Below are 112,874 nucleotides of genomic sequence, written 5' to 3' on the forward strand. Positions count from 1 at the left end.
GTTGGACGCAGTGCCGCCGGCCGTGGCCCCGACCAGCACCATGCCGGTCGTCAGCGCCGCATCCAGGCCCAACGCCCAGGATACCGCCAGGGCGGCTACCGGCATCACCGTGAACTGCAGAACCACGCCCACTGCCACCGGCAGCGGCGCACGCAGCACGCCGAGAAAATCATGACGCGACAGGGTCAGGCCCATGGCGAACATGATGATGGCCAGCAGCAGCTTGATCTGCCCGGCCAGGCTGGTGAACCAGCCGGGTTGCCAGGCGGCCAGGATGGCAAAGAGGATCGCCCAGACGGGGAACAGGCGATTGAGGCGTTCGAAAATCGACATGACGTGTCCTGATAGCGTTGCTGATATCGGCCGCTCTATGCGGCGCTTATGGTTGCCGGCCAGGCAGGCCGGGAGCGCTATCTTGCCCCATCTGGCGCGTCCGGTGAAGACAGCCGCCCTTCATGCCTTCATGACATTACAACCACTCCGGCACCCAGAGCCGGTTCTCCCGTTTCCAGTGCTCGGCCAGGGTCGGCAGCCCCTCGCTGGCCGGTCTATCGAGCGCCTTGACCCACCTGGGCGACAAATGCGATGCCTTGGGGTCGACGAGAATGCACGGACATTCCACCGGCGCCTGATCGACCAGCATCGCTGCCGGCATGACGCTCAGCGAGGTGCCGACCACCAGCAGCAGGTCTGCCTCGGCGACGATGTCGCAGGCGTGCGGATAGGTGGGTACTGCCTCGCCGAACCACACCACATGCGGCCTGAGCTGGCTGCCCTTGTCACACAGGTCGCCCAGCTTGATGCCGCCACGCGGCAGCGGATAGAGCAGCCGCGGGTCGATGCTCGAGCGCGCCTTGAGGATCTCGCCATGCAGGTGCAGTACATCGCGCGAACCGGCACGCTCATGCAGGTCGTCGATATTCTGGGTGACGATGCGCACATCGAAACCGGCCTGCTCCAGCTCGGCCAGGGCATGATGGGCCGGGTTGGGCTTGGCCCGACGTACCTGGGTGCGTCGCTCGTCATAGAAGCGCAGCACCAGTTCGGGATCGCGAACCCAGGCCTCGGGCGTGGCCACATCCTCGATGGCGTGGTTCTCCCACAGACCATCGCCGTCGCGGAAGGTCTTCAAGCCGCTTTCTGCGCTGATGCCGGCGCCGGTGAGTACCACCAGGCGCGGTTGGGAATCGGTCATGTCACACTGCCTGCTGAGAAAATACGCACCACAGGATAGCCGACACCACTTCAAAGATGACACAGCGCGATACGATGGCGACAATAGCGACCCATTCACGAATTGCAGAACGCCCATGAGCCAGGTCCTGCCCATCGTCTATCAGGACGAGTCGCTCGTCGCCGTCCGCAAGCCGTCAGGACTGCTCGTGCATCGCACGGCGCTGGCGCGCGGCGAGTCGCGCTTCGCCTTGCAGATAGTGCGCGACCAGTTGGATCGTCACGTCTATCCGGTGCATCGCCTGGACCGGCCTACCTCAGGACTGTTGCTTTTCGCCCTGTCACCATCGATAGCCAACGCTATCAGCGAGGCATTCACCGCCCAGCAGGTGCGCAAGCGTTACCTGGCAGTAGTCCGCGGTGTCGGCCCCGAGCATGAATGGCTCGACAACCCGCTGCGCGAAGAGGACGGCACTCGTCCCAAGGCAGAGATGCCAGCTCAGCCTGCCTGCACGCAAATACGTCGACTCGACAGCGTCGAGTTGCCGGTACAGGTGGACCGCTATCCCCAGGCGCGCTATTCACTGATGGAGGCGCGCCCAACCACCGGTCGTCGTCACCAGATTCGTCGCCATCTCTCCCTGCGCGGCTATCCAATCATTGGCGACGCCAAGCACGGCAAGGGGCGCCACAACCGCTTTTTTCGCGACCAGCTGGGCTGCAGTCGCCTGCTGCTTGCCGCCGTGGGGCTGGGCTTTCGTCACCCGGCACGTGATGCCGTACTGCACTTGTCCGCCGCACTCGATGGCGACATGCAACGCCTGTTCGAGTCCTTCGGCTGGGCCGGGCACCTGCCGCATGACGGGATTCACTGGGATGAAGCGTTGACATGAACCTCTCTGAAACGGATGCCATGACTGACGACTACGAGTTTCGCTTCGGCGGGATCCGCCGCTTGTATGGCGCTCGTGCCGCTCGCCATTTTCGCCAGGCCCATGTGGTCGTGGTCGGTGTCGGCGGTGTGGGCAGTTGGGCAGTCGAGGCCTTGGCGCGCGCCGGTATCGGCAAGCTGACCCTGATCGACCTGGACGACGTCTGTGTCTCCAACGTCAACCGTCAGCTGCATGCTCTCGACGGTACCATTGGCCGCCCCAAGGTCGACGTACTGGCCGAGCGCTGCCGAGCGATTCACCCCGGCATCGATATCGTCGCCGACACGGCCTTCGTCACGCCGAGCAACCTTGCCGAGCGCATTCCAGAAGACGCCGACCACGTTATTGATGCCATCGACAGCGTGGTCGCCAAGGCCGCACTGATCGCCTGGTGCAAGCGCCGCAAGCTGGGCCTGACGGTCACCGGTGCCGCCGGTGGTCAGACCGACCCCACCCGCATCAAGGTCGCCGACCTGACGCGGACCGAGCATGACCCGTTGCTGGCCAAGGTGCGCTCACGCCTGCGCCGCGATTTCGGCTTTTCGCGTAACCCCAAGCGCCGCTATAGCGTGGAATGCGTCTATTCTGACGAGCAATTGGTCTATCCCGGCAGCGACGGCGAAGTCTGCCTGCAGAAACCCGGTCAGGGCGAAGCCACCCGCCTCGACTGCGCCAGCGGCTTTGGCGCCGCGACGTTCGTCACCGGCAGCTTCGGCTTCGTTGCCGCGTCTCGGACACTTGCGCGCCTGGCGCGCGAGGCGACCCGACGCGCCCAGCCCGACGTTATCGAGGAGCCCCATGATGTCACATGACCACCCTCGCCCCGTGCCCGGCATCTACCGGCACTACAAGGGCCAGACCTACGAGGTACTCGGCGTGGCGCACCACAGCGAAACCGAAGAGCCTCTGGTTGTCTACCGCGCCTTGTACGGGGACTACGGTCTCTGGGTACGCCCGCTAGACATGTTCACCGAGACCGTCGAGGTACAGGGCGAGCCGGTACGGCGTTTCGAACTGGAAACCCCTTTCCGGTGAACCCCGGAAGCGACGGGCATGCCAGCCCCAGCCGGGAATGGTATACTCCGGCGCTTCTTTTGAGCGGGGGCACCCCCGGGCCTGTGCAAGGCCAGCCATCGGCGTAGTGAATCGAGCGGAGGAAGCATGAGCGCACGGGTAGGCGTCATCATGGGATCAAAGTCGGACTGGGCGACCATGTGTCATACGGCCGAGACCCTGGAGCAGCTGGGCATCGCCCATGAAGTCAAGGTCGTCTCGGCCCACCGCACGCCCGATCTGCTGTTCGAGTATGCCGAGACGGCAGCCGGACGCGGGCTGGAAGTGATCATCGCCGGGGCCGGTGGCGCCGCTCACCTGCCAGGCATGGCAGCAGCCAAGACCTGCCTGCCGGTACTGGGCGTACCGGTTCAGTCGAGCATGCTCAGCGGCGTCGACTCGTTGCTGTCGATCGTGCAAATGCCGGCCGGCATTCCCACCGGCACCCTGGCCATCGGCCGTGCCGGTGCCATCAATGCCGCCCTGCTGGCTGCCGCTATGCTCGGTAACAAGTACCCCGAGGTTCGTCAAGCCCTGGAGCGCTATCGCGCCGAACAGACGCGCAAGGTCCTCGACCAGCCCGACCCCGGCCAGCCCGACAATCAGGAGGCCTGAACCATGCGTATCGGTGTGATCGGTGGCGGCCAGCTTGGTCGCATGCTCGCCGAAGCCGGCGCCGGCTTCGACGCCCGCTTTACCTTTCTCGACCCTTCGGAATCCGCATGTGCCGCCGTGCATGGCCGACATATCCAGGCCGACTGGAACGACACCGCCGCACTCGAGCAACTGCTTGCTGCCAGCGACGCGATCACCTTCGAGTTCGAGAACGTCTCGTCCGACGTAGTCGCCATGCTCGCCGAGCAACGCCCCGCCTATCCACCGGCCCGTGCACTGGCGACAGCACGTGACCGCTGGTCGGAAAAGAGCCTGTTCCGGTCGCTGGACATCCCCCTGCCGCCGGTAGCGAAAATCGATAGCCAGGCCGACCTCGACGCCGCCGTTGCGGACATCGGTCTGCCGGCAGTGCTCAAGACACGCACGCTGGGCTATGACGGCAAGGGCCAGAAGGTGCTGCGCCAGGCCGGCGACGTCACCGACGCCTTTGCCGAACTGGGCAACGTGCCGCTGGTGCTCGAGGGTTTCATCGATTTCGACCATGAAGTCTCGGTTGTCGCGGTACGTGGCCGTGACGGCGAGACCCGGGTCTGGCCGCTGGTGCGCAACGAACACCGCCAGGGCATGCTGCACTGCTCGGTGCCACAGATTGACCATCCGTTGCAGGCCCAGGCCGAGGATTACGCCAATCGCGTGCTGGCCGAACTCGACTATGTCGGCGTGATGGCCTTCGAGTTCTTCGTCCAGGGCGAAACCTTGCTCGCCAACGAGATCGCCCCGCGTGTCCACAATTCTGGTCACTGGACGATCGAAGGGGCCGAAACCAGCCAGTTCGAGAATCACCTGCGTGCCGTGTGCGGCCTGCCGCTGGGTTCGACGGCACGTCTGGCACCTTGCGCCATGCTCAATGTCATTGGCGCCCTGCCCGAACGCGATGCCGTGCTGGCCGTTCCCGGCACCCGTTGGCACGACTACGGCAAGGCCCCGCGCCCCGGACGCAAGATCGGTCATATCACCGTGCTGGCGTCCAGCGATGCGCAATTGCAGGAGCGCCTGAATGCCGTGGAGCAGTTGCTGACCAACGACCTGGGCTGAGCAATCTTCCATGCCTCACGCATAAACACCAAGGGCGCCCGATGGGCGCCCTTGGTGTTGTAGCAATCGCTGTAGTCACGAAGACGATGATCAATCTTCGGCGGCGTGCATCTGCTTCTGCAGGTAGTTCTCGATCCCCACCTTGTCGATCAGGCTGAGTTCGGTTTCCAGCGCGTCGATATGCTCTTCCTCGTCATCGAGGATTTCACGGAACAGATCGCGGCTGACGTAATCGCGTACCTGCTCGCAGTAGGTGATGGCCTCGATCAAGTCGTTACGCCCCTTGTGCTCTGCCGCCAGGTCGGCCTCGAGCATTTCGCGGGTGTTCTCGCCGATGTGGAGCTTGCCGAGATCCTGCAGGTTGGGAATCCCTTCCAGGAAGAGAATACGCTCGATCAGCTTGTCGGCATGGTTCATCTCGTCGATGGACTCATCGTATTCCCACTTGGCCAGTTTCATCAGGCCCCAGTCCTTGTACATCTTGGCATGCAAAAAGTACTGGTTGATTGCGACAAGCTCATTGCCGAGCGTGATGTTGAGATGTTCGATGACCTTGGCGTCGCCTTTCATGGTGATCTCCTCACAGGTGCCTTTGTCGGGGAGCAGCAGGGAGTCACGCCCGCTCGCTCAGGTGCAGGAAAGTATCACCCATGAAAAAGAAAAAGTCTAATTGCGCCAATGAGTTAAAAAACTTACTCGCATTTGGCAAACGTTGACGAATGCCAATTAAAGTACGCCTCGACGCGATTCGCGCGGTGTCAGACGGCGTAGGCGAGATCCGCGCCGGGAACGAGTTCGCGTGCTATGGCATCGCGGGTGATGGTCTTGCCGACACAGGCGCACTTGCCGCATTGCGTGCCACAGCCGGTCTGCTCACGGACTTCGCGCCAGCTACGCGCCCCCTCTTCCACGGCCTGACGGATTGCCTTGTCGGATACGCCTTTGCATAAACACACGTACATTGCATCACCCCGCTTGGTATCGCGAAGTCAAATGTAAATGATTCGCATAGGGCCCTGCAAGCGGAATTATGTAACGCTATTGATTCAATAGCTAAATACAACCAGCAAGGCGGAACCCTGAAGACGCTAGGTCGGGGTACGCTTGCCCCGTTCAGGTTTGGGCAGGACGACGACCCGCGACCGGGAGACAATATCGGGCCAGCTGCGTTTCTCGCTATCGAAAAGAATCCACCAGTAACCCAGCCCGAAGGCTGCCAACGAGACGATGGCGACCAAGAAGCGGATCAGGCTTTGCTGCAACGAGACGGACCGGCCGTCCAGGTCCTGCACGCGCAGGCGCCAGGCCTGCATGCCCAGTGTCATGCCGGCACGCATCCAGAAATAGGCAAAGAAGGCGAATGTCACCACGAACAGGGTGCTATGGAATAAAGGCGACTCGTTCGCCTCGCCCCCGTTGAGCGCCACGGCAACGAAACCGACCAGCATCCACACCGCCAGCAATACCAGGGCATCGTAGACCATGGCCATCAGGCGGCGTAGCAGCCCGGCGGGCCAGACATTATCGAGATCGGAAAAATAGCGCATGGTCATCATCCATCATCCGAGGCGAGCGGCTCCCGGGCAGGCTCTAGCCGCTACGCCGTAAAAGGTACAACCCCAGCAGCACACAGCCCAGTGTCGGCGCCAGCACCGCCCACGCCGGCGAGAAGCCGAACACGGTCGAGGCCGGCGCCAGCAGGTCCTGCAGGTACTTGAACGAGAGCCCCACGATCACGCCGTAGAAGACCCGCGTACCCGCCGCCACGCTGCGTAGCGGACCGAACACGAACGAGGCGGCGACCAGCACCAGCGATGCCATGGTCAGCGGCATCAAGACCTTCTGCCAGAAATACAGCAACGGTTGGGTAGCGGCTTGTCCCTGCTCGCGCAGATAGATGGCATAGGCCCACAACTCGCTGGGTGCCTGGCTGTCGACGTCGCGCAGCAGGCGATTAAGCTGCGCCGGTGTCAGTTGCGTCTCCCAGGTCATGCGATCGCGATGCTCTGCCTCGGTGCGCTGCGCGAAGAAACGCGTCACATCGGCATCCTCGAGCACCCACCGATCCTCACTCCAGACGGCACGCGCCGCATGCGTGGCTTCGACCAGCCGTTGGCCGTCGAACTGGTAGCGAGTCAGATCGATGACGGTGTCATCGGCACGAATCGCCCCGAAACGGTAGAAGGTATCACCTTCGCGCTGCCAGCCGCCGCGCTGGGTCAGCACCGCTCCCTCTCCGGCCATCTGCTCCAGTCGCCAGGCCTCGGCGAACTGCTCGGTACGCGGACTGACGAATTCGGCAATCAGCAAGACGGCCACGATCACCAGGCCGATGGGCTTCATCACACCCCACAGGATGCGCGTCAGGGAACGGCCCGCAGCGCGCATCACGGTAAGCTCGTTGCTTGAGGCCATGGCGCCCAGGCCAATCAGTGCCCCGATCAGCACCGCCACCGGCGCATACTGGTAGAAACGCCAGGGCAGTCGCATCCCCAGGTAGAGCAGTACATCGAACGCACCGTAGTTGCCTTCGACGTCCTTGAGATCGTTGATGAAGGCAATGACCAGGTCGAGCCCCAACAACACCAGTTGCACCACCACGATGGCAGCCAGCACGTTACGGGCAATATAGCGGTCGAGACGATCGATCAACATCAGCGTACGCCTCCCAGTTGTGCCCGGCGGGTCATCCAAAGTCCCAGCAACAGATAGCCCACATGGATCGGCCACATGCCGACCGTTGCCGGTAGCGCCCCGCTGCCGATCGCGTCCAGCCCGGCCAGCAGCAGGCTGAGGTAGCTGATGTGCAGGAAGATGGCCGGCAGCAGCTTGGCAAAGCGACCCTGGCGAGGGTTGACCTGGGACAGGGGCAGGGCCAGCAGGGTCAGGATCGGGACCATCAGCGGCAGGCTGATCCGCCACTGCAATTGTGCCAAGGCTTCCGGTGTTCCTGACTCGAACAGCGTCGGTGTCGACGCGTACTCGGGATCGTCGAGCTCGCTACTCTCGGCAGCCCGTGACAGGCGCACCGCATAGGTGTCGAACTCCAGACGCTCGGCCACGGCGCGCCCGGGGTCGACGCTGTAGCGTTCGCCGTCGGCCAGCACCAGAAAGCGACTGCCGGTCTCTTCATCGACGGTCTGGTAGCCGCTAGTGGCGCGCGTCACCACCGTTTGTGGCGTGCCATCGTCGCGCCGCTGGCGTTCGCTGATGAACACACCCTGCATGCGGCTCTGATCGTCGTTGAGGCCTTCGGTGTAGGCCGTGCGTCCGCTGCCGATATCCTGGAAACGCCCCGGCGCGAGTGCCGAGAAATCCAATCGGCTCTGCTGCTCCTCGAGCAGGACCTCGTTGTGAAGCGCCCCGGCCGGCGTCAGCCATAGGCTGCACAGTGCCACCAGAATCGCCACCAGCACGGCCGGCAGCATCGTCACCTGCAAGAGCCGGTTGGGGCTGGTGCCGCAGGCAATGAGCACCGTGATCTCGCTGTTGAGGTAGAGCTGGCCGTAGGCCAGCAGGATACCGAGAAAGAATGCCAGCGGCAGGATCAACTCCAGGAAGCCCGGCAGGTGATAGAGCATCAGGGTGCCGAGGATGCTGGCCGGAATATCGCCTTCGGCGGCGTTGGAAAAATAGCGGATGAAGCGACTTCCCATGATCACCAGCAACAGCACGCCGGCAACGGCGGCCATGGTGACCAGGATTTCGCGTGTCAGGTAACGAAAGATGAGCAAAGCGGTCTCCCGATGTGGCTGGCTCACGCATCGCACTTCGACAATGCCCGTTGCCGAAGCGGTATGCCCTTCCTTGAACGTGCCAGGTGCCGGTCATGGCCCATGCAATGGCGCGCGCCTTTGCGTACACTGGGGAAAGTTCGGCCTTGTGCCGGCATTATCCAGATTCCCCAGACCCTTGTCTCGTCAAGAGACCCCTGTCCTGTGGAGAAGACCTTTGTCCAGTGGAGACGACATGGAATTTCCTGTTCTCACCGTCAATCCGGCCAAGGTCGAGACGGCCTGCTTCGTGGTCCCGGTGTTCAAGGAGGGTGACCTGCTACCGGCAGCGGCCAAGCTCGACGACGCCAGTGAACGATTGATCGGTCAACTGATCGAGCGTGGCGATTTCGACCCGGCTCTCGGTAACGTGCAGTTGATTCCCTTTGCCCCGGGGCTCGCTGCCGAGCGCCTGCTACTGGTCGGGCTTGGCGATCGCGCGAAGTGCAACGAAGGAAATTTCCGCAAGGCGCTCGACGCCACCTTCCCGGTACTGGCCCGGCTGCCGGTGGACGAGGCCGTGGTCGCCTTCGGCGACGTGCCGGTGCCCGAACGCGACGCAGCCTGGAAGGCTCGCATGATTGCCGAAGCCACCCTGCGCGCCATGTATCGTTTCGATACCTTCAAGTCCGAGCCAGCCCCTACCCCGCGTCTGGAGCGTCTCGGCCTGCTGGTCAGTGATAACGCCGAGTCCCCGACCAGCGAGCAGGGAGCGCGCATCGGCAATGCGCTCGGTCATGGCATCAACTACGCTCGCACCCTCGGTAACCTGCCCGGCAATGTCTGCACCCCCCGCTACCTGGCCGATCAGGCCGTGCAACTGGGCCGCGATTCCGAAGGCAGCCTGTCCGTGGACATTCTCGACGAGGAAGCGCTCGAAGCGCTGGGTGCGCGCACGCTACTTTCGGTCGGCCGCGGTAGCGCCGAGCCCTCGCGCCTGATCGTCATGCACTACCGGGGCGCCGAAAGCGACGACGAGGCGCCCCATGTGCTGGTCGGCAAGGGCATTACCTTCGACACCGGCGGCATCTCGCTCAAGCCCGGCGCCGACATGGACGAAATGAAGTTCGACATGTGCGGCGCGGCCAGCGTGTTCGGCACCATGAAGGCCGTGCTGGATATCAAGCCCAAGCTCAACGTGATCGGTATCGTTGCCGCTGCCGAGAACATGCCTGATGGGCACGCCACCAAGCCCGGCGACATCATCAAGACTCTCAAGGGCCTGACGGTCGAGGTACTCAACACCGATGCCGAAGGCCGCCTGGCACTGTGCGACGCCCTGACCTACGCCGAGCGCTTCGAGCCGGCCAGTGTGGTCGATATCGCCACCCTGACCGGCGCCTGTGTGATCGCCCTCGGCGCACACGCTACCGGCCTGTTCTCCAATGACGACGACTTGGCATTGAGCTTGCTGGATGCGGGTGAGACGGCTTGGGACCGCGCCTGGCACATGCCGCTGTGGGACGAGTATCAGAGCCAGCTGGATTCCAATTTCGCCGACATGGCCAATATCGGCGGCCGCCCTGCGGGGTCGATCACGGCGGCGTGCTATTTGTCACGCTTCGCCGACACGTACCCCTGGGCACACCTCGATATCGCCGGCACAGCCTGGCTCTCCGGCAAGCAAAAAGGTGCCAGCGGCCGCCCGGTAGGCCTGCTGACCCAGTATCTGCTGGATCGCGAGGAGGATGCCCGGGACATCGCCGAGTAACTCGGCTCGTGATTGACTGCGCTTGATACCGGCGTTGAAATCCGCCATGGAGCGTCCATTGCTACCCGGCAACGACGTTCCATCGGCGGATTTCGTCTTGCAAGCCAAGGGCTTCAAACTGCCTTGGCACACTGCCTGGCCAAGTGCAGCGAGTCTTCGGATAGTGCTTCATGACCCAGATTGATTTCTATATCCTGCCTGACACCTCGCTCGAGGCACGGCTCGATTTCGCCTGCCGCCTGACCGAGACCATCTTTCGCAAGGGCTACCGCCTCCATGTCCACGTGGCCGACGAGGCACTGGCCAGGCAGTTCGACGACCAGTTGTGGCGTTTTCGTCCTGACAGCTACGTGCCGCACGCCATCGTGGGCGACGAGCACACCCCCGTCCCGGTCACCATCGACTGGCGTGAGCCGCCCGAGCCCGGCATCGAGGCGATGCTCAACCTGCATCCCGAGATTCCCGAGTGGTTTTCCCGCTTCGAGCGCGTTGCGGAAATCATCAACCAGAATCAGGACGTGCTGACCGCCAAGCGCGAATGCTGGCAGACCTACAAGCGCCGCGGCTATCCGGTCAAGGCCCACAATATCGGCTGAGCCGCCTACCCCCGGAGTGCATCCGCGGCTTCATGACGCTGGCGTTCCTCGGCGGTATAATCGACGCCATTTTCAACGCGTTTGCACTCGTCTTGCCGTTGCACGCAACCTGGCGAAAGACCTGCGCAAACTCGCCATCCCGCTTGCAGAGCCTCGAGTCCATGGAAAAGACCTACCAACCCGAACAGATCGAAACCCGCTGGTACCAGCGCTGGGAAGCGGACAATCGCTTCGCACCTTCCGGCCAGGGCGAGCCCTTCTCGATCATGATTCCGCCGCCCAATGTCACCGGCAGCCTGCACATGGGGCATGCGTTCCAGGACACCATCATGGATACGCTGATCCGCTGGCGGCGCATGCAGCAGCGCAACACGCTGTGGCAGGTGGGCACCGACCATGCGGGGATCGCCACGCAGATGCTGGTCGAGCGCAAGCTGGCCGCCGAGACCGGCCAATCGCGTCATGACCTGGGCCGTGAGGCGTTCATCGACAAGGTCTGGGAGTGGAAAGCCGAGTCCGGCGGCCACATCACCCGCCAGCTTCGCCGCATGGGTGCCAGCGTCGACTGGAGCCGCGAACGCTTCACCATGGACGACGGATTCTACAAGGCGGTGCAGGAAGTCTTCGTGCGCCTGTTCGATGAAGGCCTGATCTACCGCGGCAAGCGCCTGGTCAACTGGGACCCCACCCTGCATACCGCCATTTCCGACCTGGAGGTGGAGAACCGCGAGCAGCAGGGCCAGTTCTGGCATTTCCGCTACCCGCTGGCCGACGGCGTCACCACCGACGACGGCAAGGACTATCTGGTGGTCGCCACCACCCGCCCCGAGACCCTGCTCGGCGATACCGGCGTGGCAGTCAATCCCGAGGATCCGCGCTACGCCTCGCTGATCGGCAAGTTCATCGAACTGCCGCTGGTCGGCCGGCGCATTCCGGTCGTCGCCGACGAGCACGCCGACATGGACAAGGGCTCGGGTTGCGTGAAGATCACCCCGGCTCACGACTTCAACGACTACGAGGTCGGCAAGCGTCAGGGGCATGTACTGATCAACGTCTTCTCGCGTGATGCCCAGATTCTCGAGCGTGCCGAGATCTTCGACCTGCAGGGCCGGCCGCTCCCCGACGAGGACGACAGCCTGCCGGCAGCCTATGCGGGGCTGGACCGTTTTGCCGCGCGCGACAAGATCGTCGCCGACATGGACGCCCTGGGCCTGCTCGAGACGGTCGAGACCGTCAACAACACCCTGCCCTATGGCGACCGCTCCGGCGATGTCATCGAGCCGCTGCTCACTGATCAGTGGTTCGTCGCCGTGGAGAGCCTGGCCAAGCCGGCCATTGCCGCCGTGGAAAACGGCGACATCCAGTTCGTGCCCAAGAACTACGAGAACATGTACTTCGCCTGGATGCGTGACCTGCAGGACTGGTGCATCTCGCGCCAGCTGTGGTGGGGGCACCGCATCCCGGCGTGGTACGACCCGCAGGGCAACGTCTACGTCGCGCGCAGCGAGGCCGAGGCCCGCGAGAAATACGCGCTCAAGCCGGATACCGTGCTGACCCAGGACGAGGACGTGCTCGATACCTGGTTCAGCTCCGGGCTGTGGACCTTCGGCACCCTGGGCTGGCCCCAAGAGACGCCGGAACTCGAGACGTTCCACCCGTCGAGCGTGCTGGTCACCGGCTTCGACATCATCTTCTTCTGGGTCGCGCGCATGATCATGATGACCCTGAAGTTCACTGGCGAGGTGCCGTTCAAGACCGTCTACGTTCATGGCCTGGTTCGCGATGGGCAGGGCCAGAAGATGTCCAAGTCCAAGGGCAACGTGCTCGACCCCATCGACCTGATCGACGGGATCGACCTGGAAACGCTGGTCGACAAGCGCACCGGCAACATGATGCAGCCGCAGAAGGCCAAGGCCATCGCCAAGGCCACGCGCAGTGAATTCCCCGAAGGCATCGAGCCGCACGGTACCGACGCGCTGCGCTACACCTTCCTGTCGCTGGCCTCGACCGGGCGCGACGTCAAGTTCGACATGGGCCGCCTCGACGGCTTCCGCAACTTCTGCAACAAGCTGTGGAACGCCTCGCGCTATGTGCTGATGAATACCGAGGGCGAGGACGTCGGCGTGGATAACGGCGACGTCGAGCTGTCACTGGCCGATCGCTGGATCGTCTCGCGACTGCAGCAGACCGAGACCCAGGTGAGCAAGGCGCTCGAGGAGTATCGCTTCGACCATGCCTCGCAGGCGCTCTACGAGTTCGTGTGGAACGAGTATTGCGATTGGTACCTGGAGCTCTCCAAGCCGGTGCTATGGGACGACAACGCCTCGCCGGTCGCCAAGCGCGGCACACGCCGCACACTGGTGCGCGTGCTCGAGGCGATCCTGCGCCTGGCGCACCCGATGATACCCTACATCACTGAGGAGATCTGGCAGCGCGCGGCCCCGCTGGCCGGCAAGGCGCGTGGCGATGGCAGCGCGTCGATCATGAACCAGCCCTGGCCGCAGCCAGAATCCGGCAAGATCGACGAGCAGGCCGAGCGCGACATCGAGTGGCTCAAGGGGGTGATCGTCGCCGTGCGCAACGTGCGCGCCGAAATGAACATCGCCCCCGGCAAGCCCCTCGACGTGCTGCTGACCAAGGGCAGCGACGCCGATCGCCAGCGCCTGGAGAAGAACCGGCCCTTCCTCGCCAAGCTGGCCAAGCTGTCCAGCGCCGAGTGGCTCACCGATCCCGCCGAAGCCCCGCTGTCCGCCACCCAACTGGTCGGCGAGATGGAAGTGCTGGTACCGATGGCCGACCTGATCGACAAGGACGCCGAACTGGCTCGCCTGGCCAAGGAACTTGACAAGCAGGACAAGTTCATTGCCGGTATCGAGCGCAAGCTCGGCAATGACGGCTTCGTCGCCAAGGCCCCGGCCGAAGTGGTCGAGAAGGAACGTGCCAAGCTGGCCGACGCCCAGGCCAGTCGAGCCGTGCTTGCCGAGCAGCGCGAAAAGATTGCTGCCCTGTAATTGGTTTCGCGCTTGGCAGTGCATTGACGACAAGGGCCGGACATCGACTGTCCGGCCCTTCTTCTGGCGTTCTTGTGACGCGCCTCGCTCGGCCTTGGCTATCGCGGGGCAGTGGGCTCAGCCAAAGCGCGACACCCCCTGCATCCGTACCGGCAACGGGTTCTCCGGTAACGGATCCTCCTTGTTGGGCGATACCACCGGGCGATCCTTGGCCACGATACGATCGCGCCCCGTGCGTTTGGCCCGGTAGAGGCGCTGATCGGCCAGGACAATCAAACCGTTGAGATCCTCGGCCTGGCTCGAGACGGCCACGCCGACGCTGACGCTCATGGACAGGGTCAGGCCGTTCGCGGCGGCATAGGGATTCTCGCGCACCAGTGCCGCAAGACGTTCAGCCACGCCCACGGCATCGTTCAGTGTCATGCTGTTGAGCACCACCATGAACTCCTCGCCACCGTAACGCCCCAGGACGTCCTCTTCACGCAATCCCAGGCGCAGACATTCGGACAGATGGCACAGGGCGCGGTCGCCCACGTCGTGGCCATACTCGTCATTGATGCGCTTGAAGTAGTCGATATCGATCATCAGCATGGCGAAAGTACGATCGCCCTGCGCCATCTGCTCCGCCGCCTTGAGGACAGCACGCCGATTGTAGACGCCAGTCAGTGCGTCATGGGTCGCTTCCCGGCGATAGCTACGCTCCAGGCGCTCGGTCACGCCCTCCAGGCCGGTCAGGATGACGGCGAACAGCACACTGACCAGCAGCAGGTTGGCCATCAGCACCAGATCGGGCACCAGCGATCCGTGATGCCAGTCGTTGGTACGATCGCCGAGTTCGATGACCTGCAGCGCCGTCAGGGTCAGGATCGACAGACTGATGCCGAGCTTGGCCACCGGCGACATGGCGCTGATATAGATGATCAGCAGAATGACCGAAAAGTAGAGTTCGAAGCCGACACCGGCACCATAGGCATCGAGGGACTCGAGCATGTGCCAGGTCATGCCCGCCAATACCAGGCTCACCCCCGCGGTCATGTATCCGCGTCGATGCAGCTCCCGCGCCATCAGTACACTGCCCAGGCCAATCAGGGTAATGGCCAGCAAGTGCACGTTGCCCAGTAACCAGAACATGGGCAACAACGCCAGCACATAGGTCACCGTGGCGATGACATACAGTCGGGACAGGGTATGGAAATAACGCTGCTGTTCGGGAGGTAGAGGACAAGCGGGGAACATGAACGAACGCCACTTGTCCGGTATCTTTCGAGAGTTGCAAGCAACCATGAATTCCCTTTCTCCTTCCGCCGCCAGGCTGGCAGCGAAACGTTCTTATCGACGGCGTTGGCGACACTTCACCACCCCACCAACCCGACCCATGGATTGATCCAGTTCCAAGGTGCCTTGCTTCGATAATATCGCTGTTGCGGTTTACGCCTTATCCTTGGCGCTTGAAACCACCCAACACGTGACCGTCGCGACCCATCAGGACCAGACGATCATGATCGAGAAGATAACGATAGGCTTGCGACAGCATATCGGCGACCTGGGACGACTGAGGTAGGCCGGGGCAGGCCATGCGGGTCGTCGCCAAATCCGAGATCGCTATTCGTCTTCCATCGCCTAGCGTAGCCTCTCCTCTCAAAGTATTACAGCCGTCACTACCAGCAAGCTGCAATATTTTACCTTTTGGTAACAAAGAGAAATGCGCCTTGCGCTCGCCTTGCCACCATACATCGGTCCCTAGCAGGACCAGCTCCCAGCGCGCGCCTACCAGGGGAGATTCGGCAATATCGGCATTAGATGACACATCCAGCGTGGGGGCTGAAGTCGCACATCCCCCCATCAGCAACATCATGCCTGCCACCAACCAGTAAGGTCCGATGACCCGACGAATCTCCAGTAATTTCATAGCCGCCTTCGATACTCCATGCCAGTTTCAGGCATTGTCCTTCGTAGGCACTCCCTGGAGCAAGCGCGCCGTAACCCCCTCCCCGACCTGTTCCCCCTGGTTCTCCCCCCCTTGCGCCAGGAGCCGGTCGCGCCCGGACGACTTCGCCAGATAGAGACGCCGGTCGGCCAGATCGATGACATCACGCAGCTTGTCGCCCTCGTTCGACAACGCCAGTCCCATGGACAGGGTCACCGACAGCGCGAGCGACTCCAGGCGACACGGACAGCTGGCCAACTCGTTGCGCAGACGTCCCGCCACGCTCAACGCCTCATCCATCGAAGCCTCGGGCAACAGCACGAGGAATTCCTCGCCGCCAACGCGGCCAATGAAATCGTCCTCACGCAGCGTCCTGCCTAACAGTTGCGCCAGGTGCCGCAGGACTTCGTCACCGGCACTATGCCCATGATTGTCATTGATGCTCTTGAAATGGTCTGCATCCAGCAGCAGCAAGGCAAACGGTTGCGCCGCCTGCCAGCAGCCCTCGGCTTTCTCGAAGATGGCGCGTCGATTCAACACGCCGGTCAGCGAATCATGGGTGGCATCGGTGCGAAAGCGTCGCTCGGTGACCTCGGTGATGGTATAGACCTGCAACACGATGAACATGAACAGCACGAAAGTGGCCACGACGTTCAGGGAGAACAACAGCTCCCGGCTCAATTCACTGTAGGGCCAGCTACCCAGCGAACCGAACAGGAGGTGTTCCGAAGCCAGGATGAGGCTGATCACCAATCCACCGAAAAGCAGTTTTAGACGATGCGCCAGATCGCTGATCAGCACCTCGAAGAGAATCACGAAAAAGAAATATTCGCAGCCCGTCTCCCCGCCGAGCAGCATGCCGGACAGCACGACCAATGCACTGACCATCCCTAGCTTGATGAACAGGGCCGCCGTACGCTGGCCTTGGCGATGCAGGACGATCGCCAGGACGTTGGCCGCAATGCAGGTCAGGTTGAGCAACATCAACGCCACGACATCGAGCGCGACGAAAACCGGAATGAACGCCAGGTGAGTCGCGATGGCGAACAGGTAGACATGGATAAAGATCTGATAGCTGCGTCGTCGCTCGGGAGCGAGGCCGACGGGAGGCCGCGTCAAGCGTACCCAACGCGCCCGGAACACACCACTGGACATAGTACTACCCCTGTATGCGGTCGCCTTGCGCATTTTTCTGATTGAGGCGACAGGCAGCCCAAGAGGCGGTTCAAGCCCTCACGGTCTGCTCCCTGCGTCGGTCCACCTCCCGCACGAGGCTGGCGCGCGTGCATGGGTGAACTCTTAACCTGCTTTTCGTGGCGTCACCTGGCATGCCGATCTGCACATCCAGATACAGTCATGGCATCCTAGCCAATGCCGATCATACCGCGTTGCTACGTTGGTAGGCATTCGCCTGGATCAACCTATCCGTCCCGGCCGGCATGGTATCGTGAGCGCCCATCAACGCGTCTGGCTGCCATGTGCCATGGCATGACATCGGCCAACGATTGTCAGGAAGAGGACTCTGCATGCTACAAGCACTGCACAACGATGCCGTCGGCAAACTCATCGTCCGATTGAGTGTCGGCGTATTGATGCTGTTGCACGGTATCGCCAAGCTGCTCAACCCAGGCAGCCTGAGCTGGATTGGCGACCAGGTCGCCAGCCATGGACTGCCGGTGTTCCTGGCCTATGGCGTACTGATCGGCGAGGTCGTGGCCCCGCTCATGGCAATTGTCGGTTGGCAGACACGCATCGCCGGGTTGCTCATGGTGGGCAACATGGTCGTGGCCATATTCCTGGCACATACCGGCGAATTGTTCGCGCTCGGCCGTAGCGGTGGCTGGGCACTGGAACTGCAGGGCATGTTCCTGTTCGGCGCCCTGGCCCTGATATTTCTTGGCAGCGGAAGGCTGGCCGCTCGCCCCGATTAGGGACTATGCGAACTTTTCCACGCGGGCGCCTGCGATGACCATCTTGTGTGCTTGCACAGCTTCCAGTCTCGCTATCAGACGAAATCACGCGGGACCTCTTCATCCCAACTCTTGGCAAAGACCCGACTATCACCTTCAAAGGCGTCCAGCGTCGCACGCAAGCGAAAGTGCTCGGCATTAGACGTCATCAAGGTACGGGTTACACTACGCACATTCCAGTCGCCACGCCGAAAGCTACGCTCCCACTCGGTCCAGCCGCTTAGGCTGTCGTAGTTGCCATAGGCGTAGGTGTAGCGCTCAATCACGCGTGACGAGAGCTCGAGGTCGATGTCATCGATACGAAAGGTGCCTTGATCATTAATGACTTCGAGAGTGGTCTGGTCATTGGCCAGATCCCGTATCACGCGCCACGCTTCTTGGCTTGGCTGTATCAGGGTCACCGCTAGCGGCGGAGCGGCCTCCGGCTGGCCAAATTGAGGCAGCGCGGCTTCTTCCTGCGGCTGGGGCTCGCGATATGGCAGGGTCAGTCGGCTGCCCGCTGGGTAAACTGTTAGCTTAACAGGAGCGGGCGACGGCCAGGCCAGGGGCCAATAGCTAGTCGAGAGCGAGAGCCGGATGGCGTTGCCCGTAGGAAAGTTCTGCGCGATGTGCTTAAGGGGCACGCGCACGTGATAACGCTTGCCGGGCTCCAGTGGCTGGGGAAACTCGTCACTGTCACGGTGGGTCAGGTTGAGCAGGCCATAGGAGATCCGGGTCGCCTTGTCGTCTGGTGCAATATCGCTAAGCCGTAACGCGACCATCGCCACCGGCTGATCGGCTTCGAGTTCAAGCTCGACAACGGGCTGCCCGCAAATCTCGATATCCTGGTCGAGTCGTGCCGTCTGGAAAATCAGCGAACCGCCATCCTCGTCGCGTTGATCGTGAGGCAGGTCCGGCGGAGCATTGTAGGAGCACCACTTGCCGGCATATAGCCCGACCGACAGCGGCGATCGCACGGCGAGGGGAATATCGTCGTCCGCTACGTGAACCTCCGGGTCCTGCGGAGTAGGCACCAGGCCATGGCCGCTGGTAAGCCGGAAGGGCTTCGACTCGATCCGCGGCGATGGCCAGCTCGGTTCGGCAGCCCAGCGTCCCGGGCGCATGTCATAGCGGGCCGAGGGCGGCACCGACTCCTGTATCCATACGCGCAACATCGGCTCATCCATGATGCCGGTGTCCTTGCCCTTCAACCAATGGTCCCACCAGCGCAGTGACTCCTGCATGAAACCGATGGCCGGGCCCGGAACGCCAAGGTGGGGATACTTGTGCGCCCAAGGGCCGACCAGGCCCTTGCGTGGCACGTCGAGTCCCGCGAGCAACCGGAACACGGCGTTACAGTAACCGTCAGCCCAACCACTAACGGCGTAGACGGGGCAACGAATGCGCGAGAAGTCCTCGCAGACCGAGCCATGCTTCCAGTAGTCATCGCGGCGCTGATGCTGGAGCCAGGTCGCCAGCCAGAGCCCACTACCCTCAAGGCGTTCCTGCCACATCTCCCGCCAGCGCTCACCGACCAGCAACGGGTCGGGTGGGCAGGTATTGGTATCGAACATGGTCGAGGCCCAGGACAGGTTGTCACCAAGCAGGCAGCCACCCATGTGGTGGACATCATCGGAATAGCGATCGTCGGTCGAGCATAGCGTGATCACGGCTTTCAGCTCGGGCGGTTGCAGTGCCGCGATCTGCAAGCCGTTGAACCCGCCCCAGGAGATACCGATCATGCCCACATCGCCAGTACACCAAGGTTGCTGGCCAAGCCAGTGCAGGATCTCGACGCCATCGTCGAGTTCCTGTTGCAGGTATTCATCGGTTAGCACGCCATCCGACTCGCCGCTGCCCCGGATGTCCACGCGCACCCCGGCGTAGCCGTGACCGGCCCAGTAAGCATGCGTTTGCACGTCACGCATCGCTGTCATGTCACGCTTGCGGTAAGGCAGGTATTCGAGAATTGCCGGTACCGGATCGCTCTCGGCATCCACCGGGCGCCAGATACGTATTCCCAGCCGGCAGCCATCAGCCAGCGTGATAAAGCCTTCTTCCTCCTGAACGTCGCGGGGGAAATCGCTGACGATATGCATGGTCTGATCCCTGTAGGGTTGCCTGTACCTGTTTACCTTACGCTCACGTCAGTGAAGAAAGGTCGTTAGCCAACGATATCCTCGAACTCGAAATGCAACTGTTCAGCAAGCCGCGCATAATTTTCTTCCAGCGCGGCGTCATCGTCTGCCCCCATCCAGGCGTAAGCCAGGGCATAGCTGTAGCTGTCCTGCTCAGGAAGGGACGACAGGCGCGTACCGACCTCCACTTGCACCGAGATCCGGGCGCCGGGATACGCTTGCTGCAATGCTTCAATTTCCTCGGCGCTTGGTACCCGGCTGACCGTGGCGTCGACGAAGAACACCCGATAGAAGAACGTACCCGCGACCTTGAAGCGTCCTTGACGGCTAGGCATGTCAGGCACCTGCCCTAGCGCCAGGTCGACGGTCACTTGCTGATGACTGACCCCGTCGACCTTGTCGAACAGATCGCAATGCGATTGGGCGATGCGGGTGTTGATCTCCAGCAGCCAGATGTGGTCTTGCACTTCATCCCAGAAGTATTCGATGTTGAAGGCGGCATTATCATAGCCGATATGGGCCATGATCTGGCGGGTGAGCTGCTGCAGCTTGTCCTGGATGGCAGAAGGAAGACGGGATGGGTAGCGATAACAGAAAAAGCTCAGGACTTGCGGATAGCGAATCGAATCGACGATGCCATACGGGACGACGTCGCCTTCGAATACGTAACCTTCAACCGTGCATTGCCAGCCACCGATAATCTCTTCCGCCATGCAATGCCCGCCATCGACTGCGCGTACGTTATCAGGAAGATTGGCGTGTTCCAGCACAAAGTTGAAAGGCTCTGAGATGGTCCCGATGCCTTCACAGAGTCGCGCTGTGGCATAGGCAAAGTCTTCGGGGCTATCGATGCGAAATCCCAGTCGTGAGCCTGACGATTTGATGGGCTTGACGAAGAAGGGAAAATACAGCCCCGCCTCGCCAATATGCTGCAGTGCCTGGGCATCAAAGGGGTCGAAGGCGGTAAAGCGAGGAATGTAGTCACCGATTACCTCACGTTGTACGAGCCGGCTCCAGTACTTGTGCTCGCACTTGAGCAAGCTTTCGAGGCTGGTGGAACGCGTACCAAAGCGTTTGCAGAGCAGCGGCAGCATGGTCGAGACGGGAAAGTCCATGTAACCAATGATGGCATCGACAGGCTCATTGAACTCCCTTAACCGGGCCTCGGCGCTGGCCAGCATGTCTTCGATCGGAAAGATTTCCGTATCGTAGACTTCAGCCGGTTCGATCACACCATGGAAGCGGTAATCTTCAGCCCCACGCAAATTCTCGAGCCGTTCTCGGTTGATGGAATCCAGCCCGACAACAAACACGTTCCGAACACTCATAATTGCCTCCTGGCACGAGCTCGGCTGTTGCAGTCCTTGCCACTGAGACGCAATGGATTGCAGACAGGGTACGGTGCTTGCCCATTCCGGGCTCCAGGCCAGGCATGGGTATTACCGATTATCGAAGCATAGCGGTTTATCGTTGCAGCGCCGGGGCAATACGCGAGAGCGCGGAAATCTCACTATTCCACAGGAGCGGTGTGGTCAGGCCAGGGGCCGTTAATAATCTGGCTAGGGTGATTGCCGGCTGTTATAAGTGAGGTGGTAGGCTAACGCATCATGCGATACGACATTACCGGTAGCGGTAATGATTCAGCGTTTCCTCAAAAGCGTCGCTGGGCGGCGAATGGAATATGGTTTCACACCCCCCGACCGTTTCCGGCCACATCGTGGCCATTGGCGGTGCCGAGGACAAGACCTCCGAACTCGCTATCCTTCGACGGGTTTTCGAGCTTGCCCCTCAAGACAGTGACGAAGTGGCCGTTATCGCCACGGCCAGCAGTATTCCTGAACAACTTTTGCCCTGCTACGAAGCGGCTTTCTCTCGCCTGGGGGCGAGCCAGGTCCATGCGCTAAATATCCAGGATCGCAAGCAAGCCGCCGATGCCGACAACGTGCAGTTGATCCAGCGAAGTGGCGTGATTTTCTTCACCGGAGGCGATCAGCTTCGCCTGACCAATGTGCTAGGTGGGTCAGCCACACTCCGGGCTATCCGCGAACGCTTGAGGGTTGGCGCCGTCGTGGCAGGGACCAGTGCCGGCGCCGCGGCCATGCCAAGCACAATGATCTATAACGGTGCGGCGGCGGACGCCCTGCGTAAGGGGGCGGTCAACATGACCTTCGGCCTGGGCTTCGTCCGCGGCATGGTCATCGATAGCCATTTTCTCGAGCGTGGGCGATTCACGCGCCTCATGGAGGTGGGTGCCAGCAACCCCGAGCAGCTGGGCGTCGGCATCGGCGAGGATGCAGGGGTCATCATCCACCCGAACCGCATTCTGGAAACCATCGGGCCGGGGCATGTCATCATCATCGATAGTCGGGACCTGGCGAGTTCCAATATCGCGGAACTGGCCATGGGCGAGCCGGTCGCCATCGAGAACATGATCCTGCACGCGATGGTCAGCGGTCATGGGTACGACATCGATGCGCGGCGCTATCTCGTCGCTGACGAACTCAATGCCATCCTGGCGCAAGGACAAGCGCGATGAACATCCTTGAGCACCGGGCGCTACGCGGCCCGAATTACTACAGTCGCTACCCAGCCATTTACATGCGCCTGGATATCGGTGAGCTCGAAGAACGGCCGAGCGATACCGTGCCCGGCATCGTCGATCGCGTCACCGAGCTTTTGCCGACGCTCTACGAACATCGCTGCTCGGTAGGCCGAGCTGGCGGGTTTCTGGAACGCCTTGAACGCGGCACCTGGGCCGGTCATGTGGTAGAGCATGTCGCAATCGAGCTGCAGAACCTGATCGGCTTTTCGGTGGGTTACGGCAAGACGGTCGACTCCTACGACACCGGCATTTATAACGTCGTCTATCGCTACCGGGACGAGGCCTGCGGCCTGGCCGCCGGCGTGGAAGCCGTCGATATCGTCACCCGGCTTTTCGATGGCGGGGAAATCGATATTTCGTCAGTAGTGACCCGCCTCAAGCATGTTCGAGACGCCCATGTGCTGGGGCCATCCACTGCATCGATCGTGAATGCCGCCGTACGCCGTGGAATTCCCTGGGCTCGCCTCGACGAGGACAGCAGCTACGTTCAGTTGGGACACGGGCATCGGCAGCAACGGATCCAGGCGACGGTGACCGGTCGCACCAACCTGATCAGCCATGGTATCGCTGACGACAAGCACTGGACCAAGCAAGTGCTCGGCGATGCCGGCGTCCCCGTGCCGCAAGGGCGCGTTTGCCACTCGATCGAGGACGCGCTCGACGCTGCCCTCGATATCGGCTATCCCGTTGTCGTAAAGCCGCTGATCGGCAATCACGGCCGCGGTGTCAGTACGGACATACTCGACGAACCGGCATTGCGAGACGCGTTCGCTGCCGCCTCGCAGCGGAATTCCTCGGTAATCGTCGAAAGGTTCGTCAAGGGCGAAGATCATCGCTTACTCGTGGTCGATGGCAAGCTTGTCGCCGCCGCCCGGCGGCGCCCGGCACATGTGGTCGGTGATGGACAATCGACGCTGCAGACACTGATCGACAGGGAGAACCAGGATCCACGTCGCGGCATCGGCCATGAAAACCTGCTGACCCAGATACACGTGGACGAGCAATCGCATCGACTGATCGCCCAGCAGAGCCTGACCCTGGAGAGCATCGTCCCCAACGATGAGGTCATATACCTGAAGCCCACGGCGAACCTGAGTACCGGGGGCACAGCGACGGATGTCACCGACGATGTCCATCCTGAAGTGAAGTACACGGCAGAGCGCATCGCCCGCCTGGTCGGCCTCGATATCATCGGCATCGACCTGCTCGCCGAGACCCTGACCCGCCCCTTGGATGAGCAGTCTGCCGCAGTGGTCGAAGTCAACGCCGGGCCGGGGTTTCGCATGCATCTGTCACCGACCCATGGCACGGGCCGCGATGTCGGCCAGCATGTGATCGAGATGCTCTTTCCCGATAGCGAAGACACCGGACGGATACCCATCGTTGCGGTGACCGGAACCAACGGAAAGACCACTACGGTGCGCCTGATCTCGCACTTGCTTCGCCAAGCGGGGCGCAGTGTCGGCATGGCCTGCACGGGGGCCATCGAGATCGATAACCATACCATCATGCGTGGCGACTACAGCGGACCACAGGCGGCCGCGACCGTACTCCGCGAGCCCACTGTCGAGTATGCCGTGCTCGAGGTCGCAAGAGGCGGCCTCATGCGTCGCGGGTTGGGCTTTGATGAGTGCCAGGTCGGTGTGCTGCTGAACATTGCCAGCGATCACTTGGGAGAAAACGATATACGCACCCTGGATGAACTGGCGCGCTGCAAGAGCGTGGTGATCGACGCGGTCCGCCACGAAGGGACGGCCGTACTCAATGCTGATGATCCGCGCGTACTGGCGAGCCAGGAATGGGCCAGAGGAGAGGTGATCTACTTTTCCCTGGACCCCGACTCACAGCCTGTCCGTGAGCATGTGCAAGCCCACGGCGTCGCCTTCACGGTGCATGACGAGTGTATCGTGATGCGCCAGGGCAGTGTCGAAGCCTCCATCATCCCCGTGGTGAACGCCCCCATCACCTTCGAAGGCCATGCCCGTTTCAATGTTGCCAATGCCTTGGCCGCCAGCGCCGCGGCCTACGCCCTGGGGCTAAGCATCGCCGACATCCAGTTGGGCCTGCAGACGTTCCACTCAACGCCGGGACAGAATCCGGGACGCACCAATTTCATCGACGCCGGCGACATGAAAGTGCTGATCGATTACGGCCACAACGTGCCGGCGCTCGAAGCGCTGAGCGAACTCGTGAGCCGTATTCCCGCTCAGCGGCGCATTGGCGTGGCAAGCGCCCCGGGCAACCGCCGTGACGAGGACCTGTTCAGCCTGGGTGTGCAACTCGCCAACATGCATGACATCGTCTTTCTCTATGAGACTGATCCGCGTGGTCGTTCCGAGGGCGAAACCGTCAGCCTGTTGCGCGCCGGGGTGGAATCGATGCCTGGCGCCTGCCAGGTCGAGGTGATCATGAAAGAACGCCACGCTGTCGACAGGGCATTCGAGGAAGCCAGGACAGGAGATCTGCTGGTGCTGCTGATCGAGGATATCGATAGCGCCACCGAGCGCTTGCGTGGACGGCAGTTTCTACCCGATGCCCGGATGGATGATGCTGCCGGTGGACGATCATGATGGCCGGCAACGAGCAACATGCCCAGCTCATGACACTGTTGCGTGTCGGCGGCATTTTTTCACCCGAGCGGCTCGAGGCGACCGATATCCTCATGGCCGGCGGGAAAATCATCGCCTTGGGACAGGATCTGGATGTTCCCACTGGCTGGCCTATCGGGGTCGTCGAGGCGCGTCATCTAATCGCCGTTCCCGCCTTCATCGACCAGCATGTCCATGTCACCGGGGGCGGCGGTGAAGGCGGTTGCGGCACCCGTTGCCCGGAAATTTCGGCCCAGGAAATCGCCTCGATGGGGATCGCCACGGTCGTGGGGGTGCTTGGCACCGACGGCATCAGCCGCTCCCCGGCCGAGCTGTTGGCCAAAGTGCGCGGGCTGATTGCCGAAGGCATCTCGGCCTACATGTATACCGGTGCGTATCGTGTACCACCTCCCACGTTGACCGGCGACCTCCAGCGTGATCTGGCCTGGATTCCTGAAGTCATCGGCTTGGGCGAAATCGCTATCTCGGATCACCGATCGAGCCAGCCACGTCAGGATGAAATCGAACGGATCGTCAGCGATACACGTGTCGGCGCCATGCTGGCCGGCAAGCGAGGTATCTGCCATTTCCATCTCGGTGATGGCAAGCGGGGCCTGGAACCGCTGCGCAGGTTGCTATCCGAGACCGAGATTCCCGCCGATCAGGTCATCCCCACCCATGTGAATCGCCACCCTGCCTTGCTCGAGGAAGCTGCAGATTATGCGCTGACGTTCACCGCCAGCGTGGATGTCACCGCGTTCGAAGATGCCGGTGACGGCCTCTCCAGCTTTGACGCAGTGTCTCGGTTACTCGAGCGCGGCGTTCCTCCGGAGCGCATCACCATGAGTTCCGATTGCAATGGCAGCTTGCCTGAATTCGATGCTGAGGGGGCGTACATTGGCATGAAAGTGGCGAGAAACACGGCCCTGATTGCGGATTGGCAGCGCCTCGTTCGAGAAGGTGTGCTGCCTCTCGAAACGGCCTTGGGCCTGATTTCGGGCAATGTCGCCCGAGTACTCGGTTTGCAGGCCCACAAGGGGCGCTTGGCCGCCGGCCTGGATGCCGATATCACCCTACTTGATGATGACTTCCAGCCACGTCAGACCTACGTGGCTGGGGTATGTCGTTATTCCGCTCAGTAGATGAGTGTGACGCGGTGTCACTAGGTTGACGTAGTGACTCGGCCCTTACATTCCCTTGGCACCCCGACGCAGCCAGTCATGCACGAAGGCAAGCTTGCGTCTGGAAACATTCGACAGCACGAAAGGATAGATGTCGGAAAGTCCCATGGATCAGTTGACGTTGTTGATCCCCATGCTGAGGTCAGCTGCAACATAGATCAGGCGTGCGGCATCCGGCTCCGAATACGGGTCCCAGTTGAAGTGCGGCAGTTGGGACGAAGACAGGCCTGCGGCAACGAAGCTATCGGCAATATCAGTCAGGTGCAGCAAGTGCCCGGCGGTTTCGGCCCAGTCCTCGAGCGGATGGGCAGGGGCGTAGGTGGTCAAGAAGCTCTGTTTCCAGTCGGCAGGCGGCCCGTCGTAGTGACGCTGGCGCGCAGCAGGATAATCTGCCCGTTCATCACCGAACATGTCACGGAGGGTATTCAGGAAATCGTCGCACAGACTGAGGCGCCACCAGAGCATGTGCGCGATCTCGTGACGCATATGGACGATCATGGTCCGGTAGGATTCCTCCAAGGCCTGGCGACGGGTGGTTCTCAGCACCGGGTCCGCCTCGTCGACACTGATGGCCCCCTCGGCATGCCTCATGGGCGAACTCACCAGTCGCGTAGCGAACGTAAATGACTGATAGTTACAGCGTAGCCATCAGGAGATTTTGTACCAGCCGGAACCTAGCCGGCCTGGCGCAACAGGTTGGCCCCCCATCGCTTCGAGCCTTGCTTCCAGCAGGCCGGGAAAGCGCTTGAACCATGTCTGATTCAGCGGTGAGGGATGCGGCAAGGGGGCGAGCCGGAACTCGGCCTCACGGCCATCCTCCAGGACCAGTGTCGTGGTGTGGCTTTCCTCAAAGCGATCCTCGCGCTTCCAGAAATCCTCCAGCTCCTGGCGTACCGCCTTGGGCTGGTTGATGCCGAACCACAGGAAAGCTTCCCGTCCCAGGGTGATCAGCTCCCGGCCTTGCCATTGGTCAATCAGGACCTGCGCCATCAGCGGTTGGAAGCGTTTCTTGACGGCCATCGACCAGGCCTTGTTGCCGATGGGCTTGTAGGGCACGGTATTGGCCCAGAAGGCCAGCCGGCCGATCTCGCGAGAGGCCTCGAAGTCGGGCAGCGCCGTCCCGTGAATCGCCCGGTACAGGCCTTCGCGAACCTTTTGCCCGCCGGCGCCGATGAACGGCTCTCCCCAGCGAACTTCCTGCTCCCCTGGGTCGCGGCCGAAGAAGCCGATTGGTGCATCGCGAGGCCCCAGGCCGATGATAGGCTCATGCGGATCGCGTCCATGCTTCTCGTAGGCCGCAAGGTCGACGCCATCCAACTGCTCTGCCTCTCGGCGAAACGCGGCGTGCAGCGACTCATCCAGTGGCATGATGCTCCTCCCTGAGCCTCGGTGATTCACCAGGTGCCGGTATTTTCCATCGACGCCCAAGGTTCGCGGGGTTCCATGGCATCGCCTTTCTGCAGCAACTCGATGGAGACTCCGTCCGGTGAGCGCACGAACGCCATGTGCCCATCGCGTGGTGGACGATTGATCGTCACGCCGTTGGCCTGCAGGTGATCGCACAACGCATAGATGTCGTCGACCCGATAGGCCAGGTGACCGAAGTTGCGACCCCCGGTGTATGTCTCGGGATCCCAGTTGTAGGTCAGTTCGACCATCGGTGCCCGATCCTCCCTGGCACGTGAAAGGTCGTCTGGCGCCGCCAGGAACACCAGCGTGAAGCGCCCCTTCTCGCTTTCCTTGCGGCTGACCTCCTCGAGGCCGAGCAGATCGCAATAGAAGTGCAGCGATGCCTCGATATCGCTGACGCGTACCATGGTATGCAGATACTGCATGTTCATTCTCCGTTTTCTTTTCGCTTAGGCATCGTGCGTGTAGCGCTGATAGACGTCGATATCACCGTCCTCCTGCCAGGCATAGACGGCATAGTCATCGACACGTCCGGTTTCCATGCCCGGCGATCCATGCGGCATGCCCGGCACGGCGAGACCGCTGACCTCGGCCTCGCTGTCCAGCAGGCGCTGAATATCCGCCGCCGGTACATGCCCCTCGATCACGTAGCCGTCGATCACGGCCGTATGGCAAGACACCAGCCGCTGCGGCACGCCATGTTCGGCCTTGATCGCGCCCATGTCCTGGCTGGCATGCAGCTGCACCTCGAAGCCGGCACTCTCGAGATGTTCAGCCCAGGCGGTACAACAGCCGCAGTTGGGATCCTTCCAGACTTCGGCAACGGGGCCGGCCCAGGCCGACCCGGCCATCATGCCCAATACGAGGCCGGCCATCCCCCGGCGCCACTGACGCGACAGCGATACTTGTCCTTGCATGATTGTCTCCTGCTTTGGCGATTGCCGCATACTACGGCATGATGGCCCATTAGCCATCGGCTTGCCGATGTGTCCCTGTCAGCCCAACGCCGATAGAGAGTTCCCATGGCCGATTACTGTGACCTGGCGCCGACGCATCCAGTTCACCAACCCTACCACGATAACGAATATGGCTTCCCGGTCGAGAATGACGATGCCCTGTTCGAGCGCCTGGTACTCGAGATCAACCAAGCCGGCCTGTCATGGTTGACGATCCTCAACAAGCGCACGGCGTTTCGCCAGGCATTCGATGGCTTTGCCATCGCCCGGGTGGCCGGCTATGGCGAGGCCGATCGCGAGCGGCTGCTGACCGATGCCGGGATCATTCGCAACCGCCTGAAGATTGATGCCACCATTCACAACGCCGGTGTCATCCTTGGCTTGCAGTCCGAGCATGGCAGCTTCAAGGCCTGGCTGAACCACCATCATCCACTGCCGCTCAACGACTGGGTGCGCGTATTCAAGCGTACCTTCCGCTTTACCGGTCCGGAAATCGTCAACGAATTTCTGATGAGTACCGGTTACCTGCCGGGAGCACACCGCGAGGACTGTCCGGTACATGCCAGGATCGTCGCCTGCCGCCCCGCCTGGGCCGATAGCAGTCGCTAGGAGCGAAAGCTATGGATTCCCTGACCCAAGCCTGTCTTGGCGCCGCCATCGGCGGTGCCGTGCTCGGGCGTCGGCTGGGGCGCAAGGCCGTACTCGCCGGCGCCATCCTGGGCACCCTGCCCGACCTCGATGTGGTCATCGACTACGGCGACGCCGTGGCGGACTACACCTATCATCGCGGCTTCAGCCACTCACTGCTGGTGCTGGCTGCGCTGTCGGCTTTGCTTGCCGGGCTGACCGCCCGCCTGGCCCCGGCCTGGGGTATCCCGTTGCGCCACTGGGCGACATTCTATGCCGCCTGCCTGCTCACCCATCCGCTGCTCGACGCTTTCACGACCTACGGCACGCAACTGTGGTGGCCACTGCCCGCATCGCCGGTAAGCTGGGCCAGCATCTTCATCATCGACCCGCTGTACACCCTGCCATTGCTGATCAGCGTCCTTTACGTGCTGGCCCGCGGCCTACGCCAAAGGGCTCTGCACTTGGGACTGGCGCTGTCCACGCTGTATCTCGCCTTCTCGCTTGGCGCCAAGCTGGTGATCGATCAGCGCATGGCGCCGGTGCTTGCCGCACGCGGACTGCAGGAGGCGCCCCGCCTGGTTCAGCCCACGCCCTTCAATACGCTGCTGTGGCGGATCACGGTCGTGGAGGGCGATCACTATTACGAAGCGTTGAGTGGCTTGTTCGATTCGACGCCCCCGACGCTGGAACGTTTTCCGCGAGGCGGCGAGCATGCCGACACTGCCCTGGCACTGCCCAGTGGCCGGCGCCTGCAATGGTTCGCCGGGCCTTTCCTGCGCTACCGGGTCAAGCAGGACAATGACACCGCCTGGCTGATCGCCACCGACCTGCGGCTGGGTTTTCCGGGGTTCCACCCGTTCAATTTCCGCCTGGCCCAACGCGAAGATGGCAAATGGCAGCCGGTCACGACCCGTGAAGTTCCCGGTCGGCCTGCCGATACCGCGGCCCTGATGAAGCTGCTGAACCGCGCCATCACGCCTGACATGAGCCTGTGCCCTTCGGCATTCTTCCAGCCGGAGAAGGTGGCGGGACCGAGCACATGCCCTCCGCCCTGACACGACAAGCCCGGCCATCGAGGCCGGGCTTGTCTCTCTTCTGGGACTAAACGTTAGAGCGTCTCGACCAGCGAATCGATGGCTTGGCGCGCTTCGCGGAGAGCCGCATCGCGACGCCCTTCCCCCATGTTCAGTCCTTCGGCATAAACGAAATCGACCTCAGTGATACCCATCAGGCCTAGCATATGGCGCAGGTGGGGCGTCTGGGAATCCAGCTCGGTCCCCGCATACTGGCCGCCACGCGCCGCCAGGACCACGGCTCGCTTGCCCTCCACCAGCCCCTTGGGACCGTTTTCGGTATAGCGGAAGGTCTTGCCGGCACGCAGGACGCGGTCGAACCAGGCCTTGAGTTGCGAGGGTATGCCCAGGTTGTAGAGCGGCACGGCCAGGACCAGCACATCATAGGCCAGCAGTTCGTCGACCAGAGACTCGGAGCGCGCCGCCAGGTCATGCTGCTGGCTGTCCCGCGCTTCCTCCGCCACCATCCAGCTGGCCACCTCGGTACCGTCCAGGTGCGGCAAGGGCTCGGCGACCACGTCACGCTCAAGCAGTGACAGACCGTCACGTGCCGAGGCACGCGCCTTGAAATGCTCGGCCAGCGCACGCGATTGGCCGTTGTCGCCGAGGATCGAACTGTTGATCAGCAGAACCTTGGATGTCATCGCACGTCCCTCCATTGGGCATTGGGAATGACATCCATTTTATGTGGCATTTTTCAAATGAAAATCGCAAAAAACTGCTTTAATCATTCGATAAATACGAAATCTAGAGTGCCTCGATCCCTTGGCCGCACCCCTGCAGCGTCCGATTCTGCCACTGCAGCGTCACTTGAACCGGATACGGCATGCCACTCATCGAATCGAAACAGGCCTTAGCCTGCAGCCGGGCATGCAGGGGCTGGTCATCCCGCGTACTACGCAGTTGCACGCTAGCCTCCTGGCCATTGGTCAGTCGCTCGATCTTGTAGGGCAATGTCAGCGTCTGCTGACCGTAATCGGCTACCAGGCGCAATTGCGACGTCTGCCGGTCGAGGATCATCATCCATCCCGGCTCATTACCCTTGGCGAAGAAGATCGCATTGGGCCGGGTTTCCCGGGTGGTCGTCTCGCGGCTGACATCCTGCTCACATTCGAGCCGCCCGTTGGCACTCTCGACGACGGCCTTGCTCCCCTTGTTCCAGAATGAGAGGTCATCCTTCACGTAACGTGCCCCGGAAGCGACCACCGCCGGGTCGAGCCGATAGAATCCTTGGCCCGACCACAATCGCAATTCACCCTCGGGAAACGCAGCGATAAGATCCTGCGCCGGCGTGCAACGCCAGGCCACGAACGCCGGCGCACCATCGGCGAAGAAGGCCGACGGCAATAGCGGAGAGGTCGGCTTGGCCTCGACCTGATCGGCCTGGCTTGGCGTGGGCTGATTGAGCTCCTGGACCTTGGACGGCGCGGAGGGTGCCGGTGCCTGTGAGGCACAGCCGGCAACCATCAGCATGGCGGCAAACAGCGGGATGAGACGCATGGTAACTCCTGTATGACGAGGACAACCCCAGCCACCCAGCATAACAAGCGTCCTCCCCCCTCGCTCCCACTCACTGATGGCAATTCTTGCGCTAATTCAACCGTTTGCCTTCCCGGTCCCGACAACCACGATGGCCGGCTCAACCATACCGACGACGCAACTCATGTGCCGCCTCGACCATGCGCCTCAAGGCGGGCTCGACCTCGGCCCAGCTACGGGTCTTGAGACCGCAGTCCGGATTGACCCACAGCCGCTCGGCGGGAATCCTCTCTGCGGCCTGTTCCATCAACGCGACCATCCACGCCACTTCGGGGGTGTTCGGCGAATGGATATCGTAGACGCCCGGCCCGATCTCGTTGGGATAGGCGAAATCTCGAAAAGCATCGAGCAGCTCCATGTCCGAACGCGACGTCTCGATGGTGATCACGTCGGCATCGAGTGCCGCGATGGAGGCAATAATGTCGTTGAACTCCGAGTAGCACATGTGGGTATGGATCTGCGTGTCGTCGCGCACGACTGACGACGTCAGCCGGAAACACTCCACTGCCCAGTCCAGGTAACGCTGCCATTCGGCCTGGCGCAACGGCAACCCTTCGCGCAGGGCCGGCTCGTCGATCTGGATGATGCCGATGCCCGCCGCCTCCAGATCGGCGACTTCATCACGCAATGCCAGGGCGATCTGCCGGCAGGTAGCCTCGCGCGACTGGTCATCGCGCACGAATGACCATTGCAGGATGGTTACCGGCCCCGTAAGCATGCCCTTCATCGGCTTGTCGGTCAGCGATTGGGCATACTCGCTCCAGCCGACCGTCATCGCCTGGGAGCGGCTGACATCGCCGAAGATCACCGGCGGCTTGACGCAACGTGAACCGTAACTCTGCACCCAGCCTTTGGCAGTGAAAGCGAACCCATCGAGCTGCTCGCCGAAGTACTCGACCATGTCGTTGCGCTCCGGCTCGCCATGCACGAACACATCCAGTCCCAGGGCCTCCTGACGCTCGACGGCAAAGGCGATCTCCTCGCGCATGCGCGTCTCGTAGGCTTCACGGTCCAACTCGCCCTGCTTGAAGGCCCGGCGTGCGGCACGAATCTCGCTGGTTTGCGGGAACGAGCCAATCGCCGTGGTCGGAAACAGCGGCAGATCGAAGCGTTCCCATTGTGCCCGGGCGCGTACCGGATATTCACTGGCCCGCTGGCTGTCGCGCGCTGTCACGGCAGCGACGCGTGCCGCGACGCCAGGCCGGTGAATGCGTGGCGAACCTCTCCGGGCATCGAATACCGCCGTGGCGTCGGCCAGGCGCGAAGCCTCCTCCGGCGTGGCGCGGCCGTCCAGCAAGCGGGCCAGCGTAGCGACTTCATCGAGTTTCTGCCGGGCGAAGGCCAGCCAGCCCTTGAGCTCCTCATCCAGGGCAGTCTCGCCGGCCAAGTCCACCGGCACGTGCAATAGCGAACAGCTCGGCGCCAGCCACAGACGATCGCCGAGGCGCATGCGAGCGTTCGCCAATGTCTCGCGCAACGTGGCGAGATCGGCGCGCCACACGTTACGGCCATCAATGACCCCCACGGAGAGCACCTTGTAAGCCGGCAGGCGATCGAGCACCCGCTCGAGCTGTGCCGGGGCGCGAACCACATCGATGTGCAGCCCCTCGACCGGCAAGCCGACCGTCAGCGCCAGATTGTCGCCCAAGTCGCCGAAGTAGGTCGCCAGCAGTAGCTTGACCGGGGCCGATTGCAGCATGTTGTAGGCCGACTCATAGGCTTGCCGCCATTCGAGAGGCAAGTCTTGCACCAGTGCCGGCTCGTCGAGCTGCACCCATTCCACCCCCTGGCTGGCCAGGCGTGTCAGGATCTCGCCGTATACCGGCAGTAAGCTGTCGAGCAATTCGAGTCGCTCGAACGTCTCGCCGCTTGCGTCGTCTCCCTTGACCTTGCCCAGCCACAACCACGACAGCGGACCGAGCAGGGCGACCTTGACGGGATGCCCGGCAGCCCGAGCCTCGTCGACTTCATCGAACAGGCGCGAGCTGGCGAGCCGGAAGTCCTGGTCGCGATACAGCTCGGGGACCAGGTAGTGATAGTTGGTATCGAAATACTTGGTCATCTCGCAGGCCGCCGCAGGTGTCCCCGTCGGGGCCCGCCCGCGTGCCATGCGGAAGGCGGTGTCGAGATCGACCTCGCCGGCGACCTGGCCGAAGCGCGGCGGCACGGCGCCGAGCAGCGCCGAGACATTGAGCACCTGATCGTAGAAGGCAAAATCGCCCACAGTAACCAGATCGAGTCCCGCATCGCGCTGATCCTGCCAGTGGCGTGCGCGCAGTTCGGCCGCGGTGGATTCCAGGGCATCCTGGGTCAGCTCGCCTTTCCAGTAGGCCTCGACGGCGTGCTTGAGTTCACGATTCGCGCCGATGCGCGGATAACCCAGTGTATGTGCCAGCGTCATCGTTATTCCTTGGCGTCTCTAGCGGATAGAATTGGCGAACAAGATCGCCGTGCGATGGGTAGGCAGTCTCACTGGCAACAGAAATTGAATCAAACTAAATTAACTAATTATTAAAATGAGCGACACTCATACATGCTCGAGCTTCGTCATCTTCGTACGCTGATTGCCTTGCGCGACGCCGGCTCGCTGGTCGAGGCCGCCGAGCGGGTTCACCTGACACAGTCGGCCCTGTCGCACCAGATCAAGGACCTGGAAGAACGCCTGGGCAGCCCGTTATTCCTGCGCAAGACCCGGCCGGTCGAATTCACCCGGGCCGGTGAGCGGCTGCTGGCGCTGGCCGAGCAGATCCTGCCTCAGGTACGCATGGCCGAGCGCGACCTGGCGCGACTGGCTGGTGACGAACAGGGTCGCCTGCACATGGCCATCGAATGTCACAGCTGCTTCCAGTGGCTGATGCCGACCATCGACCGCTTTCGCGATCACTGGCAGGAAGTGGAAGTCGACATCCCCAGCGGACACAATTTCGATCCGCTCCCGGCACTGGCTCGAGAGCAGCTCGACCTGGTGATCACCGCCGACCCCCAACCGCTGCCAGGCGTGCACTATGAGCCGTTGTTCCGTTACGAAGGGCTGCTGGCCGTGGCCAAGCAGCACCGCCTGGCCGGCAAGGCATTCGTCAGACCTGACGACCTGGCTGAAGAGACCTTGATCACCTACCCGGTGGAACACGAGCGACTGGACGTGTTCACCCAGTTTCTCGATCCTGCCGGGGTCGCCCCGCATGAGCTGCGCACCGCCGAACTCACGATCATGATGATGCAACTGGTGGCCAGCGGGCGGGGCGTATGCGCCCTGCCCAACTGGGCATTGACCGAATACCTGGAACGCGACTATGTCCGCGCTTTGCCACTGGGGGAAAATGGCGTATGGAGCACGCTGTTCGCCGCGATCCGCGAGGAACAGCGCGACCTGCCGTGGATGGAGGATTTTCTGCGTACCGCGCGGGAAACCTCGTTTGCGGTACTCGAGGGCATCAAGCCCGCCTGATCAGCGGGCCCACTCCAGCAGGGTGACATAGCCACCCTGCAGGATCTGCGGGCTGGGCTCGTCGGTAGACAGGGTCAGACGATCGCTCTCGAGCGTGACATCGCGACTCAGCCGGGCACCTTCCCAGAAGGCCAGGCTGGCCATGTCCACGTCGTGGTGCACTCGCCCCTCGTCTAGCGACCACTGTCCGGCATAGGCAAAACCGCTGCGAAAATGCAAAGCCTGGCTGGCGTCGCTTTGCAGGTCGAGCGGCGGCCGCTCGACCGACATGACCTGCACCGACATGCGCCCCGGGCGTTCCCGGTCAAGCAGGTAGATAAGCTGGCCGGCAGCGCTGCCGAGCGGTGCGACCTCCTTGCCGTCGGGCCAGCGATAGACAAAGCGTACCAGGCGCCACAGGCCGCTGAGCGCTTCGGGTGTCGTTGTTGTCATGGTATTTCCCCTACCTCCCCTGAACGATGTACGAAAGGTTGCCAAGCCAGGACAGCAACGGAACGTGTCGCCTCGGCAAGCGACCGCTACCCTAGCTGACCTTGGCCGCCGGGACGCCACCCGGCAACAGCAAACTGAAGCAGGCGCCACCCAGCGCTTCGCTATCCTCGATTACCACGCTGCCACCGTGCCAGAGCATGATCTTCTGCACGATCGACAACCCCAGGCCGTAACCGCCCGAGCGTCGGGTGCGGCTGTTGTCGAGCCTGGCGAAGGGCTTGAAGACTTCCATTCGGTCGCTCTCGGGCACCCCCGGGCCATCGTCTTCGACGTCCAGGCGCACGGCTCGGGCATCCTGGCTCAAGCGAATCCGCACCCTGGACTCGGCGTGCCGGCAGGCATTGGCCACCAGGTTCTGCAATGCCCGCTGCAGGTAACGGGGTTCGGCGATGACCTCGACATCGGCGCCGGGTTCGACATCCAGCGTAATCTGCGGATGCAAGGGAGCCAGGGTATCTACCACCCTGGCCGCCATGGCTCGACAGTCGACGCTGTCGGTCTCCAGCGTGACGCCACTGGCATTGTCGCTGCCCAGACGGGCATAGGTCAGGATCTCGTCGATCAGTTGGTCGAGTTCCTCGATATCGCTGTCGATCCCTTTCAACTGGCGCCGCACCGGCTCCTCGTCCGACATGTCATCGACCATCTGCACCGCGAAGCGAATGCGTGCCACCGGCGTGCGCAACTCGTGAGAAACCGCCCGGATCATTTCCTGCTGGGCACGCAGCAGTGACTGGACCTGAGCAGCCATACCATTGAAGGCCATGCCGAGCCGGCCCATGAAATCGCTGCTCTCGACCTTCACCCGGGTATCCAGATACCCACCGGCGATGCGCGTCGCGGCCTTCTCGAGACGCGCCATGCGCGCCTCGAGACCACGCACGACCAGATAGATGGCCGCTGCCATCATGACCAACGCCACCAGCACCAGCCCCAGCGTCAGCAAGAGCGGCATGGGATCGAAGGCGTGCAGGGGGCCAACCCGGATCCAACGCAACGAGCCATCGTTGAACATCGGCTTGAGGCGCGCATAGGCCGTTACCGTGCCCTCTTCGGCGAGCAGATGCAGTACCACGGCACCCTCGTTGAGGCGCTCGAGCTGGTTGTCGTCGAGCACATCGGGCGGTGCCGTGGCCAGCTCGACCGGCAGGGCCTGACGATCGATCAACGTCTGCAGCGGCAACTCCGGCGAGAACTTGCCTTCCAGCCAGACCCGCAGGCTGCCGACCAGGCCGCGCAACTGCTTCTCGGAGAGATGCGTCAGCGTGGCCTCGAGCAACAGGGGCTCGCCCGGCACCAGGCGCCACAGGTGCCAATCGCCCCGGCTGTCGCGCTTGACCAGCGGCCGGCCATCGTCCAGGCGGGCGCGCTGAAAATAATTGAAATCCTGCTCGTCGAGGTCATGCAGACTCAGCCGCATGTCGAGCCGCTCGCTCTGGTCGAGGAGCCAGGAGGCACGCCGCTCGGGAGCTACTTCGGCGACCAATGTGGTCAGCAGCGCCATGGGGGCATCCGCCAGGTTCTCGCGATAATATTCGCGGCGTACCTGGTCCACCATCAGGTACCCCAGCATGGCCAGGCCAAAGGTCAACACCAGCGCCAGCAGCAAGGATGCATAAACCCGAAAGAACGTGCTGTCGGCCAGGGTGCGACGCATTGCGATCAGACATCCTTAACGAAGAGATAACCCTTGCTGCGTACCGTCTTGATGCGATGCGGCTGATTGGGATCGTCACCGATCTTGGGACGAATGCGGGACACGCGCACGTCGATCGAGCGATCCTGGCCGTCGTACTTGATGCCGCGCAGCGACGAGAATATTTCCTCGCGCGTGAGCACCCGCCCGGCATTGTCGGCCAATAGCCACAGCAGATCGAACTCGGCGCTGGTCAGGTCGATGCGCTCTTCATCGAGCCAGGCTTCGCGCGTGGCGCTATCGATCACCAGGCCGCCGAAGGTCAAGCGTGCCGAACCGCTGTTGCTCTCGGCCGGATCGGTGCGACGCATCAAGGCGCGCATTCGCGCCAGCAGCACGCGCGGCTGCACCGGCTTCGGCACGTAGTCGTCGGCGCCCATTTCCAGTCCCAGCACCTGATCCATGTCATCGGTGCGCGCCGTCAACATCAGGATCGGGCCGGCATACAGCGGCCTCACGCGACGGCAGATCGACAGGCCGTCCTCGCCGGGGAGCATCAGGTCCAGGATGACAATGTCAGGTTCAAGCTCGGTGATTCGCTCGACTCCGTGAGCGCCATCCGCCTCGATGGTGACCTGGAAACCGTTGGCCTCAAGGTACTCCCGGGTCAGGTTAGCCAGACGCTCGTCATCCTCGATGATCAGTACGTGGTCCTTGTCTTTACTGTCCAAGCTGTTACCCATCCTATTTGGCAAAACATGGCATGGCTATGCCACTGATTCCCTGACAATGCTACACCTCGCTACAGGGGGTTACGAGATGGTCACTCTCAACCATAGCGGATGGGCGCGGATGATACCCGAAATCCTTCGCATTCTGTGGCTTTCCACGAAAAATCTTCGATTAGCAAACCCTGAAAAGGCCTAGCCACGCGGCCTGGACCGGCCCCCGACCTTCGCCCCCAGAAGAGCCACAAGTTACCCACAACTTGTTCACTTGCTGGCCGCCTCCAGACACACTATCTTGTGCCCCATTCGCACCAGACCACTACATGATGTGCCAACTACCAATTGCCGCACCGACTGTCAATGCCCCTCGAAACGGGCTCATGACGCGGGTTTAACGCTTTGGCAAACGCTAGTCGGCACCATCGATGGTCTCTATCACCGACTTTCGTCAATCCACTTCAAGCGAGGGATACACGGCGCCATGGAAACCACCCTTTCTCCTGACAAGACGGCTGTGAACGTGACCGCACCCGAGCGACTGCGCGTGATCAAGCGAGGCGGCGACGTGGCTGCGTTCGATCCCAGCAAGATTTCCGTGGCCATGACCAAAGCCTTCATCGCGGTCGAAGGCGACAACGCCGGTACTTCCTCGCGCATCCGTGACTTCGTGGCCCAGGCAACGGACCAGATCACCGAGGCCTTCCAGCGCCGCACGCCAGACGGCGGCACCCTGCATATCGAGGACATCCAGGACCAGGTCGAACTGGCCCTGATGCGCGCCGGGGAGCAGAAGGTCGCCCGCGCCTACGTGCTCTACCGCGAGGAGCACGCCCGCGCCCGCCAGGCCGCAGGCGGCGACATCGCCAAGCCGCACCCCACGCTCAACGTGACCCTGGCCGACGGCACCGTGCGTCCGTTGGACCTGGGCCGTGTCGAGACACTGGTGTTCGATGCCTGCGAAGGGCTGAGCAACGTCGATCCCAAGAAGATCGTCGACGACTCGCTGAAGAACCTTTATGACGGCGTGTCCATGGACGGCGTGGCTACCGCGCTGATGATGACCGCACGCACGCTGGTCGAGAAGGACCCCAACTACACCTACGTCACCGCGCGCCTGCTGCAGGACAACCTGCGCCGCGAGGCGCTCTTCTTCCTGGGTATCGCCGACGAAGCGACGTTCGGTGACATGGCCGAGTTCTACAAGCCGGCCTTCCAGGCCTACATCGCCAAGGGCATCGAGTTCGAGCAACTCGACCCGGCACTGGCCGAGTTCGACCTCGAGCGCCTGGGCGACGCGCTCGATCACACGCGCGACAACCAGTTCACCTACCTGGGCCTGCAGACGCTCTACGATCGCTATTTCATCCACCGCGACGACGTCCGTTACGAGCTGCCGCAGGTGATGTTCATGCGCGTCGCCATGGGCCTGGCGCTCAATGAGGACGACCGCGAAGCGCGCGCCATCGAGTTCTACGAGCTGCTTTCCAGCTTCGATTACATGGCCTCCACGCCGACCCTGTTCAACGCCGGTACCGTACGCAGCCAGCTGTCCAGCTGCTACCTGACCACCGTGCCCGACAACCTCGACGGCATCTACAGCGCCATCCGCGACAACGCCATGCTTTCCAAGTGGGCCGGCGGACTCGGCAACGACTGGACACCGGTGCGTGCGTTGGGCTCCTACATCAAGGGCACCAACGGCAAGAGCCAGGGCGTGGTGCCGTTCCTCAAGGTGGTCAACGATACCGCCGTGGCCGTCAACCAAGGCGGCAAGCGCAAGGGCGCGGTGTGCGCCTATCTCGAGACCTGGCACCTGGATGTCGAGGAGTTCATCGAGCTGCGCAAGAACACCGGCGACGATCGCCGTCGCACCCATGACATGAACACCGCCAACTGGGTGCCGGACCTGTTCATGAAGCGCGTGTTCGACGACAAGGACTGGACGCTGTTCTCGCCGTCCACCTGCCCGGACCTGCACGACCTTTACGGCGCCGCCTTCGAGAAGCGCTACGAGGAGTACGAGGCGATGACCTACACCGGTCAGCTCAAGCTCTTCAAGCGGGTCAAGGCCAAGGACCTGTGGCGCAAGATGCTGTCGATGCTGTTCGAGACCGGCCATCCGTGGATCACCTTCAAGGACCCGTGCAACCTGCGTAGCCCGCAACAGCACGCCGGCGTGGTTCACAGCTCGAACCTGTGCACCGAGATCACCCTCAACACCTCGATTGACGAGATCGCGGTGTGCAACCTGGGCTCGGTCAACCTGGCGCAGCATGTGGTCGACGGCGAAATCGACGCCGACAAGTTGAAGAAGACCGTACGCACCACCGTACGCATGCTCGACAACGTCATCGACATCAATTACTACGCGGTGCCGCAGGCCAGGAACTCCAACTTCAAGCACCGCCCGGTGGGGCTGGGCATCATGGGCTTCCAGGATGCGCTGTACAAGCACGGCATCGCCTACGCCTCCGAGGACGCAGTGAACTTCGCCGACCGCTCCATGGAGCTGGTCAGCTACCACGCCATCGAGGCCTCCTCGGACCTGGCCGCCGAGCGTGGCAAGTACCAGAGCTATGACGGCTCGCTGTGGAGCCAGGGCATCCTGCCGGTCGACTCCATCGAGAAGCTCAAGGCCGAGCGTGGCGCCGATTACATCGAGGTCGATACCTCCACGACCCTCGACTGGGACCGCATCCGCGACAAGGTCACCGGCCAGGGCATGCGCAACTCCAACGTGATGGCGATCGCCCCCACCGCGACGATCTCCAACATCTGCGGCGTGTCGCAGTCCATCGAGCCGACCTACCAGAACCTCTACGTGAAGTCGAACCTGTCCGGCGAGTTCACCGTGGTCAACGCCTACATGGTCAACGACCTCAAGGAGCGCGGCCTGTGGGACGAGGTCATGATCAACGACCTCAAGTACTACGACGGTTCCCTGCAGCCCATCGACCGTGTGCCGGAGGATCTCAAGGCGCGCTACGCCACCGCCTTCGAGGTCGAGCCCAAGTGGCTGGTCGAGGCGGCGGCGCGTCGCCAGAAGTGGATCGACCAGGCCCAGTCGCTGAACCTGTACATCGCCGGTGTCTCGGGCAAGAAGCTCGACGTCACTTACCGCATGGCCTGGTTCCGCGGCTTGAAGACCACCTATTACCTGCGCGCCCTGGGCGCGACCTCGGTCGAGAAGTCCACCGTCGACCGCGGCAAGCTCAACGCCGTGAGCAACGGCGGTGCCCCGGCCACCAAGCCGGATGCGGCACCCCAGGCCGAAGCTCCGCGCGAGGCGCGCGGCATCGACGACTTCCTGACCGGCAAGGGCGGCAGCGGCTCGCGCGCACCGTCGGCCGGCGAGATCGATGAGTTGGGCTGCGAAGCCTGCCAATAGGCTAACAAGCTGGCTGCGCTCGGCCAGCGCCGTAATTCCATGACTATTTCTGATCCAAGCGCAGCGCTCCGGATCACAGCAGACAAAGGTGATGCCCATGCTGAACTGGGACGATTTCCACGAAGACGAGAACGCGACCGCCCCGGCCGCCGAGAAACCGGCTCCGCAGGCCGACGCCAAGCCGGCGGCTGAGCCTGAAGCGGTGCGTGAAAGCGCCGGCACCTACAAGGTCGCCGATAACGACCGCCTGGCACGGGCCCGCAAGGCCCTCGACGAACTTGACGTCGCGGCCGGTCTCGAAGAACTCGAGATGGGCGCGGCGCGCATCGAGGTCGACGACAAGCAGATGATCAATGCCCGCGCCGACCTCAACCAGCTCGTGCCCTTCAAGTACGAGTGGGCGTGGCAGAAATACCTGGACGGCAGCGCCAACCACTGGATGCCCCAGGAAGTGAACATGAATGCCGACATCGCCCTGTGGAAAAGCCAGGATGGCCTGACACCGGACGAGCGTCGCATCGTCGAGCGTTCATTGGGCTACTTCTCGACGGCCGACTCGCTGGTCGCCAACAACCTGGTGCTGGCGCTCTACCGCCTGATCACCAACCCCGAGTGCCGCCAGTACCTGCTGCGCCAGGCTTTCGAGGAAGCGATCCACACCCACGCCTACCAGTACTGCGTCGAGTCGCTGGGCATGGACGAGGGCGAAGTCTTCAACATGTACCGCGAAGTCCCCTCGGTCGCCGCCAAGTCTGCCTGGAGCCTCAAGCACACCCAGTCGCTGGCGCGTCCGGACTTCCAGACCGGCACCCCGGAGACCGATCAGGAACTGCTGCGCAACCTGGTGGCGTTCTACTGCGTTACTGAAGGCATCTTCTTCTATTGCGGCTTCAGCCAGATCCTGTCCATGGGCCGGCGCAACAAGATGACCGGCGTCGCCGAGCAGTTCCAGTACATCCTGCGCGACGAGTCCATGCACCTGAACTTCGGCATCGACATGATCAACCAGATCAAGATCGAGAACCCGCACCTGTGGACGCCGGAATTCCAGGACGAAGTGACCCAGATGATCATCGAGGGCACCGAACTCGAGATCGCCTACGCGCGCGACACCATGCCGCGCGGGGTACTGGGCATGAACGCCGCGATCATGGAGGAATACCTGCACTTCATCTGCAACCGCCGCCTGGCGCAGATCGGACTGAAGGAGCAATACCCCGGCGCGCAGAACCCCTTCCCGTGGATGAGCGAGATCATCGACCTGCGCAAGGAGAAGAACTTCTTCGAGACGCGCGTCACCGAGTATCAGGTCGGCGGTGCGCTGAGCTGGGATTGATTTATAAAAAGCCTAGCCTCACCCGTAAACGAGCAAGACTAGGCTTTTGCAAAGGGCAGGCCTCATTTGCCTGCCCCCTATCTTCGTCTTATCGAAGAACTCGCTATCCCTTAGGCCCGAACAATAACCACGCAATAAGGCCTATCAACGGGAAGAAAATGAGCACGAGTACCCAGATAACCTTGGCCAAGGTACTGGCGCCGCTTTTCGCCACTTTGACAATGGCCCAGATAACGATGATCAGCCAGATCAGACTCAGCAGACCACCAAAGACATTACCCAAACTACCGAACAGACTATCCATATTTCCCTCCTTGGTGAATCGTTCCCCCTGTTGCTCTCGAACCATAACCAAGCAACCAGCCTAGCCAGAGAGAACATCGGCAGCCCGGTGATCCGGACCACCTTGGCAAGCGTACTTGCCACACTTTTGGTGGCCTTGACGATGATCTCAAGATATTAGAGTTAGCCAGATCAGGTCCAGCCAAGCCACTTATTTAAGTATCCATGCCCGCATAGTGAAATGAAAAGTTTAGCTCATTCGCAAGTCGCATAGATCAACGCCACCGCAGCCAGGATGGCGTTGTACAGTGCATGGCCCGATAACCTCGGCACGCTCAAATTGGCCGTCGGTCATAGTAAAAGCTACCTGCCGACGCTAGCCTTAGTGCCACGAATCAGCAAAGGATTAAAGCATGCAACTCGGTATCATCGGACTCGGTCGCATGGGGGGCAATATCGCTCGCCGCTTAATGCGTGACGGTCACGAGGTCGTCGCCTACGACCGCAGCCACGAGACGGCCGTCGCGCTAACCGACGACGGTGCCACTCACGCCACAAGTCTCGAAGCGATGGTGGCAAGCCTTGCTCCGCCGCGTGCCGTGTGGGTGATGCTGCCCGCCGGCGCCCCGACCGAGGACACCATCGCCGCCCTGGGCGAGCTGATGGAGGCGGACGACATCATCATCGACGGCGGCAATACCTTCTACAAGGACGATATTCGGCGCGCCAAGGCGCTGCGCGAGAAGGGAATGCACTACGCCGATGTCGGTACCTCCGGCGGCGTGTGGGGGCTGGAGCGTGGCTACTGCATGATGGTGGGCGCCGAAAACGAAACCTTCGAGCGCCTCGAGCCGCTGCTCAAGTCCTTGGCACCCGGCTACGGCGATCTCGAGCGCACGCGCGGCCGCAACGCCCCCGATGACCGCGCCGAGCAGGGCTATATTCACGCCGGCCCGGTGGGCGCAGGGCATTACGTCAAGATGATCCACAACGGCATCGAGTACGGCCTGATGCAGGCCTATGCCGAAGGCTTCGACCTGATGAAGACCAAGTCGTCGCCCGACCTGCCGGAAGACGAGCGTTTCGATCTCAACCTGGCCGATATCGCCGAAGTCTGGCGGCGCGGCAGCGTCGTCTCGTCATGGCTGCTGGATTTGACCGCCCAGGCACTGGCTGGCGATGCGCGACTGGACAATTATACCGGCGCGGTGGCCGACAGTGGTGAGGGCCGCTGGACCATCGACGCTGCCGTCGAGCAGGGCGTGCCGACCCCGGTGCTGGCTAGCGCGCTGTTCGCGCGTTTTCGCTCGCGCCAGGAAAACACCTATGCCGACCGCCTGCTGTCGGCGATGCGCTTCGGCTTCGGCGGCCACGTCGAGCCGCCCAAGTAACCAGGTACGCCCTGGTCATGCCTTGCGGCATGGGCCGGGGCGCTTTCACTGCCCGTTCATCTGCCAAAGGGCCAGCAGGGCGAACAGCGACGCCATCGTCAGCATGGCGCTCAGTCCAGCGCTCATCGGGAATGGCAAGTGCGGAATTTCCGAGCGCGGCAGCCACTTCTGCAACTGGCGGAGCCGCCAGGTGGCGATCAAGAAGCAGAAGATGCTGAACGCGATCAGCAGAAAGGTGATGATCCGGGTTTCCCAGTCGTTGAGCACGTCGGCCATGAAACGCATGACCGCAAGCCCGGCAATCAGTGCAGCGCAACCGGTACGCAGCCACGATGCATAGGTACGCTCGCTGGCCAGCACGGTCTGGTCTGAAGCGAGCTGTACCGTCTTGGAGGCTTCCTTGACGGTATCGGTGTCCGTTTTCTGAGTCATGACCTCCGCATTCCTTCTATCGCTTTGCCTTGTGTCGTCAGGCATCCTGCCGCTTAACTCAGAGTAATCCTAATTGAAATAACGCTTTATACGGCACCCTGCGTCTGCGCGTCGTTACCCTTGTCCAGCCGATCGATGGCCTCGTCGCCACGCCGTGCCAGGGTATCCAGGCGATCGATCTGGGCATCCAGCTTGGGCAGAGCTTCACGACGATAGCGGGACACATCGTCGATGGCCGCCAGCACGTCCTGAAAGGCCTGCTCGAGTTTCTGCATGTCGAGCATCGCCGAGGACGAGCGGTTCTGGATGTCCACGCCCTGTCCGCGCAGCGCCTTGGCAGTGCCGGCGATCATGTCGGAGGTCGCGGTATTGATGGCCTCGACTCGATCGAGTACCAGCCGCTGGTTGGCCAGGGCCAAGGCCACCGTCACCGCCACCGACAGCGCCGAGACGGTCACGTTGATGGCCCGGTCGACACCGCGGATCAGCTCGCGATTGTTGCGGATGACCACCTCGAGCGCCAGCACGCCCTGCTGGCTGACGGTCAGTTGCTGCTGGAGATCGACGATACGCTGGCGCAGCGGAAACAGCAGCTCCTCCTCGATGAAGGCGCGCTGCGGATCATTAGCGTCGAGTACCTCGCTGCGCCATGTCAGGCGCTCGTCGATCATGCGCCCCAGTTCGATCTGGTGGTGCAACTGCTCCAGGGTATCGCGCAGGGCGTCCTGATCGTCGCTGAGCGTCAGGTTGTCCCGACGCAACATGTCACGTCCACCCTCGAGTTCCTGGATAATTGCATCCAGGGCCTGCTGGGCGCTCTCATACTTGCGGAAATAGCGCTGAAGACTGCTGCCGACGCCGGGAATGCGCGCCAGCACGCGGTCGAACCCGCCCCGCGACAGTGAATGCCGGTTGGGATCGAGGTCCTGCATGCGCCCGCGCAGGTTGGTCAGTGCCTGGGCGACCGGGCCACCCTCGTCACCCTGATGAGCGAGCTTGCGCATGGGGGTCTTGAGCATCTCGCTCTGGTGGGCAGCCTTGCGCTGCACTTCGGCGCCCATCTCGTCCACGGCGCGCCGTTGCGCTTCCGCCGAGGCCCCGGCACCCTCCTGGGCCAGCAACTCGTCGACGAAGGCATCGGCCCGGGCCGCCAGTTCGGCGGCCTCATCGGGGCCGGTGTCTGGATCGTGGTCCAGTTGCTGCTCGATCTGCTCGACCGGCGGCAGGGCCAGCGGTTGGTCGGGGCGGTGTTGCCGCGCATCACTCATCGGTTCGCTCCCCTGTTGCCGATGTCTTGATTCGGTGCAGGCCAACGGCCTCACGCATTGCGCCCATAGCGCCCTGCCCGCTCGACGAAACGCTGCAGGTCATAGAGCGCCTGATCGGTATCGACCGACGCCTGGGGCCGCCCGGTATCGATGCGTGCCATGGCGACGGCGGTATTGTCCAAGGCGGTCAATGCCTTCTCGTTACGGGCACTTAGATCGCTCAGGTGACGTTCGGTTTCCTCGACCAGGGCCAGGCGTCGCTCTAGCGCAGTGCGCTCTTCCTCTGCCAGCGGAATGCCCCTGGCCAGCCGATGCCGGGCATAGTCACTGTCGACACCGGCCACGCTGCTGGCTTGCGATGCCATGGTCGTCAGGTTGTCCACCGCGCCGTAGCACACTTCACCGATCAGGGTGCGCGAGCGCTCATAGGCCAGTTCACTGCTGTCGAAGCGTGCCTGCAGGACTTCCTGGACGCGGGAGTAGCGGCTATAGAGCCGATCGGCCTGCACGGCGATATCCGGACGGTGGGCGTCCAGCAGTTGCTGCTTGGCGCGGCACAGGGCCAGCACGACCTGGTCGGCATCCGCCGGAGGGTTTGCCGGATCGAGCGTCACCTGCCCCGCTTCCTGGGCCTTGCGCTGTTCCTCCGCCTGGCGCCGTGCCGTCTCGGCGGCCATGCGCGATGCACGCCGGCGCTGCTTGACGCCCTTCCACCAGCGCCGCAGCCGGCTCTCGACGGGGAGTTCGACGGCGACCGCCACCAGCCCCGCCAACCAGCCCCACAGCGACGGGCCGAACCCGCCCCACAGCGAGGTCAGCCACAGCAGGAGTGCAATGAACGGCACCACCAGCCAGTAACGCACCACGACCTGCAGGCGTGAGGGAAACTCGGTGGGGATGGCATGGCGCGGGCTGACCATGCCAATGACAAACCAGGGCAGGCAGGAGAGAAACAACCCGTAGGCCAACCCTTGAAGAAATTCGAGCATACGCGACGAGGCCTGCTGTCTTGAGAAATCCTGATTGTAGAGAAACCGATGGAGCAACATAAGTGGTCAGCCCAAACCACGAAAAAGGGAGGAGCTTTCGCCCCTCCCTTGTCATGATGCTTATGGTGCAAACTATTACGTTAGCCGTATCAGTTATCCCACAGACCGTTGTACTGCTCGTAATCAAAGGCATCCATATTGCCGATTTCGTTTTCCTCATAGGGCAACGAATAGGTCGTGTAGCCCGGCGCCCAGCCATGGCCGTAACCATAGAAGGGATAGGCATAGGGACCACCGCCATAAGCACTATCGGACTCGACCACCACTGCCTGGATCTTACCGTCCTTGTTGAACAGCACGTTGTCGACGTAACCATAGCCGACACCTTCACCCACGCTGGCATAGTCATCCAGCAGTTCGGTCAGCTTCCAGACGCGATTGCCGGTAGCGATATCGTCATCGACCTGCTGGGTCTGGGAGAGATCCTGCTTGGTGATGTATTCAGAATCGAACAGGCCGTATTCGTCGGCGTTGTCCTCATTGATAGGAATCTGTACACCGTCATCGGTCAATTGCACTTCTTCCCAAGGCACCAGTACGTGGGTGTCACCGATATCCCAGAAGCCACCCACTTGAGCAATGATTGCAGCAATCTGGTTTTGCTCGGTGATCAGCACGTTCTCGACACTGCCGATTTCTTCGCCGGACTCGCCGAACACCTCGGTATCCATCAGGTTATCCGCAGTAACGCCGCCTTGCTGATAAAGCTCATCGTAGTTCCAGTCGCTAAGCGCCACGATCGGCTGATTCTGCCCTTGAGCGCTGGACTGCGATTGGTTGCTGTCGTTCTGTGCCTGAGCCTGAGACACACCCATGGCTGCAGATACGGCAAGTGCGATGAGAGAAACATTACGTTGGAAATGCATACAACCTCCTTTTCGCTGCATTCACAGGCAACTTAGAAAAGCCCTCCTGTTCTGTAAAGCGATCTGCCCGACTTTGCTGTTACCTTCAGTAACTTATTAACTGGCTAATAATCTCAATAACTTAGACGCTGGCCATGCCCCACTCCGACGCCTGGGCTATAACAGCGCTGCCCGACAAGGTCAAGCGCGATAGAAAATACCCCCGCCATCCTTGACGGGGGTATACCGAGTTACACGGAATGCCAGGTTACACCCTGGACGTAGGGTTGCTATCCCTTGGGGCCGAAGATCAGCCAGACAATGAAGCCGATCAACGGAAAGATCAGCAGGGCGAGAATCCACAGCACCTTGGCCAGCCCGCTGGCCGAACTCTTCGCCACCTTGACGATGGCCCAGATAATGATGATGAGCCAGATCAACCCCAGAATGCCGCCGACTTCGATATCCATTCGCCAGACTCCTTTGCGTGGAAGTTACCGCCTTGTATGTGCCTCTCATGCTTAGCATAAACCGACGAAAATCAACAATTCCGGACGCAAGAGCGCGCCTGAAACACCAAAGCTGACATTGGGAAAGGCATTGTTTCCGAGCTCAACAAGATGACACGACTAGGTGCCGGTGGAGGCGACATTTCTGACTACGGTGTAACTACATGGCAGTGAAAAGGAGGTGACTGACATGACATATCGCAACGCTACCAGCGCACTGGCACTGGCTATCGCATCGGCACTGGCCATGTCCCAGGTTCAGGCGCAGCACAACGCCGATTGGCGCAGCCAGAATCAGGACCAGCAAGGTCAGCAGCAGTCTCAGCAGCGGGCCACTCAAGGGCTTCAGGTAAAACCGCTGGGTCAATGGGACCAGAATGCGGTCTACGAACAGGGCCAATTCCTCGGCGAGAACCTGCTCGATCAGGATGTGCTCGGCCAGAATGGCGAGGATATCGGCGACATCAGCAATGCCGTGCTCAACGAGCAGAACAAGATCATCGCCCTGATCGCCGAGGTCGGGGGCTTCTGGGACATGGGCGATACCCATGTGATCGTGCCTTGGGAGCAGGCACGCTTCACCCGCAACGGTGTGCATCTGCCCATCAACGAAGACAACCTCGAGCAGTATCAGCTTTACGGCGAGAACTCGGTGGTCAAGAAGCAGGCCTTCCAGAAGAAGGCCATCATCGAGGACGATGCCGACACCGGACAGCGCACCTGGAAGCTGACCGACCTGATCAATGATTACTCCAACCTGAGCAATGGCGCCGCTTACGGTTACGTCAACAATGCCGTGTTCGCCAAGGATGGGCAATTGCTGGCGGTCATTGTGGTGCCCTCCGGCGTCGTCGGTCGCGGTGGTCCCATGGCCTATCCCTTCTATGGCTACGAGTCCGGCTGGGCCCCTGGCGACAGCACGTTCGAGGTGCCCTATTCGGATCAGGAGAGAAGCCAGTTGTCACCTTTCGACTTCCAGCGGTTCCAGGGATTCTGGAGCGGTCAGGACAATCGCAACTGAGCCCACCGTGACATGCCGCACAGCCCCGGCAATGGTTTGCCGGGGCTTCAGTTTCATATCAGCGATTCAGGAGGAATCAGCATGAAGGCCATCGTCTACCATGGAATCGGTGACATTCGGCTCGACGACGTTCCCGAGCCGAAAATCGAGGAACCTACCGACGCTATCGTGCGTCTCACGGCGTCCGCCATCTGCGGGACCGACCTGCACTTCATTCGCGGTACCTTTTCGGACATGCAGGAAGGTACCATCCTCGGCCATGAAGGGGTCGGCATCGTCGAGGCTGTAGGCGATGACGTCCGCAACCTGAACATCGGCGACCGGGTGGTGATTCCCTCTACCATCGCCTGTGGCACCTGCAGCTACTGCCGGGCCGGCTACTTTTCCCAGTGCGATGTCGCCAACCCCAACGGCAAGCAGGCTGGCACATCCTTCTACGGCGGCCCCAAGCCCACCGGCCCCTTCCATGGATTGCAGGCGGAAAAGGCGCGCATCCCGTTCGCCAACGTGGGATTGGTCAAGTTGCCCGACGCCATCAGCGATGATCAGGCCATCGCCATGTCGGACATCTTTCCCACCGCTTACTTCGGTGCCGTGGAAGCCGAGATTTCCGACGGGGATACCGTCGCCGTGTACGGCTGTGGCCCGGTCGGCCTGTTTGCGGTCGCCAGTGCCAAACTGCTCGGTGCCGGGCGCGTGTTCGCCATCGACGGAAAGGAAGATCGTCTCGCCAAGGCCCGCGAGCTGGGTGCCGAGACCATCAATTTCGAGCGCGAGAATCCGGTCGAGACCCTGCAACGCCTGACTGGCGGCATCGGCGCGGACCGCGCCATCGATGCCGTTGGCGTCGATGCACAGCATGCCCACCATGGCGCCGCGGCTCAGGAAGAACAGAGCCAGGCCCAGGAGCAGGAATCCCGGGACAACGCGCCCCAGGCCAATCCCTCAGGCGACCTGTGGCAGCCCGGCGACGGACCGAGCCAGGCGCTGCAATGGGCCGTAGAAGGCCTGGCCAAGGCCGGCACCCTGTCGATCATCGGCGTCTATCCGCCCGACTTCCGGGCCTTCCCGATCGGCATGGCGATGAACCGTAACCTGACGATGCGCATGGGCAACTGCCCGCATCGCAAGTACATTCCCAAGCTGATCGAGCTGACCCTGGCAGGCAAGATCGATCCGGCCAAGCTACTGACCCAGAGCCAGAAGATGCCTGATGCCTTGAGCGCCTTCGAGGCGTTCGACCGCCGTGAGAACGGCTGGATCAAGGTCGAACTCTTACCGCAGGCGGGCTCTTGATCCGGTACTGCATCAAGGACAGTCAGCCATGAAGTTTCGTTTGACAGGCACCGGAAACAGCGCTCAGGTTCCCTGCTTTGGATGCCGGTGTCCCGCCTGTGAGCGGGCCCGGTCGCGCCCCGAGCATCGCCGGGCCCCCTGTGGTGCCGAGATTCATGTGGCAGGCCAGCGGTACCTGATCGATGCCGGACGCCAGGATCTTGTGGAAACTTGCGAGTTCCAGCGTCCGGCAGCGTTCCTGATGACGCATTACCATGCCGACCATGCGCAGGCGCTGATGCGCCTGCGCTGGGGCAAGGGCCCTGCCATTCCTGTCCATGGCCCGCGCACCAGCAAGGGATTCGATGACCTGTTCGCCAAGCCTGGCCTGCTCGAGTTCCAGGCCGGTCTCGAGCCCTTCCAGTTGCTCCAGTTCGACGATGGGCTGGCAGTGGTTCCCGTACCGCTCAATCACAGCCTTCCCACCATAGGCTACTGTATGGAAGGTGACTCACGACGCTTGGCGTATCTCACCGATACCCAGGAATTGCCGGTCGAAACCAACCGGTTCCTGCTTTCCTGGCAACCGGACGTGGTCATCCTGGACGCCACGTTGCCTCCTGGCGCCGCGCCCGGCAACCACAATACGGTGCCCCAGGCACTGGCCATCATCGAACGCCTGGACCCCGCCGAGGCCTGGCTGACGCATCTCAGTCATGAGGTGGATGAGTTGGCCATGCAAGGCAACCTGCCGTTGCCGAGTACCACACGCCTGGCCTATGACGGGCTGTGGCTGGAAATATAAGTGCTGAAGGTTATTACAATGGCTGCGCTGGGCTCAGTGTCATCTGCGTGCCCCGAATCTGGATGTCGAAGCGGTGCAGGAAGCTCATCCCCAGCAATACGGTGTCGCCATGCATTCCCGGGTTGATCGAGCCTCGCACGTCGTGGGCGTTCACCCCACCCAGCCCGACCTGATCGAGCATGGTCAGGTAACCGCGGGCGCGGCCGTTGGCGGTGAAGAAGTCGGCGCTGGCGCCTGGTTCGAGCCCCAGGCGCTCGGCCAGGTTACCGGGCACTGCCACCAGGCTCGCCCCGGTATCCAGCAGGAACCTGACCGGCTCGCCGTTGATATGGCCAGGCGCCACGAAATGGCCCGAGGCATTGCGCTGCAGGGTGATTGGCAGGTTAGCCTCGCCAGTGGTGGTGGCCATGTTGGCATTGGGGTACTGGCGCGTTTCGATCAGGCGCTCGAACCACCACACGCCCAAGGCCATGAGCAGTAGCCAGAACACCAGCATCATGCCCAGGCCGATGCGCCGCAGCGCTTTGTCTTCCGAGTTCATCTCTGCGTAACCCGGCAGGCGTTGCCGGTCCTTTTCTATTAATTGATGGTCATCGCAGCAGGGCAGCCTCGAATGACAGCCCAAGGTCTCCGAAGCATGGCTGGGGTGTGGCGTCAGCGCCAGTGTTCTACCGTGACGAAGGTACGGCCGACCACCAACCAGGCAACAGCCGACGGATTCGCGGCTGCGCGAAGCGGTCGTCGATCAGCGTGATCACGCCACGGTCCTGCTCGGTGCGTATCACCCGCCCCGCCGCCTGGATCACCTTCTGCAGGCCAGGATAGAGGTAGGCGTACTCGTAGCCGGCCCCGAACTGCGCGGCCAGGCGCTGGCGGAACTGCTCATTGACGGGGTTGAGCTGGGGCAGCCCCAGCGTGGCAATGAACGCACCGATCAGACGGTCGCCGGGCAGGTCGATCCCTTCGCCGAACGCTCCGCCGAGCACGGCAAAACCGATCCCCTGCCCCTGCGCGGTGAAGCGCTCGAGAAAGCCCTGGCGTGCCGCTTCGTCCATGCGCCGCGCCTGCTGCCAGCAGGGGATCTCGGGATAGCGGGCCTGGAAACGCTCGGCGACCTGATCGAGATACTCGAAACTGCTGAGAAAGACCAGGTAATTGCCGGGCAGCGCCGTGTACTGCCGGGCGATGAGTTCGGTAATCGGCTCGAGCGAGGTGGCCCGGTCGGCGTAGCGCGTCGACACGTGGTCGATGATTTTCAGCGTCACCTGCTCGCTGGAAAAGGGTGATGGGGTTTCCATCCACACGCTCTGCGCCGGCAGGCCCAGCAGGTCACGGTAGTAGAGTTCCGGGCTGAATGTGGCCGAGAACAGCACGCTGGAGTGGCTCGCCTCGAAGCGAGGCGCCAGGAACCCGGCCGGCACGACGTTGCGCAGGCACAGCGTCGACAGGCGACTGCCACGCCGCCCTGAACGCAGGGAAAGATCGCACAGCGAGTGACTGCCGAAGGTCTCGGCGATCCGGCAGAGCTGCATTGCCTCGAAGTAGAACGTCTGCAATGCACCATCGAGCCCGTCGGGCTGTTCTGCAAGATAGTCGGTGATCGCGGCAACGGCCTGCTGCAACGCCGTGAGCAGCTTGGTGGGCGGTTCCGCCAGCACTCGATAGCCGTTGTCACGGGATGGGGTTGCGTCGGCATCCTGTCCCGCCTGCTCGCCATTCAGGACGCGCCATTGGCGATCAACCCGGGTCAGCGCCTTGTTCAAGGCCGACGGAGCCTCCCGGCTGACCGCCTTGACCGCGGCCTGGTCGAGTTGCGCGGTGTACATGCCCCGCGCACGCTCCACCAGGTTGTGCGCTTCGTCCACCAGCACACCGACCCGCCACTGGTTGGCGACGGTCAATGCGTAGAGCATGGCATGGACGTCGAAATAGTAGTGGTAGTCGCCGATGACGACATCGCTCCAGCGCGCCATCTCCTGGCCCAGATAGTACGGACAGATGCCGTGAGCCAGCGCCACATCGCGCAGTTCCGTCCGATCGAGTGTACCGCACTCGATCGCCGCCTGGCGTGCCTCGGGCAGGCGATCGTAGAAGCCGCTGGCCAACGGGCAGGAGTCGCCGTGGCAGGCCTTGTCCGGGTGTTCGCAGGCCTTGTCACGGGCGGTCAGCTCCAGGACACGCAGCGGCACGCCTGTTTGGTCCGGCTGGGGAGCAGTCAGGGTACTCAGCCCCTGCAGGGCCAGTTGACGTCCCGGTGTCTTGGCCGCCAGAAAGAACACCCGATCGAGCCCTTGACCGGGCATGGCCTTGAGCAGCGGGAACAGCGTACCCAAGGTCTTGCCGATGCCGGTGGGCGCCTGGGCCATCAGGCAGCGTCCGGTGCTGGCGGCCTTGTAGACCGTCTCGGCCAGTACTCGCTGGCCACTGCGAAAGGTCGGGTACGGAAAGCGCAACTCGCCGAGGGCCTCATCCCGGGCCTGACGGTGCTCTCGCTCCTGCCCGGCCCAGGCCAGAAAGCGCTGGCACTGGTCGAGGAAAAACACCTCCAGCGAATCAGCCTCATGCAATTCACTGAGGAGATGCTCGCGCTGCGTGACGACATCAAAGTAGACCAGTGCCAGGCGAATTTCCGACAGCTTGCGCTCACGGCACAACAGCGCCCCGTAGACCTTGGCCTGGGCCCAGTGCAATGCACGGTGGTTGGCCGGCATGCGTTCGAGGTCGCCACGGAAGGTCTTGACCTCCTCGAGCTGGTTGCGCCCGGGATCGTAACCGTCGGCCCGGCCACGCACGCGTAGCTGGCCGACTTCTTCACTCAGGGCGATTTCCCGCTCGTAATCCGCGCTCCGTCGCGAGGCCACCACGGCATGGCCCGCCATGCCCTCCAGAGCAGATGGCGACGGCGTGAAACGCAGGTCGAGATCGCCCGCCTTGGCCGTGAATTCGCACAAGGTGCGCACCGCCACGCTGTAGCCTTCAACCATGATCCCGCCATTGCACATAGCAGACCGCGACCGGCATGGCGTGACGGGCACAGAATTCCAGCCAGCGCTTCTGGTTGTCCTGCAGGCGGTCGCCCGGGCCCTTCACTTCGATCATTCGGTAACGACTTTCCTCCGGCCAGAATTGGATCAGGTCCGGCATTCCGGCGCGGTTGGCAGCGATATCCTCGAGCAGACGTTCGAACCACAGTCGCAGATGCGCGGGCGGGAAACAGGCCAGCGCCCGCTCGAGCAACGTGTCGTCGAGCGCTTCCCAATGCACGAAGGGAGACACGATACCCCGCTTGGCCTGGTAATTGGCCAGGATCGTGTCGCGATATCCCGCCCCGTCGAGCTTGCCCAGGCAGGCATCGAATAGCGCCTGGCGCCGCGTCGTGAAATCGGCACGCAACAGATCCACGGGCCCGCTGTGAAACGGATGGAAAAAAGCCCCGGGTAGCGGTGCGAAGATTGCCTCCCAGCACAGCAGCCCGAACAGCGCGGTGATCAGGGTGTTCTCGACATAATGCACTGGAGCAGAGGCATCGTGCAGGGCATCGCGTGCCGCGAGTTCCACCGGGGCACGGCAGGCATGGCGATCCAGCGCCAGGTCGATGCGTTGGACGTCTGTCGCAGGACGGCGCGTCGGGCGGGGGAGCCCCAGCTTGCGGTGCAGGCGGGGCATCAGGCGTTCGAGATGCTGCGCCTCGGCCGCGCTCTCCGGCGCAAGCTCGGCCTCACGCGCCAGCGCCAGGGCTTCCTCGAATCGCTCGCGACGCTCCAGTACGCGCAGATGCCGCACACGTGCCCCGGGATGTGTGCAATCGGCATAGATGCACTGCGCCTGGGCCAGCTCGCCCTGACGCTCACAGGCCTGGCCCAGGCGGAACAGCAGCTTGGCGCGCCGCGATTCCAGCCATCGGTTGTCATAAGCCCCGGGCAGCACGGCCAGGATATTGGCTATCGGTTCGTCGGCCTCGAAGCGCTCGCGACAGGCATGGAGATGAAGATAGGCCTCGATGTCGTCGCGGCAGCGAAAGGCCCGCGACTCGGGGCTGAACGCCACCTGCTCGTACCGGTAGACCCCCAGGTCGGCCAGCACGAATTCGGACCAGTCCTGGCGCAGGTTGCCGAAGAACATCAGGCGCAGGCAGTCGCAAATTGCCATGAAGCGTAGCATATAGACCTGATCATCACTGTGTGGACACCACTGCGTGAAACCGCGTGGCTCTCCTGCCTCCGCCTGTAGCCGCTCGACAAGTTCGGGCTTGCGCAGGCCAGCTTCAGGCTGATGGTGACGAAAGGCAGCGACGATTTCCGCCTTGGTCAACAGCCCACAGAGCTCCCCGAAAGCGAGCTCGGCATCGGCCTCCACCCAGCCGGCAGCCAGCAATGGCTCAGCGGCCGCGCGGCTATCGCCGATCTCGGCGTAGTTCAGCTTGCTGGCTCGAAACAGGGTGCCCTTGCGCATGATCATGCGCACCAGCAATGCCCGTGCCGGTTCGGGCAGGCTGGGAAAGGTCTCGATGAACTCCCGTTCCTCGGCAGTGAGCAGGTCATGGTAGCGTTCGTTGACCCAGCTCAGTACCGCCTGGAAGTTCTTCAGATAATAAAGAGGATCGTCACGCGAGTTTGCTATCATCGGCGATTACGAATACTGTTCATCCATACATGATAACAACCGCCAAGCGCGCCGGGAACCCGATGTCTTATCTTCTCCTGTTGCCTCCTTGCGACAAAAGTATAGGCATACCCCACCCTCCAAGGTGAACTATGTTACGCTATGTATCAGCATGTTTCGTTTGCCATGGAGGGCATCGCAGCCATGTCGCACAATCCTGATTGCGTCACCGCAAACCAGCTACGCCAGGCCTTTGGCGGTCCACCGTTCGACGTGGATAATGAGTTGCTCGACTACCTGGCGCAGCAGGTCTGCCAGACCTTCTTCCGGACCTGCCGTGTCGTGCCTCAGGCCTTGGCCGGGGTCGACGAGAACGCTTCCTGCGCCTGCAAGGGCGTCAGCACCGGACAGCCGCACCGTCCCGGCGATTACCGGCGTGTCGCGGACTTCCTCGACGCCCTTGCCGAAGGTCGGACCAGCGAGGACGGCAATCCCGCCAACTTCCGGCTGCGTACCATTCGCGATCGACTGGGCATTCCCCTGTTGATGACCGAACATGCAGCCGCCCGGTTCCAGATCGACCACAAGCGTATCGTGGAAAAACTGGCCAGCGACCCCGGCCTGTACGACTGGTGGTGCAACGTCGCCGACGAATGCGAGCGGATCCTGGGAGCCATGCCGCTATCGGCGCTGCTCTTCAAGCACGCCTCTCGTGCCCGGGCCGCCATCGACCGCGAGGCCCAGCAAACGGCAACCCAGGCCGCAGCGTCCCTCCCGTCGACACGGCAGCCTCATGACGCGCGTCGCGGCGGCCTGGCGGCTCACAAGATGCAGGAAAACCGCATCAACGGCTTGTGCCGGCGTATCTGGACCGAGTTTCAGGGCCAGGCACTCACACCTGAAACCGGCACAGGGTTGCAACAGGTGTTGGCTGCGATGAAGGAAGAACACGGCGCCAAGGTGACACGCTCGGTCGTCGTCCGCTTGCGTACCCAGTACGATCCCGCATCGCAGTGGTGTAACCGCGAGCTCTGGAAACAGGTCTTTGCGGCGCATATTCCGCTGGATACCGCGACACAATGAGCTGCCAAGCCACTCGGCCACCCTGGCACAGCCTGTCCTGAGCGCTTAAGGTAATTACCTGACTTGGCCAAGGATGGTCAACAACGCTCCGCGAAAGGCCAGGGAGGGCCCAACCGCAGCCATGCATGACGAGTGGACACAAGGCAATCGTTTCGAACTCCTGCCAGCCGCCGAAAACTATGTTCCGGCCATGCTTTCGGCCATCGAGAGTGCCAGGCATTCGATTCTCTTCGAACAGTACCTGATGGAATCCGGCCATCACGCCGACCTGTTCGTGGACGCGCTGGCCAAGGCCGCCCGACGCGGCGTGCCTGTCTATCTTCTGCTCGATACCTATGGGACCAAGGGATTCACGCATCGCGATCGCCAGCGCCTGATAGATGCCGGTGCTGCGCTGCGCCTGTTCAATCCCGTAACGCCAGGGCGCCTGTCGAAGAGCTTGGCGCGAGATCATCGCAAGCTGTTGCTGATCGATCATCGCGTCGCATTTACCGGCGGTTTCTGCATCACTGACAAGTTCCTCTATGACTGGTACGACATCGCCATTAAGGCCGAGGGTCCCGTCGTCGAGGACTGGGCGGCGCTATTTTCCCGGGCGTGGTCGGTTTCCCGAGCGTGGTCGGCGGCGATGCAGTACCGTCACCCACGTCCCTTGCCTGTAAACAGGCCGACAGGCTCTGGCGAATCAGGAAACGACGCTTCCGGCATGCTCGGCCGGGTGGTGCACGGCGAAGGCCGTCGATATCAGGAAATCCGCTTTTCGTTGCAACGCCGGATCAGCGCGGCCCAGCAACGCGTGTGGCTGTACACGCCTTACTTCCTCCCCACGTTCAGCCTGCGCCGACGCCTGATGGCTGCGGCCCGGCGCGGTGTCGACGTCAGGCTGCTGGTTGCCGGCCCTCGTCATGATCACCCCAGCGTGCGCTATACCGGTCAGCACTTCTATCGACGCCTGTTGCGTGCCGGTGTACGAATCTACGAATACCAGCCGACCTTCACCCATGCCAAGTTCTGTCTGGCCGACGACTGGAGCACGATCGGTTCCTGCAACTTCGACCACTGGAGCCTGCGCTGGAACCTGGAAGCCAACCAGGAAGTCATCAGTACTCGCTTCGCCCGGGAAGTGCGCCAATTGTTCGAAGACAACCTTGCACGGAGCCACGAGATCGATCCGGTGACCTGGGCAAGGCGCCCCAAGTGGCAAGCCTGCCGTGAACGCGTGCTGGGAACAGCCAATGCCTGGCTGACCCTACTGCGTTAGACGTGCCACCCAATTCGACCCATTGCCACCACCCAAACCGGTCGAGACCGCCTGACGAGCCATGACGCGGCGCTTCATGTGAGCGCTACGAGCAAGATTGCTTGAGACTGAGTGTCACGACGCTCGCAAATGGTGCAGGGCTTCATGCGCATGAATCATGGGGTATAGCGTATTCAAACGTGCAGGAACGATAAACATGGATTAATCCATGCAAGAGATAAGCCTTGGTAACTTATTGTCCCTTCAGGAACATAACCCCCATGAACACCAGCATTATTGCAGCAAAAACGTAACGTGAACGAAGCGAAAAAACCCCAAATCATTCTAATAGAGCAATTCAAAAACAATAACTTATAAAACAACGTATTTATCACTTTATACATCTCATTAGCCTGCAAATTCGTTAGCTTTTATTAATCAATGAAAAGAAATGAAATCGCTTGCCGTTTAGCCTTGCATAACCTCATTAGCGAACCTACGTTTCCCAATAACGGCGCTGATCAACGGCCCCGACGCAATTGGCCTAGCCAAGTCGGCAAGTGAAAAGTCAGTACCGTTGAGCGTAATAGACGGAATTGTTACGTATTCCATTGATGGACGAAGGAGGTGTTAGTCATGGCAGAACATCGTGGTGGTTCTGGTAACTTTGCCGAAGACCGCAAGAAAGCTTCCGAAGCTGGCCAGAAAGGCGGTCAGCACAGCGGTGGCAACTTCGCCAATGACCCCCAGAAGGCGTCCGAAGCCGGCCACAAGGGTGGTCAGCAGAGCGGCGGCAACTTCGCCAATGATCCGCAACGCGCTTCCGAAGCCGGCCACAAGGGTGGCCAGCAAAGTGGCGGCAACTTCAAGAACGATCCGGAGCGTGCCTCTGAAGCCGGCCACAAGGGCGGCCAGCAGAGCAGTGGCAACTTTGCCAACGATCCGGAGAAAGCGTCTGAAGCCGGCCAGAAAGGTGGCCAGCACAGTGGCGGTAACTTCGCCAACGATCCGAAGAAGGCCTCGGAAGCCGGTAAGAAAGGAGGCCAGCACAGCGGTGGTGGCAATCGCTAAGATGGCCTGACTGCTGACTCAAGGAAGAGTAAATCAGGAAAACGGAGTTTCCCTGGCACCGCCAACAGGTACGCCCTGTTGGCGGTTTGTTTTGGCCATTCGCTGCTAATCGGAAACGGTAATGCCGACGTCCCGACAGCTCTTGTCGAACTCGGCTTCGCTGACCAGAGAATCGCCTTCCTGGCGCAAGCCGACGATACGCCGCGTGTCGTCGACGACGCCCACCTGCTGCAGGCAGGAAGTCAACGCCTCCACGGCGGTATGTCCTTCGCATTGCGCCATCAATGCCCCGCCATGTTCGCCCTGGGCAGTGTACCTGTCCGTATCTCGCTCCAGGCGGATAACGACCGAGTCGCTCTCCTGGTTCTCATTGCGAACATCGATGATGAATCGTTGCAGCTCGGCCATGAAGTCACCTCTTCGTCTGCCGACACGACCCTCCGGGGACGGCCGTGTCGCATTCACTCACCGGCAGTTACTGGCGAAGGTCGGCATTCAGCGTATACGTGCCCGTCACCGTTGCCTGGTCGAGAATATGCCCTTCCATAGCCTTCAGGGCTTCGTCGCCGGTGAATTCGCCAGCCAGTCCCAGCGATTCGGTATCCAGGGCATAGACAGTGAAATGGTAGTGATGAACCCGTTCATCGTTCCAGGGCGGACAGGGGCCGTCATAGCCGCCGTAGGTGCCGCCCATGTCGGGGTCGCTGGCCAGGAAATCGGTAAAGGTGTTGATACCCCGCAAGCCAATGGACGTCTGTCCCGGCGCCTTGCCCTTGGGTGTGACACCGTCGGAGTCCTCGCCCTCGCCGATCGCCCGGGTCTCGCCGGGAATATCGACCACCACCCAATGGAAGAAATCGACACGCGCCATACTGGACGGCAGTGTCTTGTCTTGTTGATTGACGTCACTGGGGTCGCCGGGCACGTCCGGGTCGACCACGACAACGGCAAAGCTACGGGTCTTGTCGGGCACGTCTGACCAGGTCAGCGCGGGATTTCGATTGGGGCCCAACGTCATCGGCTCGCCATCGCCGGGCACCCCGAAGGCGAACGTCTCGGGAATCGGCTGCTGGTCCTTGATACCTTGAACGGTTAGCTTCATCGATTTCTCCTGTGTCGATGGGTGATATCCGCTTCAGACTAGTTCAGGCGCTGGCGCCACGACCAGCCATGCTAACAGCAAAAGATGGTAGTCTCGGCTATCCCCAGCTTGCATAGCATTTCCATGACCCTCGATCTGCTCGCTCAGCCCGCCAGTCTCGACTGGCACCTATGCCTGGCCCGGCTCATCCGCAACGCCGGTACCCCAGCCTTTCCCGGCTTGCTCGAACAGAGCCTGCGCGAGCGGATCGCCTTCGACTCGATACTGGTCAATACCTACAAGGGACGCCATCGCCCCCTGCTCATCCATGACGACTGCCCTGCCCCCCTGCGTCCCGTGTGGATCGAGCGTTACCTGAGCGAAGCCTACCTGCTCGACCCTTTTTTCGCGGCGGTGCAGCGCGGCCTCGACAGTGGCGCGCATCGCTTGCACGAACTTGCCCCGGACCGCTTCGAGGCCAGCGATTATTACCACCACTACTATCGCGCGCTGGGCCTTGGCGACGAGGTCGGGCTGTTCACCCGGGTCGCCCCGGATGTTGTGCTGGTCGTGTCGCTGGGGTTTCGGCGTGACGGCGCACGGTTGACCCGTCGCCACTTCCAGGCATTGCGTCATGTCGCCCCGGTCATGGAGGCCCTGCTCGGCGAATACTGGCACTGGCAGGGCAGCCAGTTCCAGGCCAGCCTGGAGGCGCAAGAGCCGGTGGAGGCGGCGTTTGCCAGCTTCGGCCAGGGCCTGTTGACCACGCGCGAGCAGGAGATCGTCCGGCTGCTGCTCGCCGGCCACTCGACCAAATCGGCCGCCCGCGAACTAGGCATCAGCGACGGCACCGTCAAGGTGCATCGCAAGCACCTCTATCAGCGGCTCGACGTGTCTAGCCAGTCGCAACTGTTCCGACTATTTCTCGATCACGTCTCGCTGGTCTCGCGCCGTCAGTCCGACGTCGCCACCCCGGCACGCTGAAGCAGGGTATCGCCCAGCACCTGGCAGCCCTGCGCGCAGTGTTCGGGCGAGGCGTATTCGGCCTCGTTATGGCTGATGCCATCTCGACAGGGCACGAAGATCATCGCCGTGGGGGCAACGCGCGAGACATAGACCGAGTCATGGCCGGCGCCGCTGAGCATGCGCCGGTAACTCAGGCCGCGCTGTCGGGCCGCTGATTCCACGGTGTCGATGCACTCGGCATCGAAGTGAACGACAGGCGAGGCCCAGACTCGTTCATGGCTCACCATGACGCCGAAGGCCGCGCTGCAATCCGCCAGCTCCCGCTCGAAGCGTTGCTCCAGGGCGTCGAGTACGATCTCGTCGACGTGACGCAGGTCGACGCTCAGGCACACCTCACCAGGCACGACGTTACGCGAGCCCTGGGCGATCTCCAGGCAGCCGAAGGTCACCTTGGTGTGCCCGCTCTCGTCCGCCAGGGCGTGGCTCTGAAGGCGGTCGATGAGCCGCGCAGCAGCGGCCAGGGCATCGCGACGCAGGCGCATCGGAGTAGGCCCGGCATGCGCCGTCTGCCCCGTGAAGGTCACGTCGTACCAGCGCATACCCTGCACGCCGGCCACCACACCGATGCTCTCGCCGACCGCCTCCAGCACCGGGCCCTGCTCGATATGCAGCTCGAAGAAGCTGTCGAGACGCGGCTCGCCGACTGCCAGGTCTCCAGCGAACCCACACGCCTGCAATGCCTCGTCGAACGTCACGCCATCCCTGTCGGTACGTGCCAGGGTCGAGGCGATGCTGAACTCGCCGGCGTAAGTGCCCGAAGCGACCATCGCCGGTGCGAAGCGACTGCCCTCCTCGTTGGTCCATACCACCAGTTCCAGCGGACGCTCGGTCACCACGCCATGGTCGTCGAGGGTACGGAACACCTCGAGTCCGGCCAACACGCCGAGGATACCGTCGAAGCGTCCGCCCTGCGGCTGGGTGTCGAGGTGGCTGCCGGTGGCCACCGGATCGAGGTCGTCGCGACGTCCGGCGCGGCGGATGAACAGGTTGCCGACCCGGTCGACCCGCCACGTGCAACCGAGCGCCTCGCACCAGTCGATCAGCAGGCGGCGACCGGCGGCGTCCTCCTCGGTCAGCGCCAGGCGGCAACTGCCGCCGTTGGGAGTGGGGCCGATCTCGGCCATGGTCATGAGCGAATCCCACAGCCGCTCGGCATCGATGTCGAGGTGCATGCGCCTTGTCTCCCGTGTCGTTGATGGATGTGAAGACGATAGGGAGGAAAGGAATCGCACCGATATACCCCAATCGGGATATGTCACGGCGCGCGGGGTCGTCGTTAGGCTCGACCATGAACCGGCTGGCCAGCCCGACACCCACGATAACAAGAGACCATCGACATGCGGACTTCCGCCCACCTCTCCTCGAAAGCGACTTCGGACACACCCGATATCCGAGCGCTGTGGCAGAAGGACAAGGACCATTTCATCCATCCATTCACCGACTTCAGCGTCTTCCATGAACGGGGCTGCGACCTGATCACCGACAGCCAGGGCATTCACGTTCAGGACGCCCACGGCAAGCGCTTCATCGACGGCATCGCCGGGTTGTGGTGCGTCAATGTCGGCCATGGCCGGCGCGAGATCGGTGAGGCGATGGCCGAGCAGGCCACACGAATGGCCTACTTCTCGACCTTCAACAACCTCTCCAACGCGCCGGCGGCGGAACTGGCCGCCAAACTCGCCGAGCTGGCCCCCGCGCACCTCAACCATGTGTTCTACAGTTGCGGTGGCTCGGCGGCCAATGACGCCACCATCCGCCTGGTGCATTACTACTTCAACCGCCTCGGCAAGCCGGACAAGAAACGCATCCTGTCGCGCACCAACGCCTACCACGGCACCACCTACCTGGCCGCCACCCTGACCGGCATCGTCAGCAACAACTGGGCCTTCGACACCCTCGAGCATCTGGTCACGCACCTGAGCGAGGCCAACTGCTATCGCCGTCCCGAAGGCATGAGCGAAAGCGAGTATTGCGACCATCTCGTCAAGGAACTCGAGGACACGATCGCTCGTATCGGGGCGGATAATATCGCCGCGTTCATCGCCGAGCCGATCATGGGCGCCGGTGGCGTACTGGTCGCGCCACCGAGATATCACCAGCGGATGCAGGCGGTATGCCGCGCCAACGAGATTCTCTACATTGCCGATGAAGTGGTTACCGGCTTCGGCCGCCTGGGGCATTTCTTCGCTTCCGAGGCGGTATTTGACACCCAGCCGGACATCATCAACTGCGCCAAGGGGCTGTCATCAGGCTATGCACCGCTGGGTGCAACGCTGATTTCCGACGAGCTTTACGAGGTGCTGTCCACCCCACAGGGGCCGGGTGGCGTGCTGAGTACCGGCTTTACCTACTCCGGTCATCCAGTGAGTTGCGCAGCGGCGCTCAAGAACATCGAGATCATGGAACGTGAGGCGATCTGCGAAAACGTCCTCGACGTCGGCCCCTATCTCGAGGAGCGTCTCTCGTCGCTGTCGCACCACGCCACGGTGGGTGACGTGCGCGGCAGTCGCTTCATGATGTGTCTTGAGAACGTCGCCGACAAGGCGACCAAGGCGCTGCTGCCGGTGGAAGCGCGGGTCGGCGACCGGGTGGCCTTCGAGGCCCAGCAGCGCGGCTTGATCATTCGCCCCGTAGGTCACCTCAATATCGTCTCGCCCCCGCTGATCTGGACCCGCGGCGTTGTCGACGAAGTGGTATCGATTCTCGACGACGCATTGAGCGCGACAACCCGATCGCTCGCGGCCGATGGCTTCCTGTGATACCGCAGACGGGCTCTCTGCGGCCCGTCGCAATCAACGCACCACTGACAACAACAAGCGAGACAGCGAATGGATACGTTTGGCCCCTGGAGCCTTTTTCCTACCCTGATCGTGCTGCTGATGGCGATCGTCACGCGACGCACCATCGAGTCCCTCATGACAGGTGCCCTGGTCGGCATGCTGATGCTCGACCCTGGCAGTGTGGTCACCCAACTCTCGGATACCCTGCTCAGCGTACTCGGCAACGATATCGTCACCTGGATCGTGCTGGTCTGCGGGCTATTCGGCAGCCTGATCGCCCTGCTGGTGCGTACCGGTGGCGTCCTGACATTCGGGGATGTGATGACGCGACGCATCCATGGTCGCCGCCAGAGCCTGCTGACCACTTGGGTACTCGGGCTGGTCATCTTCGTCGACGATTACCTGAACGCTCTGGCGATCAGCGCCTCGATGAAGAAGATCACCGACCGCTTCAAGGTCTCGCGGGAGATGCTGGCTTACGTTGTCGACTCGACAGCAGCGCCGATCTGTATTCTGGTTCCGTTTTCCACATGGGCAGTATTCTTTGCCGGCCTTCTGGAAGATAATGGCGCTACCGGCAACGGCATGGGGCTGTACATCGAGTCGATCCCCTACATGTTCTATGCGTGGGTGGCAGCTGCGGTGGTGCCCCTGGTTGCCATGGGCTGGATTCCCGCCATCGGGCCCATGAAGCGTGCCGAGGCACGTGCCGCCGCCGGCCAATCGATGCCCGACGGCGCCGAAGAAAGCGCCCTGGAAGTCGACGAGACCAACCAGCGTCGTCCCCATCTGCTCAACTTCCTGCTGCCCATCGCCTCCCTGATCTTTTTCACCTGGTATTTCGATATCGATATCCTGCGTGGCGTCATCGTGGCACTGGCCGTCACGTTGGCGCTCATCTTCAGCCAGCGCCTGATGAGCTTTCATGCCGTGTTCGACACGGCCCTGGAAGGGTTCAAGTCGATGCTGATGCCCCTGGGCACGCTGGTGGCCGGGTTTACCCTGAAGGAAATCAACGATGGGCTGGGACTGACCCATTACGTCATCACCACGCTCGAACCTCTGATGACAGCCCAGATGCTGCCAGCGGTGGTGTTCGTCACCATGGCATTCCTGGCCTTCGCCACGGGCTCGTTCTGGGGCCTGTTTGCCGTAGCCATGCCCATCGTGCTGCCCTTGGCGGCAAGCGTCGGGGCTGACATGCCGCTGGTCATCGGCGCCCTGATCTCGGCCAGCGCCTTTGGCAGTCACGCATGCTTCTACGGCGACTCCACCGTGCTCTCGGCGCAGGGTAGCGGCTGTACGCCCATGGCACATGCGCTGACCCAGCTACCCTATTCCCTGATTGCCGCCACGCTGGCAACTCTGATATTCCTGACGGCAGGACATTTGTGAGGTTTCAATGAACACGACCGGGACATCATCCGCCTCTCCCACCCCCGCCGAGCTTGGCTTTCGCATGCCGGCGGAATTCGCCCCGCACGATGCCTGCTGGATGCTATGGCCGCAGCGCCCCGATAACTGGCGCTACGGTGGCAAGCCGGCCCAGGCCACCTTCGTGGAAGTGGCCAAGGCCATCGCCGAAAGCGAGACGGTGTTCATCGGCGTCAACGACGACCAGTACGAGAATGCGCGCCACCAGTTGCCCGATCACATCCGTGTCGTCGAGCTGTCGAGCAACGATGCCTGGATGCGTGACGTCGGCCCCACGTTCCTGACTCACCCGGATGGACGGCTTGCCATGGTCGACTGGGAATTCAACGCCTGGGGCGGCCTCAGCGGCGGGCTCTATTTCCCGTGGGACAAGGACCGGCGCATTCGCCTGAAGATCGCCGAGATGCTCGGCGTACAACGCTTCTTTACTCCGCTGGTGCTGGAAGGCGGCTCGATCCATGTGGACGGTAAAGGCACCCTGATCACGACCGAGGAGTGCCTGCTCAATCCCAACCGCAATCCGAACATGACCAAGGCCGACCTGGAGAAACTGCTCGGCGACTTCCTGGGCGTGACCAAGGTGATCTGGATTCCGCGCGGCTGCCATCAGGACGAGACCGACGGCCACATCGACAACCTGTGCTGCTTCGTCGCCCCCGGTGAAGTGGTCCTGACCTGGACCGACGACGAAAGCGACCCGCAACACGCCATCTCCCGAGAGGCCCTGGAGGTCCTCGAGTCGTCCACCGACGCTCGGGGACGCCGGTTTACCGTGCACAAGCTGCCGATGCCAGGCCCGTTGACCATTGCCGAGGCCGAGGCCAGCGGCGTCGATCGCTTGAGCAGCTCACGCCCGCGCCAGCCCGGCGATCGCATGGCCGGCTCCTACGTCAACTTCTATATCGGCAACACGGTAGTGGTTATGCCACGCCTCGACCCGACGCATGACGACGAGGCCAAGGCCATTCTCGAGGGGTTGTTTCCAGGACGCCGCGTGATCGGCGTCGATGCCCGAGAAATTCTGCTCGGCGGTGGCAACATCCACTGCATTACCCAGCAACAACCCAAGGCCTGATATCGTTTCGCTGCGCTTGGCTGCCACGCTGCCTCTTTTCTATGTTCAGTGTGTTGCAGCCAATTCAGGGAAAGGAGGCCACCATGAAAGCATTGCAGCAGGGAGCCCTTATCGTACTCTTGGGCATGGGCGTGACTGCCTGTGGCACATCGACTACCGAACGCGCAACCAGTGGTGCGGGTATCGGTGCTGCTGTCGGTGCCGGAACGGCAGCCGTCACCGATACTGGCCTATTGACAGGCACAGCCATCGGCGCTGCCGTAGGCGCAGCGGGCGGAGCCTTGACCGAGGAGGACACGCTCAACCTCAACGAGCTGTCCCTCACCGACTAGACCCGTTTCAACGGCAAATACTGACGCCGCGCACGCCAAGATGAAAGTGATTGGCATGCGCGGCGTTGTAGTCTGGACCGAGTACGGTACCGAACAGGCCGCAGGCATCCTCTTGGGCCTGATGCAGGAACTCGCCCGCCTCCCCTTCATCGTCCCAGTCACTAAGCAGCTCTATTCGGCGTCCGCTTTCCAGCCGAAAGGCCGCGACATCCAGCGCATCCGCAGTCGCATGTTCGCTGCGCCGGGCATTGGCTCGGTGATAAATGTTGCGGCAGGCGAAGCTGCCGTAATGCTCGACGCCTGTCACCGGCTGCCTGAACACGTCGCGGGCCAGCGGTTGCAGACGATGCCGTTCGTAGAGCGCCCAGGTCAGCGCCAGCGGACAGCTGGCCACGAAACTGCGGTTGAACGTGACCGCGCTTCGCTGTATCCGCACCACGTTCTCCAGCGGACAGCCCTCGACGGGCGTATGAGGCGCCAGCGGCGTGTAGACCAACGACTCCCCCGGCGTTGTCTGTAGCGCAGCAAGACAGGCCTCCGGATTGTCTTCCAGGCGCTGCAGCTTCCACTGCGTGACCGGAGTGATCGGGTCGGCAACCCGCAATGGCTGCCAAGGGTTCCATTCCCGCGGTATCGCCCACCACTGCTTTTCGAAGCCGATACCCACCACGATCAGCACCAGGCCAATCACTTCGCGTGCATGAATCCTCATGGCATTCCCGTTGCGTGGATTCAAGCAGAGCGTAGCGCGTCATGGCGGTGGAAAAAACGGCACATAAAAAAACCCCGCACCAGGCGGGGCAAGCTCCACGAGAGAATGCTCGAGCGGTCAGGCCAGCTTGCGCTGTCGGTACTGGTCGACTATCACAGCTTCGAGATGACATAGACCATCACCAAATGACGACGCACGTTGGTAACCGAGACGCGAGCGGTTTACGGGTTGACGCCGATAGCATAGGTGTACTTGCCATAGCAGGTGTATTTCAGGACGACATGAAAAATCACAGCGACGCCAAGCAGCGTCTCGACACTGTTAGTGGATCCTTAACCTACCGATCGAGACTATCGAGCGTTCTCATGTCGAAGGATGCTGGGCGCGCATCAACGAAATGTAGCCAGGTGACTCTCCCCCATAAACATCCCAGTATCTAATTAGCCTGCAACCAATTAGCCAAGATGACCTTTATCTCCGGTAAGCCTAGAATCGATAGGTCCTTCTTACCGGGAGTCTTCATGGCCAGCGATTCACCGTCTCGCTTCGAGGCAACGCCACAGGAACGGCGCATTCCCCTCGCCTTCTTCTCTTTTTTGCTGTCGCGCCTGGCCGCGGTGTTCGCCATGCAGATCCAGGCGGTGGTCGTGGCCTGGCAGGTCTACGACATCACCCGCGACCCGCTGTCGCTGGCCTACGTCGGTCTTGCCCAGTTCCTGCCCATGGTCGTGCTGCTGTTGCCGGCCGGCGATCTGGTCGACCGTTTCAACCGCAAGCACATCCTCTCCATCAGTTGGGCCGTGCAGGCGCTGTGCAGCGCCCTGCTGCTGTGGCTATCGTACACGGCCTCGAGTGACGTGACCGGCTTCTATGCCGTACTCGCCCTGTTCGGCTGTGCCCGCGCCTTCACCGGCCCAACGCTGCAGAGCCTGCTGCCGCAGATCGTGCCTCGCGCGCAGCTCTCCCGCGCCATCGCCCTGAACAGCTCGATCATGAAGATTGCGGTGATCGGCGGCCCTCTGCTCGGCGGTATCCTCTATGCCTATGGTGGTAGCCTGACCTACGCCGTGTGCCTGGTCTGTTTCCTGCTCGGCCTGGCGCTGCTGGTCACGGTGCCGGTGCGTTTTCGCAAGGAAGCCCGTCCGCAGGAGACCACGGCCTGGAAGCGCTTCACTGCGGGTATCGCCTACATACGCAACAAGCCCATCATCCTCGGCGCCATTTCGCTGGACTTGTTCGCCGTCCTGCTGGGTGGTGTGATCGCCCTACTGCCGATCTATGCCCAGGAAATCCTGCATGTCGGCCCCGAGGGGCTGGGCGCACTGCGCAGTGCCATCGCCATCGGCGCGCTGCTGATGGGCATCTATCTGGGCGTACGCGAACTCAAGCGCAACGTGGGGTGGATCATGTTCGTGGCGGTGGCGGTCTTCGGCCTCGCCAACCTGGTCTTCGCGCTGTCGACGGTGTTCTGGGTATCGTGGCTGGCCCTGTTGGTGGCCGGCGCTGCCGACATGATCAGCGTCAACGTGCGTATTACGCTGATTCAGCTCGCCACCCCCGACGAGATGCGCGGCCGCGTCAATGCCGTCAACATGCTGTTCATCGGGTCGAGCAATGAGCTCGGCGAGTTCCGTGCTGGCACCAGTGCGGCCTGGTTCGGCGCCGTGCCGGCGGCGGTCGTAGGCGGACTCGGTACGCTCGCCGTCGTCGGGCTGTGGATGAAAGTGTTTCCGTCACTGCGCCAGGTCAATCGCTTCGAGGATGCCACGCAGGAACTACCGGCGCGGGAAGCCACCGCCTGAATGGCTAGCAATATGATGCATAGGTGATTACACGCCAGAACTCGCCTATCAGGCGCCCGGCCCGCACTCAGTGCACTGGTCGAGCATCGCCGGTTCGAGCAGCAACTTGGCATTGAGATCACGCAGCGCCGTGCGTATCCCTTCCTCCAGGGTCGGGTGATAGAACGGCATGTTAAGCATCTGGTGCACGCTCATGCGCTGCTGGCAGGCCCAGGCCAGCAAATGCCCGAGATGCTCGGCCTGAGGGGCAAGAAGTTCGGCGCCTAGAAACAGGCCGGTACCGTATTCACCGTACAGGTGCACCCAGCCGTGATTCTGACGCATGACCTTGGCACGCCCCTGATTTTCGTAGTTCAATTCGCCAATCGCATAGTCCTGCCCCAGCACATGGGTCTTCTCGATCTCGGGCCGGCTGAGCCCCACACTGGCGATCTGTGGCTCGCTAAAGACGATTGCCAGGGAGACGCGCCGATAGCCGGCCCGCAAGTCAGGGAAGCGCCCCGCGTTATGCCCGGCGATACGCCCCTCGTCGGTCGCCTCGTGCAGCAGCGGTTCAGCATGGTTGGCATCGCCCGCAATGAAAACGTGACTGGCCCCTCCGCGCGTGTCGTAACACTGCAGGGTATGCCGGTCGTAGAGGGGTATTCCCTTGTCGTTGGTCTCGATGCCCGCCTTCTCCAGCCCCAGGCCAGCGAGATTGGGTCGACGGCCGGTCGCCGCCAGCAGATAGTCGAAGCGCTCGGTCAGCCGTTCGCCGCTGCGGCGGTCGACGAACGTCACGCGGACACCGTCGTCATCCTCCTGGATGTCGCTGGTTTCCGCTTCCGGATCGAGATAGAACTCCTCGTTGAAAAGGGACACGGCCGCGGAGCGCAGTGCTTTGTCCTGCAGGCCGCCCACGCCACCGCTGCGCCCGAACAGGCGCACCCGGACACCGAGGCGCGCCAGCGCCTGCCCCAGCTCCAGCCCGACGATGCCGGGCCCGAACACGGCGACCGACTCGGGCAACTCATGCAGGTCGAAGATCGTGTCGCTGGTCAGGATGCGCTTACCGGCGGCCTGCAGCGGCTCGGGAATGTGCGGCGAGGAGCCGGTGGCAACGATGGCGCGAGAAAAACGCACTCGCGTGTGGTCGGCAACGGCCAAGGTATGGTCATCTTCGAAGCGCGCCTGGCCACGCAGCTTGTCCTCGGCGGGAAAGTCCTCGATCGAGTCGAGTATGGTGGCGACGAATGCATCACGCCCTTCTCGCACCCGCTGCATCACGGCATGCTTGTCGATAATGACATCGCTCTCGATACGCGCCCCGAACGGCGCAATATGCCGGGCGTCATGAACGGCATTGGCAGCAGCAATCAGCAGCTTGCTGGGCATGCAACCGGTGCGTGCACAGGTGGTGCCGTAGTCGCCGCCTTCGACGAGAATCACGGAAGGGGTATGTTTCTTGGCGGCACGGTAGGCACTCAGTCCGGCACTTCCCGCACCGATGATGACAACGTCAACGTTGCGATCCTGCATCGAACCTCTCCCTGTCGGCCACTTCTAACCGTAGCAGCTTGGAAGAGGTTTCACCCATGTAGCATCAATGCAGCCAGACAGGCTAGCCCACGACCAGGCTGATGATCAGCGCGACACCACCCACCACCAGCGCGGTGATAACGGCAATATCGAGCAGGCGGTTGAGCCAGCGATCGGCAGGGGCCGCATGGCGTCGGGTCGCCCCCCGCCGATGCCGAGTCGATGATTTGGTGAAAGATCGCATGACGGCGCCCCGCATTGACTCCGCTAAATCCCTATTATGCGCCAGCCCATGCGTTTATCACCATCTCGGCTCAAGTGTTGATACGCCGATTGACCACATTGGGCGCACGACGATAGCGGTCCTCGTCCGCCAGCGACTCGGCCTCGAAGGCATCTGCCCCGACCGGTGTCTCGCCATGGCGACGGTAGAGCGAGGTCAACATCGCCTTGCGGTCGGCACGCAGTTCGTTGATCAGCACGAACATCATGCCGAAGATGATGAACGTGAACGGCAACGCCGAAAGCACCGCGGCCGACTGCAGGCCTTTCAGCCCCCCCGCGATGATCAGCGTCAGGCAGATGGCCGCGATCAGCAGCCCCCAGGCGATGCGCTTGAACAGCGGTGGGTTGATCGAGCCATTATCAGTCATCTGCGCCACGATATAGGTCGCCGAATCCGCCGACGTCACCAGGAAGATGAAGATCAGCAGCAGCCCGACGACCGACAGCACGTTGGAGAATGGCATCAGGTCGAACATCCGGAACAGGGCCACGGTGATGTTCTCGTCGGTGGCCTGAGCCAGGCCCACGTCCTGTGTCATCTCCATGTTGATCGCCGCGCCACCGAACACGCCGATCCACAGGCAAGCCAGCAAGGGCGGCACGATCAGCACACCGAACACGTACTCCTTGATGGTACGCCCCCGCGATACGCGGGCCACGAACGTGCCCACGAACGGCGACCAGGCAATCACCCAGGCCCAGTAGAAGATTGTCCAGTCATTGGCCCAGGTATTATCGCTATAAGGCGAAACCCGCAGGCTCATGCCGATGAAGTGCTGCAGATAATCGCCGATACCCAGCGTGATGGTTTCCAGGATTGCCAGGGTCGGCCCGGTGAACAGTACGTAGAGCATCAACGCGAAGCACAAGGTCAGGTTGATATTGGACAGACGCTTGATGCCCTTGTCGAGGCCCGACCAGGTCGAGGCCATGTAACACACGAACATGGCGCCCATGATGGCAAACTTCCAGAACACGTTCTGTTCGATCCCGAACACCGCGTTCAGGCCGCCATTGATCTGCAGCACGGCCAGGCCGATCGAGGTCGCCACCCCCATGACCGTGGCAACCACGGCAAAGATGTCCAAGGCAGGCGCATAGCGGCGCGACTTGGGGTACTTGGCGGTGACCGGCGCCAACACTGACGAGACCAGGCCGGCCTGTCCCTTGCGGAACTGGTAATAGGCAATGATCAGGCCCACCATCGAGAACGCGGCCCACTGGTGCACGCCCCAGTTGAAGAAACTGTATTGGATGGCATAGCGCGCTGCGGCGGCGGTTTCCGGCTCGACATCGCCATACGGCGGGTGCAGGTAATGGGTCATCGGTTCGGCCATGCCGTAGAACACCAGCCCGACCCCGAACCCGGCCGCCAAGAGCATGGCCACCCACGAAAAGAAGGAATACGAGGGCGAACTGTCCTGTGGGCCCAGCTTGATCTTGCCGTACTTGCTGAACGCCAGGACGAACAAAAACAGCACGAAACCGAAAACCGAAAACAGGTAGAACCAGCCGAAATAGCGTCCGATGGTGCTCAAGGCAGCATTTGCAACATCACCAAAATGCTGCGGAAACGCAGCGCCCACGGCGACCAGCGCAAGAATGATGCATGCCGAAATGGTAAAGACTCGGTGCCTTCCAAGATTGGCCATGAGGATTTCCTTATCCGGTTATCGCCTCAAACAGGTATATCGTCTACTTTGGCTTCATAGCGCTTCGCAAAACTTCCGTTAGCATGCGAGCTTCACCAACGTTAGGCAAATCTTAGGCAAAACGGATACATTTTCAATCGATGCCGTTACCTTCCTTCACCTTATTGACATCGACCACGGCCTGGCTGAACAAGCTTTCCGAGTCGCGCAATGCCTACTGGCTGTTGTTTGTGGCCTCGATGATGGAAACCCTGATCGTCCCGATTCCCATCGAGGTGATTCTGATTCCATGGATGCTGTGCCATCCCGAGAAGAAATGGCGTATCGCCGCCGTGGCACTGGCCGGCAACCTCGTCGCTGCGTCGATCGGTTATTGGCTTGGCAATCTGGTCATGGATCAGTGGGGCGATACGCTGATCCAGCTATTTGGCGGACAGGCGGCGTACTCCGATTTCCAGACCCGGTTCAATCAGGATGGTTTCATGGCCATCGCCGCCATCGCCGTGGTTCCGGTGCCCTTCCAGATTGCCATGCTGGTCGCCGGCGTTAGCGATTATCCGTTCCCCTTGTTCGTTCTTGCGGCAGTCATGGCACGCAGCATCCGCTATTTCGGACTGGCGATCCTGGTGCAGATTTTCGGCAATGCGGCGATGCGGGTCTGGAATCGTCATTCACGCCCGGTCGGTATCGGACTGGTGGTGGTCTTCTTCGTGTGGGTAGGTTGGCAATTCAAAGGATCTCTACCTATCTAGCAGCTTGTATTCCTGCCGAACTGGCCCAACCTGAGGGAAGTACTAAGGGTGCTAACGAAGCACCCTGCACCGTTCATCAGGGAGGCCCCATGAGCCGACTCTCTTCCACGCCGCTGTCCGTGCTCGACCTGGCGCCGATCCGCCAGGGTGGCAATGTATCCGAAACCTTCACCGAAACCGTCGGACTGGCCCGGCATGTCGAGACGCTGGGCTTTCATCGCTACTGGCTGGCCGAGCATCACAACATCGACGGTATCGCCAGCGCCGCCACCGCGGTGCTGATCGGGCATGTCGCCGGGGCGACACAGCGCATTCGCGTCGGTGCCGGCGGGATCATGCTGCCCAACCACCCGCCGCTGGTGATTGCCGAGCAGTTCGGCACCCTGGAAACGCTGTATCCCGGGCGCATCGACCTGGGACTGGGCCGCGCGCCGGGCTCCGACGGTGCCACCATGGCAGCGATGCGTCGCGACCCGCGATCCGGCGTCAACGACTTCCCCGACCAGCTCGACGAACTGCGCCGCTACCTGGGCGATCCCGCGCCCCACCAGCGCGTGCGCGCCATGCCCGGGCAAGGCACGCATGTGCCGATCTGGCTGCTCGGCTCGAGTGGCTACAGTGCCCAGCTCGCCGCACGTCTGGGCCTGCCCTTCGCCTTTGCCGCGCAGTTCGCGCCTGGCTATCTGTTCGAGGCGCTGCGCCTGTACCGAGAGCAGTTCCGCCCTTCCGAAGTGCTGGATAAGCCCTACGCCATGGTCGGCATGCCACTGATCGCCGCCGACAGCGACGAACAGGCACGTTTCCTGGCGACCACCGCCCAGCAGAAATTCCTCAACCTGATTCGCGGTCGCAGCACGCGCGCCCTGCCCCCGGTCGAGCAACTCGACTGGTCGCCGCAGGAGCAGGCCATGGTCAGCCAGAACCTCGGCGCGGCGGTGATTGGTGGGCCGCAGACCGTGCGCGACGGCCTGGAGCGCTTTCTCGAGCAGACCGGCGCCGACGAGCTGATGGTCGCCACCGATGTCTATGCGCAAGCCGACCGGCTGCGTTCCTTCGAGATCCTCGCCGACGTCTGGAAGGGATAGGACCACTACCCTAACGCAGGGCTTGCGGTCGGCTCGCAGAGCGGCGCAGGATACGGTGTCGCTAATATTTCACAGGCGGGCCACATGACTTCTTCCCGTTCCAGCGATGCGAGACTGGATCGCGCCGGTACCCTGGACGGCATGCGGCGCATGGCGCCGTTGTGCCTGTTCGTGGTTGCCTTTGGCCTGGCCTTCGGTGTCGCTGCCGTCCAGCGTGGGCTGAGCGAACTCGAAACCCTGCTGATGAGCGCCCTGGTGTTCGCCGGGGCGTCGCAGTTCGCGGCCCTCGAGCTATGGGGACCGGAGATTCCCCTGGTCGCCCTAGTGGCATCGACATTTGCCATCAACGCTCGCCATTTGTTGATGAGTGCGTCTCTCTATCCTTGGCTGCGCGGCCTACCGCCACGTCAACGCTATCTTTCGGTGGGCCTGATGAGCGATTCCAACTGGGCCTTGGCGGCGGACGACTATCGGCGTGGGGTAAATAACGTCGGGATGCTTGTGGGTGGCGGGCTGGCGCTGTGGCTGGCGTGGTTGCTCGGTACGCTACTCGGAGTAGTTTTCGGTAGTGGGATCACCGAGCCCGAGCGCTACGGGCTCGATGTGATCATGGGCTGCTTTCTGCTGTCGATGCTGGTCGGTGGTGCGCGCAGCCTGACCATGCTCATCCCGTGGAGTGTAGCGGCCATGGCGGCTATCGCCGCCATGTACTGGCTGCCACCCCACTCGCATGTCATTGTCGGGGCCTTGGCGGGCGGCCTGGTCGGCCTGTGGTTCCCGATAGACCGGGAGCGGCACAAGGAGGCAAGGACATGAGCCTGTCGACCAGCCCGGGCGGTGCGCTACTGGCGATTCTGATCATGGCGCTGGTGACCTACCTCACCCGCAGTGGCGGGGTGCTGGTCATGTCGCGCATTCCGATCGGTCCACGTGTCGAGCGCTTCATCAACGCCATGTCAGGCTCGGTGCTGGTCGCCGTCATTACACCGATGGCAGTTGCCGGCGACTGGGGTGCGCGTCTGGCCTTGCTGGTCACTCTCATGGTGATGCTGGCGACCCGCAAGCCACTGTTCGCCATCGGCGCCGGCATTCTCTGCGCGGCGCTATGGCGTTTCCTGATCCCCTGATCAACTTAGGCGTTCGGCAAGCCTTTCTTCCAGCGACACCTGATCGGCATCGAAACGCCGGATGCCTTCGGCCAGCTTGTCGTTGGCCATGGCGTCCTGGTTGTGTCCCCAGCGGAACTCGGCTTCGGTCATTGCCGGCAGACGCTCGGAAGCCTCGCCGACGTCGCTGATCTTGCGCTCGACCTCGCCTTGAGCCGCGGCGAGTTCCTCGAGCAGTTGTGGCGAAATGGTCAGGCGGTTGCAGCCAGCCAGCGCGAGGATCTGTCCCGTGGTACGGAAGCTCGCGCCCATCACCACGGTGTCGTAGGCATAGTCGCTGGCATAACGGCACACGCCGCGCACGAACTGCACGCCGGGGTCATCCTCGGGCGCGTAGTCCTTGCCGGTATCCTTCTTGTACCAGTCGGTGACGCGACCCACGAACGGCGAGATCAGATAGACACCGGCATCGAAGCAGGCACGCGCCTGGGCATCGCTGAACAGCAGCGTCAGGTTGCACTGGATGCCCTCGCGCTCCAATACCTCGGCGGCGCGAATGCCTTCCCAGGTCGACGCCAGCTTGATCAGCACCTTGTCGCGGCCGATGCCGGCGCGCTCGTACAGGTCGATCAACTGATGCGCCTTGGCGATACTGGCCTCGCGGTCGAACGAGAGTCGTGCCGCCACCTCGGTCGATACCCGGCCGGGCACGATACGTGCGATTTCGCTGCCAATGGCCACCGATAGCCGGTCGACGGCCTGCTCGATGCGCGCTTCGGTGTCGCTCACCTCGCCCTTGACCTCGGCCAGGGTGCGGTCGATGAGTTCCTGGTGGCCGGGCAGGTCGAAGGCCTTGAGAATCAGTGACGGATTGGTGGTGGCATCGTGGGGCTGGTAACGGCGGATCGCCTCCAGATCCCCTGTGTCGGCAACCACCATGGAAAGCTGCTTGAGTGCCTCGAGTTGCGTCATGAAAGATGTCCTGTACACGCAATGAATGAGAACGCTAGACCGGCACGTGATAGCGCTCGGCCAACGCCTGCCGATAGGTTCGGTAGAGTGCCTGGTAGCGCGGCACGTTTGCCGCCTGGGGCCGGGTCAACGTCTGCTGGTCGAGACTGACCAGGCCGTCGCAAAGCTCGGCCAGCGTGCGGTTCGCACCTCGCTCGTGATCGTCGCACCACACCGCCTGGATGGCCGCCCCGAGTGCTGCGGCCTCGGTAACATTGGGGCAGATCACCTCGACATCCAGCACATCGGCGACGATCTGGCGCCAGACCGGGCTCCTGGCGCCACCACCGACCAGCCGCACCTGACTGGCGCGCTGCGCCAGCGGCCCGAGCAGGTCGAGACCATAACGCATACCGAACGTCGTACCTTCCACCACCGCCCGACACAGGTTGGCCGGCGTGGTGTTGCGGCTGGTCAGGCCAACGAAGCTGGCCGTGGCATGCGGTAGCGCCGGCACCCGCTCGCCATTGAAGAATGGCAATATCATCACCCCGTCCGCGCCCACCGGTGCGGCCGCGACCTGCTCGCCGAAGGTGGCGATATCGAAGCCGAACAGCTCGCGTACGCGAGTGGTCGCCGAGGTCACGTTCATGGTACACACCAAGGGCAGCCAGCCATCGCTGCTGGCACAGAAGTTGGCCACCAGACCGCTGGCCTCGACGACCGGATGATCGGCGAAGGCACACACCGTGCCCGAGGTGCCGAGACTCATGGTGACCAGCCCCGGTGCGATATTGCCGGTGCCGATGGCCGCCATCATGTTGTCACCGCCACCGCTGGCGACCAGCACGTTCTCGCTGAGTCCCAATTCGCGGGCCACCTCGGGTCGTACCCGCCCTACCGGCGCGCGGGAATCGATCAGCCGTGGCAGCACCCGCTCGGGATCGAGTTCGGGGGCAATGGCTCGAAAGACGTCATGATGCCAGGTGCGAGAGCGGGTATCGAAGTAGCCGGTCCCCGAGGCATCGCCGCTTTCGGCGACGCGCTCGCCGGTGAGCCAGAAATTGAGATAATCGTGGGGCAGCAGCAGCGTATCGATGCGCCGGTACAGCTCGGGATGAGTGTCGCGCAACCAGGCGACCTTGGAAGCCGTGTAGCCGGTCTGTAGCATCAACCCCAGCGTCTCCAGGCAGGCCTGGTGACCACCCAGTTTCTCGACCAGCGCCTCGTTGTGCAGCGCCGTTTCGGTATCGCACCACAGCTTGGCCGGATACAGCGGCTCGCCGCGTGCGTCGAGCGCGACCATGCCGTGCTGCTGGCCGGACACGCCTATGGCGCGGATCGCACGCGGGTCGATCCGGGCCTGCTCAACGGCATCGGCAAAGGCGCTGCGCAGTGCCGCGAGCCACTCCTCGGGATGCTGTTCACGCCGGCCACCCTCACCTTCGTCCAGCCGGTGGGCGTGACTGGCCTCGCCGATCACGCCCTGCGCGGTATCGACGATGACCACCTTGGTGCTCTGGGTCCCGCAGTCCACCCCTGCGTACATGCGCTATTCCTCGCTTGCCATCATCCGCTGTCGCCTGTTCGTACCGTACAGGATAGTCGTGGCCTTTGCCCGCGAACTACCTCGCCACCAGGGCCCCTACCGTGGCGCGTGCGCCGTGGGCATGCAAGCGTTCCAGCGCCTCGAGATAAGCCTGGCGAAAACGCTCATCGTCGGCCAGGTCGCCGAACAGCTGGCGGTTCTCGATGAAGGCAGAAGGCTGCTGACGATTGTTCTGGGCAATGGCGAGCAGCGAGTCTTTCAGCCGGTCGACGATCTCGATGGGTCGGCCCTGCTCATCGGCGCCCTCGGCATAGCGCGCCCAGCTGGCAACCACCGCTGCACTGCGCCGGATATCGCCATCGCGGGCCAGTTGTTCGCGGATCACCGGCAACAACCACTTGGGAATGCGATCGGAGCTTTCCGCGCACAGCCGCGCCAGGGTGTCCTTGATCTCGGGATTGGCGAAGCGTTCGATCAGGGTGCGCTTGTAGGCATCCAGGTCGACACCCGGCACCGGGCGCAGCGTCGGCGTGGCTTCTATGGTCATGTAGTCGAGCAGGAAGTCGACGAACAGCGGGTCCTGACACACTTCATGGGCGTAACGATAGCCGGCCAGGTAACCGAAGTAGGTCAGCGCCTGATGACTGGCGTTGAGCAGGCGCAGCTTCATCAGCTCGTAGGGCATCACATCGTCGACGACCTGCACATCGACGGTCTCGAAGGCTGGCCGGCCGAGCGTGAAGTGGTCTTCGAGTACCCACTGGGTGAACGGCTCGCAGACCACCGGCCAGCGATCCTCGATCGCGAAGCGCCGCTTGAGCTCGTCGATATCCGCCGGCGTGGTAACCGGCGTAATGCGGTCGACCATCGAATTGGGGAAACTCACCTCGCGCTCGACCCAGGCGCCGAGTTCGCTATCCAGCGCCCGGGCGTGCGCCGTGAACATGCGATGCGCGACTTCACCGTTACCCTGGATGTTGTCGCAGGACATCACCGTGAAGGGCGCCACGCCCCGCTCGTGCCGACGACGCAGCGCCTCGACGATCAAACCGAAGGTGGTCTGCGGGGCCTGCGGGTGCTCCAGGTCGTGCCTGACCTGCGCATTGGTCAGGTCGTACTCACCGGTGACATGATGGAAGTTGTAGCCGCCCTCGGTCACGGTCAGCGAGACGATGCGGGTGGCCGGGTCGGCCATCCGCTCGATCACTGCCTCGGGATCGTCGGGGGCGAACAGATAGCCGACGATCGACCCGATCACGCGCGGTTCGTAGTGGCCGTCGGGATGCTTGGTGACCAGCGTATAGAGATAGTCCTGGGCGGCCAGCGCCTCCTGCATGCGCCGGTCGCCCGGCATCACGCCGACCCCGACGATGCCCCAGTCCAGGGCCTCGCCCCGGTTCATCAATGCGTCGAGGTACATGGCCTGGTGGGCACGGTGAAAACCGCCCACGCCGAAATGGACGATACCCGGCGTCACCGCGCCTCGATCATAGTTGGGCACGGCGATGCGGGAATCGAGCTGGCCGAGAGTCTGGCGGCTGAGAGCGGTCATGGGCACTCCTTGCAGCAGTAGAAACAGGAAAGTGAAGCGTCAGTACCAGCGGATATCGGGCTCGACCGACGCCGCCTTGATGAGTCGGGCGTTGAGCATGTCCTTATGGCGGGCCTTGTCGAGGGCGCTCCGCTGATCCTGTCCCATGCCCAGCCAGCGCTGGATCAAGCGCGCTTCCAGCACCTCGTCGGGCACCTCGAGGAACAGGCTCAGGTCGAAGCATTCGTGCAGGGCCGACCACGGCGCCTGGTCGAGCAGCAGGTAATTGCCCTCGACGATGACGATGCGATGCTCGAGGGTGATCAGCCGCCCGCCGGCGCGGGCCAGGTCGAGCGGCCGGTCGAACACCGGCACCGCCACCGTGCGATCCGCCCGGCGGATGCGCTGCAGGTCGTGAAGCAGCCCATCGGGATCGAAGGTCTCCGGTGCCCCCTTGATCGGCACCTGCCCGCGCGGCTCGAGCACGGCATTGTCGAGGTGATAGCCATCCATCGGCACGACCGCCGCGATGCCCGGCTGGCGGGCGTTGATCTCACGGGCCAGCCACTCCGCCAGGAACGACTTGCCCGCCGCCGGCGGCCCGGCCAAGGCCACGATGAAGCGCTTACGGTCGGCGGCAGCGTCTACTATTTGCGCCGCCATGTCGTGAATGCTGGGGTTCATAGGTTTCTCGGCATTGGTGTTGGACCTGGAAGGCGTGATTTAAAACGCAGCGAGCGATGACCAGACAAAGCGAACATCGACGAAAAAGCGGAGTTTACATTGTGTAAATGAGCATTTTTGAGTCGATCTTTAACGCCGTATGGTCGAGCGCAGCCAGTTTTAGACATGCCTTAGCTCATCCAATTGCCACCATCGACATTGAGCGTCTGAGCGACGACATAGTCGCTGTCCGCTGAGGCCAGAAACACCGCCGCCCCTGCGTGATCCTCGGGCCGACCCATGCGCCCGAATGGTACGGCCTCGCCGACTAGGCGCTTCTTCTCGCCGAGCGGTCGGTTCTCGAAACGGGCGAACAGCGCATCGACCTCGTCCCACATCGGCGTATCGACCACGCCGGGGGCGATGCCGTTGACGTTGATGCGATGCTTGATCAGGTCCAGGCCACAGGACTGGGTCAGGCTGATCACCGCAGCCTTGGAAGCACAGTACATGCTCACCAGCGGCTCGCCGCGACGCCCCGCCTGGCTGGCCATGTTGATGATCTTGCCGCCCTGCCCGCGCTCGACCATGGCCTTGGCCACCGACTGCAGGGTAAAGAACATCCCTTTGACGTTGACGTTGAACTGCCGGTCGTAGCTCTGTTCGGTGACTTCCAGCACCGGTGCCATGTCGAACACCGCCGCGTTGTTGACGAGGATATCGATGCCGCCGAAACGTGCGGAGACGTCCCGCACCAGGGCGGCGATCGACTCACGATCACAGACGTCGAGACGCTGGCCCATGATCCGCTCGCCCGTGGGATCGAGTGACTGCTTGAGCTGGCCAAGAGCTGCCTCGATGGCCTGCGCGTCGATATCCGCCACGACGACACGTGCCCCTTCCTGCAGATAGCGCTCGACGATGGCCAAGCCGATGCCACGCGCACCGCCGGTCACGACGGCGACCTTGTTGTCGAGTTTCATCGCATTGTTGTCCTTGGTTGTCCTTGGTCCTTAAATCGGGTTACGCCAGGTTTCGCCCACGCCGATCGCGCCACTGCGCAATCAACGCCTCGAGCCCCTGCATGTCGTTCATGATCTGCCAGGCGCCGGCCTCGAGCAGACGTTGCTCATGCCCGGCCTCGATGTGGCTGGCACCGGTGAAACCGATCACGGTCATGCCGGCGGCATGCGCGGCCTTGACCCCCGACACGCTGTCCTCGATCACCAGGCACTCGGCCGGGCTGCACTCCATGCTGCGGGCCGCCAGCAGATAGACCGCCGGGTCCGGCTTGGGCCGTTCCGCCTGGTCGGCGGTAAACAACGGCACACTGCCCAGCCAGACATCGAGCCCGGTAGCCTCGAGCGAGGCCACCACCCGCTGGCGCCGGCTGTTGGAGACGATCGCCAGTGGCATGTCGAGACGCGCCACGATCTCGGCAACGCCTTCGATGGCCAGTAGTTCGCGGGCCAGGCGCGCCTCGATGTCGGTATCGATGCGCTCCAGGGCATCGCCGGGCAAGGTGTGGCGGCTACCGCGCTCGATGTGCTCGAGAATCGCCGCCGTAGTCATGCCCAGCGCCTGACGCAGCGCCGAGTCGGGCTGGATATCGGGCAGCCATTCGCCGAGTCGCTGGATCAGCGTCTTCTCGGCAATGGCCTCGCTGTCCACCAGCACGCCGTCGCAATCGAAGATCAGGGTTTCCATGCCGTTCCTCGGTGACGTGGTCAGTGACTGGTGGCCGCGCTGGGCGCCGAGCGATTGTCCTGGCGGCTGATATCGGCCAGTGGATGACGCTGCAGGCTCTTCAGCGCCAGGCCATCACGGTCGAAGAGGTGCGCCCGCGACGGCACGAAGCCGAAGTGCACGGTATCGCGTACCTGGCTGGCCACGTCACCGTCGGTCACCACGGTCACGCTGGTCTCACCCATCTGCAGATACAACGAGGTCGAGCCGCCCAGGCGTTCGATGACCTGAATCTCGCCGGCCAGCGGTCCCTGCTCGTCAAGCACCAGATGCTCGGGCCGAATGCCCAGTTCCAGCGCCTCCCCGGCCTGGAGTTGACCACCCTCCACCGGCACCGTGCACTGGCCGCCGCCGGGCAGGCGGACGTCGACGCCCTCGGCGCCGGCCCCAATGACTTCGACATCGATGAAATTCATCTTGGGCGAGCCGATGAAACCGGCCACGAAGCGGTTGCGCGGGTGGTGATACAGCTCCATGGGTGACCCGACCTGCTCGACCACCCCGCCCTGCAGCACGACGATCTTGTCGGCCATGGTCATGGCCTCGATCTGGTCGTGGGTGACGTAGATCATGGTGGCGTCGAGTTCGTCGTGCAGGCGCGCCAGCTCGATGCGCATCTGCACGCGCAGCGCCGCGTCGAGGTTGGATAGCGGCTCGTCGAACAGGAAGATACTCGGGTTGCGCACGATCGCACGGCCGATCGCCACGCGCTGGCGCTGACCGCCGGAGAGCGCCTTGGGCTTGCGGTCGAGCAGCGGTTCGAGCTGCAGGATACGCGCCGCCTCCAGCACCTTCTGGCGGCGCTCCTGCCTGGAGACACCAGCCAGCTTGAGGCTGAAGCCCATGTTGTCCTCGACGGTCATGTGCGGATACAGCGCATAGCTCTGGAATACCATGGCCAGGCCACGTTCGGCCGGGCCCACCTCGTTCATGCGCTGGCCGTCGATGAGAATGTCGCCGTCCGAGGTGCTTTCCAGGCCGGCGATCATGCGCAGCAGGGTCGACTTGCCGCAGCCGGAGGGACCGACGAAGACCACGAATTCCTTGTCGTTGACGTCCAGGTCGACGCCCTTGATCACGCGGGTATCGTCGAACTGCTTGACGACCTGCTTGAGTTGTAGCGTTGCCATGTTCAGCTCCTTGTTCTACTGAACGCTATTTGACGGCGCCGAAGGTCAGTCCACGCACCATTTGCTTTTGCGTGAGCCAGCCGAACACCAGGATGGGGGCGATGGCCATGGTCGAGGCCGCGGAGAGCTTGGCCCAGAACAGGCCTTCTGGACTCGAGAACGAGGCGATGTAGGCGGTGAGTGGCGCGGCCTGGGATGAGGTGAGGTTGAGACTCCAGAAGGCCTCGTTCCATGACAGGATCACCGACAGCAGCCCGGTGGAGGCAATGCCCGGCAGGGTCAGCGGCAGCAGCAGGTGCCAGACTTCCTGGAAAGTGCTGGCACCATCCATGCGGCCCGCCTCGAGGATGTCCTTGGGCAGATCCTTGAAGAAGGTGTAGAGCATCCACACCACGATCGGCAGGTTCATCAGGGTGTAGACGATGATCAGGCCGGTGCGCGTGTCGAGCAGCCCGGTATCGCGGAACAGCAGGTAGATCGGCACCAGCACGCCCACCGGCGGCAGCATCTTGGTGGAAAGCATCCACAGCAGCGTGCCCTTGGTGCGCCTGGTGGGCAGGAAAGCCATGGAGTAGGCCGACGGAATGGCCAGCAGCAGGGCCAGCAGGGTCGAGCCGAAGGCTACCACGACACTGTTCATGGCGAACTTGAAGTAGTCGGCGCGCTGCTGCACCTCGACGTAGTTCTCGACTGTCGGCGAGAAGATCAGGCTCGGGTCGGCGATGGCCTCGGCTTCGGTCTTGAAGCTGGTCACGATCATCCAGAAGATCGGAAAGAAGATCAGGATGGCCACGCCCCAGCCGAGCACGGTCAGCCACAGCCGGCGGCTGCCCATCGCACTCAGCGCGGTTCTCCGAGGGGCAGCCCGGGTCTTGCTGTCATGGGCCAGGGGCACCTGGCCGGTCTTTGCGGTCGTCATGATTCGGCTCCCCGACTAGCTTTCCAGGTTCCTGGCCACCATGCGGACCAGGAAGATGGCGACGATATTGGCGAGAATGATCGCGACCACCCCGCCGGCGGAGGCCATGCCCACGTCGAAGTCGAGCAGCGCGCTGATGTAGGTGTAATAAGCCAGGTTGGTGGTGGCCAGGCCCGGGCCGCCCGAGGTCGTCACGAAGATCTCGGCGAACACGGTGAGCAGGAAGATCATCTCGATCATGATCACCACACTGATTGCGCGCTTGAGATGCGGCAGCGTGATGTAGAAGAACACGGCCAGCGGGCCGGCGCCGTCCATGCGCGCCGCCTCGACCTGATCGTCGTCCAGCGACTGCAGCGCAGTGAGCAGAATCAGCAGGGCGAACGGCAGCCACTGCCAGGCGACGATGATGATGATCGAGGTCAGCGGCAGCGACGAGAACCAATCCACCGCCGGCAGGCCGAACAGTTCGGCGATCCAGGAGAGCACCCCATTGGCCGGGTGCATCATCATGTTCTTCCATACCAGTGCGCTGACGGTGGGCATGACGAAGAACGGCGAGATGGCCAGCACCCGGGCGATCCCGCGGCCGAAGAATTCCTGCTGGAACAGCACCGCCAGCAGCGTGCCGCCGATCACGGTGATGGCAAGTACCGACCCCACCAGCACCAGCGTGGTGCCCATCGCCGACCACAGGGCCGGATCGGTGAACAGGTATTCATAGTTTTCCAGCCCGGCGAAGCCGTTCATGCCCGGCATCAGCAGGTTGTAGCGCTGGAAGGAGAACCACACGGTCATGGCCAGCGGCACGGCCATCCACAGAAACAGCAGGGTGACGGCAGGCGCCTGCAGGGAAAGGGCACGCGTTCCCCCGACAGTGCGCCCGGAGGCTCGGACTTTGTTCATGGCGTTCACGCGATAGGTTGGAGTGTCGCCCAGCCGGGGCAGGCCCCGGCCTGTCTGAGGTGTCGGCTCGGCGAGAAAACAGCATGCCGAGCCGTCAGCGACGGATTACTTGGGATAGCCTGCACGTTGCATGGTGCGCTCGGTCGAACGCTGCGCCGAGCTCAGCGCCTGCTCCACCGACATGTCGCCGGTCAGGGCCGCGGCGATCATCTGGCCCACCTGGGTGCCGATGGCCTGGAACTCGGGAATGCCCACGAACTGCACGCCCACGTAAGGAACAGGCTCCTGGGTCGAGTCGGTGGGATCGGCCTCGCGAATGGCATTGAGCACGAAGTCGGCGAACGGCGCGGCCTGCTGGTAGTTCTCGTTTTCGTAGGTGGATTCGCGGGTACCCGGCGGTACGCTGGTCCAGCCCTTGGTCTCACCAACCAGCTCGATGTAATCCTGCGAGGTTGCCCAGGTGATGAAGGTTTCGGCGGCATCCTTGGCGTCAGAGGTGGCGGGAATCGCCAGCGCCCAGGACCACAGCCAGTGCGAGCCCTTGGGGGTTTCGGCGACCGGTGCCGGCGCAAAGCCTAGCTGGTCGGCGACATCGGATTCGTTGGGGTTGTAGAGTTTGCCGGCAGCCGAGGTGGCATCGACCCACATACCGCAGTTGCCGCGTGAAAACAGCGCCAGGTTCTCGTTGAAGCCGTTGGAGCTGGCCCCCGGCGGCCCGTAGTTGTTTAGCAGGTCGACGTAGAACGACACGGCGTCCTGCCAGGCCTGGGAGTCGAGCTGGGGATTCCAGTCCATGTCGAACCAGCGCCCGCCATAGGTATTCACCAGGGTCGAGACGAAGGCCATGTTCTCGCCCCAGCCCGGCTTGCCGCGCAGGCAGATACCATAGACGTCGTTCTGGGGATCGTGGATCTGGCTGGCCCAATCTTGCACTTCCTGCCAGGTGGGCTGCTCGCTCATCTCGATACCGGCTTTCTCGAACAGCGCCTTGTTGTAGTACATCATCGAGCTTTCGGCGTAGAACGGCAGCGCATACAGGGTGCCGTCGTAGCTCAGGCCATCGCGGACCGGCTTGAGCAGGTCATTGACCTGATAGCTCTCGGGCAGGTCGGCGAGCGGCGTCAGCCAGCCGCGTTCGGCCCAGATCGGTACCTCGTAGGTCCCGATGGTCATCACGTCGAACTGGCCGCCCTGGGTGGCGATATCAGTGGTCATGCGCTGACGCAGCACATTCTCTTCGAGCACCACCCAGTCCAGGGTAATATCCGGATGCGCCTTCTCGAATTGATCGGTCAGGCTCTGCATGATGACCATGTCGTTGTTGTTGACCGTGGCCACGGTAATGGTCTCCGCACTGGCAGCGACGGACACCAGGGCCGTCGCCCCGGCAAGCGGGATGGCGTGACGTAACCGCATGGCTGGCTCCTTGAAGGAGATTGTTGGGTTTATTTTTGATCAATCTACTCAATGGCAATTCAAATGATCAGTTACGCCCCCAAAAAAAGCAAACCCGTCACGCTTAGACTTTGGCCTAACGCTAGACGCCCTGCTCGATGATGAAGCGCGCCGCCTGTTCGTCGGTGATCAATCCCTGCAGCCAGCCGCCACGCAGCGCCGCGAGGATGGCCGGTCCCTTATCGCGCCCGCCAGCCAGCCCGATCAACGCCTGATCCGCAAGCATATCCAGCGGCAGGCTGGTGACCCGGTGGGTAATGGGGCAATCGACCAGTTCGCCGTCGGCGCTCAGCGGCCAGCCCAGCAGCTCGCCGACGGCGCCGGCCTCGAGCAGCTCCTTGAGTTCCGCCTCGCTGATGAAATGATCCTGAAACAGCGTCGCCTGCGGGTCGATGCGCCCGATACCGATGAAGCCGGCTTCCGCCTCCATGGCCACTTGAGTCACGGCCTGGACCAGGGGCTGGGCGAGCAGCGCCTGCTTCTCGCTCACTGACCCGGCGACCACGGGGGCCGGCAGCAAAAAACGCTCGGCATCGGTCTTGTCGGCCAGCACCATCACCCCGTCGTAGCGGTTGGCCGAGCCGTCTCGGGCGACGTTACCGACCAGCGAGACGAAACGGTGTTGGGGCCGTTCCATGCGGCTCAGCGACTCTACCGTGGCGCGTATCGCTCGTCCCGTACCCAGCGACAGGGTCAGCGGCTCGGCGCGGTCGACGTAGCGCAGCAGACGCTCCGCCCCGGCCAGCGCCAGGTACGCGGAGCTGTTGTCACTGCGCTCGGGGTCGGAAGGCACCACGTCGCAGAAGTCCAGCCCGAAGCGCGAGACCAGTGCATCCGCCATGGCCATGCAATTGGCCAGTGGATGGTCGATATGCACCTTGACCAGCCCCTCCTGCCTGGCCAGCGCCAGCAGGCGCTGCACGCCCGGCCGCGACACGCCTAACTGGCTGGCAATCTCGTCCTGAGTGCGCCCGCCGACATAGGAGAGCCAGGCCGCGCGCGCCGCCTGGTCCAGCTTGAGCTCGTACTTGTCCATGGCACATTACCCGTCATCTTCATCAGGTAGGCATCATCGCAGCCCGGCCTTGACGGCACAATTAGCCATCCGCCGAGGAAAGTTGCCGGGAGGGGTGCGACACCAGAGTTCCTCCCGGTAGCCAGACACGCGCCGCCAGGCCGCCCAGCCGAGCACGCTCGAGCGTCAGCCGGCCGCCATAGAGCGTGACCAGTTCCTCGACGATGGCCAGACCCAGGCCTGAGCCCGAGCGCCGCTCGTCGAGCCGTGCCCCACGCGCCAGTGCCGCCTCGCGCTGCTCGGGCGTCATGCCGGGCCCATCATCTTCGATATGCAGCCCGACGCCCTCCGGCTCACCGACGACCTCCAGTACCACTCGGCGATCGGCCCAGCGCAAGGCATTGTCGAGGAGATTGCCGACCAGTTCCTGAAGGTCCTGAGGATCCATGCGCACGCTGAGCGCCGGGTCGATATGCCGCTGCAGCACGATGCCACGCCGCTGAGCCAGGCGCGCCAGCCCCTCGACCACCGGGGCGATGACCTCGCCGATATTCATCCGCCCGGCCAGGGTCGCGCCGCTGGCCGCCGAGGCGCGTGCCAGATGGTGACGCACCGCCTCGTCAAGACGTGTCACTTCCTGGCGGACCTGTTCACGCTGCGCCTCGGGCAGCCGGTCGGCGACGGTGTGCAGCACGCTGATCGGTGTCTTGAGTGCATGCGCCAGATTACCGGCCGCCGCGCGTCCACGTTCGATCAGGCGGCGATCACGTTCGAGCACTTCGTTCATGGCACTGGCCAGGTCGCTCAGTTCGCCTGGCAACCGGGGATCCAGGCGCTCGGCCTGCCCCGCCTCGACCGCTTCGAGGTTGGCAAGCAGGCGGCGCAGCGGCGCCAGGCCCCAGCGAATCTGGATAGCCAGCCCGCCGAGCAGCAAGCCGGCCAGCGCCACCAGCGACAACGTCAGCAGCCACTGGAAATGCGCCACTTCGGCCTCGAGTTCCTCGCGCGAGGCGGCCACACTGACATGCAGGGGGTAGGGATGCCCAGGCAGGCGCACGTCGCGCTCGATCACACGCAGCGGCTCGCCGCGCGGTCCGATCAGGTTGCGCAGCGTCATCCCCTCGGCCTCGGTCACCGGCAGGCGCTGATCCCACAGCGAACGCGATACCCGCGCGGTGCCATGTCCATCGGTGACCTGCCAGTACCAACCCGAGAACACCCGGTCGAAGCGCGCTTCGCCCAACGAGACCGGCAACTGCAACTGACGATTGGCAGGATCGATCTCCAACTCGGCCAGCAGGACATGCAATAGTGAGGCAAGGCGCTGATCGAACGATGCCGTCACCGCGGCACGGAAGTTGTAGGCCAGGCCAGCCCCGGCCAGCGGCAGCACGATCAGCACCAGCATCAATGCCACGGCGAGCAGGCGCTTGCCCAGCGACCAGCCGGCCGGGCGTGCGGCCAGGGCACGCAAACGCGCCTTCACGAGGTCGTCTCGGCCGCCGTCACGCGATAGCCCTGACCGCGCAGCGTCTCGATATGCCCGCTACCGAGCTTGCGCCGCAAGCGGCTGATCTGTACGTCAATGACATTGGAGTCCGGCTCATGGTCGCGATCGTAGACGTGCTCGGACAATTCGGTGCGGCTGACGATGCGTGGCGCGGCATGCATGAGATAGGCCAGCAGGCGCGACTCCTGGGCAGTCAGCGTGATGGGCCGGCCGGCCAGGGTCACACTGCCGGTATGCGTGTCGTAGGCCAGGTCGCCGCAACTCAATACCGGGTGCGCATGGCCATGACTGCGGCGCACCAGGGCGCGTAGGCGGAACAGTACCTCGGCAGTCTCGAAGGGTTTGGTGACGTAGTCATCGGCACCGGCGGAAAAGCCCGCTGCCTTGTCCGACCAGCGTTCACGGGCGGTCAGTACCAGCACCGGCACGTCGATGGCATCGTCGCGCCACTGCGCCAGCCAGCGGGTCCCGTCACCATCAGGCAAGCCCAGATCGAGAATCACCGCGTCGTAGCGCTCCGTGCGCACCAGAAAATCCGCCTCGCTGCCGCTGGCGCTTGTCTCGACCAGCAGCCCCGCATCGCGCAGCGCCTCGCTCAGCGCCGTCGAGAGCGCATGATCGTCTTCCACAAGCAGGATCTTCATTACCGCCGCATACCCTCGATGTTTACGCCTTCGATTCCCAGCAGCTCGCCGTTGCTGGCATCGAACTCGAACTCGACCATCTGCCCTTGCGGGCCAAGCATCTCGATCTCGTAGATCGCCCGACCATCGTCGCGTTCGAGTTCGGTTTCCAATACCGTGCCCTCATAGCGGGCCTCCAGCCAGTCGAGCACGCTGGGCAGCGAGACCAGCCGTCCGGCCTGCACCTGATCGTGCAGGTCCCGCCAGTCGTCATCGTCGGCCCGGGCCAGCGGTTCCCAGCCAGCAACCGCGCCGACCACCGATACCAGGGCAACAGCAATCATAAGCATGCGTTTCATGTCGCTATCTTGGCAAACGCGACATGAATGCACCATGAACGCTGCATTCAACTTGGCGTCAGGTGAGTCGCGGCAGACTGGCCCTGCGTCGGAGAGGCCGAGCATGAACGCAAGATGAACGACGCTTTCAGGTCCCGGCAAGGTAACCCGGCGTACAACAGTCTTACCGGACGCGACATCCGGCATCGAATGACACAGGAGGTTGATTATGAAACGCTTGCATTGGCTCGTGATTCCCGCAGCACTCAGCGGCGGCCTGGCCACCACTGCCATGGCCGACGACGGCAGCCTGAGCGATAGCCAGCTCGACCGCCTTCTCGAGCGCGCCAGCCAGTACGGCTTCACCCAGTACGAGGAAATATCGCTGGACGACGGCGAGCGGGTCGAGATCGAGGGCTGGCGTGACGATGGCTGGCACCTGGACGTGGACATGCTGGCATCAAGCGGTGAGCTGGTCCACGAAGAGCAGAGCAAGAGCCAGATTCCCGACTGGAGCCTGAGCGGCGACGAGCTTCGCCAGGCACTGGCCAGTGCCCGCGAGGCCGGGCTGCAACGATTCGGTCAGTTGGATGTCGATGACAATGGGCACCTCGAAATCGAGGGCTACGACACACAGGCCCGGGAAGTCGAGATACGCATGAACCGTAGCGACTTTTCGGTCATCGGAGTGGACCATGACTGATCAACGCAATGATCGCCAGTACAACGCCGCCTGGCAGGCGGCACGCCAGTGGCAGGAACGGGCGCGCCAGGCGCGCCCATCCCGCACGATGAGCGGCCCTCGGCTGTTCCTGACCTGGCTGATGTTCGGCGCAATGATGATTGTCGGTACCTTGCTTGGCCTGTTCTTCCTGCTGGTCGGCTGGCTGATGTTGCCGCTCGTGCGTCATCGCATGAAAAAGCAGGTCGAGGCTTTCCGAGCCCAACAGGCTCAGGATATCAGTGGTGGCAGCTATCGACGCCATAAGCGCCCCTTCGATACATCGCACCAGGTGCTGGAGGGCGATTACGAAGTACGTCCTGACCGCAAGCCATGATGACAGAGCGCGGCAAGACGAGGCCAACCCGAGTAGCGGCATAAAAAAACCCGCGTAGGGGGTACGCGGGTCGAGGTAGGGGTGGAGCTAGAAGCATCTCGGAAAGATGCCAGCATTACCCGTCTGGTTGGCCTCCAGACGCACCTACTGTATACGTCCACTAAACGATTCAGCCAATGTATTGTCACGATAAGCCTAATAGTCTTGTCCTAACATCCGAACTTAGCGTCGTTCCCCGGCATCCGATTTTGTCTCGTTGAGCCGCCTGCCGCCCTCCCACTCGCCCGAATGACGCTGCTCGGCCAGTTCGGCGCGCAACGCACGCACTTCCTCGGTCAGCAGTCCCACCTGACGATTCAAATGCCTGACCATCTCGCGATCGGCGCGATGCTGACGCGACTCCTTTTCTCCCTCGTCGGCCACGAACAGCGAACTGACATAGGCGGCAAAACTGCCGAACAGCCCGACACCGCCGATCATCAGCAGCACCGCCACGATGCGCCCTTGGGTGGTAATCGGATAATAGTCTCCGTAGCCGACAGTAGTGACCGTGACGATGGCCCACCACAACGCCTCCTCGGCGGTGTTAATCGGGCTCTCGGGGTTAGGACTCTCGACGATCAACATGGTGATCGCGCCGAAGGCCACCAGCAGCATCGTCATGGTCGCTGCCGAGGCGAACAGGCCCTTGGCGCGATTGCGAAACAGCAGCCGCCAGATCATTTCCATCGACTTCAGGGCGCGCAGCAGGCGGATGACCTGCACCACGCGAAACGCACGCGCCCCGAGCAGCAGCCCTGCGGGGATACTCGCCAGCAAGTCGATCCACCCCCAGCGCATGAAGCGCCACTTGTCATCGGCGGCACGGAAGCGAATGCAAAAATCGATGAAGAAGAACACACAGACGATCACGTCCATGTAATAGAGCAACTGCGACACTTCAGCGGGCAGATTGAAGAACGTGTCGGCCACCAGCGCGCCGAGCACGTAGAAGGACAGCACCAGGATGAACAGCTGAAACGGTGTGACGCGATCGTTCATGACTCGGCAAGTGCCTGATGGATTGCGGTATTGACCGGCCCGGCAGTGGTGGATGACGTCATCTCGGCTCCTTGGCAATATCAACCGTTCCATCTTACCCGACCGAGCGACGCTCGAACGACTCGCGGGCCATAACAAAGAAAGACCCGCCGGGCTGAAGCCTGGCGGGCCAAGGAGGACACTGTCAGGGCAGTGTGTTCTTGATTCAGTCCAGCGACTCGTAGGGCAGGCCCACGTAATTCTCGGCGATGGTGGTCAGGCCAGCCTGTGAACTGGTGTAGTAGTCGAGTTCGGCCTGCTGGATGCGCCGCTCGAAGTCCTCGCCATCGGAGAACTTGTGAAGATTGGTGGTCATCCACCACGAGAAGCGCTCGGCTTTCCAGACGCGCCGCAGGCATACCTCGGAATAGCGTGCGATCAGGTCGGTACGCCCTTCCTGGTAGACCTTGACCATCAGGCGATAGAGCGTATTGACGTCGCTGGCCGCCAGGTTGAGCCCCTTGGCGCCGGTCGGCGGCACGATGTGTGCCGCATCGCCGACCAGAAACAGGCGCCCGTATTGCATGGGCTCGGCCACGAAGCTGCGCAACGGCGCGATGCTCTTCTCGATGGAGGGACCGGTGACCAGCTTGCCGGCAACGTCATCGGGCAGACGTGCCTTGAGTTCGTCCCAGAAGCGCTCGTCGGACCAGTCCTCGACCTTCTCGTCCTCCGGCACCTGCACGTAGTAGCGGCTGCGGGTCTTCGAGCGCATGCTGCACAGGGCGAAACCACGCTCGTGGTTGGCATAGATCAACTCGTCGGAAACCGGCGGCGTGTCGGAGAGAATGCCCAGCCAGCCGAACGGATAGACGCGCTCGAAGGTCTTGATACGGTCCTCGGGAATCGAGCGACGCGCCACGCCATGATAGCCGTCGCACCCGGCCACGTAGTCGCAGTCCAGACGACAGATCTCGCCGTCCTTCTCGAAGGTGAGGTAGGGATGATCGGTGTCGAGATCATGCGGCTGGACGTTCTCGGCCTCGTAGATGGTCGTGGCACCGACCGCCTCGCGGGCCTCCATCAGATCGCGGGTAACCTCGGTCTGACCGTAGACCATCACAGTCTTGCCGCCGGTAAGCCCTTCGAGGTCGACGCGCACGCGACGGTTGTCGAAGGCCAGCTCGAACCCGTCGTGGGGGATGCCCTCCTCGTCCATGCGCCGGTCGACGCCAGCCTCGCGCAGCAGGTCGACCATGCCCTGCTCCAGCACGCCGGCGCGAATGCGGCTAAGCACGTACTCGCCGGAGCGCCGCTCGAGAATCACGTTGTCGATGCCCCGCCGGTGCAGGAGTTGCCCCAGCAACAGGCCGGAGGGGCCGGCGCCAATGATGGCCACTTGGGTTTTCATAATCATGTCCTCGGTCTTGCCTGGAACGCCTCGTCAGGTAGGCATCCATCGATGACTTGTATTTTTCATCGATAAACATTCCCGAATAAGGCAAAATTTCCAGACATACTTGGACATATCCAAGATAGGCACACGACTTTGGTCTACGCTCGCCATTCTGGCGCAACAGGCATTGCGGAGGCGCCATGGAAACGCGGCATGCGACGGTCCCTGTCTTCAAGCTGTACGGCGAGACTCGCCACTGGCCCACGCCCGACCTGCTTCACTGCGAATCGATTGCCGAGCGCAGCCGGTTACATGATTGGCATATCCGCACTCATCGCCATGCCGATCTGCTGCACCTGCTGCACATTCGCGATGGAGAGGTGACGTTGCATCTGGAAGGGACGGACCGGCACCTGACCGGCCCTTTGCTCATCGTCGTGCCAGCCATGACCATTCATGGATTTCATTTCGCCAGAGACATCGACGGCCACATCATCACGCTCGCCCAACCACTGGCCGGTTACCTGAGCGAACAGCTTGGCCAGATGGGTGACGTGCTGGGTCGGGCCGCTCACTATCCACTGGCCGACCAGCCTGAGGCGGAGGCAATGGCCACGCTGGTCCGGCAGATCGACACCGAGTACCGCCGCCCTGCCGACGGCCGCGACCCGCTACTGCATGCGCTGGTCCAGGCCCTGGCCGTGCAGGCCGCTCGGCGCGCCGAGCGCCGTCGGCCGATGCTCGCTCGCCGCCATGACAAGGGTCAGGACCACCTGCAGCGCTTCCAGGCCCTGATCGATGCGCATTACGCCGAGCAGCCCACCATCGAATCGCTGGCCTCTCGCCTGGGCGTGACCAGTGCCCATCTCAACACCTTGTGCCGGCGCCTGGCCGGACGCAGCGCCCTGCAATTGCTGCACGAACGCCTGCTGCTCGAAGCCAAGCGTCTGCTGACCTACACCAACATGACCATCAGCCAGGTCTCGGACGCGCTCGGCTTCTCCGAGCCCGCCTACTTCACGCGCTTTTTCAAGCGCCATACCGGCGACTCGCCCAAGACCTTTCGCCAGCGGCAATGACGCTTACGGGATCCAATGAATCCTGTTTCAAGTCGCTGACGCCCCGTTGGGATCCAGATTGAGCAGCTCGCCATAGCGCATCCCGATGTAGGCATGTTCACGCATCAGCATTTCGGCACGTGCACTTTCTCCGTGGCACAGCGCCTGGAACACCGTCTGGTGCTGCAACTGGGCGAAATACAGCTTGCGGTATTCGCGGTCCAGCGCCTCGGTATCGATGATGATCGAATCCGCCGAAGCGAACGGCAGATGATTATTACGTCCGATGGCATCGGCGATCACCAGGCTGCCGGTGGATTCGACGATCGTGACGTGGAAAGTCTCGTTGATCTCGCTCCAGCGCGTCACATCCTCTCTTTCCAGATAGCCTTTGGCCAGCAGTTCGTGTCCATCCTCGATGCACTTTGCCAGACACGTCCTGACGTCCTCCGTCAGGCCCTGCTCGGCCAGGCGTCGGGCGGCAAGCCCCTCGAGCACACCGCGCACTTCAAGCGCGCAAAGCACATCGGTTTCGGTGAACTCACGTACCTGATATCCCCGTTTACCGGCACGCTGAAGCAGTCCCTCCTGCTCCAGGGTGCGAAATGCCAGCCTCACGGGGGTACGTGACACGCCAAGGTGTTCGGCTACATGCAACTCGGCGATGCGCTCACCCGGCGGGTAGCGTCCTTCGCTGATCAGTTTTCGCAGACTCGCCACGACACTCGTATTGCTCTTAGTCACCTGTTTTTCCTGCACTATCCGGAAGAGTAAGCCTTGCAAACATTCTGGATCCAACTAAAGCATAACTTGACCAAAAAACCTCCTCGAAGCTTAACTTTGGATCCAATAACGACAAACAAACTACCTGCCGATGAGGATATCGCCATGTTTCCCAAGAATACCTGGTACGTCGCCTGCACTCCTGACGAGATCGATGGCAAGCCGTTAGGCCGTACCATCTGCAATGAACAGATCGTGTTCTTCCGTGCCGAACAAGGCAAGGTCGCCGCGGTCGAGGACTTCTGCCCCCACCGCGGAGCGCCATTATCGCTGGGCTTCGTGCGCGACGGCCAGTTGGTCTGCGGCTATCACGGTCTGGAAATGGGCTGTGATGGCAAGTGTTCCAGCATGCCCGGCCAGCGTGTGCGCGGCTTCCCCAGCATTCGCGCCTATCCGGTCGTTGAGCGTCACGGTTTCATCTGGGTGTGGACCGGCGATGCAGAGCTGGCCGATCACGACAAGATTCCTGAACTGCATTGGGCAAACAGCCCCGACTGGGCCTATGGCGGCGGGCTCTATCATATCCAGTGCGATTATCGCCTGATGATCGACAATCTGATGGATCTGACCCACGAGACCTACGTGCATGCCTCGAGCATCGGCCAGCCCGAGATCGAGGAAGCGGCGCCGGACACCAAGGTCAACGGCGAGGAAGTCATCACCAGTCGCCACATGGAAAACATTCCTGCCCCGCCCTTCTGGCAGGCGGCCCTGCGTGGCAACAACCTGGCCGACGACGTGCCGGTGGATCGCTGGCAGATCTGCCGCTTCACCCCGCCCAGCCACGTGCTGATTGAAGTCGGTGTCGCCCATGCCGGCAAGGGCGGGTACGACGCGCCGGCCGAATTCAAGGCCTCGAGTATCGTGGTCGACTTCATCACCCCCGAAACCGAGACCTCGATCTGGTATTTCTGGGGCATGGCACGCAACTTCAATCCGCAGGACCAGGCCCTCACCGACCGCATCCGCGAAGGCCAGGGCCAGATCTTCGCCGAAGACCTGGAGATGCTCGAGTCCCAGCAGAAGAACCTGCTCAAGTACCCCGATCGCCAGTTGCTCAAGCTCAATATCGATGGGGGGGGCGTCCAGGCACGCCGCATCATCGACCGCCTGCTCAAGGAAGAAGCGGCACCACCGGCCGACACCGCAGAGGCCAGTTAAGTCCTTTATCGATGGCGGATGGCGCAGTCTTGTGCCGTCCGTGACAGACCACGGCCCGGCCGGGCGCCGGACAGGATTCGAGCGATGAGCAACAGCACGCTTTCTCTATTTGTACGAGTAACCAAGAAGACTCAAGAAGCCGAGGACATTGTCGGTTTCGAACTGGCCGACCCTCACGGCCGTCCCCTGCCTGCATTCAGCGCAGGGGCGCATATCGATGTCCGGATCAAGGAGGGCCTGGTCCGCCAATACTCCTTGTGCAACCACCCCGAGGAACGCGACCGCTATCACATCGCCGTCCTCCGCGAGCCAGCGTCGCGAGGCGGTTCGACGGCCATGCACGATGAGGTTCATGAAGGTGATTTGCTGCAGATCAGCGCGCCCAAGAACCATTTTCCGCTGGAATCTTCGCCGCGCAGCCTGCTTTTCGCCGGTGGCATCGGGGTGACGCCGATTCTGTGCATGGCCGAGCGGTTGGCGCATACCCACGCTGATTTCGAGATGCATTACTGCGCCCGATCCCGGGAACGCATGGCGTTCATCGAACGCATCCAGCAAGGCGACTACGCCAGGCATGTGCACTTCTATCACGACGATCAGCCCGACGCCCCCAGACTGGACGTTCCCTCGCTGGCTGCTGCGCCCGACGATCGTACCCATGTGTACGTGTGTGGCCCGGCCGGCTTCATCGACCACGTACTTTCGAGCTTCAAGGCCCAAGGCTGGCCGGCTTCCCAGCTACACACCGAATACTTCACCGGCGCGGTCCAGAACAGCGAGGACGACGAGAGCTTCGAGGTCAAGATCGCCAGCAGCGGCGCCTCCTTCATGGTGCCCAAGGACAAGACCGTGTACGAGGTGCTCAGTGAGAACGGGGTCGAGATCATGGTTTCCTGCGAGCAGGGTGTGTGCGGCACCTGCCTGACCCGGGTTCTCGAGGGCGAGCCGGATCACAGGGACCTCTATCTGGACGACGCGGAACACGCCGCCAACGACCAGTTCACTCCCTGTTGTTCCCGTGCCAAGAGCAAGACGCTGGTTCTGGATCTCTAGTATCACCGGCTTGCCGAGCCCCTTCGGCAGACCGGCTTCCTGCAGTACGCCAAATCACAACAACACAAGAGACGACGACATGATGAAGAGAACGACAACACTCGGTCTGGCGATCGGCCTGGCCCTGGCGACGACACCCGCCCTTTCGCAAGCCAGCGAAGTGCTGCGCGTGGCGCATGTCTGGCCCGGTGGCTCGATGATCGACAAGGAGCTGTTCCAGGCCTGGGCCAACAGCGTCGAAGAGGCCTCGAATGGTGAACTCGAGGTTCAGGTCTTTCCCGGTCAGACCCTGGCGAAATCCGACCAGACCTACCAGAGCGCTGTCGAAGGTATCGCCGACATCGGCTCGACGGCCCAGGGCTACAACTCGGGTCGCTTCCCGCTGACGCAGGTCATCGAACTGCCTGGGATATCGCATAGCAGCAAGCAGGGCTCATGCATCCTGCAATCGCTTTACGATCAGGGGACACTCGATAAGGAATATGAGGACTCACATGTCTTGTTCATGTTCACCACCGGTCCCGGCTACCTGCACACCAAGCAAAAGCTGATCGAAGCCCCCGAGGACATGGCCGGGATGAGGATGCGCCGGCCAACCTCGGTGGTCGGCGACATGATGACCCGTCTCGGAGCGCAAGCCGTGGGCATGCCGGCACCGGACGTATTCACCTCGATGCAACGCGGTGTACTCGACGGCCTGAGCTTCAACTGGGAAGCCATGAAGACGTTCCGCCTCAACGAACAGACTCGTTACCACACCGAAGTGCCACTCTATGACCTGTCCTTGGTCGCAACCATGAACCAGGAGCGTTACGAGGAACTGCCCGAACACCTGAAAAAGATCATCGATGAACACAGCGGCATGGAGTGGTCCATGAAGGCGGCCGCCGTGTACGACAAGCTCATCGAGCAGGGACGCCAGGAAGCTGTCGATGCCGGCCACGAGTTTCTGGCTGTGGAAGGGCCATTGGAAGATCCGCAGTGGGGGCCCGTACTTCGCACGACGATAGACAGTTATCTGCAAGAGGCCGGTAAAGAGGCACAACCCATCTACGCCGAAGCCATGCAGCTCAGCCAGGAATGTCCCATCTAAAGGACGAAAGGACGGATGCCGCTGCCCTTGAGCGGCATCCTTTCACTCATTTCACGGCCAGACTACCCTTCGACTCGGCCGCCTCTAGTGCATTGTCGCTTCCTTCCAGTTCCTGCCGGATACGCCGATAAATTTCCTCGCGGTGCACCCCGACGTCCTTGGGTGCATTGATGCCGATACGGACCTGATTGCCTTTAACTCCAAGTACAGTGACGCTGATGTCGTCGCCAATCATCAGGGTCTCACCGACACGACGCGTCAGAATGAGCATGTGTATTCCCTGTCTATCACCAATACATGTTTGAGCATTGCCTATGAGCCAACGGACAACGCCTTCCCTGTAGTCTATTTCTTACAAAGAATGTAGTTTCCGCCTACAGGGGAACACAACCTGGGTTAGCTTTTCCTTACAAAAAATACGTAAAATTACCTGCCGAGAGCCAGGAAGGCTGTCAGGGAACCCGAGCAGGACGCTCGATGAACCAAGGATGCACGAGCAGGACGCTTGTGATGCCATGCAAGGATGCCGACGCTACACGCGTCACGAGCCCGGCCTTCATAAGGCCGGGCTTAATTCGTTCTAGCCTCCCTTCTCGCGATAATCCGCCGCTGTAAACCTCTTCGACCATTTCGCCCTGCCATCGGCTTCGCCTGCATCATTCGTGCGTCGACATGACAAAACTCTAGCCGGGAGTCACGGCTTGCGTGAAGGCGGCTTGTCTTATAGCTTTTTGGACTATTCTAGTAACCAAATTCATGAGACCGGAGCATTCTATGCAAACCTTCCGTCACTCATCGGGCAGGCCGGATGTCGCCGGCTTCTACGATCCACGTACGTCCAGCGTCCAGTACGTGGTGAGCGATCCTGCGACACGTCGCTGCGCGATCATCGACCCCGTGCTGGACTTCGACGAGAAGTCCGGGGCTACCGCGACACACCATGCCGACGAGCTACTGGACTACGTCGCCAGCCAGGGACTCGAGGTGGAGTGGATTCTCGATACCCATCCGCATGCCGATCATTTCTCGGCAGCGCAGTATCTAAAAGAGAAGACCGGCGCCCCTACTGCCATCGGCAGTTATGTCACGAAGGTCCAGGCGCTATGGAAGGAGCTTTACCACTGGCCTGATTTTCCTGCCGATGGCCGGCAATGGGACACGCTGTTCAGCGAGGGGGACACGTTTCGCGTGGGGGAGATAGATGGCCACGTGATGTTCTCGCCGGGTCACACGCTGGCCTCGATCACCTATGTCATTGGCGATGCCGCCTTCGTTCACGACACCCTGTTCCAGCCTGACGGCGGGACGGCACGCGCCGACTTTCCCGGGGGCAATGCCCACAAGCTGTGGGATTCCATCCAGGCCATCCTGGCACTTCCGGACGATACCCGGCTGTTCACGGGCCACGACTACATGCCGGGCGACCGCGAGCCGGAGTGGGAAAGCACCGTACGCAGCCAGCGTGAGACCAACATCCACCTTTGCAATGGGCAAACCCAGGAAGGTTATGTCGCCATGCGCAATGAGCGGGATGCCAGTCTGCCCATGCCGAAGCTGATCCTGCCTTCCCTGCAGATCAATATTCGCGGCGGCGCGCTGCCGGAACCCGAGGAGAACGGAAGACGGTACTTGAAAATTCCGCTCGATGCCTTGCCCGGTGCCGCGTGGGACGACGCACGCGCCTGACCACCAACGAGGAGATCATCATGGATATTCAACCTCTCGACGATTGCTTGAGCGTCACGGCACAGCCCCGGCTCGAGGAACTCGATCAACTCGCCGCCCAGGGATTTCGCACGATCATTTCCAATCGCCCGCGCGGGGAAAGCGAGGACCAGCCGGATCCCGCCGCCCTCAAGGCCAGGGCGGAATCCCTGGGCATGCACTGGCACGAGATACCGGTCGAGCCGGGCAACTACTCCCAGGCCGACATCGACCGCTTTGCCAAGGTGCTCGACGACGCGCCCAAACCCATTCTCGGCTTCTGTCGTACCGGCAAGCGCGTTGCCCATCTCTGGGCCTTTTCACAAGCGCCTAGCTGGCCACTGGCACAGCTCATCGATAATGCCCAGGCCGCTGGCTACGACCTGACACCGTTGCGTGAGCAACTGGCGCAACAGGCAAGCCAGCCGGGTGATCGAGAGTAATGAACGCTATGGCCCGCTTGCGCCGCATGTTGCCGATCACTCAATGGCTGCCCGAGTATGGTCGGGACACCCTGGCCAATGATCTGGTGGCAGCGCTGATCGTGACGGTTCTGCTGATTCCGCAGTCACTGGCCTATGCCATGCTGGCGGGCCTTCCCGCCCAGATCGGGCTTTATGCCAGCATCATGCCGCTACTGGTCTATGCCATTTTTGGCACCAGCCGCACGCTGTCGGTGGGGCCAGTGGCGGTCATCTCGCTGATGACTGCCACTATCGCAGGCCAAGTGGCAGGCCAAGGGGGTGCCGATTATCAGAGTGCCGTACTGGTGCTGGCGTCGATGTCAGGGATCATTCTGGTCCTGATGGGCATTGTCCGCCTGGGCCTGCTCGCCAATTTCCTGAGCCATCCTGTCATCTCGGGCTTCGTGACGGCCTCGGCCCTGATCATCGTGCTCAGTCAGCTCAAGCATCTGCTGGGCATCGAGACCTCCGGTCATACATTGCTGACACTGGCGGAGGGTCTTTTCAGCCATTGGCAGGCGACCCACTGGCCGACCCTGCTGCTCGGACTGGGCACACTCGTATTTCTCCTTGTCGCCAGGCGCTGGCTCAAACCCGGACTGATCATGCTGGGCCTTGCTCCTCGAGCGGCCGATCTGCTGGCCAAGGCAGCCCCGATCCTGGCCGTGGCCGTCACGATCGGGCTGACCTGGGGCCTGAAACTCGACCAGCAAGGCGTCTCCGTCGTCGGAACCATCCCCGCCAGTCTGCCGCCACTCACCATGCCCAGCCTGGACATCGGCTTGTGGCGGGAGCTGTTCGTCGGTGCGCTACTGATCAGCATGGTGGGTTTCGTCGAGTCGGTATCGGTCGGCCAGACTCTGGCAGCAAAGCGCCGCCAGCGCATCGACCCCGACCAGGAACTCATCGGCCTGGGAGGCTCCAACCTGGCCGCGGCGATGACCGGCGGCATGCCGGTGACTGGGGGATTCTCGCGCTCGGTCGTCAATTTCGATGCCGGTGCCGAAACGCCGGCCGCCGGCGCCTTCACGGCCATGGGCATCGCCCTGGCCAGCCTGACCCTGACGCCATTGATCGCCTATCTGCCCCTGGCCACGCTGGCGGCGACGATCATCGTGGCCGTCGTCTCGCTCATCGATCTGCGTGCCATCGCCCAGACCTGGGCCTACTCCCGCAGTGATTTTGCCGCCATGATGGCAACCATCCTGGTGACCCTGGTCTACGGCGTGGAGAGCGGCATTCTGGCCGGGGTCGGCCTGTCGCTGGTCATTCACCTGTACCGGACCAGTCGGCCGCATGTGGCCCTGATTGGCCGCGTTCCCGATAGCGAGCATTTTCGCAATGTCGATCGCCACCGTGTCGAGACCGACGATCAGTTGACGATCCTGCGCGTCGACGAAAGCTTGTATTTCGCCAACTCCCGCTACCTGGAAGATATCGTTCTGGGCCTGGTGGCCAGCCAGCCTGAATTGCGTCATCTGGTACTGGCCTGCCAGGCCGTCAATCTGATCGACACTTCGGCGCTCGACAGCCTGGAAGCGATCAATACCCGCCTGGAGGGCGCCGGAGTGCAGCTCCACCTCAGCGAGGTCAAGGGACCGGTCATGGACCGGTTACGCAAGACGGACTTTCTCGACCACCTCAGTGGCGACGTCTTCCTGAGCACCTTCGATGCCTGGCGAGCCTTGCATGGCGCGAGAGCATCGGCACTGAGCAGCCCCGACCCCAGCAAGCATGATCCTGGCACGGCGCGTCACTTTTCCGATAGCTCATGAGTCGCTTTCTGCCCAGGCACGGCTAACCCAGCCCAGCCAACGCCTTACTACACCTAATGTCGTATCCAACGCGCTGCTCGAGTCGGGCTCGGTTAATTCTCACTTAATGTCCAGTTGGGACAATCCAGTCCTTCAAAGGGGATTCTTGCATGCACGTTCTGCTGATCGAAGACGACGCTCTCGTGGCTTCAGGAATCCAGGCGGGGCTTGAAGCTCATGACTTCGTGGTGGACTTGGCCATGAGCCTGGCAGACGGACGCCACGCCATGAAGGTGTCGTCCTGCGACGCCGTGGTACTCGATCTCGGCCTGCCCGATGGCGACGGAATGACTTTGGTCAGGGAGTGGCGTGAATCCAATCTCGACACACCCATCCTGGTACTGACAGCACGTGACGCGCTGCATGACCGGGTCGCAGGCTTGCAGGGCGGTGCTGACGACTACCTGCTCAAGCCGTTCGAACTGGATGAGCTGGTGGCACGGCTGCATGCCTTGATTCGCCGCGCAGCCGGCCGTGCACATCCCCGGATTACCCATGGCCCACTGAACTTCGATCCGTTGACGCGAGAAATCACCGTGTCAGGCCGACTCGTCATGCTTCAGCGGCGAGAAACCACCCTGCTGGAAGCGTTCCTGCAGTCACCGACGGCGCTCCTGACCACGGACCAACTCAAGGACCGCATGTACGGGTTGAGCGACGATGTCGAAAGCAACGCCTTGAACGTGCACATCTTCCATCTGCGCAGAAAACTGGGTAAAGGCATTATCGAGACCGTCCGAGGGCTTGGTTACCGCCTGGGCAGCCCGGAGGCAGTCGACGTGTCCCAGGCGTCGTCGAGGCCCAAGGAATGAGCCTTCGTACCCGCCTGCTCTGGACGCTGGGACTGACCCTGACCCTGCTCTGGGGGTTGACCGCGGTCTGGCTGCTGCGTGATCTGCACCAGCAGGTCGAACACACCCTGGATCAACGTCTGGCACAGTCGGCACGCATGGTAGCCGGTCTGGTCTCGCAGTTACCTGATGAGGTCTGGCAACAAGCCGAACACCACCGACTGTCCATACCCGCGATCAAGGGACTCGCCTGTCAGGTCAACTCCCCGAGCGGTGAAGTCATCGCCCAGACACATACCGATCTGGATGGCGTACTCACCCCTCGCCAGACCGGCCACAGTTATCGCACCGAAGATGGCGTGAAGTGGCGAATCTTTACCTATCAGCACGACGACCTGACCATCACCACAGCCGACCGTGTCGAGGAACGTAACCTCCTGCTGACCGATGTGATGATGGCCACCACCGTCCCTTTCCTGTTTGCCTTGACCGGCAGCCTGGCAGCACTGTGGCTGGGTACTCTACGCGGGCTACGGCCCCTCTCGCGACTTAAGCAGGCCCTGGCCCAGCGCCACCCGGAGGCCCTGGCTCCGGTCGAGATCCCGGACCTGCCCGCCGAGTTGCGCCCGCTGGTCGCGACACTGAATGCCTTGCTGAGCCGCGTGCAACAGGCCTTCATACGCGAACAACGCTTTACCAATGATGCCGCCCATGAGCTTCGCACCCCGCTGACGGCCATCAAGACCCACCTGCAAGTCGCCAGCCGCCAGCATGGCGAGGCGTCACGGTTTGCCCTGACCCAGGCAGAGAAAGGGGTTTCCCGACTGCAGGGCACCCTGGAACAACTACTGATGCTGGCTCGCCTGGAAAATGGACTCGACGATGCCTGGCAAACCCATTGCCTGGCGCGAAGCGCTGCCATGGACGCCCTTCTCATGCTGGGCGAAGAGGCACAAGTCACGTTCACCATCACCTGGCCTGACGAGACATTGTATCTGCCGGCACCTCACGAACTGGTTGTCACGGCGCTGCGTAACTTGCTCGAGAACGCACATCGTTTCAGCCCCGACCCAGGCTCGGTCCAAGTGTGCTTCAACCAGTCCGGCTCGGGCCTGGCCATCGAAATCAGGGACCAGGGTCCCGGAGTCAGTGATCAGGATTTGCCAAGGCTGGCCGAGCGTTTCTGGCGTCACGGCACAGGGCATGGTAGCGGCCTGGGGCTGGCTATCGTTTCAGCCATTGCCGAACGTTTCTCGGGCCGGTTGAGCTTTACGCACAACGCGCCCCATGGGCTCGTGGCACAGCTTTGGTTTCCCTTGGTGGAAGACACACGTCATCGGGCGGATCGGCCCGACGTGGCATGGGGCTCCCCCGTCGCGCCCCATCAATGACAACAAACGTCCCGGGCGGCATTGCCAGCCATGACAGGACAACGACCGGAGCACGGAGATGAACAAAAGAACCAGGCAATTATCCAGCCTGCTCGTAATTTGGGGCGCCTGCGCCAGCCTACCTGCATGGGCCGATGCCATTCAGCGAGGCCAGGCCATTGCCCAACAGGGCAATGGCCAGGGGGCTATAGCCTGCCTGAGCTGCCATGGCCCACAGGGCGAAGGCAATGCCGCCGGGGGATTTCCTCGGTTGGCGGGCCTGCCAGCCGGCTATCTCAGTCATCAATTACGCAGCTACCGAGATGGCACACGCCAGAATCCGATGATGCAACCGTTCGCCTTGGCGCTGACTGACGAGGATATCCAGGCAGTCTCGGCGTATTACGCCAGCCTGGAAGGCGAAGACGTGAACCTGCCGACGTCGTATCAGGCGGCAGCACCCGAGAACACGGCAGAATGGCTTGCCGAGCGTGGCGACTGGGAAAATACCATTCCCGCCTGCAACCAATGCCATGGTCCCAACGGCCAAGGCGTAGGCGATACCTTCCCCCCTCTGGCTGGCCAGCATGCCAGTTACCTGGCGGCCCAGCTCAACGCCTGGCGCAACGGTACCCGAAGCAACGATCCCAATGGCCTGATGCAAGGCATCGCCGAACGCCTCAGCGAAGAACAGATCGGCCTGATTACCGCCTACTACGCGACATTGCCCGAACAGCTGTCTGCAAACGCCGCTGCCGGTCAGGAGGAGACGCCATGAGGAAGCTACCCAAGTCGTTTCGACTGGCCATGGGCATCATGCTGGCCAACGTCACCCTGTCGGCCAGCGCACAGGACCCACAGACAGAACGGGATTATCAGGTGCCGTTGCCTCCGGCCCCCTCCGGGGACGCCGTCTTCCAGCCACCGCTGGAGAGCGCGATTCCCGATAACCAATATGGCGACATGGTACGCAAGGGACGCGACCTTTTTGTCGATACCCAGCAATTGCGCGGAACCCATGTCTTCAACGAGCAGAACTGCAGCAACTGTCACCTGGACGCCGGGCGCATGGCCAATTCGGCGCCCATGTGGGCCGCCTTCGGCATGTACCCGGCCTACCGGGGCAAGAACGATAAGGTGAACACCCTGGCAGAGCGTATCCAGGGGTGCTTCACATACTCCATGAATGGTATTCCTCCCGAGACCGGTAGCGAATCGCTGGTGGCGCTGGAAACCTACTTCCATTGGCTGGCCACCGGCGCCCCCGTCAACCAGGCCATGCCCGGTCGTGGCTATGCCAAACTGGAAACGCCCCAGGGCGGCTACGATCCAGAGCGTGGGGCCCAGGTCTATGCCGAGCAATGTGCCGTCTGCCATGGCTCGGACGGCGCCGGTCAGAAGGTCGGCGACCGTCAGGTCTTCCCACCGCTGTGGGGCGATGGTGCCTACAACTGGGGGGCCGGCATGCACCGGGTCAATACGGCAGCGGCTTTCATCAAGGCCAACATGCCCTTGGGCAAGCCCTACTCGCTGAGCGACGAGGACGCCTGGGATGTTGCCGCCTTCATCAATAGTCACGAACGCCCCCAGGACCCGCGTCGCCGGGGCATGGAATCCCTGGAAGCCACTGACCGCACCTTCCACCAGCACTCCGGCTACTACGGTGATGACGTCGGAGGCCAGCGTCTTGGTGATCACGACAACTACGGCGCCAACCCGGGCTCAGGCGACTAGCCAGTCACCCTGCGATCATCGCCTCATGGGGCAGCCGGCCGACAGGCCGGCTGTTTGCCATGGATCAGGGCGCCGGCGAGCCCATGATGGTTTCCAGCTTGTCAGCGGGCGGCACGCCCTGCATCACGGACAGTTTGCCATCATCACGATAGAGCGTGCTCGGGGTCGCCCCCAACCCCAGCGATTGCATCAGTTGATGGTTTTCGGCCAAGGCATCCTCGTAATCACGCGGATACTTTTTGAAGGTCGATATCTCGTTGCCCCGCTGATGGTCGGCCAGTGCTTCGGCAGGATCATCGGCGGCCAGCAGCGACAAGGCCTTGATGGGGCTGTCTTGCTTGAGGATACCGACCATGATGTGGCGCATCTGGACCTTGCCGGCCTCGACCCAAGGGCGAGTCTGGTCCCAGAATTTCTTGCAATAGGGGCAGTTGGGATCAGTGAACGTATAAATGACTCGCTCGGCATCGTCGTCACCATCGGCAATCCAGGCCGAATCAGCAAGGCTTTCCCATAGTTCTGCATCCTGAGGCTTCTTGACCAACTCATAAAGCCGGTCCGAGGTCAGGTCGTTGCCTTGCGCATCGACCAGCGTCCCGACGAGGGCATATTTCTCGTCCTGGGTAACGTAGGCGGCCAGTTCACGCCCCTGGACACTCGCGGCGTAACCGGTGAGGCCGGCAGGCGCCTCGAAACGCTCATGAATCGTCAGCCCCTGTATTTCCAGCGCCTGGAGCGGCGCGGGCCAGTCTTCTGCCGTCGCCAATGACGGCCATGCCGCTGCCAGCAGCACCAAGGGACGGTACAAAAAATGCTGTTTCATTGCGCTCATTTCCTTGCAGGGATGAATTAACGAAGCGGTTCGAGCCTGGCAGCCAGGCTGGCCCGCGAAAGCTCACCGAAATGGGTCTCCTGAAGCCGGCCTTGCGCGTCATAGAACAGCGTGGTGGGCATGACCTGAGAGCCGACGGCCTGCCCCAGGGCCTGCCCCGGATCGAGAAACACGTTGTTAAGGTTCAGGGCCTCTCGCTCGATGAACTGATTAATGGTGGGAGCGTGCTCACCCTGGTTGACGAAGACGAAAGTCACGTCCTCTGTCGCTTGCTGGGCGGCTTGCAACACTGGCATTTCGCGTCGACAGGGCGGGCACCAGGTTGCCCATAGATTGACGACCATGGGTTGGCCTGCCTGCTGCTCGGCCAGTTGCTGCAGCGTGATCGGGGTGTACTCCCGCGTGGTCAGTTCCACCTCGGGCAGTGAGCGCGACCGGCTATCCATGAGTATCAGGCTACCGGCCGCCAGGCCCCACGTTGCGAGGCCGGCAAGCAGTGCACTGGCCAGTACGGGACGGTGCTCAGGCATGCGCCACAACCGCCAGGCGGCATAGGCCGTGGCGGCGATCGCCCCACCGAGCTTGTCGAAGCCGCCATCACGAATGTCCAGCATGTTCCAGGCGCTGTCATACTCCCCTTGGTAGCGAATGAAGAACACCAGACGTGCCGCGACGACGCCGACCAACAGGATGTCGAACAAGACCGAGGAGGCGGAGCGCCGGTAGCGCATCCCGACCAAAGTATTCACCAGCAGGGCCATGGCCAGCGCCCAGCCCATCAGCATCTGGTTCAAGGTCAAGCCCACCGGCCCCAGGGAAACGCTCTGTTCCAGGGCCGTCATGTTTTTCTCCCGCTGGCCTGACGAGCCTGCTCGAGCCTTTCAAGGAATGCGTCGGCAGTGATTTCACCTACGATGCGTTGCGCACGCCGCTCCTCCCCGTCCGGCCCGAAAAGCATCAGGGTAGGCGGACCAAGGATGCCATGCGCATCGAGCAGCTCACGGTCCGTCGCATCATTGGCGGTGACGTCGGGGCGCAGCAACTGCATCGTCTCGAGCTGAGCCTGCACGCGCGGATTACCAAAGACCTCCTCCTCGATGACCTTGCAGGAGACACACCACTCGGCATAGATATCGACGAGCGTCCATTGCCCCTGCTGGCCGGCCTGATCGATCCGCCGGTTCAGGGAAGCCAGGTTTTCGACCTTGTCGAAGCGCGCCATGATGTCCCGTTCGGCAGCACCCTGCCCGCCGGAGCCGGATTGCAGGTAAGCGAGCGGTTGGAAAGGGTTCGTGCCACCCCCAGCGGCACCCAGCAGCATCGCCGCGCCCCAGATCCCCAGGGCCAGACCCACCGTCATCATCATCTGATGGCCAACCCCCGGCGTTGACCTGCGGCTTGCATGCCACAGCGCCACGGCCACGCCGAGCAACCAGAGCCCCCACAGCCCGAGTTCAACCGGCCCGGAAACCACACGCGTCAGGAACCAGACGGCCATTCCCAGCAGGACGAAGCCGAACAGGACTTTTACGCGCACCATCCAGGGGCCGGGACGCGGCAATAGCCGAGCCCCCAACACGCCGACCAGCAGCAGCGGCGTACCCATGCCCAGCCCCAGCATGAGCAGCGCCGCCCCGCCCAGCAGGGTATCGCCGGTGTCCGCAATGTAGAGCAGTGCACCGGCCAGCGGCGCCGTCATGCACGGCCCGACTAGCAGCGCCGAGAGTACGCCCATGATTGCCGCCCCGCCCAAGGTACCGCCCTGCTGCCGTGACTGCAGGCGGTCGAGGCGCTGGCGCAACATGCCGGGGAGCTGGAGTTCGAAGAGCCCGAACATGGCCAGGGCAAAGACGACAAACAGCAAAGCAAAGGCGCCGAGTAGCCAGGGGGTTTGCAGCATTGCCTGAAGATTGGCGCCGGCCTGGGCCGCCGCGACACCGAGCACGGCATAGGTCAATGCCATGGGTACGACGAAGGCTAGCGACAGCCATAAGCCTCGCTTGGCTCCGGTCCCGCTGCCCACCACCAGGCTGGAAAGGATGGGCAGCATGGGCAGCACGCAGGGCGTGAAGACGAGCAACAGGCCCATGCCGAAGAACGCCGCCAGCATCCAGCCAGCATGGGCATCGGCCAATCGGGCCGCCAGACGCTGATCCTCCCCCAGCGCGCTGGTAGTACGATCTGACGCGTCAGCGACTGGAGTCTCCCCTACCTGTGGGGTGGTTTTGCCAGGTAGCGTCGGTGCCTTGCCGATGGCATCCAGCGCGCGGCTAGAGGAAGGAGAAGATTCGACTTCAAGTGTCCGATGCTGGGGGGCATAGCACAGCCCGTCTTCGGCACAGCCCTGCCAGGTCAGCTCGAGTCGGCGGGCCTGCCCCGGGTCGACGTTGAGCTGCAAAGTTCGGTAATAGACCTGCGAGTCGCCAAAGTACTCATCGCTGATCGGTGTGCCCTCGGGGAGTTCCGGCTCCTCGATGTCCACCGGTTCGCCCGTGATTTCCAGGCGATGGCGATAGAGGTAATACCCCGGGGCGATTTCCCAACGCAATGCCACCTCGCCATTGCGCTGCTCGGTGGTCAGCTTGAACGCTTCCTCGACCGGAAGAAAATCCTCGGCCGCAGACGCCGAAAAGGACAGGCATGCCAACAAGATCAGTGAGACAAGCCACAGCGCTCGCTTGCGGCTCAGCCTTCCAACCGTCCCATGCTCGGACATTGTCGCCTCCTGCTCGAATGGAAGCGGCAGTCTGTCAGGTCAGGATTAACTCAACATGAGTCCACCGACACGTCATGGCTTGGCCATATCGACTTTGAGACGCGCACGCATTGGTTCTAACCTTATAGCTGCTGGTCAACACGATCAGGCGTCAAGGATAAGCATGCATTCACGCACAGGGAGGTAAATCGATATGTTGCCGTCCACGACATCACGGGTAGAGCGCAATACCGCCGATAGCATCAATCAGCAGATTCGGCAGCGCATGGAAGAGAACGTTGCCTACTTCGCCGCGCACCCTCACGAAATCGAGCAGCGCCTGCACGAACTCGATCATGAGTGGGATATCGAACGCACCTTGGAGGCGAACGCCTCGGCACTGAGCCTGACCGGGGTGGCAATGGGGGCCTTTGTCGACAAGCGCTGGCTGCTATTGCCTGCCGCAGTCACCGGCTTCCTGCTTCAGCATGCGCTCCAGGGCTGGTGCCCCCCGATCATCTTTTTCCGCAGACGCGGTATCCGCACGTCGAAGGAAATCGACCAGGAACGTTATGCGCTAAAGGCGTTGCGGGGGGATTTCGGTGACGTGGGCCCCGCCATGGAAACCAGCCATCAGGTTCGAGTGAGCAAGGCGCTTCAGGCCATCCGCTAAATGCTGAAAGGCTGCTCATAAGCGCAACAGCCCTTCAGGTGAGATGAAGGCGTCACTTGCCGTGCGACTCCTGGCAATGAACTTGGCGCTTGCGATAGCGGCGATGCAATAAGGCATAGGCCACACAGCCAATCACCACGCCCCAGAAGGCGGCGCCCAGGCCGAACAGACTCAGCCCCGAGGCGGTAACCATGAAGGTGATGACCGACGCCTCGCGATGGTCCTCCGCCTCGATCGCCGTCATGATATTGGCGCTGATGGCACCGATCAGCGCCAAACCGGCCAGCACGGCCACGAAGGCTCCAGGCAGCGCCGTGAACAGGGCGACGATGCTGCCCGCGAAACAGCCCCCGATCAGGTAGAACAAGCCATTGGCGATACCGGCAACGTAACGCTTGTCCGGGTTTTCGTGAGCGTCCTTACCGGTACAGATGGCCGCCGTGATCGCGGCAATCGCGGTGGTGATACCCCCGAAGAAAGCCACCACCATGGAGGTCAGGCTGGTCACGCTGATGATCGAGCGCGCCGACGCCGGGTAACCGGCACCACGCAGGATGGCCATGCCGGGCAGGAACTGGCCCGTCAGGCTGACCAGCACCAGCGGAAGCGCCAGGCTCAGGGTCGCGTGCCAGGTCCACTCGGGGGCAATGAAGACCGGTGAGGCCAGTTGCCAGCGCACGCCATCCAGCGAAGCGCCTTCCAGGCCGACGGCCAGCCCGGCCCCAGTCACGAGAAGCAGGATCAGGCAATAGCGGGGGGCCAGACGCTTGAACACCAGATAGGCAAGCAACATGCCGACCGCGAGCAGGGGCGTCCCTTCGATGGCCTGGAAGGCCCCCAGCCCGAACTGGAACAGGATACCCGCCATCATGCCCGCCGCGATGCCCCGGGGAATCACGCTCATCAGCCGGTCGAAGGTGCCAGTGATACCGATCGTGAAGATGATGAGTGCGGCCGTGAGATAGGCGCCGACCGCCTCATTGAGCGACAGACCGGGAAACAGCGTGACCAGCAGCGCCGTGCCGGGCGCCGACCAGGCCGTGACCACCGGCATCTTGAGCCAGGCACTCAATGCAATGCCCGAGATGGCGGCCCCCATCGAGATGGCCCACACCCAGGACGTCATCATCGCAGGCGAGACATCGGCGCTCTGCGCCGCCTGGAAGAAGATGGCCAACGGGCCGGAATAAGAGATCAATACCGCAAGAAAGCCCGCCGTCACGGCGGGCAATGACCAATCCTTGAACATGCCTTTTCGCTCCACTCGGGGGCTTACTTATTGTCAGTAGCTCCTCGATAACACAAAAAACGCCCGCGAGACATCGCGGGCGAAAGAGGACCCTAGC

General features: G+C 62.3%; 108 protein-coding genes (1 of these 108 only partly in view). 48 read left to right on the plus strand and 60 right to left on the minus strand.

What is annotated here, in order from left to right; all coding sequences use genetic code 11:
- Both BM194_RS02920 and BM194_RS02925 read right to left on the minus strand, forming a co-directional pair.
- On the minus strand, positions 1–333 hold the beginning of the coding sequence (locus tag BM194_RS02920; RefSeq protein WP_092843463.1) for a bile acid:sodium symporter family protein. It extends 618 nt beyond the left edge of the window; only the first 333 of its 951 coding nucleotides appear in the window; the start codon lies at positions 331–333; its stop codon lies beyond the left edge, outside the window.
- Positions 334–469: 136 nt separating this feature from the next.
- Positions 470–1,195 (minus strand): SIR2 family NAD-dependent protein deacylase, encoded by a 726-nt coding sequence (locus BM194_RS02925; protein ID WP_092843465.1) that lies wholly within the window; start codon positions 1,193–1,195, stop codon positions 470–472.
- A 115-nt stretch (positions 1,196–1,310) separates the two neighbouring features.
- Here BM194_RS02925 and BM194_RS02930 point away from each other — a divergent pair, with 115 nt between their 5' ends.
- The 5 genes from BM194_RS02930 to BM194_RS02950 all read left to right on the plus strand — a co-directional run bounded on the left by BM194_RS02930 (position 1,311) and on the right by BM194_RS02950 (position 4,868).
- Positions 1,311–2,066 carry a pseudouridine synthase gene (locus BM194_RS02930; RefSeq protein ID WP_092843467.1) on the plus strand — a complete coding sequence of 252 codons (756 nt, stop codon included), beginning with the start codon at positions 1,311–1,313 and terminating at the stop codon, positions 2,064–2,066.
- Positions 2,063–2,917 (plus strand): tRNA cyclic N6-threonylcarbamoyladenosine(37) synthase TcdA, encoded by an 855-nt coding sequence (gene tcdA / locus BM194_RS02935; RefSeq protein WP_092843469.1) that lies wholly within the window; start codon positions 2,063–2,065, stop codon positions 2,915–2,917. Before BM194_RS02930 ends, tcdA begins: the two co-directional genes overlap by 4 nt.
- The gene (locus BM194_RS02940; protein ID WP_092843471.1) at positions 2,907–3,140 is read left to right on the plus strand and encodes a DUF1653 domain-containing protein; all 234 of its coding nucleotides are present in this window, start codon (positions 2,907–2,909) and stop codon (positions 3,138–3,140) included. Before tcdA ends, BM194_RS02940 begins: the two co-directional genes overlap by 11 nt.
- Positions 3,141–3,266: 126 nt before the next feature.
- Positions 3,267–3,773 (plus strand): 5-(carboxyamino)imidazole ribonucleotide mutase, encoded by a 507-nt coding sequence (gene purE / locus BM194_RS02945; RefSeq protein ID WP_092843473.1) that lies wholly within the window; start codon positions 3,267–3,269, stop codon positions 3,771–3,773.
- A 3-nt stretch (positions 3,774–3,776) separates the two neighbouring features.
- Entirely contained in the window at positions 3,777–4,868 is a 1,092-nt protein-coding gene (locus BM194_RS02950) for a 5-(carboxyamino)imidazole ribonucleotide synthase (RefSeq protein WP_092843475.1), read from the plus strand.
- 90 nt (positions 4,869–4,958) lie between these two features.
- Here BM194_RS02950 and bfr read toward each other — a convergent pair whose 3' ends face one another.
- The 5 genes from bfr to lptF form a co-directional block, all read right to left on the minus strand.
- Positions 4,959–5,438 carry a bacterioferritin gene (gene bfr, locus BM194_RS02955; protein ID WP_092843477.1) on the minus strand — a complete coding sequence of 160 codons (480 nt, stop codon included), beginning with the start codon at positions 5,436–5,438 and terminating at the stop codon, positions 4,959–4,961.
- Positions 5,439–5,626: 188 nt separating this feature from the next.
- Positions 5,627–5,830, minus strand: coding sequence for a bacterioferritin-associated ferredoxin (locus BM194_RS02960; protein ID WP_092843479.1), 204 nt, complete (start codon positions 5,828–5,830; stop codon positions 5,627–5,629).
- Positions 5,831–5,956: 126 nt separating this feature from the next.
- Complete coding sequence (locus BM194_RS02965; protein ID WP_092843481.1) at positions 5,957–6,415, minus strand: RDD family protein; 459 nt, start codon at positions 6,413–6,415, stop codon at positions 5,957–5,959.
- A gap of 43 nt (positions 6,416–6,458) precedes the next feature.
- Positions 6,459–7,523, minus strand: coding sequence for an LPS export ABC transporter permease LptG (gene lptG / locus BM194_RS02970; protein WP_092843483.1), 1,065 nt, complete (start codon positions 7,521–7,523; stop codon positions 6,459–6,461).
- Complete coding sequence (lptF, locus tag BM194_RS02975) at positions 7,523–8,602, minus strand: LPS export ABC transporter permease LptF (RefSeq protein WP_092843485.1); 1,080 nt, start codon at positions 8,600–8,602, stop codon at positions 7,523–7,525. The genes lptG and lptF overlap by 1 nt, the downstream gene beginning before the upstream one ends.
- A gap of 235 nt (positions 8,603–8,837) precedes the next feature.
- Here lptF and BM194_RS02980 point away from each other — a divergent pair, with 235 nt between their 5' ends.
- The 3 genes from BM194_RS02980 (at position 8,838) to BM194_RS02990 (ending at position 13,959) form a co-directional block, all read left to right on the plus strand.
- The gene (locus BM194_RS02980) at positions 8,838–10,352 is read left to right on the plus strand and encodes a leucyl aminopeptidase (protein WP_092843487.1); all 1,515 of its coding nucleotides are present in this window, start codon (positions 8,838–8,840) and stop codon (positions 10,350–10,352) included.
- A 170-nt stretch (positions 10,353–10,522) separates the two neighbouring features.
- On the plus strand, positions 10,523–10,948 hold the full coding sequence (locus tag BM194_RS02985; RefSeq protein WP_092843490.1) for a DNA polymerase III subunit chi: 426 nt from the start codon (positions 10,523–10,525) through the stop codon (positions 10,946–10,948).
- 161 nt (positions 10,949–11,109) lie between these two features.
- The gene (locus BM194_RS02990) at positions 11,110–13,959 is read left to right on the plus strand and encodes a valine--tRNA ligase (protein ID WP_092843712.1); all 2,850 of its coding nucleotides are present in this window, start codon (positions 11,110–11,112) and stop codon (positions 13,957–13,959) included.
- A 117-nt stretch (positions 13,960–14,076) separates the two neighbouring features.
- Here the strand turns inward: BM194_RS02990 and BM194_RS02995 are convergent, their stop codons facing one another.
- The 3 genes from BM194_RS02995 to BM194_RS03005 form a co-directional block, all read right to left on the minus strand.
- A complete protein-coding gene (locus tag BM194_RS02995; RefSeq protein ID WP_092843491.1) occupies positions 14,077–15,243 on the minus strand; it encodes a GGDEF domain-containing protein in 1,167 nt (388 codons plus the stop codon).
- Positions 15,244–15,394: 151 nt separating this feature from the next.
- Positions 15,395–15,868 (minus strand): META domain-containing protein, encoded by a 474-nt coding sequence (locus BM194_RS03000; RefSeq protein ID WP_092843493.1) that lies wholly within the window; start codon positions 15,866–15,868, stop codon positions 15,395–15,397.
- Between the two features lie 27 nt (positions 15,869–15,895).
- Positions 15,896–17,041 carry a GGDEF domain-containing protein gene (locus BM194_RS03005; protein ID WP_166670983.1) on the minus strand — a complete coding sequence of 382 codons (1,146 nt, stop codon included), beginning with the start codon at positions 17,039–17,041 and terminating at the stop codon, positions 15,896–15,898.
- 371 nt (positions 17,042–17,412) lie between these two features.
- On the opposite strand from BM194_RS03005, the gene BM194_RS03010 reads away from it, so the two are divergent.
- Positions 17,413–17,817, plus strand: a complete 405-nt coding sequence (locus BM194_RS03010) for a DoxX family protein (protein ID WP_092843497.1) — start codon at positions 17,413–17,415, stop codon at positions 17,815–17,817.
- A 74-nt stretch (positions 17,818–17,891) separates the two neighbouring features.
- On the opposite strand, the gene BM194_RS03015 is transcribed toward BM194_RS03010, so the two are convergent.
- Together BM194_RS03015 and BM194_RS03020 are read right to left on the minus strand one after the other, a co-directional pair.
- Entirely contained in the window at positions 17,892–19,934 is a 2,043-nt protein-coding gene (locus tag BM194_RS03015; RefSeq protein ID WP_092843499.1) for a CocE/NonD family hydrolase, read from the minus strand.
- 65 nt (positions 19,935–19,999) lie between these two features.
- Positions 20,000–21,301: an ATP-grasp domain-containing protein gene (locus BM194_RS03020; protein ID WP_092843501.1), complete on the minus strand. Its 1,302-nt coding sequence runs from the start codon at positions 21,299–21,301 to the stop codon at positions 20,000–20,002.
- Between the two features lie 353 nt (positions 21,302–21,654).
- On the opposite strand from BM194_RS03020, the gene BM194_RS03025 reads away from it, so the two are divergent.
- From BM194_RS03025 to iadA, 3 genes are read left to right on the plus strand one after another with little or no spacing between them, the layout of a single operon-like run.
- Positions 21,655–22,509: a cyanophycinase gene (locus BM194_RS03025; RefSeq protein ID WP_092843503.1), complete on the plus strand. Its 855-nt coding sequence runs from the start codon at positions 21,655–21,657 to the stop codon at positions 22,507–22,509.
- A complete protein-coding gene (gene cphA, locus BM194_RS03030; RefSeq protein WP_092843505.1) occupies positions 22,506–25,145 on the plus strand; it encodes a cyanophycin synthetase in 2,640 nt (879 codons plus the stop codon). Before BM194_RS03025 ends, cphA begins: the two co-directional genes overlap by 4 nt.
- The gene (gene iadA, locus BM194_RS03035; protein WP_092843507.1) at positions 25,142–26,305 is read left to right on the plus strand and encodes a beta-aspartyl-peptidase; all 1,164 of its coding nucleotides are present in this window, start codon (positions 25,142–25,144) and stop codon (positions 26,303–26,305) included. The genes cphA and iadA overlap by 4 nt, the downstream gene beginning before the upstream one ends.
- A gap of 150 nt (positions 26,306–26,455) precedes the next feature.
- Here iadA and BM194_RS03040 read toward each other — a convergent pair whose 3' ends face one another.
- Genes BM194_RS03040 through BM194_RS03055 form a run of 4 tightly spaced genes read right to left on the minus strand, consistent with a single transcriptional unit; the run spans position 26,456 to position 28,671 of the window.
- The gene (locus BM194_RS03040) at positions 26,456–26,935 is read right to left on the minus strand and encodes a putative zinc-binding metallopeptidase (protein ID WP_244890860.1); all 480 of its coding nucleotides are present in this window, start codon (positions 26,933–26,935) and stop codon (positions 26,456–26,458) included.
- 57 nt (positions 26,936–26,992) lie between these two features.
- On the minus strand, positions 26,993–27,712 hold the full coding sequence (locus BM194_RS03045; RefSeq protein WP_092843509.1) for a uracil-DNA glycosylase family protein: 720 nt from the start codon (positions 27,710–27,712) through the stop codon (positions 26,993–26,995).
- Between the two features lie 26 nt (positions 27,713–27,738).
- Entirely contained in the window at positions 27,739–28,179 is a 441-nt protein-coding gene (locus tag BM194_RS03050) for a VOC family protein (RefSeq protein WP_092843714.1), read from the minus strand.
- A gap of 24 nt (positions 28,180–28,203) precedes the next feature.
- A complete protein-coding gene (locus BM194_RS03055; protein ID WP_092843511.1) occupies positions 28,204–28,671 on the minus strand; it encodes a DUF411 domain-containing protein in 468 nt (155 codons plus the stop codon).
- A 105-nt stretch (positions 28,672–28,776) separates the two neighbouring features.
- Here BM194_RS03055 and BM194_RS03060 point away from each other — a divergent pair, with 105 nt between their 5' ends.
- The gene (locus BM194_RS03060; RefSeq protein WP_092843513.1) at positions 28,777–29,319 is read left to right on the plus strand and encodes a DNA-3-methyladenine glycosylase I; all 543 of its coding nucleotides are present in this window, start codon (positions 28,777–28,779) and stop codon (positions 29,317–29,319) included.
- 11 nt (positions 29,320–29,330) lie between these two features.
- On the plus strand, positions 29,331–30,395 hold the full coding sequence (locus BM194_RS03065) for a metal-dependent hydrolase (protein WP_092843515.1): 1,065 nt from the start codon (positions 29,331–29,333) through the stop codon (positions 30,393–30,395).
- 53 nt (positions 30,396–30,448) lie between these two features.
- On the opposite strand, the gene BM194_RS03070 is transcribed toward BM194_RS03065, so the two are convergent.
- The 3 genes from BM194_RS03070 to metE all read right to left on the minus strand — a co-directional run bounded on the left by BM194_RS03070 (position 30,449) and on the right by metE (position 34,353).
- Positions 30,449–31,057, minus strand: coding sequence for an FMN-dependent NADH-azoreductase (locus BM194_RS03070; protein ID WP_092843517.1), 609 nt, complete (start codon positions 31,055–31,057; stop codon positions 30,449–30,451).
- Positions 31,058–31,160: 103 nt separating this feature from the next.
- Positions 31,161–31,913, minus strand: coding sequence for an MliC family protein (locus BM194_RS03075; protein ID WP_092843518.1), 753 nt, complete (start codon positions 31,911–31,913; stop codon positions 31,161–31,163).
- 139 nt (positions 31,914–32,052) lie between these two features.
- Positions 32,053–34,353: a 5-methyltetrahydropteroyltriglutamate--homocysteine S-methyltransferase gene (metE, locus tag BM194_RS03080; protein ID WP_092843519.1), complete on the minus strand. Its 2,301-nt coding sequence runs from the start codon at positions 34,351–34,353 to the stop codon at positions 32,053–32,055.
- A gap of 132 nt (positions 34,354–34,485) precedes the next feature.
- Between metE and BM194_RS03085 the strand changes: the two genes are divergently transcribed.
- Positions 34,486–35,400 (plus strand): LysR family transcriptional regulator, encoded by a 915-nt coding sequence (locus BM194_RS03085; RefSeq protein WP_092843521.1) that lies wholly within the window; start codon positions 34,486–34,488, stop codon positions 35,398–35,400.
- Here the strand turns inward: BM194_RS03085 and BM194_RS03090 are convergent, their stop codons facing one another.
- The 3 genes from BM194_RS03090 to BM194_RS03100 all read right to left on the minus strand — a co-directional run bounded on the left by BM194_RS03090 (position 35,401) and on the right by BM194_RS03100 (position 38,271).
- Complete coding sequence (locus tag BM194_RS03090) at positions 35,401–35,832, minus strand: lipocalin-like domain-containing protein (protein ID WP_092843523.1); 432 nt, start codon at positions 35,830–35,832, stop codon at positions 35,401–35,403.
- Positions 35,833–35,923: 91 nt separating this feature from the next.
- On the minus strand, positions 35,924–37,549 hold the full coding sequence (locus tag BM194_RS03095) for an ATP-binding protein (RefSeq protein ID WP_092843525.1): 1,626 nt from the start codon (positions 37,547–37,549) through the stop codon (positions 35,924–35,926).
- A 5-nt stretch (positions 37,550–37,554) separates the two neighbouring features.
- The gene (locus BM194_RS03100; RefSeq protein ID WP_092843527.1) at positions 37,555–38,271 is read right to left on the minus strand and encodes a winged helix-turn-helix domain-containing protein; all 717 of its coding nucleotides are present in this window, start codon (positions 38,269–38,271) and stop codon (positions 37,555–37,557) included.
- Between the two features lie 466 nt (positions 38,272–38,737).
- Here BM194_RS03100 and BM194_RS03105 point away from each other — a divergent pair, with 466 nt between their 5' ends.
- Positions 38,738–41,644, plus strand: a complete 2,907-nt coding sequence (locus tag BM194_RS03105) for a ribonucleoside-diphosphate reductase subunit alpha (protein WP_092843529.1) — start codon at positions 38,738–38,740, stop codon at positions 41,642–41,644.
- Between the two features lie 97 nt (positions 41,645–41,741).
- Positions 41,742–42,980, plus strand: a complete 1,239-nt coding sequence (locus BM194_RS03110; RefSeq protein WP_092843531.1) for a ribonucleotide-diphosphate reductase subunit beta — start codon at positions 41,742–41,744, stop codon at positions 42,978–42,980.
- A gap of 103 nt (positions 42,981–43,083) precedes the next feature.
- On the opposite strand, the gene BM194_RS03115 is transcribed toward BM194_RS03110, so the two are convergent.
- Positions 43,084–43,263 (minus strand): PLDc N-terminal domain-containing protein, encoded by a 180-nt coding sequence (locus BM194_RS03115; protein WP_218155352.1) that lies wholly within the window; start codon positions 43,261–43,263, stop codon positions 43,084–43,086.
- Positions 43,264–43,675: 412 nt separating this feature from the next.
- On the opposite strand from BM194_RS03115, the gene gnd reads away from it, so the two are divergent.
- Positions 43,676–44,653, plus strand: a complete 978-nt coding sequence (gene gnd, locus BM194_RS03120; RefSeq protein WP_092843534.1) for a phosphogluconate dehydrogenase (NAD(+)-dependent, decarboxylating) — start codon at positions 43,676–43,678, stop codon at positions 44,651–44,653.
- Positions 44,654–44,698: 45 nt separating this feature from the next.
- Here gnd and BM194_RS03125 read toward each other — a convergent pair whose 3' ends face one another.
- The 5 genes from BM194_RS03125 to BM194_RS03145 form a co-directional block, all read right to left on the minus strand.
- Entirely contained in the window at positions 44,699–45,085 is a 387-nt protein-coding gene (locus BM194_RS03125; protein ID WP_092843536.1) for a YidH family protein, read from the minus strand.
- A gap of 86 nt (positions 45,086–45,171) precedes the next feature.
- Positions 45,172–46,353, minus strand: a complete 1,182-nt coding sequence (locus BM194_RS03130) for a toxic anion resistance protein (protein WP_092843538.1) — start codon at positions 46,351–46,353, stop codon at positions 45,172–45,174.
- Between the two features lie 50 nt (positions 46,354–46,403).
- Positions 46,404–47,342: a mitotic spindle assembly checkpoint protein MAD1 gene (locus tag BM194_RS03135; RefSeq protein ID WP_092843540.1), complete on the minus strand. Its 939-nt coding sequence runs from the start codon at positions 47,340–47,342 to the stop codon at positions 46,404–46,406.
- Between the two features lie 149 nt (positions 47,343–47,491).
- A complete protein-coding gene (locus BM194_RS03140) occupies positions 47,492–48,268 on the minus strand; it encodes a PRC-barrel domain-containing protein (protein ID WP_244890861.1) in 777 nt (258 codons plus the stop codon).
- Positions 48,269–48,537: 269 nt separating this feature from the next.
- On the minus strand, positions 48,538–48,717 hold the full coding sequence (locus tag BM194_RS03145; RefSeq protein WP_092843542.1) for a PLDc N-terminal domain-containing protein: 180 nt from the start codon (positions 48,715–48,717) through the stop codon (positions 48,538–48,540).
- 229 nt (positions 48,718–48,946) lie between these two features.
- Between BM194_RS03145 and BM194_RS03150 the strand changes: the two genes are divergently transcribed.
- The 3 genes from BM194_RS03150 to phnP all read left to right on the plus strand — a co-directional run bounded on the left by BM194_RS03150 (position 48,947) and on the right by phnP (position 51,857).
- On the plus strand, positions 48,947–49,777 hold the full coding sequence (locus BM194_RS03150; protein WP_092843544.1) for a PRC-barrel domain-containing protein: 831 nt from the start codon (positions 48,947–48,949) through the stop codon (positions 49,775–49,777).
- A gap of 81 nt (positions 49,778–49,858) precedes the next feature.
- Positions 49,859–51,073 carry a zinc-dependent alcohol dehydrogenase gene (locus BM194_RS03155; RefSeq protein ID WP_092843546.1) on the plus strand — a complete coding sequence of 405 codons (1,215 nt, stop codon included), beginning with the start codon at positions 49,859–49,861 and terminating at the stop codon, positions 51,071–51,073.
- A 28-nt stretch (positions 51,074–51,101) separates the two neighbouring features.
- Positions 51,102–51,857: a phosphonate metabolism protein PhnP gene (gene phnP / locus BM194_RS03160; RefSeq protein WP_092843548.1), complete on the plus strand. Its 756-nt coding sequence runs from the start codon at positions 51,102–51,104 to the stop codon at positions 51,855–51,857.
- Between the two features lie 13 nt (positions 51,858–51,870).
- Here phnP and BM194_RS03165 read toward each other — a convergent pair whose 3' ends face one another.
- The 3 genes from BM194_RS03165 to BM194_RS03175 form a co-directional block, all read right to left on the minus strand.
- Entirely contained in the window at positions 51,871–52,398 is a 528-nt protein-coding gene (locus BM194_RS03165) for a retropepsin-like aspartic protease family protein (RefSeq protein WP_092843550.1), read from the minus strand.
- Positions 52,399–52,525: 127 nt separating this feature from the next.
- The gene (locus tag BM194_RS03170) at positions 52,526–54,841 is read right to left on the minus strand and encodes an ATP-dependent DNA helicase (protein WP_218155349.1); all 2,316 of its coding nucleotides are present in this window, start codon (positions 54,839–54,841) and stop codon (positions 52,526–52,528) included.
- On the minus strand, positions 54,834–56,480 hold the full coding sequence (locus BM194_RS03175) for a VRR-NUC domain-containing protein (protein WP_092843554.1): 1,647 nt from the start codon (positions 56,478–56,480) through the stop codon (positions 54,834–54,836). The genes BM194_RS03170 and BM194_RS03175 overlap by 8 nt, the downstream gene beginning before the upstream one ends.
- A 183-nt stretch (positions 56,481–56,663) precedes the next feature.
- Here BM194_RS03175 and BM194_RS03180 point away from each other — a divergent pair, with 183 nt between their 5' ends.
- The 3 genes from BM194_RS03180 (at position 56,664) to BM194_RS21190 (ending at position 59,853) form a co-directional block, all read left to right on the plus strand.
- Positions 56,664–57,542, plus strand: a complete 879-nt coding sequence (locus BM194_RS03180; RefSeq protein WP_143097563.1) for a hypothetical protein — start codon at positions 56,664–56,666, stop codon at positions 57,540–57,542.
- Positions 57,543–57,663: 121 nt separating this feature from the next.
- Positions 57,664–58,803, plus strand: coding sequence for a phospholipase D-like domain-containing protein (locus BM194_RS03185; protein ID WP_092843558.1), 1,140 nt, complete (start codon positions 57,664–57,666; stop codon positions 58,801–58,803).
- Between the two features lie 615 nt (positions 58,804–59,418).
- The gene (locus BM194_RS21190) at positions 59,419–59,853 is read left to right on the plus strand and encodes a con-10 family general stress protein (protein WP_092843560.1); all 435 of its coding nucleotides are present in this window, start codon (positions 59,419–59,421) and stop codon (positions 59,851–59,853) included.
- A gap of 105 nt (positions 59,854–59,958) precedes the next feature.
- Here the strand turns inward: BM194_RS21190 and BM194_RS03195 are convergent, their stop codons facing one another.
- Entirely contained in the window at positions 59,959–60,261 is a 303-nt protein-coding gene (locus tag BM194_RS03195; RefSeq protein WP_092843562.1) for a hypothetical protein, read from the minus strand.
- 67 nt (positions 60,262–60,328) lie between these two features.
- Complete coding sequence (locus BM194_RS03200; RefSeq protein ID WP_092843564.1) at positions 60,329–60,955, minus strand: YbhB/YbcL family Raf kinase inhibitor-like protein; 627 nt, start codon at positions 60,953–60,955, stop codon at positions 60,329–60,331.
- 123 nt (positions 60,956–61,078) lie between these two features.
- Here BM194_RS03200 and BM194_RS03205 point away from each other — a divergent pair, with 123 nt between their 5' ends.
- Complete coding sequence (locus tag BM194_RS03205) at positions 61,079–61,918, plus strand: helix-turn-helix transcriptional regulator (protein ID WP_092843566.1); 840 nt, start codon at positions 61,079–61,081, stop codon at positions 61,916–61,918.
- Here BM194_RS03205 and BM194_RS03210 read toward each other — a convergent pair.
- On the minus strand, positions 61,888–63,132 hold the full coding sequence (locus BM194_RS03210) for a M20 family metallo-hydrolase (RefSeq protein WP_092843568.1): 1,245 nt from the start codon (positions 63,130–63,132) through the stop codon (positions 61,888–61,890). The genes BM194_RS03205 and BM194_RS03210 overlap by 31 nt on opposite strands.
- 165 nt (positions 63,133–63,297) lie before the next feature.
- Here BM194_RS03210 and BM194_RS03215 point away from each other — a divergent pair, with 165 nt between their 5' ends.
- From BM194_RS03215 to BM194_RS03230, 4 genes are all read left to right on the plus strand, one after another.
- Complete coding sequence (locus tag BM194_RS03215) at positions 63,298–64,719, plus strand: aminotransferase (RefSeq protein WP_092843570.1); 1,422 nt, start codon at positions 63,298–63,300, stop codon at positions 64,717–64,719.
- Between the two features lie 69 nt (positions 64,720–64,788).
- Positions 64,789–66,135 (plus strand): Na+/H+ antiporter NhaC family protein, encoded by a 1,347-nt coding sequence (locus tag BM194_RS03220; protein WP_092843572.1) that lies wholly within the window; start codon positions 64,789–64,791, stop codon positions 66,133–66,135.
- Between the two features lie 7 nt (positions 66,136–66,142).
- The gene (gene aguA / locus BM194_RS03225; RefSeq protein WP_092843574.1) at positions 66,143–67,249 is read left to right on the plus strand and encodes an agmatine deiminase; all 1,107 of its coding nucleotides are present in this window, start codon (positions 66,143–66,145) and stop codon (positions 67,247–67,249) included.
- 83 nt (positions 67,250–67,332) lie between these two features.
- Entirely contained in the window at positions 67,333–67,581 is a 249-nt protein-coding gene (locus BM194_RS03230) for a hypothetical protein (protein WP_092843576.1), read from the plus strand.
- Positions 67,582–67,588: 7 nt separating this feature from the next.
- Here BM194_RS03230 and BM194_RS03235 read toward each other — a convergent pair whose 3' ends face one another.
- Positions 67,589–68,293, minus strand: a complete 705-nt coding sequence (locus BM194_RS03235) for an extensin-like domain-containing protein (RefSeq protein WP_092843578.1) — start codon at positions 68,291–68,293, stop codon at positions 67,589–67,591.
- Positions 68,294–68,814: 521 nt separating this feature from the next.
- Between BM194_RS03235 and BM194_RS03240 the strand changes: the two genes are divergently transcribed.
- Entirely contained in the window at positions 68,815–70,095 is a 1,281-nt protein-coding gene (locus tag BM194_RS03240) for an MFS transporter (RefSeq protein WP_092843580.1), read from the plus strand.
- Positions 70,096–70,143: 48 nt separating this feature from the next.
- Here the strand turns inward: BM194_RS03240 and BM194_RS03245 are convergent, their stop codons facing one another.
- The 3 genes from BM194_RS03245 to BM194_RS03250 form a co-directional block, all read right to left on the minus strand.
- Complete coding sequence (locus BM194_RS03245) at positions 70,144–71,613, minus strand: dihydrolipoyl dehydrogenase (protein ID WP_092843582.1); 1,470 nt, start codon at positions 71,611–71,613, stop codon at positions 70,144–70,146.
- Between the two features lie 82 nt (positions 71,614–71,695).
- Complete coding sequence (locus tag BM194_RS20575; protein ID WP_177223327.1) at positions 71,696–71,857, minus strand: hypothetical protein; 162 nt, start codon at positions 71,855–71,857, stop codon at positions 71,696–71,698.
- Positions 71,858–71,927: 70 nt separating this feature from the next.
- A complete protein-coding gene (locus tag BM194_RS03250; RefSeq protein WP_092843584.1) occupies positions 71,928–73,550 on the minus strand; it encodes a BCCT family transporter in 1,623 nt (540 codons plus the stop codon).
- A gap of 140 nt (positions 73,551–73,690) precedes the next feature.
- Between BM194_RS03250 and BM194_RS03255 the strand changes: the two genes are divergently transcribed.
- The 4 genes from BM194_RS03255 (at position 73,691) to BM194_RS03270 (ending at position 76,514) form a co-directional block, all read left to right on the plus strand.
- Entirely contained in the window at positions 73,691–74,302 is a 612-nt protein-coding gene (locus tag BM194_RS03255; RefSeq protein WP_092843586.1) for a YqaA family protein, read from the plus strand.
- An 89-nt stretch (positions 74,303–74,391) separates the two neighbouring features.
- Positions 74,392–75,387 (plus strand): LLM class flavin-dependent oxidoreductase, encoded by a 996-nt coding sequence (locus BM194_RS03260; RefSeq protein ID WP_092843588.1) that lies wholly within the window; start codon positions 74,392–74,394, stop codon positions 75,385–75,387.
- 84 nt (positions 75,388–75,471) lie between these two features.
- Positions 75,472–76,203 (plus strand): AzlC family ABC transporter permease, encoded by a 732-nt coding sequence (locus tag BM194_RS03265; RefSeq protein WP_092843590.1) that lies wholly within the window; start codon positions 75,472–75,474, stop codon positions 76,201–76,203.
- On the plus strand, positions 76,200–76,514 hold the full coding sequence (locus tag BM194_RS03270) for an AzlD family protein (protein ID WP_092843593.1): 315 nt from the start codon (positions 76,200–76,202) through the stop codon (positions 76,512–76,514). Before BM194_RS03265 ends, BM194_RS03270 begins: the two co-directional genes overlap by 4 nt.
- On the opposite strand, the gene tal is transcribed toward BM194_RS03270, so the two are convergent.
- The 14 genes from tal to BM194_RS03340 form a co-directional block, all read right to left on the minus strand.
- A complete protein-coding gene (gene tal / locus BM194_RS03275) occupies positions 76,515–77,465 on the minus strand; it encodes a transaldolase (protein ID WP_092843595.1) in 951 nt (316 codons plus the stop codon).
- A 34-nt stretch (positions 77,466–77,499) separates the two neighbouring features.
- Positions 77,500–78,993: a xylulokinase gene (gene xylB / locus BM194_RS03280; protein ID WP_092843597.1), complete on the minus strand. Its 1,494-nt coding sequence runs from the start codon at positions 78,991–78,993 to the stop codon at positions 77,500–77,502.
- A 76-nt stretch (positions 78,994–79,069) separates the two neighbouring features.
- Positions 79,070–80,545 (minus strand): mannitol dehydrogenase family protein, encoded by a 1,476-nt coding sequence (locus BM194_RS03285; RefSeq protein WP_092843599.1) that lies wholly within the window; start codon positions 80,543–80,545, stop codon positions 79,070–79,072.
- 39 nt (positions 80,546–80,584) lie between these two features.
- Positions 80,585–81,208 (minus strand): nucleoside triphosphate hydrolase, encoded by a 624-nt coding sequence (locus BM194_RS03290; RefSeq protein ID WP_092843601.1) that lies wholly within the window; start codon positions 81,206–81,208, stop codon positions 80,585–80,587.
- Positions 81,209–81,378: 170 nt separating this feature from the next.
- The gene (locus tag BM194_RS03295) at positions 81,379–82,170 is read right to left on the minus strand and encodes an L-iditol 2-dehydrogenase (protein ID WP_092843603.1); all 792 of its coding nucleotides are present in this window, start codon (positions 82,168–82,170) and stop codon (positions 81,379–81,381) included.
- Between the two features lie 40 nt (positions 82,171–82,210).
- The gene (locus BM194_RS03300) at positions 82,211–82,894 is read right to left on the minus strand and encodes an HAD family hydrolase (protein ID WP_092843605.1); all 684 of its coding nucleotides are present in this window, start codon (positions 82,892–82,894) and stop codon (positions 82,211–82,213) included.
- A gap of 20 nt (positions 82,895–82,914) precedes the next feature.
- Positions 82,915–84,063: an ABC transporter ATP-binding protein gene (locus BM194_RS03305; RefSeq protein WP_092843607.1), complete on the minus strand. Its 1,149-nt coding sequence runs from the start codon at positions 84,061–84,063 to the stop codon at positions 82,915–82,917.
- Between the two features lie 25 nt (positions 84,064–84,088).
- The gene (locus tag BM194_RS03310) at positions 84,089–84,898 is read right to left on the minus strand and encodes a carbohydrate ABC transporter permease (RefSeq protein WP_243836095.1); all 810 of its coding nucleotides are present in this window, start codon (positions 84,896–84,898) and stop codon (positions 84,089–84,091) included.
- A 99-nt stretch (positions 84,899–84,997) separates the two neighbouring features.
- A complete protein-coding gene (locus BM194_RS03315; protein WP_092843611.1) occupies positions 84,998–85,888 on the minus strand; it encodes a carbohydrate ABC transporter permease in 891 nt (296 codons plus the stop codon).
- A 105-nt stretch (positions 85,889–85,993) separates the two neighbouring features.
- On the minus strand, positions 85,994–87,304 hold the full coding sequence (locus BM194_RS03320; protein WP_092843613.1) for an ABC transporter substrate-binding protein: 1,311 nt from the start codon (positions 87,302–87,304) through the stop codon (positions 85,994–85,996).
- A gap of 121 nt (positions 87,305–87,425) precedes the next feature.
- The gene (locus BM194_RS03325; protein WP_092843615.1) at positions 87,426–88,379 is read right to left on the minus strand and encodes a sugar-binding transcriptional regulator; all 954 of its coding nucleotides are present in this window, start codon (positions 88,377–88,379) and stop codon (positions 87,426–87,428) included.
- A gap of 61 nt (positions 88,380–88,440) precedes the next feature.
- Positions 88,441–89,844, minus strand: a complete 1,404-nt coding sequence (locus tag BM194_RS03330; RefSeq protein WP_244890862.1) for a sensor histidine kinase — start codon at positions 89,842–89,844, stop codon at positions 88,441–88,443.
- Entirely contained in the window at positions 89,841–90,512 is a 672-nt protein-coding gene (locus tag BM194_RS03335; protein WP_092843617.1) for a response regulator transcription factor, read from the minus strand. The genes BM194_RS03330 and BM194_RS03335 overlap by 4 nt, the downstream gene beginning before the upstream one ends.
- Positions 90,512–90,850: a PepSY domain-containing protein gene (locus BM194_RS03340; protein WP_092843619.1), complete on the minus strand. Its 339-nt coding sequence runs from the start codon at positions 90,848–90,850 to the stop codon at positions 90,512–90,514. The genes BM194_RS03335 and BM194_RS03340 overlap by 1 nt, the downstream gene beginning before the upstream one ends.
- Before the next feature lie 208 nt (positions 90,851–91,058).
- On the opposite strand from BM194_RS03340, the gene BM194_RS03345 reads away from it, so the two are divergent.
- Both BM194_RS03345 and BM194_RS03350 read left to right on the plus strand, forming a co-directional pair.
- On the plus strand, positions 91,059–91,532 hold the full coding sequence (locus BM194_RS03345) for a PepSY domain-containing protein (protein WP_092843621.1): 474 nt from the start codon (positions 91,059–91,061) through the stop codon (positions 91,530–91,532).
- Entirely contained in the window at positions 91,525–91,887 is a 363-nt protein-coding gene (locus BM194_RS03350; protein ID WP_092843623.1) for a hypothetical protein, read from the plus strand. Before BM194_RS03345 ends, BM194_RS03350 begins: the two co-directional genes overlap by 8 nt.
- A gap of 222 nt (positions 91,888–92,109) precedes the next feature.
- Here the strand turns inward: BM194_RS03350 and BM194_RS03355 are convergent, their stop codons facing one another.
- Both BM194_RS03355 and pobA read right to left on the minus strand, forming a co-directional pair.
- Positions 92,110–92,928: an ion transporter gene (locus BM194_RS03355; RefSeq protein ID WP_092843625.1), complete on the minus strand. Its 819-nt coding sequence runs from the start codon at positions 92,926–92,928 to the stop codon at positions 92,110–92,112.
- A 205-nt stretch (positions 92,929–93,133) separates the two neighbouring features.
- A complete protein-coding gene (pobA, locus tag BM194_RS03360; RefSeq protein ID WP_092843627.1) occupies positions 93,134–94,318 on the minus strand; it encodes a 4-hydroxybenzoate 3-monooxygenase in 1,185 nt (394 codons plus the stop codon).
- 185 nt (positions 94,319–94,503) lie between these two features.
- On the opposite strand from pobA, the gene BM194_RS03365 reads away from it, so the two are divergent.
- Entirely contained in the window at positions 94,504–95,382 is an 879-nt protein-coding gene (locus tag BM194_RS03365; RefSeq protein WP_092843629.1) for a helix-turn-helix domain-containing protein, read from the plus strand.
- Positions 95,383–95,409: 27 nt separating this feature from the next.
- Here BM194_RS03365 and BM194_RS03370 read toward each other — a convergent pair whose 3' ends face one another.
- Positions 95,410–96,105, minus strand: coding sequence for a GntR family transcriptional regulator (locus BM194_RS03370; protein ID WP_092843631.1), 696 nt, complete (start codon positions 96,103–96,105; stop codon positions 95,410–95,412).
- A gap of 144 nt (positions 96,106–96,249) precedes the next feature.
- Between BM194_RS03370 and BM194_RS03375 the strand changes: the two genes are divergently transcribed.
- From BM194_RS03375 to BM194_RS03385, 3 genes are all read left to right on the plus strand, one after another.
- Positions 96,250–97,305 carry an aromatic ring-hydroxylating dioxygenase subunit alpha gene (locus BM194_RS03375; RefSeq protein WP_092843633.1) on the plus strand — a complete coding sequence of 352 codons (1,056 nt, stop codon included), beginning with the start codon at positions 96,250–96,252 and terminating at the stop codon, positions 97,303–97,305.
- Positions 97,306–97,389: 84 nt separating this feature from the next.
- Entirely contained in the window at positions 97,390–98,358 is a 969-nt protein-coding gene (locus BM194_RS03380) for a PDR/VanB family oxidoreductase (protein ID WP_092843635.1), read from the plus strand.
- Positions 98,359–98,440: 82 nt separating this feature from the next.
- A complete protein-coding gene (locus BM194_RS03385; protein WP_092843719.1) occupies positions 98,441–99,451 on the plus strand; it encodes a TRAP transporter substrate-binding protein in 1,011 nt (336 codons plus the stop codon).
- Positions 99,452–99,497: 46 nt separating this feature from the next.
- Here BM194_RS03385 and csrA read toward each other — a convergent pair whose 3' ends face one another.
- Positions 99,498–99,722 (minus strand): carbon storage regulator CsrA, encoded by a 225-nt coding sequence (csrA, locus tag BM194_RS03390; protein ID WP_092843637.1) that lies wholly within the window; start codon positions 99,720–99,722, stop codon positions 99,498–99,500.
- 503 nt (positions 99,723–100,225) lie between these two features.
- Here csrA and BM194_RS03395 point away from each other — a divergent pair.
- The 7 genes from BM194_RS03395 to BM194_RS03425 all read left to right on the plus strand — a co-directional run bounded on the left by BM194_RS03395 (position 100,226) and on the right by BM194_RS03425 (position 107,328).
- Positions 100,226–101,137 (plus strand): MBL fold metallo-hydrolase, encoded by a 912-nt coding sequence (locus tag BM194_RS03395; protein ID WP_092843639.1) that lies wholly within the window; start codon positions 100,226–100,228, stop codon positions 101,135–101,137.
- A 20-nt stretch (positions 101,138–101,157) separates the two neighbouring features.
- On the plus strand, positions 101,158–101,598 hold the full coding sequence (locus tag BM194_RS03400) for a protein tyrosine phosphatase family protein (protein ID WP_092843721.1): 441 nt from the start codon (positions 101,158–101,160) through the stop codon (positions 101,596–101,598).
- Between the two features lie 8 nt (positions 101,599–101,606).
- Positions 101,607–103,394, plus strand: coding sequence for a SulP family inorganic anion transporter (locus tag BM194_RS03405; protein ID WP_092843641.1), 1,788 nt, complete (start codon positions 101,607–101,609; stop codon positions 103,392–103,394).
- Positions 103,395–103,543: 149 nt separating this feature from the next.
- On the plus strand, positions 103,544–104,245 hold the full coding sequence (locus BM194_RS03410; RefSeq protein WP_092843643.1) for a response regulator: 702 nt from the start codon (positions 103,544–103,546) through the stop codon (positions 104,243–104,245).
- Complete coding sequence (locus BM194_RS03415; protein WP_092843645.1) at positions 104,242–105,615, plus strand: ATP-binding protein; 1,374 nt, start codon at positions 104,242–104,244, stop codon at positions 105,613–105,615. Before BM194_RS03410 ends, BM194_RS03415 begins: the two co-directional genes overlap by 4 nt.
- 58 nt (positions 105,616–105,673) lie before the next feature.
- A complete protein-coding gene (locus tag BM194_RS03420; protein WP_092843647.1) occupies positions 105,674–106,372 on the plus strand; it encodes a c-type cytochrome in 699 nt (232 codons plus the stop codon).
- Positions 106,369–107,328: a c-type cytochrome gene (locus BM194_RS03425; RefSeq protein ID WP_218155350.1), complete on the plus strand. Its 960-nt coding sequence runs from the start codon at positions 106,369–106,371 to the stop codon at positions 107,326–107,328. Before BM194_RS03420 ends, BM194_RS03425 begins: the two co-directional genes overlap by 4 nt.
- Positions 107,329–107,392: 64 nt before the next feature.
- Here the strand turns inward: BM194_RS03425 and dsbG are convergent, their stop codons facing one another.
- The 3 genes from dsbG to dsbD are packed head-to-tail and all read right to left on the minus strand — an operon-like array spanning position 107,393 to position 110,876.
- Entirely contained in the window at positions 107,393–108,151 is a 759-nt protein-coding gene (gene dsbG / locus BM194_RS03430; protein WP_092843649.1) for a thiol:disulfide interchange protein DsbG, read from the minus strand.
- 26 nt (positions 108,152–108,177) lie between these two features.
- Positions 108,178–109,002 carry a TlpA family protein disulfide reductase gene (locus tag BM194_RS03435; protein ID WP_092843651.1) on the minus strand — a complete coding sequence of 275 codons (825 nt, stop codon included), beginning with the start codon at positions 109,000–109,002 and terminating at the stop codon, positions 108,178–108,180.
- Complete coding sequence (gene dsbD, locus BM194_RS03440; RefSeq protein WP_092843653.1) at positions 108,999–110,876, minus strand: protein-disulfide reductase DsbD; 1,878 nt, start codon at positions 110,874–110,876, stop codon at positions 108,999–109,001. Before dsbD ends, BM194_RS03435 begins: the two co-directional genes overlap by 4 nt.
- Before the next feature lie 193 nt (positions 110,877–111,069).
- Here dsbD and BM194_RS03445 point away from each other — a divergent pair, with 193 nt between their 5' ends.
- Complete coding sequence (locus BM194_RS03445) at positions 111,070–111,528, plus strand: DUF2892 domain-containing protein (protein ID WP_092843655.1); 459 nt, start codon at positions 111,070–111,072, stop codon at positions 111,526–111,528.
- Positions 111,529–111,580: 52 nt separating this feature from the next.
- On the opposite strand, the gene BM194_RS03450 is transcribed toward BM194_RS03445, so the two are convergent.
- Positions 111,581–112,777, minus strand: coding sequence for a benzoate/H(+) symporter BenE family transporter (locus tag BM194_RS03450; RefSeq protein ID WP_092843657.1), 1,197 nt, complete (start codon positions 112,775–112,777; stop codon positions 111,581–111,583).
- Between the last annotated feature and the right edge of the window lie 97 nt (positions 112,778–112,874).

This window comes from Modicisalibacter xianhensis (genome assembly GCF_900113605.1).
Classification (GTDB): Bacteria; Pseudomonadota; Gammaproteobacteria; order Pseudomonadales; family Halomonadaceae; genus Modicisalibacter; species Modicisalibacter xianhensis.

Bases quoted from the DNA above. Each gene is read 5' to 3' on its own strand.
- BM194_RS03240 (WP_092843580.1), top strand. From the start codon at position 68,815: ATGGCCAGCGATTCACCGTCTCGCTTCGAGGCAACGCCACAGGAACGG.
- BM194_RS03105 (WP_092843529.1), top strand. From the start codon at position 38,738: ATGGAAACCACCCTTTCTCCTGACAAGACGGCTGTGAACGTGACCGCA.
- BM194_RS03325 (WP_092843615.1), bottom strand. From the start codon at position 88,379: ATGGACAAGTACGAGCTCAAGCTGGACCAGGCGGCGCGCGCGGCCTGG.
- BM194_RS02960 (WP_092843479.1), bottom strand. From the start codon at position 5,830: ATGTACGTGTGTTTATGCAAAGGCGTATCCGACAAGGCAATCCGTCAG.
- BM194_RS03245 (WP_092843582.1), bottom strand. From the start codon at position 71,613: ATGCAGGATCGCAACGTTGACGTTGTCATCATCGGTGCGGGAAGTGCC.
- BM194_RS03015 (WP_092843499.1), bottom strand. From the start codon at position 19,934: ATGCATATCGTCAGCGATTTCCCCCGCGACGTTCAGGAGGAAGAAGGC.
- BM194_RS03020 (WP_092843501.1), bottom strand. From the start codon at position 21,301: ATGAGTGTTCGGAACGTGTTTGTTGTCGGGCTGGATTCCATCAACCGA.
- BM194_RS03045 (WP_092843509.1), bottom strand. From the start codon at position 27,712: ATGCCACTGGATGAGTCGCTGCACGCCGCGTTTCGCCGAGAGGCAGAG.
- BM194_RS03075 (WP_092843518.1), bottom strand. From the start codon at position 31,913: ATGCGTCTCATCCCGCTGTTTGCCGCCATGCTGATGGTTGCCGGCTGT.
- BM194_RS03065 (WP_092843515.1), top strand. From the start codon at position 29,331: ATGGATTCCCTGACCCAAGCCTGTCTTGGCGCCGCCATCGGCGGTGCC.
- BM194_RS03090 (WP_092843523.1), bottom strand. From the start codon at position 35,832: ATGACAACAACGACACCCGAAGCGCTCAGCGGCCTGTGGCGCCTGGTA.
- BM194_RS03260 (WP_092843588.1), top strand. From the start codon at position 74,392: ATGAGCCGACTCTCTTCCACGCCGCTGTCCGTGCTCGACCTGGCGCCG.
- BM194_RS03450 (WP_092843657.1), bottom strand. From the start codon at position 112,777: ATGTTCAAGGATTGGTCATTGCCCGCCGTGACGGCGGGCTTTCTTGCG.
- BM194_RS03375 (WP_092843633.1), top strand. From the start codon at position 96,250: ATGTTTCCCAAGAATACCTGGTACGTCGCCTGCACTCCTGACGAGATC.
- BM194_RS03435 (WP_092843651.1), bottom strand. From the start codon at position 109,002: ATGACGGCCCTGGAACAGAGCGTTTCCCTGGGGCCGGTGGGCTTGACC.
- BM194_RS03145 (WP_092843542.1), bottom strand. From the start codon at position 48,717: ATGGATATCGAAGTCGGCGGCATTCTGGGGTTGATCTGGCTCATCATC.
- BM194_RS03285 (WP_092843599.1), bottom strand. From the start codon at position 80,545: ATGACCGCTCTCAGCCGCCAGACTCTCGGCCAGCTCGATTCCCGCATC.
- BM194_RS03060 (WP_092843513.1), top strand. From the start codon at position 28,777: ATGGCCGATTACTGTGACCTGGCGCCGACGCATCCAGTTCACCAACCC.
- BM194_RS03410 (WP_092843643.1), top strand. From the start codon at position 103,544: ATGCACGTTCTGCTGATCGAAGACGACGCTCTCGTGGCTTCAGGAATC.
- BM194_RS03355 (WP_092843625.1), bottom strand. From the start codon at position 92,928: ATGAACGATCGCGTCACACCGTTTCAGCTGTTCATCCTGGTGCTGTCC.
- gnd (WP_092843534.1), top strand. From the start codon at position 43,676: ATGCAACTCGGTATCATCGGACTCGGTCGCATGGGGGGCAATATCGCT.
- BM194_RS03165 (WP_092843550.1), bottom strand. From the start codon at position 52,398: ATGAACTCGGAAGACAAAGCGCTGCGGCGCATCGGCCTGGGCATGATG.
- aguA (WP_092843574.1), top strand. From the start codon at position 66,143: ATGAACACGACCGGGACATCATCCGCCTCTCCCACCCCCGCCGAGCTT.
- purE (WP_092843473.1), top strand. From the start codon at position 3,267: ATGAGCGCACGGGTAGGCGTCATCATGGGATCAAAGTCGGACTGGGCG.
- BM194_RS03185 (WP_092843558.1), top strand. From the start codon at position 57,664: ATGCATGACGAGTGGACACAAGGCAATCGTTTCGAACTCCTGCCAGCC.
- BM194_RS03005 (WP_166670983.1), bottom strand. From the start codon at position 17,041: ATGTCCAGTGGTGTGTTCCGGGCGCGTTGGGTACGCTTGACGCGGCCT.
- BM194_RS03415 (WP_092843645.1), top strand. From the start codon at position 104,242: ATGAGCCTTCGTACCCGCCTGCTCTGGACGCTGGGACTGACCCTGACC.
- BM194_RS03220 (WP_092843572.1), top strand. From the start codon at position 64,789: ATGGATACGTTTGGCCCCTGGAGCCTTTTTCCTACCCTGATCGTGCTG.
- BM194_RS03135 (WP_092843540.1), bottom strand. From the start codon at position 47,342: ATGCTCGAATTTCTTCAAGGGTTGGCCTACGGGTTGTTTCTCTCCTGC.
- BM194_RS02930 (WP_092843467.1), top strand. From the start codon at position 1,311: ATGAGCCAGGTCCTGCCCATCGTCTATCAGGACGAGTCGCTCGTCGCC.
- BM194_RS03445 (WP_092843655.1), top strand. From the start codon at position 111,070: ATGTTGCCGTCCACGACATCACGGGTAGAGCGCAATACCGCCGATAGC.
- BM194_RS02995 (WP_092843491.1), bottom strand. From the start codon at position 15,243: ATGGTTGCTTGCAACTCTCGAAAGATACCGGACAAGTGGCGTTCGTTC.
- BM194_RS03425 (WP_218155350.1), top strand. From the start codon at position 106,369: ATGAGGAAGCTACCCAAGTCGTTTCGACTGGCCATGGGCATCATGCTG.
- BM194_RS03235 (WP_092843578.1), bottom strand. From the start codon at position 68,293: ATGAGGATTCATGCACGCGAAGTGATTGGCCTGGTGCTGATCGTGGTG.
- BM194_RS03210 (WP_092843568.1), bottom strand. From the start codon at position 63,132: ATGCACCTCGACATCGATGCCGAGCGGCTGTGGGATTCGCTCATGACC.
- bfr (WP_092843477.1), bottom strand. From the start codon at position 5,438: ATGAAAGGCGACGCCAAGGTCATCGAACATCTCAACATCACGCTCGGC.
- BM194_RS03290 (WP_092843601.1), bottom strand. From the start codon at position 81,208: ATGAACCCCAGCATTCACGACATGGCGGCGCAAATAGTAGACGCTGCC.
- BM194_RS03010 (WP_092843497.1), top strand. From the start codon at position 17,413: ATGCTACAAGCACTGCACAACGATGCCGTCGGCAAACTCATCGTCCGA.
- BM194_RS03315 (WP_092843611.1), bottom strand. From the start codon at position 85,888: ATGAACAAAGTCCGAGCCTCCGGGCGCACTGTCGGGGGAACGCGTGCC.
- BM194_RS03340 (WP_092843619.1), bottom strand. From the start codon at position 90,850: ATGAAACGCATGCTTATGATTGCTGTTGCCCTGGTATCGGTGGTCGGC.
- BM194_RS02925 (WP_092843465.1), bottom strand. From the start codon at position 1,195: ATGACCGATTCCCAACCGCGCCTGGTGGTACTCACCGGCGCCGGCATC.
- BM194_RS03380 (WP_092843635.1), top strand. From the start codon at position 97,390: ATGAGCAACAGCACGCTTTCTCTATTTGTACGAGTAACCAAGAAGACT.
- BM194_RS03205 (WP_092843566.1), top strand. From the start codon at position 61,079: ATGACCCTCGATCTGCTCGCTCAGCCCGCCAGTCTCGACTGGCACCTA.
- BM194_RS03295 (WP_092843603.1), bottom strand. From the start codon at position 82,170: ATGAAACTCGACAACAAGGTCGCCGTCGTGACCGGCGGTGCGCGTGGC.
- BM194_RS03150 (WP_092843544.1), top strand. From the start codon at position 48,947: ATGACATATCGCAACGCTACCAGCGCACTGGCACTGGCTATCGCATCG.
- BM194_RS03055 (WP_092843511.1), bottom strand. From the start codon at position 28,671: ATGCAAGGACAAGTATCGCTGTCGCGTCAGTGGCGCCGGGGGATGGCC.
- dsbG (WP_092843649.1), bottom strand. From the start codon at position 108,151: ATGAAACAGCATTTTTTGTACCGTCCCTTGGTGCTGCTGGCAGCGGCA.
- BM194_RS03025 (WP_092843503.1), top strand. From the start codon at position 21,655: ATGGTTTCACACCCCCCGACCGTTTCCGGCCACATCGTGGCCATTGGC.
- BM194_RS03070 (WP_092843517.1), bottom strand. From the start codon at position 31,057: ATGACATCCAAGGTTCTGCTGATCAACAGTTCGATCCTCGGCGACAAC.
- BM194_RS03420 (WP_092843647.1), top strand. From the start codon at position 105,674: ATGAACAAAAGAACCAGGCAATTATCCAGCCTGCTCGTAATTTGGGGC.
- lptG (WP_092843483.1), bottom strand. From the start codon at position 7,523: ATGTTGATCGATCGTCTCGACCGCTATATTGCCCGTAACGTGCTGGCT.
- BM194_RS03265 (WP_092843590.1), top strand. From the start codon at position 75,472: ATGACTTCTTCCCGTTCCAGCGATGCGAGACTGGATCGCGCCGGTACC.
- BM194_RS02980 (WP_092843487.1), top strand. From the start codon at position 8,838: ATGGAATTTCCTGTTCTCACCGTCAATCCGGCCAAGGTCGAGACGGCC.
- BM194_RS03140 (WP_244890861.1), bottom strand. From the start codon at position 48,268: ATGCATTTCCAACGTAATGTTTCTCTCATCGCACTTGCCGTATCTGCA.
- BM194_RS02965 (WP_092843481.1), bottom strand. From the start codon at position 6,415: ATGCGCTATTTTTCCGATCTCGATAATGTCTGGCCCGCCGGGCTGCTA.
- BM194_RS03365 (WP_092843629.1), top strand. From the start codon at position 94,504: ATGGAAACGCGGCATGCGACGGTCCCTGTCTTCAAGCTGTACGGCGAG.
- BM194_RS03250 (WP_092843584.1), bottom strand. From the start codon at position 73,550: ATGGCCAATCTTGGAAGGCACCGAGTCTTTACCATTTCGGCATGCATC.
- BM194_RS03305 (WP_092843607.1), bottom strand. From the start codon at position 84,063: ATGGCAACGCTACAACTCAAGCAGGTCGTCAAGCAGTTCGACGATACC.
- metE (WP_092843519.1), bottom strand. From the start codon at position 34,353: ATGACGCTGGCACATACACTGGGTTATCCGCGCATCGGCGCGAATCGT.
- BM194_RS03400 (WP_092843721.1), top strand. From the start codon at position 101,158: ATGGATATTCAACCTCTCGACGATTGCTTGAGCGTCACGGCACAGCCC.
- BM194_RS03130 (WP_092843538.1), bottom strand. From the start codon at position 46,353: ATGAGTGATGCGCGGCAACACCGCCCCGACCAACCGCTGGCCCTGCCG.
- BM194_RS03310 (WP_243836095.1), bottom strand. From the start codon at position 84,898: ATGGGCAGCCGCCGGCTGTGGCTGACCGTGCTCGGCTGGGGCGTGGCC.
- tal (WP_092843595.1), bottom strand. From the start codon at position 77,465: ATGACGCAACTCGAGGCACTCAAGCAGCTTTCCATGGTGGTTGCCGAC.
- BM194_RS03085 (WP_092843521.1), top strand. From the start codon at position 34,486: ATGCTCGAGCTTCGTCATCTTCGTACGCTGATTGCCTTGCGCGACGCC.
- BM194_RS20575 (WP_177223327.1), bottom strand. From the start codon at position 71,857: ATGCGATCTTTCACCAAATCATCGACTCGGCATCGGCGGGGGGCGACC.
- BM194_RS02990 (WP_092843712.1), top strand. From the start codon at position 11,110: ATGGAAAAGACCTACCAACCCGAACAGATCGAAACCCGCTGGTACCAG.
- BM194_RS03110 (WP_092843531.1), top strand. From the start codon at position 41,742: ATGCTGAACTGGGACGATTTCCACGAAGACGAGAACGCGACCGCCCCG.
- BM194_RS03300 (WP_092843605.1), bottom strand. From the start codon at position 82,894: ATGGAAACCCTGATCTTCGATTGCGACGGCGTGCTGGTGGACAGCGAG.
- BM194_RS03000 (WP_092843493.1), bottom strand. From the start codon at position 15,868: ATGAAATTACTGGAGATTCGTCGGGTCATCGGACCTTACTGGTTGGTG.
- BM194_RS03405 (WP_092843641.1), top strand. From the start codon at position 101,607: ATGGCCCGCTTGCGCCGCATGTTGCCGATCACTCAATGGCTGCCCGAG.
- dsbD (WP_092843653.1), bottom strand. From the start codon at position 110,876: ATGTCCGAGCATGGGACGGTTGGAAGGCTGAGCCGCAAGCGAGCGCTG.
- BM194_RS03230 (WP_092843576.1), top strand. From the start codon at position 67,333: ATGAAAGCATTGCAGCAGGGAGCCCTTATCGTACTCTTGGGCATGGGC.
- BM194_RS03255 (WP_092843586.1), top strand. From the start codon at position 73,691: ATGCCGTTACCTTCCTTCACCTTATTGACATCGACCACGGCCTGGCTG.
- tcdA (WP_092843469.1), top strand. From the start codon at position 2,063: ATGAACCTCTCTGAAACGGATGCCATGACTGACGACTACGAGTTTCGC.
- BM194_RS03395 (WP_092843639.1), top strand. From the start codon at position 100,226: ATGCAAACCTTCCGTCACTCATCGGGCAGGCCGGATGTCGCCGGCTTC.
- iadA (WP_092843507.1), top strand. From the start codon at position 25,142: ATGATGGCCGGCAACGAGCAACATGCCCAGCTCATGACACTGTTGCGT.
- pobA (WP_092843627.1), bottom strand. From the start codon at position 94,318: ATGAAAACCCAAGTGGCCATCATTGGCGCCGGCCCCTCCGGCCTGTTG.
- phnP (WP_092843548.1), top strand. From the start codon at position 51,102: ATGAAGTTTCGTTTGACAGGCACCGGAAACAGCGCTCAGGTTCCCTGC.
- BM194_RS03200 (WP_092843564.1), bottom strand. From the start codon at position 60,955: ATGAAGCTAACCGTTCAAGGTATCAAGGACCAGCAGCCGATTCCCGAG.
- BM194_RS03180 (WP_143097563.1), top strand. From the start codon at position 56,664: ATGTCGCACAATCCTGATTGCGTCACCGCAAACCAGCTACGCCAGGCC.
- BM194_RS03345 (WP_092843621.1), top strand. From the start codon at position 91,059: ATGAAACGCTTGCATTGGCTCGTGATTCCCGCAGCACTCAGCGGCGGC.
- BM194_RS02985 (WP_092843490.1), top strand. From the start codon at position 10,523: ATGACCCAGATTGATTTCTATATCCTGCCTGACACCTCGCTCGAGGCA.
- BM194_RS03050 (WP_092843714.1), bottom strand. From the start codon at position 28,179: ATGCAGTATCTGCATACCATGGTACGCGTCAGCGATATCGAGGCATCG.
- BM194_RS02950 (WP_092843475.1), top strand. From the start codon at position 3,777: ATGCGTATCGGTGTGATCGGTGGCGGCCAGCTTGGTCGCATGCTCGCC.
- xylB (WP_092843597.1), bottom strand. From the start codon at position 78,993: ATGTACGCAGGGGTGGACTGCGGGACCCAGAGCACCAAGGTGGTCATC.
- BM194_RS03175 (WP_092843554.1), bottom strand. From the start codon at position 56,480: ATGATAGCAAACTCGCGTGACGATCCTCTTTATTATCTGAAGAACTTC.
- BM194_RS03040 (WP_244890860.1), bottom strand. From the start codon at position 26,935: ATGAGGCATGCCGAGGGGGCCATCAGTGTCGACGAGGCGGACCCGGTG.
- csrA (WP_092843637.1), bottom strand. From the start codon at position 99,722: ATGCTCATTCTGACGCGTCGTGTCGGTGAGACCCTGATGATTGGCGAC.
- BM194_RS03095 (WP_092843525.1), bottom strand. From the start codon at position 37,549: ATGCGTCGCACCCTGGCCGACAGCACGTTCTTTCGGGTTTATGCATCC.
- BM194_RS03350 (WP_092843623.1), top strand. From the start codon at position 91,525: ATGACTGATCAACGCAATGATCGCCAGTACAACGCCGCCTGGCAGGCG.
- BM194_RS03335 (WP_092843617.1), bottom strand. From the start codon at position 90,512: ATGAAGATCCTGCTTGTGGAAGACGATCATGCGCTCTCGACGGCGCTG.
- BM194_RS02940 (WP_092843471.1), top strand. From the start codon at position 2,907: ATGTCACATGACCACCCTCGCCCCGTGCCCGGCATCTACCGGCACTAC.
- BM194_RS03100 (WP_092843527.1), bottom strand. From the start codon at position 38,271: ATGGGTAACAGCTTGGACAGTAAAGACAAGGACCACGTACTGATCATC.
- BM194_RS21190 (WP_092843560.1), top strand. From the start codon at position 59,419: ATGGCAGAACATCGTGGTGGTTCTGGTAACTTTGCCGAAGACCGCAAG.
- BM194_RS03170 (WP_218155349.1), bottom strand. From the start codon at position 54,841: ATGGTTGAAGGCTACAGCGTGGCGGTGCGCACCTTGTGCGAATTCACG.
- cphA (WP_092843505.1), top strand. From the start codon at position 22,506: ATGAACATCCTTGAGCACCGGGCGCTACGCGGCCCGAATTACTACAGT.
- BM194_RS03195 (WP_092843562.1), bottom strand. From the start codon at position 60,261: ATGGCCGAGCTGCAACGATTCATCATCGATGTTCGCAATGAGAACCAG.
- BM194_RS03215 (WP_092843570.1), top strand. From the start codon at position 63,298: ATGCGGACTTCCGCCCACCTCTCCTCGAAAGCGACTTCGGACACACCC.
- BM194_RS03385 (WP_092843719.1), top strand. From the start codon at position 98,441: ATGAAGAGAACGACAACACTCGGTCTGGCGATCGGCCTGGCCCTGGCG.
- BM194_RS03270 (WP_092843593.1), top strand. From the start codon at position 76,200: ATGAGCCTGTCGACCAGCCCGGGCGGTGCGCTACTGGCGATTCTGATC.
- BM194_RS03125 (WP_092843536.1), bottom strand. From the start codon at position 45,085: ATGACTCAGAAAACGGACACCGATACCGTCAAGGAAGCCTCCAAGACG.
- BM194_RS03320 (WP_092843613.1), bottom strand. From the start codon at position 87,304: ATGCGGTTACGTCACGCCATCCCGCTTGCCGGGGCGACGGCCCTGGTG.
- BM194_RS03155 (WP_092843546.1), top strand. From the start codon at position 49,859: ATGAAGGCCATCGTCTACCATGGAATCGGTGACATTCGGCTCGACGAC.